The organism is Nocardia sp. CA-129566 (assembly GCF_050956075.1).
In the GTDB taxonomy this organism is placed as follows: Bacteria; Actinomycetota; Actinomycetes; order Mycobacteriales; family Mycobacteriaceae; genus Nocardia.
The window spans coordinates 5,106,837-5,222,179 of record NZ_CP192085.1 but is presented as its reverse complement, the minus strand read 5'-3'; the positions used below and the strand labels follow the sequence as shown (position 1 = coordinate 5,222,179).

At 66.5% G+C, this 115,343-nt stretch carries 96 protein-coding genes, 1 pseudogene and 1 riboswitch (2 of these 98 cut by a window edge); of the genes and pseudogenes, 48 read left to right on the top strand and 49 right to left on the bottom strand.

Going from position 1 to position 115,343, the window contains the following annotated elements; genetic code table 11:
- The 4 genes and pseudogenes from ACQP0C_RS22535 to ACQP0C_RS22520 form a co-directional block, all read left to right on the top strand.
- A protein-coding gene (locus ACQP0C_RS22535) for an SDR family NAD(P)-dependent oxidoreductase (protein ID WP_433722793.1) crosses the window boundary here: on the top strand, window positions 1-6,919 show its 3' portion. It extends 2,090 nt beyond the left edge of the window; the window shows 6,919 of its 9,009 coding nt (coding positions 2,091-9,009); its start codon lies beyond the left edge, outside the window; the stop codon is at window positions 6,917-6,919.
- Window positions 6,920-6,952: 33 nt separating this feature from the next.
- Window positions 6,953-13,150: pseudogene (locus ACQP0C_RS22530) on the top strand (type I polyketide synthase); the annotation flags it as partial.
- Window positions 13,147-14,730 (top strand): acyl-CoA carboxylase subunit beta, encoded by a 1,584-nt coding sequence (locus tag ACQP0C_RS22525; RefSeq protein WP_433722791.1) that lies wholly within the window; start codon window positions 13,147-13,149, stop codon window positions 14,728-14,730. The pseudogene ACQP0C_RS22530 and the gene ACQP0C_RS22525, both read left to right, overlap by 4 nt.
- Window positions 14,727-14,918, top strand: a complete 192-nt coding sequence (locus tag ACQP0C_RS22520; RefSeq protein WP_433722789.1) for a hypothetical protein — start codon at window positions 14,727-14,729, stop codon at window positions 14,916-14,918. The genes ACQP0C_RS22525 and ACQP0C_RS22520 overlap by 4 nt, the downstream gene beginning before the upstream one ends.
- 49 nt (window positions 14,919-14,967) lie before the next feature.
- On the opposite strand, the gene ACQP0C_RS22515 is transcribed toward ACQP0C_RS22520, so the two are convergent.
- Both ACQP0C_RS22515 and ACQP0C_RS22510 read right to left on the bottom strand, forming a co-directional pair.
- Window positions 14,968-16,461, bottom strand: a complete 1,494-nt coding sequence (locus ACQP0C_RS22515) for an FAD-binding oxidoreductase (RefSeq protein ID WP_433722787.1) — start codon at window positions 16,459-16,461, stop codon at window positions 14,968-14,970.
- 47 nt (window positions 16,462-16,508) lie between these two features.
- Complete coding sequence (locus ACQP0C_RS22510; protein WP_433722785.1) at window positions 16,509-18,500, bottom strand: BTAD domain-containing putative transcriptional regulator; 1,992 nt, start codon at window positions 18,498-18,500, stop codon at window positions 16,509-16,511.
- A 503-nt stretch (window positions 18,501-19,003) separates the two neighbouring features.
- Between ACQP0C_RS22510 and ACQP0C_RS22505 the strand changes: the two genes are divergently transcribed.
- The 7 genes from ACQP0C_RS22505 to ACQP0C_RS22475 all read left to right on the top strand — a co-directional run bounded on the left by ACQP0C_RS22505 (window position 19,004) and on the right by ACQP0C_RS22475 (window position 29,456).
- Window positions 19,004-22,351 carry a BTAD domain-containing putative transcriptional regulator gene (locus tag ACQP0C_RS22505; RefSeq protein ID WP_433722783.1) on the top strand — a complete coding sequence of 1,116 codons (3,348 nt, stop codon included), beginning with the start codon at window positions 19,004-19,006 and terminating at the stop codon, window positions 22,349-22,351.
- 43 nt (window positions 22,352-22,394) lie between these two features.
- Window positions 22,395-22,829 carry a TIGR03667 family PPOX class F420-dependent oxidoreductase gene (locus tag ACQP0C_RS22500; RefSeq protein ID WP_433722781.1) on the top strand — a complete coding sequence of 145 codons (435 nt, stop codon included), beginning with the start codon at window positions 22,395-22,397 and terminating at the stop codon, window positions 22,827-22,829.
- A 262-nt stretch (window positions 22,830-23,091) separates the two neighbouring features.
- Window positions 23,092-24,321: a PucR family transcriptional regulator gene (locus tag ACQP0C_RS22495; RefSeq protein WP_433722779.1), complete on the top strand. Its 1,230-nt coding sequence runs from the start codon at window positions 23,092-23,094 to the stop codon at window positions 24,319-24,321.
- 143 nt (window positions 24,322-24,464) lie between these two features.
- Window positions 24,465-25,922 (top strand): dihydrolipoyl dehydrogenase, encoded by a 1,458-nt coding sequence (gene lpdA, locus ACQP0C_RS22490; protein ID WP_433722777.1) that lies wholly within the window; start codon window positions 24,465-24,467, stop codon window positions 25,920-25,922.
- Window positions 25,923-25,933: 11 nt separating this feature from the next.
- Window positions 25,934-27,127: a pyruvate dehydrogenase (acetyl-transferring) E1 component subunit alpha gene (gene pdhA, locus ACQP0C_RS22485; protein ID WP_433722775.1), complete on the top strand. Its 1,194-nt coding sequence runs from the start codon at window positions 25,934-25,936 to the stop codon at window positions 27,125-27,127.
- A 19-nt stretch (window positions 27,128-27,146) separates the two neighbouring features.
- Window positions 27,147-28,130: an alpha-ketoacid dehydrogenase subunit beta gene (locus ACQP0C_RS22480; RefSeq protein ID WP_433722773.1), complete on the top strand. Its 984-nt coding sequence runs from the start codon at window positions 27,147-27,149 to the stop codon at window positions 28,128-28,130.
- A gap of 24 nt (window positions 28,131-28,154) precedes the next feature.
- A complete protein-coding gene (locus ACQP0C_RS22475) occupies window positions 28,155-29,456 on the top strand; it encodes a dihydrolipoamide acetyltransferase family protein (RefSeq protein WP_433722771.1) in 1,302 nt (433 codons plus the stop codon).
- 146 nt (window positions 29,457-29,602) lie between these two features.
- On the opposite strand, the gene ACQP0C_RS22470 is transcribed toward ACQP0C_RS22475, so the two are convergent.
- Window positions 29,603-29,971, bottom strand: a complete 369-nt coding sequence (locus ACQP0C_RS22470; RefSeq protein WP_433722769.1) for a winged helix-turn-helix transcriptional regulator — start codon at window positions 29,969-29,971, stop codon at window positions 29,603-29,605.
- Between the two features lie 112 nt (window positions 29,972-30,083).
- Here ACQP0C_RS22470 and ACQP0C_RS22465 point away from each other — a divergent pair, with 112 nt between their 5' ends.
- The 3 genes from ACQP0C_RS22465 to ACQP0C_RS22455 are packed head-to-tail and all read left to right on the top strand — an operon-like array spanning window position 30,084 to window position 31,313.
- Window positions 30,084-30,512 carry an ester cyclase gene (locus tag ACQP0C_RS22465; RefSeq protein ID WP_433722767.1) on the top strand — a complete coding sequence of 143 codons (429 nt, stop codon included), beginning with the start codon at window positions 30,084-30,086 and terminating at the stop codon, window positions 30,510-30,512.
- 6 nt (window positions 30,513-30,518) lie between these two features.
- On the top strand, window positions 30,519-30,914 hold the full coding sequence (locus ACQP0C_RS22460) for a pyridoxamine 5'-phosphate oxidase family protein (protein ID WP_433722765.1): 396 nt from the start codon (window positions 30,519-30,521) through the stop codon (window positions 30,912-30,914).
- Between the two features lie 33 nt (window positions 30,915-30,947).
- Window positions 30,948-31,313 (top strand): antibiotic biosynthesis monooxygenase family protein, encoded by a 366-nt coding sequence (locus tag ACQP0C_RS22455; RefSeq protein WP_433722763.1) that lies wholly within the window; start codon window positions 30,948-30,950, stop codon window positions 31,311-31,313.
- Window positions 31,314-31,464: 151 nt separating this feature from the next.
- Here ACQP0C_RS22455 and ACQP0C_RS22450 read toward each other — a convergent pair whose 3' ends face one another.
- On the bottom strand, window positions 31,465-33,078 hold the full coding sequence (locus ACQP0C_RS22450; RefSeq protein WP_433722761.1) for a phospholipase C: 1,614 nt from the start codon (window positions 33,076-33,078) through the stop codon (window positions 31,465-31,467).
- 326 nt (window positions 33,079-33,404) lie between these two features.
- On the opposite strand from ACQP0C_RS22450, the gene ACQP0C_RS22445 reads away from it, so the two are divergent.
- On the top strand, window positions 33,405-34,085 hold the full coding sequence (locus ACQP0C_RS22445) for a DUF4232 domain-containing protein (protein WP_433722759.1): 681 nt from the start codon (window positions 33,405-33,407) through the stop codon (window positions 34,083-34,085).
- A 222-nt stretch (window positions 34,086-34,307) separates the two neighbouring features.
- Here the strand turns inward: ACQP0C_RS22445 and ACQP0C_RS22440 are convergent, their stop codons facing one another.
- A complete protein-coding gene (locus tag ACQP0C_RS22440) occupies window positions 34,308-34,643 on the bottom strand; it encodes a hypothetical protein (protein ID WP_433722757.1) in 336 nt (111 codons plus the stop codon).
- 850 nt (window positions 34,644-35,493) lie between these two features.
- Between ACQP0C_RS22440 and ACQP0C_RS22435 the strand changes: the two genes are divergently transcribed.
- From ACQP0C_RS22435 to ACQP0C_RS22425, 3 genes are read left to right on the top strand one after another with little or no spacing between them, the layout of a single operon-like run.
- Window positions 35,494-35,991 (top strand): MarR family winged helix-turn-helix transcriptional regulator, encoded by a 498-nt coding sequence (locus ACQP0C_RS22435; RefSeq protein ID WP_433722755.1) that lies wholly within the window; start codon window positions 35,494-35,496, stop codon window positions 35,989-35,991.
- A gap of 37 nt (window positions 35,992-36,028) precedes the next feature.
- Window positions 36,029-38,578, top strand: a complete 2,550-nt coding sequence (locus ACQP0C_RS22430) for an MFS transporter (protein ID WP_433734623.1) — start codon at window positions 36,029-36,031, stop codon at window positions 38,576-38,578.
- Window positions 38,578-39,399: a YceI family protein gene (locus ACQP0C_RS22425; protein ID WP_433722753.1), complete on the top strand. Its 822-nt coding sequence runs from the start codon at window positions 38,578-38,580 to the stop codon at window positions 39,397-39,399. Before ACQP0C_RS22430 ends, ACQP0C_RS22425 begins: the two co-directional genes overlap by 1 nt.
- A 161-nt stretch (window positions 39,400-39,560) precedes the next feature.
- Here ACQP0C_RS22425 and ACQP0C_RS22420 read toward each other — a convergent pair whose 3' ends face one another.
- Together ACQP0C_RS22420 and ACQP0C_RS22415 are read right to left on the bottom strand one after the other, a co-directional pair.
- The gene (locus ACQP0C_RS22420; protein ID WP_433722751.1) at window positions 39,561-40,406 is read right to left on the bottom strand and encodes a 3-hydroxybutyryl-CoA dehydrogenase; all 846 of its coding nucleotides are present in this window, start codon (window positions 40,404-40,406) and stop codon (window positions 39,561-39,563) included.
- Between the two features lie 91 nt (window positions 40,407-40,497).
- Window positions 40,498-41,898, bottom strand: a complete 1,401-nt coding sequence (locus tag ACQP0C_RS22415) for a HupE/UreJ family protein (protein WP_433722750.1) — start codon at window positions 41,896-41,898, stop codon at window positions 40,498-40,500.
- A 659-nt stretch (window positions 41,899-42,557) separates the two neighbouring features.
- On the opposite strand from ACQP0C_RS22415, the gene ACQP0C_RS22410 reads away from it, so the two are divergent.
- From ACQP0C_RS22410 to ACQP0C_RS22395, 4 genes are all read left to right on the top strand, one after another.
- Window positions 42,558-42,686 carry a hypothetical protein gene (locus tag ACQP0C_RS22410; RefSeq protein ID WP_433722748.1) on the top strand — a complete coding sequence of 43 codons (129 nt, stop codon included), beginning with the start codon at window positions 42,558-42,560 and terminating at the stop codon, window positions 42,684-42,686.
- A gap of 123 nt (window positions 42,687-42,809) precedes the next feature.
- Entirely contained in the window at window positions 42,810-43,007 is a 198-nt protein-coding gene (locus ACQP0C_RS22405) for a hypothetical protein (protein ID WP_433722747.1), read from the top strand.
- A 334-nt stretch (window positions 43,008-43,341) separates the two neighbouring features.
- On the top strand, window positions 43,342-43,614 hold the full coding sequence (locus ACQP0C_RS22400; protein WP_433722745.1) for a hypothetical protein: 273 nt from the start codon (window positions 43,342-43,344) through the stop codon (window positions 43,612-43,614).
- Window positions 43,615-44,016: 402 nt separating this feature from the next.
- Entirely contained in the window at window positions 44,017-44,637 is a 621-nt protein-coding gene (locus ACQP0C_RS22395) for a hypothetical protein (protein ID WP_433722743.1), read from the top strand.
- A gap of 51 nt (window positions 44,638-44,688) precedes the next feature.
- Here ACQP0C_RS22395 and ACQP0C_RS22390 read toward each other — a convergent pair whose 3' ends face one another.
- Complete coding sequence (locus ACQP0C_RS22390; protein WP_433722741.1) at window positions 44,689-45,213, bottom strand: hypothetical protein; 525 nt, start codon at window positions 45,211-45,213, stop codon at window positions 44,689-44,691.
- 198 nt (window positions 45,214-45,411) lie between these two features.
- On the opposite strand from ACQP0C_RS22390, the gene ACQP0C_RS22385 reads away from it, so the two are divergent.
- Window positions 45,412-45,813, top strand: a complete 402-nt coding sequence (locus ACQP0C_RS22385; protein ID WP_433722739.1) for a cupin domain-containing protein — start codon at window positions 45,412-45,414, stop codon at window positions 45,811-45,813.
- Window positions 45,814-45,975: 162 nt separating this feature from the next.
- The gene (locus ACQP0C_RS22380; protein ID WP_433722737.1) at window positions 45,976-47,346 is read left to right on the top strand and encodes an FAD-binding oxidoreductase; all 1,371 of its coding nucleotides are present in this window, start codon (window positions 45,976-45,978) and stop codon (window positions 47,344-47,346) included.
- 482 nt (window positions 47,347-47,828) lie between these two features.
- Here the strand turns inward: ACQP0C_RS22380 and ACQP0C_RS22375 are convergent, their stop codons facing one another.
- The 12 genes from ACQP0C_RS22375 to ACQP0C_RS22320 all read right to left on the bottom strand — a co-directional run bounded on the left by ACQP0C_RS22375 (window position 47,829) and on the right by ACQP0C_RS22320 (window position 60,997).
- A complete protein-coding gene (locus tag ACQP0C_RS22375; protein ID WP_433722735.1) occupies window positions 47,829-49,271 on the bottom strand; it encodes an FAD-dependent oxidoreductase in 1,443 nt (480 codons plus the stop codon).
- Window positions 49,268-51,460 carry a molybdopterin oxidoreductase family protein gene (locus tag ACQP0C_RS22370; protein ID WP_433722733.1) on the bottom strand — a complete coding sequence of 731 codons (2,193 nt, stop codon included), beginning with the start codon at window positions 51,458-51,460 and terminating at the stop codon, window positions 49,268-49,270. The genes ACQP0C_RS22375 and ACQP0C_RS22370 overlap by 4 nt, the downstream gene beginning before the upstream one ends.
- Window positions 51,461-51,476: 16 nt before the next feature.
- Entirely contained in the window at window positions 51,477-52,847 is a 1,371-nt protein-coding gene (locus ACQP0C_RS22365; protein WP_433722731.1) for an MFS transporter, read from the bottom strand.
- 49 nt (window positions 52,848-52,896) lie between these two features.
- Window positions 52,897-54,549, bottom strand: coding sequence for a class I adenylate-forming enzyme family protein (locus tag ACQP0C_RS22360; RefSeq protein ID WP_433722729.1), 1,653 nt, complete (start codon window positions 54,547-54,549; stop codon window positions 52,897-52,899).
- Entirely contained in the window at window positions 54,542-55,240 is a 699-nt protein-coding gene (locus ACQP0C_RS22355; protein ID WP_433722727.1) for a transglutaminase-like domain-containing protein, read from the bottom strand. Before ACQP0C_RS22355 ends, ACQP0C_RS22360 begins: the two co-directional genes overlap by 8 nt.
- Before the next feature lie 12 nt (window positions 55,241-55,252).
- On the bottom strand, window positions 55,253-56,392 hold the full coding sequence (locus tag ACQP0C_RS22350) for an acyl-CoA dehydrogenase family protein (protein WP_433722725.1): 1,140 nt from the start codon (window positions 56,390-56,392) through the stop codon (window positions 55,253-55,255).
- A gap of 12 nt (window positions 56,393-56,404) precedes the next feature.
- The gene (locus ACQP0C_RS22345) at window positions 56,405-56,779 is read right to left on the bottom strand and encodes an ectoine synthase (protein ID WP_433722723.1); all 375 of its coding nucleotides are present in this window, start codon (window positions 56,777-56,779) and stop codon (window positions 56,405-56,407) included.
- Between the two features lie 30 nt (window positions 56,780-56,809).
- Entirely contained in the window at window positions 56,810-57,076 is a 267-nt protein-coding gene (locus ACQP0C_RS22340; RefSeq protein ID WP_433722721.1) for an acyl carrier protein, read from the bottom strand.
- Between the two features lie 12 nt (window positions 57,077-57,088).
- Window positions 57,089-58,585 carry an AMP-binding protein gene (locus tag ACQP0C_RS22335; RefSeq protein ID WP_433722719.1) on the bottom strand — a complete coding sequence of 499 codons (1,497 nt, stop codon included), beginning with the start codon at window positions 58,583-58,585 and terminating at the stop codon, window positions 57,089-57,091.
- 27 nt (window positions 58,586-58,612) lie between these two features.
- Window positions 58,613-59,053, bottom strand: coding sequence for a carboxymuconolactone decarboxylase family protein (locus ACQP0C_RS22330; protein WP_433722717.1), 441 nt, complete (start codon window positions 59,051-59,053; stop codon window positions 58,613-58,615).
- 637 nt (window positions 59,054-59,690) lie between these two features.
- A complete protein-coding gene (locus tag ACQP0C_RS22325; protein WP_433722715.1) occupies window positions 59,691-60,662 on the bottom strand; it encodes an ornithine cyclodeaminase family protein in 972 nt (323 codons plus the stop codon).
- Window positions 60,659-60,997 carry a hypothetical protein gene (locus tag ACQP0C_RS22320; RefSeq protein WP_433722713.1) on the bottom strand — a complete coding sequence of 113 codons (339 nt, stop codon included), beginning with the start codon at window positions 60,995-60,997 and terminating at the stop codon, window positions 60,659-60,661. Before ACQP0C_RS22320 ends, ACQP0C_RS22325 begins: the two co-directional genes overlap by 4 nt.
- Before the next feature lie 47 nt (window positions 60,998-61,044).
- Here ACQP0C_RS22320 and ACQP0C_RS22315 point away from each other — a divergent pair, with 47 nt between their 5' ends.
- Complete coding sequence (locus ACQP0C_RS22315; protein WP_433722711.1) at window positions 61,045-62,442, top strand: PLP-dependent aminotransferase family protein; 1,398 nt, start codon at window positions 61,045-61,047, stop codon at window positions 62,440-62,442.
- Window positions 62,443-62,903: 461 nt separating this feature from the next.
- Complete coding sequence (locus ACQP0C_RS22310; protein ID WP_433734622.1) at window positions 62,904-63,209, top strand: hypothetical protein; 306 nt, start codon at window positions 62,904-62,906, stop codon at window positions 63,207-63,209.
- A 246-nt stretch (window positions 63,210-63,455) separates the two neighbouring features.
- On the opposite strand, the gene ACQP0C_RS22305 is transcribed toward ACQP0C_RS22310, so the two are convergent.
- The gene (locus ACQP0C_RS22305; RefSeq protein ID WP_433722709.1) at window positions 63,456-64,157 is read right to left on the bottom strand and encodes a S1 family peptidase; all 702 of its coding nucleotides are present in this window, start codon (window positions 64,155-64,157) and stop codon (window positions 63,456-63,458) included.
- A gap of 216 nt (window positions 64,158-64,373) precedes the next feature.
- On the opposite strand from ACQP0C_RS22305, the gene ACQP0C_RS22300 reads away from it, so the two are divergent.
- Window positions 64,374-65,075: a response regulator gene (locus ACQP0C_RS22300; protein WP_433722707.1), complete on the top strand. Its 702-nt coding sequence runs from the start codon at window positions 64,374-64,376 to the stop codon at window positions 65,073-65,075.
- 170 nt (window positions 65,076-65,245) lie between these two features.
- Window positions 65,246-66,178, top strand: a complete 933-nt coding sequence (locus ACQP0C_RS22295) for a HAMP domain-containing sensor histidine kinase (protein WP_433734621.1) — start codon at window positions 65,246-65,248, stop codon at window positions 66,176-66,178.
- Window positions 66,179-66,565: 387 nt separating this feature from the next.
- On the opposite strand, the gene ACQP0C_RS22290 is transcribed toward ACQP0C_RS22295, so the two are convergent.
- On the bottom strand, window positions 66,566-67,474 hold the full coding sequence (locus tag ACQP0C_RS22290) for a hypothetical protein (protein ID WP_433722705.1): 909 nt from the start codon (window positions 67,472-67,474) through the stop codon (window positions 66,566-66,568).
- Window positions 67,475-67,703: 229 nt separating this feature from the next.
- On the opposite strand from ACQP0C_RS22290, the gene ACQP0C_RS22285 reads away from it, so the two are divergent.
- Both ACQP0C_RS22285 and ACQP0C_RS22280 read left to right on the top strand, forming a co-directional pair.
- Window positions 67,704-68,918 carry a DUF4153 domain-containing protein gene (locus tag ACQP0C_RS22285; protein WP_433722703.1) on the top strand — a complete coding sequence of 405 codons (1,215 nt, stop codon included), beginning with the start codon at window positions 67,704-67,706 and terminating at the stop codon, window positions 68,916-68,918.
- A gap of 75 nt (window positions 68,919-68,993) precedes the next feature.
- On the top strand, window positions 68,994-69,458 hold the full coding sequence (locus tag ACQP0C_RS22280) for a GNAT family N-acetyltransferase (RefSeq protein ID WP_433734620.1): 465 nt from the start codon (window positions 68,994-68,996) through the stop codon (window positions 69,456-69,458).
- Between the two features lie 7 nt (window positions 69,459-69,465).
- Here the strand turns inward: ACQP0C_RS22280 and ACQP0C_RS22275 are convergent, their stop codons facing one another.
- Both ACQP0C_RS22275 and ACQP0C_RS22270 read right to left on the bottom strand, forming a co-directional pair.
- Window positions 69,466-71,172 carry an alpha-keto acid decarboxylase family protein gene (locus tag ACQP0C_RS22275; protein WP_433722701.1) on the bottom strand — a complete coding sequence of 569 codons (1,707 nt, stop codon included), beginning with the start codon at window positions 71,170-71,172 and terminating at the stop codon, window positions 69,466-69,468.
- A 441-nt stretch (window positions 71,173-71,613) separates the two neighbouring features.
- The gene (locus tag ACQP0C_RS22270; RefSeq protein WP_433722699.1) at window positions 71,614-72,519 is read right to left on the bottom strand and encodes a class I SAM-dependent methyltransferase; all 906 of its coding nucleotides are present in this window, start codon (window positions 72,517-72,519) and stop codon (window positions 71,614-71,616) included.
- 418 nt (window positions 72,520-72,937) lie between these two features.
- On the opposite strand from ACQP0C_RS22270, the gene ACQP0C_RS22265 reads away from it, so the two are divergent.
- The 3 genes from ACQP0C_RS22265 to ACQP0C_RS22255 all read left to right on the top strand — a co-directional run bounded on the left by ACQP0C_RS22265 (window position 72,938) and on the right by ACQP0C_RS22255 (window position 74,621).
- Window positions 72,938-73,402, top strand: a complete 465-nt coding sequence (locus ACQP0C_RS22265; protein WP_433722697.1) for a hypothetical protein — start codon at window positions 72,938-72,940, stop codon at window positions 73,400-73,402.
- Between the two features lie 135 nt (window positions 73,403-73,537).
- On the top strand, window positions 73,538-73,942 hold the full coding sequence (locus ACQP0C_RS22260) for a VOC family protein (RefSeq protein WP_433722695.1): 405 nt from the start codon (window positions 73,538-73,540) through the stop codon (window positions 73,940-73,942).
- Window positions 73,943-74,075: 133 nt separating this feature from the next.
- Window positions 74,076-74,621 (top strand): hypothetical protein, encoded by a 546-nt coding sequence (locus tag ACQP0C_RS22255; RefSeq protein ID WP_433722693.1) that lies wholly within the window; start codon window positions 74,076-74,078, stop codon window positions 74,619-74,621.
- A 17-nt stretch (window positions 74,622-74,638) separates the two neighbouring features.
- Here ACQP0C_RS22255 and ACQP0C_RS22250 read toward each other — a convergent pair whose 3' ends face one another.
- The 4 genes from ACQP0C_RS22250 to ACQP0C_RS22235 all read right to left on the bottom strand — a co-directional run bounded on the left by ACQP0C_RS22250 (window position 74,639) and on the right by ACQP0C_RS22235 (window position 79,607).
- Window positions 74,639-75,253, bottom strand: a complete 615-nt coding sequence (locus ACQP0C_RS22250; protein ID WP_433722691.1) for a cutinase family protein — start codon at window positions 75,251-75,253, stop codon at window positions 74,639-74,641.
- An 866-nt stretch (window positions 75,254-76,119) separates the two neighbouring features.
- Window positions 76,120-76,599, bottom strand: coding sequence for an LOG family protein (locus tag ACQP0C_RS22245; RefSeq protein ID WP_433722689.1), 480 nt, complete (start codon window positions 76,597-76,599; stop codon window positions 76,120-76,122).
- Between the two features lie 60 nt (window positions 76,600-76,659).
- Entirely contained in the window at window positions 76,660-78,093 is a 1,434-nt protein-coding gene (locus tag ACQP0C_RS22240; RefSeq protein ID WP_433722687.1) for an alpha/beta fold hydrolase, read from the bottom strand.
- A 143-nt stretch (window positions 78,094-78,236) separates the two neighbouring features.
- Complete coding sequence (locus tag ACQP0C_RS22235) at window positions 78,237-79,607, bottom strand: purine-cytosine permease family protein (RefSeq protein WP_433722685.1); 1,371 nt, start codon at window positions 79,605-79,607, stop codon at window positions 78,237-78,239.
- Window positions 79,602-79,718: riboswitch (TPP riboswitch) on the bottom strand. (Overlaps the previous gene by 6 nt.)
- Window positions 79,719-79,899: 181 nt before the next feature.
- Between ACQP0C_RS22235 and ACQP0C_RS22230 the strand changes: the two genes are divergently transcribed.
- Window positions 79,900-80,178, top strand: a complete 279-nt coding sequence (locus ACQP0C_RS22230) for a hypothetical protein (protein ID WP_433677807.1) — start codon at window positions 79,900-79,902, stop codon at window positions 80,176-80,178.
- On the opposite strand, the gene ACQP0C_RS22225 is transcribed toward ACQP0C_RS22230, so the two are convergent.
- Window positions 80,156-80,953, bottom strand: coding sequence for a DUF72 domain-containing protein (locus ACQP0C_RS22225; RefSeq protein ID WP_433722683.1), 798 nt, complete (start codon window positions 80,951-80,953; stop codon window positions 80,156-80,158). The genes ACQP0C_RS22230 and ACQP0C_RS22225 overlap by 23 nt on opposite strands.
- A gap of 82 nt (window positions 80,954-81,035) precedes the next feature.
- Here ACQP0C_RS22225 and ACQP0C_RS22220 point away from each other — a divergent pair, with 82 nt between their 5' ends.
- Window positions 81,036-81,500: a DUF4383 domain-containing protein gene (locus tag ACQP0C_RS22220; protein ID WP_433722681.1), complete on the top strand. Its 465-nt coding sequence runs from the start codon at window positions 81,036-81,038 to the stop codon at window positions 81,498-81,500.
- Here the strand turns inward: ACQP0C_RS22220 and ACQP0C_RS22215 are convergent.
- On the bottom strand, window positions 81,494-82,588 hold the full coding sequence (locus ACQP0C_RS22215) for a glutamate--cysteine ligase 2 (protein ID WP_433722679.1): 1,095 nt from the start codon (window positions 82,586-82,588) through the stop codon (window positions 81,494-81,496). The two genes, ACQP0C_RS22220 and ACQP0C_RS22215, sit on opposite strands and share 7 nt — an antisense overlap.
- 85 nt (window positions 82,589-82,673) lie before the next feature.
- Between ACQP0C_RS22215 and ACQP0C_RS22210 the strand changes: the two genes are divergently transcribed.
- Window positions 82,674-83,204, top strand: a complete 531-nt coding sequence (locus ACQP0C_RS22210; protein WP_433722677.1) for a pyridoxamine 5'-phosphate oxidase family protein — start codon at window positions 82,674-82,676, stop codon at window positions 83,202-83,204.
- 110 nt (window positions 83,205-83,314) lie between these two features.
- Here ACQP0C_RS22210 and ACQP0C_RS22205 read toward each other — a convergent pair whose 3' ends face one another.
- The 3 genes from ACQP0C_RS22205 to ACQP0C_RS22195 are packed head-to-tail and all read right to left on the bottom strand — an operon-like array spanning window position 83,315 to window position 86,688.
- Window positions 83,315-84,490, bottom strand: a complete 1,176-nt coding sequence (locus ACQP0C_RS22205; RefSeq protein WP_433722675.1) for a hypothetical protein — start codon at window positions 84,488-84,490, stop codon at window positions 83,315-83,317.
- Window positions 84,491-86,305, bottom strand: coding sequence for a hypothetical protein (locus ACQP0C_RS22200; protein ID WP_433722673.1), 1,815 nt, complete (start codon window positions 86,303-86,305; stop codon window positions 84,491-84,493).
- The gene (locus tag ACQP0C_RS22195; protein WP_433722671.1) at window positions 86,302-86,688 is read right to left on the bottom strand and encodes a hypothetical protein; all 387 of its coding nucleotides are present in this window, start codon (window positions 86,686-86,688) and stop codon (window positions 86,302-86,304) included. The genes ACQP0C_RS22200 and ACQP0C_RS22195 overlap by 4 nt, the downstream gene beginning before the upstream one ends.
- Window positions 86,689-87,028: 340 nt before the next feature.
- Here ACQP0C_RS22195 and ACQP0C_RS22190 point away from each other — a divergent pair, with 340 nt between their 5' ends.
- Window positions 87,029-87,808, top strand: a complete 780-nt coding sequence (locus tag ACQP0C_RS22190) for a helix-turn-helix domain-containing protein (RefSeq protein ID WP_433722669.1) — start codon at window positions 87,029-87,031, stop codon at window positions 87,806-87,808.
- Between the two features lie 254 nt (window positions 87,809-88,062).
- A complete protein-coding gene (locus ACQP0C_RS22185; RefSeq protein ID WP_433722667.1) occupies window positions 88,063-88,914 on the top strand; it encodes a fructosamine kinase family protein in 852 nt (283 codons plus the stop codon).
- A 7-nt stretch (window positions 88,915-88,921) separates the two neighbouring features.
- Here the strand turns inward: ACQP0C_RS22185 and ACQP0C_RS22180 are convergent, their stop codons facing one another.
- The 3 genes from ACQP0C_RS22180 to ACQP0C_RS22170 are packed head-to-tail and all read right to left on the bottom strand — an operon-like array spanning window position 88,922 to window position 91,783.
- Window positions 88,922-89,794: a TIGR03619 family F420-dependent LLM class oxidoreductase gene (locus tag ACQP0C_RS22180; protein WP_433722665.1), complete on the bottom strand. Its 873-nt coding sequence runs from the start codon at window positions 89,792-89,794 to the stop codon at window positions 88,922-88,924.
- A 1-nt stretch (window position 89,795) separates the two neighbouring features.
- On the bottom strand, window positions 89,796-91,286 hold the full coding sequence (locus tag ACQP0C_RS22175; RefSeq protein WP_433722663.1) for an FAD-binding protein: 1,491 nt from the start codon (window positions 91,284-91,286) through the stop codon (window positions 89,796-89,798).
- Window positions 91,277-91,783, bottom strand: coding sequence for a VOC family protein (locus ACQP0C_RS22170; protein ID WP_433722661.1), 507 nt, complete (start codon window positions 91,781-91,783; stop codon window positions 91,277-91,279). Before ACQP0C_RS22170 ends, ACQP0C_RS22175 begins: the two co-directional genes overlap by 10 nt.
- 117 nt (window positions 91,784-91,900) lie before the next feature.
- On the opposite strand from ACQP0C_RS22170, the gene ACQP0C_RS22165 reads away from it, so the two are divergent.
- Entirely contained in the window at window positions 91,901-92,542 is a 642-nt protein-coding gene (locus ACQP0C_RS22165; RefSeq protein WP_433722659.1) for a TetR family transcriptional regulator, read from the top strand.
- Window positions 92,543-92,872: 330 nt separating this feature from the next.
- Here the strand turns inward: ACQP0C_RS22165 and ACQP0C_RS22160 are convergent, their stop codons facing one another.
- Both ACQP0C_RS22160 and ACQP0C_RS22155 read right to left on the bottom strand, forming a co-directional pair.
- Entirely contained in the window at window positions 92,873-93,652 is a 780-nt protein-coding gene (locus ACQP0C_RS22160) for an enoyl-CoA hydratase-related protein (protein ID WP_433722657.1), read from the bottom strand.
- Window positions 93,653-93,700: 48 nt separating this feature from the next.
- Window positions 93,701-94,519: a class I SAM-dependent methyltransferase gene (locus tag ACQP0C_RS22155; RefSeq protein ID WP_433722655.1), complete on the bottom strand. Its 819-nt coding sequence runs from the start codon at window positions 94,517-94,519 to the stop codon at window positions 93,701-93,703.
- Between the two features lie 307 nt (window positions 94,520-94,826).
- On the opposite strand from ACQP0C_RS22155, the gene ACQP0C_RS22150 reads away from it, so the two are divergent.
- Window positions 94,827-96,233 (top strand): selenium-binding protein SBP56-related protein, encoded by a 1,407-nt coding sequence (locus ACQP0C_RS22150; protein WP_433722653.1) that lies wholly within the window; start codon window positions 94,827-94,829, stop codon window positions 96,231-96,233.
- 157 nt (window positions 96,234-96,390) lie between these two features.
- On the opposite strand, the gene ACQP0C_RS22145 is transcribed toward ACQP0C_RS22150, so the two are convergent.
- The gene (locus tag ACQP0C_RS22145; RefSeq protein ID WP_433722651.1) at window positions 96,391-97,002 is read right to left on the bottom strand and encodes a hypothetical protein; all 612 of its coding nucleotides are present in this window, start codon (window positions 97,000-97,002) and stop codon (window positions 96,391-96,393) included.
- Between the two features lie 313 nt (window positions 97,003-97,315).
- On the opposite strand from ACQP0C_RS22145, the gene ACQP0C_RS22140 reads away from it, so the two are divergent.
- Entirely contained in the window at window positions 97,316-97,972 is a 657-nt protein-coding gene (locus ACQP0C_RS22140) for a TetR/AcrR family transcriptional regulator (protein ID WP_433722649.1), read from the top strand.
- 101 nt (window positions 97,973-98,073) lie between these two features.
- Here the strand turns inward: ACQP0C_RS22140 and ACQP0C_RS22135 are convergent, their stop codons facing one another.
- Window positions 98,074-98,769, bottom strand: a complete 696-nt coding sequence (locus ACQP0C_RS22135) for a TetR/AcrR family transcriptional regulator (protein ID WP_433722647.1) — start codon at window positions 98,767-98,769, stop codon at window positions 98,074-98,076.
- A 63-nt stretch (window positions 98,770-98,832) separates the two neighbouring features.
- Between ACQP0C_RS22135 and ACQP0C_RS22130 the strand changes: the two genes are divergently transcribed.
- Complete coding sequence (locus ACQP0C_RS22130; protein WP_433722645.1) at window positions 98,833-99,867, top strand: NAD-dependent epimerase/dehydratase family protein; 1,035 nt, start codon at window positions 98,833-98,835, stop codon at window positions 99,865-99,867.
- Window positions 99,868-99,881: 14 nt separating this feature from the next.
- The gene (locus ACQP0C_RS22125; protein ID WP_433722643.1) at window positions 99,882-100,577 is read left to right on the top strand and encodes a DUF4386 family protein; all 696 of its coding nucleotides are present in this window, start codon (window positions 99,882-99,884) and stop codon (window positions 100,575-100,577) included.
- Between the two features lie 51 nt (window positions 100,578-100,628).
- Here the strand turns inward: ACQP0C_RS22125 and ACQP0C_RS22120 are convergent, their stop codons facing one another.
- Window positions 100,629-101,279, bottom strand: a complete 651-nt coding sequence (locus ACQP0C_RS22120) for a three-helix bundle dimerization domain-containing protein (protein WP_433734619.1) — start codon at window positions 101,277-101,279, stop codon at window positions 100,629-100,631.
- A gap of 281 nt (window positions 101,280-101,560) precedes the next feature.
- On the opposite strand from ACQP0C_RS22120, the gene ACQP0C_RS22115 reads away from it, so the two are divergent.
- The 4 genes from ACQP0C_RS22115 (at window position 101,561) to ACQP0C_RS22100 (ending at window position 105,159) form a co-directional block, all read left to right on the top strand.
- On the top strand, window positions 101,561-101,770 hold the full coding sequence (locus tag ACQP0C_RS22115; RefSeq protein WP_433722641.1) for a hypothetical protein: 210 nt from the start codon (window positions 101,561-101,563) through the stop codon (window positions 101,768-101,770).
- Window positions 101,771-102,009: 239 nt separating this feature from the next.
- Window positions 102,010-102,540, top strand: a complete 531-nt coding sequence (locus tag ACQP0C_RS22110) for an ROK family protein (protein WP_433722639.1) — start codon at window positions 102,010-102,012, stop codon at window positions 102,538-102,540.
- A gap of 154 nt (window positions 102,541-102,694) precedes the next feature.
- Window positions 102,695-103,675 carry an AraC family transcriptional regulator gene (locus tag ACQP0C_RS22105; RefSeq protein ID WP_433722637.1) on the top strand — a complete coding sequence of 327 codons (981 nt, stop codon included), beginning with the start codon at window positions 102,695-102,697 and terminating at the stop codon, window positions 103,673-103,675.
- A gap of 278 nt (window positions 103,676-103,953) precedes the next feature.
- On the top strand, window positions 103,954-105,159 hold the full coding sequence (locus ACQP0C_RS22100) for a cytochrome P450 family protein (RefSeq protein WP_433722635.1): 1,206 nt from the start codon (window positions 103,954-103,956) through the stop codon (window positions 105,157-105,159).
- Window positions 105,160-105,404: 245 nt separating this feature from the next.
- Here the strand turns inward: ACQP0C_RS22100 and ACQP0C_RS22095 are convergent, their stop codons facing one another.
- Window positions 105,405-106,202: a HugZ family protein gene (locus ACQP0C_RS22095; protein WP_433722633.1), complete on the bottom strand. Its 798-nt coding sequence runs from the start codon at window positions 106,200-106,202 to the stop codon at window positions 105,405-105,407.
- Between the two features lie 195 nt (window positions 106,203-106,397).
- Between ACQP0C_RS22095 and ACQP0C_RS22090 the strand changes: the two genes are divergently transcribed.
- The gene (locus tag ACQP0C_RS22090) at window positions 106,398-107,492 is read left to right on the top strand and encodes a hypothetical protein (protein WP_433722631.1); all 1,095 of its coding nucleotides are present in this window, start codon (window positions 106,398-106,400) and stop codon (window positions 107,490-107,492) included.
- A 354-nt stretch (window positions 107,493-107,846) separates the two neighbouring features.
- On the opposite strand, the gene ACQP0C_RS22085 is transcribed toward ACQP0C_RS22090, so the two are convergent.
- The 7 genes from ACQP0C_RS22085 to ACQP0C_RS22055 all read right to left on the bottom strand — a co-directional run.
- Window positions 107,847-109,097 (bottom strand): lipase family alpha/beta hydrolase, encoded by a 1,251-nt coding sequence (locus ACQP0C_RS22085; RefSeq protein WP_433722629.1) that lies wholly within the window; start codon window positions 109,095-109,097, stop codon window positions 107,847-107,849.
- 242 nt (window positions 109,098-109,339) lie between these two features.
- The gene (locus ACQP0C_RS22080) at window positions 109,340-110,344 is read right to left on the bottom strand and encodes an SMP-30/gluconolactonase/LRE family protein (RefSeq protein WP_433722628.1); all 1,005 of its coding nucleotides are present in this window, start codon (window positions 110,342-110,344) and stop codon (window positions 109,340-109,342) included.
- 398 nt (window positions 110,345-110,742) lie between these two features.
- Window positions 110,743-111,627, bottom strand: coding sequence for an IS3 family transposase (locus tag ACQP0C_RS22075; RefSeq protein ID WP_433722626.1), 885 nt, complete (start codon window positions 111,625-111,627; stop codon window positions 110,743-110,745).
- Window positions 111,624-111,926: a transposase gene (locus tag ACQP0C_RS22070; RefSeq protein ID WP_433722624.1), complete on the bottom strand. Its 303-nt coding sequence runs from the start codon at window positions 111,924-111,926 to the stop codon at window positions 111,624-111,626. Before ACQP0C_RS22070 ends, ACQP0C_RS22075 begins: the two co-directional genes overlap by 4 nt.
- A gap of 356 nt (window positions 111,927-112,282) precedes the next feature.
- Window positions 112,283-112,999, bottom strand: a complete 717-nt coding sequence (locus tag ACQP0C_RS22065) for a metal-dependent hydrolase (RefSeq protein WP_433722623.1) — start codon at window positions 112,997-112,999, stop codon at window positions 112,283-112,285.
- Window positions 113,000-113,043: 44 nt separating this feature from the next.
- Window positions 113,044-113,403, bottom strand: a complete 360-nt coding sequence (locus tag ACQP0C_RS22060) for a DUF4913 domain-containing protein (protein ID WP_433722621.1) — start codon at window positions 113,401-113,403, stop codon at window positions 113,044-113,046.
- Window positions 113,404-113,485: 82 nt separating this feature from the next.
- Window positions 113,486-115,343: the 3' portion of a serine/threonine-protein kinase gene (locus ACQP0C_RS22055; protein ID WP_433722619.1), read on the bottom strand. The gene runs 401 nt beyond the window's last position; only the last 1,858 of its 2,259 coding nucleotides appear in the window; its start codon lies off the right edge, out of view; the stop codon is at window positions 113,486-113,488.

Genomic DNA, 115,343 nt, shown 5'->3' with positions numbered 1-115,343 from the left:
TGGTCCGGAGTCGGTGGTGTTGTCGGGTCCTGAGGACGAGGTGCTGGCGGTGGTCGCTGGGTTGGGGTGCCGTCATAAGCGGTTGACGGTCAGCCATGCTTTCCACTCGGCATTGATGGAACCGATGCTCGACCAGTTCCGCGCGGCCGCGGAGACCGTCACCTATTCGCCGTCCACGATCCCGTTCGTGTCCACCCTCACCGGTGAGGTCACCGAACCGACGGGCGCCGACTACTGGGTGAACCAGGTCCGGCAATCCGTCCGTTTCGCCGACGCCGTAACGACTCTCGACCGGCTCGGTGTCAGTGCCATTGCCGAGATCGGCCCCGACGCAGTGCTCACGCCGCTGCTGGAAGCCGTCACCAGCACGCCCGCGGTGGCGCTGCAGCGCCGCGACAGCTTCGAACCCGAGGCGTTGATCACCGCCCTCGCGCACCTGCACTCGCACGGCATCGACATCGACTGGGAGGCGTTCTTCGCCGGTACCGGTGCGCGGCGAGTCGCGTTGCCCACCTATGCGTTCCAGCGCGACCGGTACTGGCTGCACCCCAACACCACATCCACCACATCGGGTTTCGATCCGGTCGACCACCCGATCCTCACCGGGGTGTTGCACCTGTCCGACATCGACAGCGTGCTGCTCACCGGTGTGCTCGACCCCAATACTCAGCCCTGGCTCACCCAACACACCATCGAAGGCGCCACGATCGTCCCGGGCACGCTACTGCTCGAGCTGGCCTTCCGGGCGGCCGCCGAATTGGCGGCCGAACCGGCCCGTGTCGAGGAATTCACCATCGCGGCGGCACTGGAACTCGCCGATCAGCCGGTGACGATCCGGGTCAGCATCGCCGCCGCCGACGAGACCGGCAAGCGGCAGCTGGAAGTCCGCTCCCGGCTCGCGGGCGATCGGGAATGGCGGCTGCACGCCACCGGCCTGCTGGGCTCCGCCGACGAGAGCACCGAACCCGCCCCGCTCGGGGACTGGCCGCCGCGCGGCGCACACGAGGTCGATCTCGAGGGCGCCTACGACGGCGCGGCGGACCACGGCTACGACTACGGTCCGGCCTTCACCGGACTGCGGCGGCTGTGGCGGCGCGGCGCGGAGCTGTTCGCCGAGCTCACGCTGGCCGAGGAATACGCGGCGGGCGCCGACCGATTCACCCTGCACCCGGCCCTGCTCGATGCCGCGGCCCACCCCCTCGTCCCGGGCATCTCCGACACCGATCGGCCCGCGCTGCTGCCGTTCTCGTGGTCGGGGGTCACAATTCCCCGGGTCGCTGCGACGTCGCTGCGAGTCCGGATCACTTCGACCGGCCAGGACGCGGTCGCCATGATCGTGGCCGACGAGTCCGGTACCACGATCACCGCCGTGGACGCCCTGGCCTTGCGTCCGCAGGCCTCCGGCGCCGTCGACGACCAGACCATGTTCGAACTCGAGTGGACCGAAATTCACACGACGGCAACCGAATCCGATCGCACCGGCTGGGCGGCCATCGGCGACGTGCCGAACGTGGCGACCCGGTACGCCGATCTGGACGCGGTCGCCGGCCCGCACGCCGTCGTCGTCACCAAACTCCCCACCGCGGACCCGGACGCCGACATCCCCACGGCAGCACATGATCTCGTCCACCACACACTGGCGCTCGCGCGCACAGCCATTACCGATGACCGGTTCACCGGTTCGCGCCTGGTGGTCATCACCGAGTCCGCCGCCGGCCCGGATGCCGGGAACCTCCCGCAGGCCGGAGCCTGGGGCTTGATTCGCGCGGCGCAGACCGAACAGCCCGACCGCTTCACCCTGATCGACATCGACGCGGATCCCCGCTCCTGGGACAGCCTCGACGCCGCGGTGGCCAGCGGCGAACCGCAGGTGGCGATTCGCGGTGGGGTGCTGTACGTCCCGCGTCTGGTGCGTGCCCGCACCGCTGCCGCGCCCGCGGGCAATCCCTGGGCGCAGGGCACCGTCCTCATCACCGGCGGCACCGGGACACTCGGCGCAGCCGTCGCGAGACATCTGGTCGACACGCACGGTGCGCTGCGGCTGCTCCTGGTGAGCAGGCGCGGCCTCGAGGCGCCCGGTGCGTCCGAACTGCGGCGGGAACTGACCGAGCGCGGCGCCGAGGTCGCCGTCATCGCCTGCGACGTCACCGATCCGACCGACCTGGCCGCGGTGGTGGCCGAGCACCCGGTGCATACCGTCGTGCACACCGCGGGCGTGCTCGCCGACGGCATCGTGGAATCGCTGACCGACGAGCAGGTCACGAGCGCGCTGCGGCCGAAGGTCGACGCGGCCTGGGCGCTGCACCAGGCCACCCGCGACCTGGATCTCGGTGCGTTCGTGCTGTTCTCGTCCCTGGCGGGCCTGGTTGGCACGGCGGGCCAGGCGAACTACGCCGCCGCCAATACCTTCCTCGACGCACTGGCCGAATACCGACGGACGCTGGGGCTTCCCGCGGCGTCGATCGCCTACGGTCTGTGGGAGCAGGCCAGCGGAATCACCGATGAGATGAGCACCGTCGACCGTGAGCGCATCCGCCGCATCGGTGTGCTGCCCCTGTCGACCGCCGCCGGGCTGCGCGCGTTCGACCTGGCGACGACCCTCGAGGTCCCACTGCTCGCGGCGACCGGCCTCGACACCACCGCCCTGCGTTCCTCGGGTACCGAGGTCCCGGCGGTATTGCGCCGCCTGGTACCGGCGGCGCGGACGCGACGGGCTCCGCGGGGCGGGTTCGCGGCGCGCTTGTCGCAATTGCCCGAGGCCGAGCGCGCTGCGGCCCTGCTGGACCTGGTCCGCACCAATGCCGCAGCAGTGCTGGGGCATTCGGCATCCAGCGCGGTGGGCGCGGACCGGTCCTTCCAGGATCTCGGGTTCGATTCGCTCACCGCGGTCGAGCTGCGCAACCGGCTGGCCGAAGCCACCGGCGTGCGATTGCCCGCGACCCTGGTCTTCGACTACCCCACGCCGTCCGCGCTGGCGGCGCGGCTGTCGAGCGAACTGATCGGGGCAAAGCCTCGGGCTCGGGCGGCCGCCACCGTGGCCGCGGAACACGACGAGCCGATCGCGATCGTCGGCGTGGGCTGCCGTTATCCGGGTGGCGTGACCGATTCGGAGCAGTTGTGGGAGCTCGTGTTCGGCGGTGTGGACGCGGTGTCGGACTTCCCGACGAATCGTGGCTGGGACCTGGGGTCGCTGTTCGACGGTGACGCCGAGCGGCTGGGACGGTCCTATAGCCGCGGTGGCGGGTTTCTGCTGGATGCGGATCTGTTCGACGCGGGCTTCTTCGGCTTGTCACCGCGGGAGGCCCTGGCGGTGGATCCGCAGCAGCGGCTGTTGCTGGAAACCGGTTGGGAGGCCCTGGAATCGGCGGGCGTGGTGCCGCGTAGCCTGCGGGGGTCACGGACCGGTGTGTTCGCGGGTGTGATGTATTCCGACTACGGGATGCGTCCCGGTGTGGGTGGGGAGTTCGAAGGGTATCTGTTCGCGGGTAGTGCGGGCAGTATCGCGGTGGGTCGGCTGGCGTACTCGCTGGGCCTGGAAGGTCCGGCCATCGCGGTGGATACGGCGTGTTCGTCGTCGTTGGTGGCGTTGCATTTGGCGGCGCAGTCGTTGCGTCGTGGTGAATGTGATCTGGCGTTGGCCGGTGGTGTGACGGTGATGTCGACTCCGCAGGCGTTCGTGGAGTTTTCGCGGTTGCGTGGTTTGTCCGTCGATGGTCGGTGCCGGTCGTTCGGTGCGGGCGCGGAGGGCACCGGCTGGGCGGAGGGCGCGGGCTTGCTGGCGCTGCAACGACTCTCCGACGCGCGCCGTGACGGCCGCGAGGTGCTGGCGGTGCTGCGTGGTTCGGCCGTCAACCAGGACGGCGCGTCGAACGGGTTGACCGCGCCCAACGGTCCGTCCCAGGAACGCGTCATCCGTGACGCGCTGGCCGACGCGGCGCTCTCCGCCGCCGAGGTGGATGTGGTGGAGGGGCACGGGACCGGGACGCGGTTGGGTGATCCGATCGAGGCGCAGGCGTTGTTGGCGACCTATGGGCAGGATCGGGCGGCGCAGCGTCCGTTGTGGTTGGGGTCGTTGAAGTCCAATATCGGGCATTCGCAGGCGGCTGCGGGTGTGGGTGGGGTGATCAAGATGATCGAGGCCATGCGGCACGGTGTGTTGCCGCGCACCTTGCACGCGGAAACTCCCTCGCCTGAGGTGGATTGGTCGTTGGGGGCGGTGGAGTTGCTGGGCGAGGCGCGGGAGTGGCCTGAGACGGGGCGGCCGCGGCGGGCGGGTGTGTCGTCGTTCGGGTTCGGTGGGACGAATGCGCATGTGATCATCGAGCAGGCGCCTGAGCTGGAGTCGGTTGAGTCGCTTGCGGTGTCGGTGGAGTTGCCGGTGGTGCCGTGGTTGGTTTCGGGTAGGTCGGCTGCGGCGGTCGAGGCGCAGTCGGTGAGATTGCGTGAGTTCGTGGCGGGTTCGTCGGTGCGGGATCTGGATATCGCGTATTCGCTGGCCACCGCGCGCACCGCGTTCGAACACCGCACCGCCGCGATCGGCCGCGGCGCCGACGACCTGCTCGACGGTCTCACCGACGCGGCCCCGGTCGCGGCGCCGTCCGGCGCGACCGCCTTCGTCTTCACCGGTCAGGGTGCGCAACGCCCCGGCATGGGAATGCACCTGTACGAACGCTTCCCGACCTTCGCTGCCGCGTTCGATGAGGTCGCGACCCACCTCGACCCGCTGCTGGACCGGCCCCTGCGCGAGACCATCATCTCCGGTGCGGGTCTCGATGGCACCGATATGGCCCAGCCCGCACTGTTCGCGGTCGAGGTCGCACTGGCACGGTTGCTGGCGCACTGGGGGATTCGGTGCGACTACGTCGCCGGGCATTCGGTGGGTGAGTTCGCGGCGGCGCATGTGGCGGGGGTGTTGTCGTTGCCGGATGCGGCGCGTTTGGTGGCGGCGCGGGGTGCGTTGATGCAGGCGCTTGCTGTGGGTGGGGCGATGGTTGCGGTGTCGGTGTCCGAGGAGCGGGTGTTGCCGTTGCTGGGTGAGTTGGTTTCGGTTGCGGCGGTGAATGGTCCGGAGTCGGTGGTGTTGTCGGGTCCTGAGGACGAGGTGCTGGCGGTGGTCGCTGGGTTGGGGTGCCGTCATAAGCGGTTGGCGGTCAGCCATGCTTTCCACTCGGCATTGATGGAACCGATGCTCGACGAATTCCGCACCGTCGCGGAATCGATCACCTACACCGCACCGAGCATCCCGTTCGTCTCGACGGTGACCGGCCGGATCACCGCGCCCACCACCGCTCGGTACTGGGTCGATCAGATTCGCCAGCCGGTCCGATTCGCCGACGCCGCAACGACATTGGCCGATCTCGGCGTTACCGCGATGGCCGAGATCGGACCCGACGCCGTCCTCACCCCACTGGCGGACCAGCTGACCGACACCCCCGCCATCGCCCTGCAGCGGCGCGGCACCGATGAGGCACAGACGCTCATCGCGGGCGTGGCGCAGCTGCACTGCCTCGGTGTCGACGTCGACTGGGAGGCGTTCTTCGCGGGTACCGGTGCGCGGCGAATCGCGTTGCCCACCTATGCGTTCCAGCGCGACCGATACTGGCTGCATCCCAGCACCACGTCCACGACATCGGGTTTCGATCCGATCGAGCACCCCATCCTGACGGGTGTACTGCATCTGCCCGACGCCGACAGCGTGCTGCTCACAGGTGGCCTGAACCCGAACGCGCTGCCGTGGCTGTCCGCCCACTCCACCGCCGGGACGACCCTGGTGCCGCCCGCGGTCCTGGTCGACATGGTGCTGCGAGCCGGTGATGAAGTGGGCGCGGACCACCTCGAGCACCTGGAGTTGACCAGAGCGCTGACCGTCCCCGAAGGGCAGGAGGCCCAACTGCACGTGGTCATCGGCGCGGCCGACGAAACGGGCCGGCGCACCGCCGGGATCCGCGCCAGGTCCGCGGGCGGCACCTGGACCGCCATCGCCACCGCCACACTTGCCCGCGGCGGCGAACCGACCGCGCCGGTGCTCGCCGAATCGCCCGTCGAACACCGAGTGCCCGCCGAGTCGGCCACGCAGGCCACCGGTTTCGTGCTGCACCCGCAGCTGCTCGACGCGGCCCTGCCGAGTACCATCGGCGCGAGTTCGCTACTGGCACCGGTCATTTGGCAGGATGTGCGCCTGCACGCGACCGGCGCCGACGCCATCCTGGCCCACGTGCGGCCGCTGGCCGAGGACTCGGTCGCCGCATACCTGACCGACCTGGTCGGCAACCCGGTGCTCACCGCCGGGGCCGTGGAGTTCCGTACTCCGGCCCTCGGCGCCGACTCCGAAACAGCGGACGACACACCGCGATCCGCGCCGCCGCGCCCCGCCGCCGTCACCGCCGACGCCGCCGAGGTCCTGCGCGCCCGGCTCGCCGAGCTCGACGAGCCGCGGCAACTCGCCGCCGTGGTGGATGCCGTGCGCGTGCAGGTGGCCGCGGTCCTGGGCATCGCCGACGCGATGGGCATCGAGGCCGATCGCCCGTTCCAGGAACTCGGCCTGGATTCCCTGACCGCCGTGCAGTTGCGCAACCGGCTCGCGGTGGCGACCGGAACCACCCTGCCCGCCACCGTCGTCTTCGACCGGCCCACGCCGACCGACCTCGCCGCGTCCGTGCTCGACGCCCTGCGTCCGCCCGCACCCGCCGACGTGCTGTGGGCGGAACTGGATCGATGGGAGCGGCTCGCCGACGAGATGGGCGATGCGGATCGCGACCGGATCGCCGACCGCCTGCGTGACCTGGCCGGCCGCTGGTCGGCGACCTCGGCCCCGGCCGCCGAGAGCGTCGATACGCGTATCCGGACCGCCTCCGCCGAGGAACTGCTGAGCTTCATCGACGGCGAACTCGGCCGCATTCCCGACCACGATCTGGGCTGAAGAAGGGGACCCCCAGTAATGCCTGAAGACACCAAACTGGTCGAGTACCTGCGCTGGGCGACAGCCGAACTCACCAAGGCCAAGGGCCGCATCGCCGAACTCGAATCCACCACCTCCGAACCCATAGCGGTCGTCGCCCAGGCGTGCCGGTATCCGGGCGGCGTCACCTCGGCGGCGGCGCTGTGGGACCTGGTCGCCGCGGGCACCGACGCGATCTCCGAATGGCCCGCCGATCGCGGCTGGGATGTGGCGGCGCTGTACGACCCGGACCCCGATCAGGTCGGCACCTCGACCACCCGATACGGCGGATTCATCGACAACGCCACGGATTTCGACGCCGCACTGTTCGGCATCTCCCCGCGTGAGGCGCTGGCCATGGATCCCCAGCAGCGGGTACTGCTGGAGACCGCCTGGGAACTGTTCGAATCGGCGGGTATCGACCCGATGTCGTTGCGCGGCAGTGGCACCGGAGTATTCGTCGGAGCCGGTGAACAGAGCTACCTGGACCTGGCCGCGCCCCCGGAACTCGAGGGCTACGCCATGACCGGACGGTTGGGCAGCGTGGTGTCTGGCCGCCTGGCCTACACCTTCGGATTCGAGGGTCCCGCACTCACCGTGGATACCGCGTGCTCGTCATCGCTGGTGGCCGTGCATCTCGCGGCGCAGGCCCTGCGGCGCGGCGAATGCGATCTGGCGGTGGCCGGCGGGGTCACGGTCTACGGACATCCGGGCGGCTACATCGAATTCTCGCGTCAGCGCGGCTTGTCCGCCGATGGCCGGTGCAAATCGTATGGTGCGGGCGCGGATGGCACCGGATGGTCGGAAGGCGTGGGTCTGCTGGCGCTGCAGCGTCTTTCGGATGCGGTGACGTCCGGACGCGAGGTGCTCGCGGTGCTGCGCGGCTCGGCGGTCAACCAGGACGGGGCCTCGAACGGACTGACCGCCCCGAACGGACCGTCCCAGGAGCGGGTGATTCGCGCGGCGCTGGCCGACGCCGGACTGTCCGCCTCCGAGGTGGATGTGGTCGAAGGGCACGGAACCGGGACCCGGCTGGGTGATCCGATCGAAGCCCAGGCGCTGCTGGCAACCTATGGGCGAGAACGCACTTCGGCTCGCCCGTTGTGGCTGGGGTCGCTGAAATCCAATATCGGGCACTCGGTCGCGGCGGCGGGCGTCGGCGGGCTCATCAAGATGATCGAAGCCATTCGGCGCGGCGTCGCGCCCAAGACCTTGCACGCCGAGACGCCCAGCCCGGATGTGGATTGGTCGTCCGGGACCGTGCGCCTGCTGACCGAGGCGCGCCCGTGGCCCGACTCCGGGGCTCCACGCCGGGCCGCGGTGTCCTCGTTCGGCGTGAGCGGCACCAATGCCCATGTCGTCGTCGAGCAGGCTCCCACAGCGGAATCGGTTGAATCGCAACCGGTGTCGGTGCGGCTGCCGGTGCTGCCGTGGCCGGTGTCGGGCAAGACGGCGGCGGCGGTGCGGGCACAGACGGCCCGGCTGCGGGAATTCGCCGCGGGTTCGGCGGCACGGGATCTGGATATCGCGTACTCGCTCGCCACCACCCGCACCCCGTTGGAATTCCGGACCTCGGCGCTCGGCCGGGACCGGGAGGAATTGATCGCCGGTCTGGCCGCCGATCCGATTGCCGCCCGGGCGGGCAAGACCGCGTTCGTGTTCACCGGCCAGGGCGCGCAGCGCCTCGGCATGGGAATGCGGCTCTACGCGGCCTTCCCGGTCTTCGCCGCGGCGTTCGACGAGGTCAGCGCCCAACTGGATGCACTGCTGGAACGACCGCTGCGGACCGAGATCACCGTCGGGGACCGACTGGACGACACCGCCGTCACCCAACCCGCGTTGTTCGCCGTCGAATTCGCCCTGGCGCGGCTGGTGGCGGCCTGGGGCATCCGGGCTGATTACGTCACCGGCCACTCGGTGGGTGAACTGGTTGCCGCCCAGATGGCAGGGGTGCTGTCGCTGGCCGACGCGGCGAAGCTGGTCGCGGCGCGGGCTCGCCTCATGCAGTCGCTGCCGCGCGGCGGCATGCTCGCCGTGCGCGCCGGCGCGGACCACGTGCTCGACGAACTCTCCGACCGGGTGTGTATCGCCGGTGTCAACGGACCCGCGTCGGTGGTGCTCGCCGGATCGGTCGAGGATCTGGAGTCGGTCGCGCAAACCCTGAGGGGCCGCGGAATCCGGACCCGACCCCTGGCGGTCAGCCACGCGTTCCATTCGCATCACATGGACCCGATCCTGGGCGAGTTCGAGGCGGTGGCCCGCGGGCTGACGTTCAGCCCGGCACGCATCCCGATCGTGTCCAACGTGACCGGGGCGCTCGCGGCCCCGGGCGACCACGCTGATCCCGCGTACTGGGCGCGCCACATTCGAGCGACGGTCCGCTTCGCCGACGGCATCGAGGCACTGGCCGCGGCCGGGGTGACGAAGTTCGTGGAGATCGGTCCCGACGCGATCCTGAGCGCACTGGTCGACGAGACCCTCCAGGATCGCCCCCATGTGGCGATTCCGGTCTTGCGCCGCACCGCGCGCGATGACGAGGCCGCGCTCGCCGCTGTCGCCGCCATGCATGCCAACGGCGTGAAGCTCGACTGGGAACAGGTGTTCGCGGGGACCGGTGCCCGGCGAATCCACCTGCCCACCTATGCATTTCAGCGCTCCCGGCACTGGGCCGGTGACACCGCGACCAGGTCCGCGGGCACCGGATCGGCCCTCGGCCATCCGGTGCTCGACGTCGCGGTCGACCTGGCCGACAGCGCGGCCGACGGCGTGGTGGCCACGGGCCGGCTGTCGCGGCGACAGCGCTGGATCGAACCGGGCGCGCAGGTACCCACCGCCGTGCTGGTGGAACTGGCCACGTGCGCCGCGGACGAGCTCGGCTGCAGCGAGCTGTCCGCGTTGACCGTCCTCACCCCGCTGGCCATGCCGACCGGGGCGGACCTCCACATCCAGGCGCGGGTCGGTGGGGTGACGGAGTCCGGCGAACGAGCGGTGTCGATACACTCCAGAGTCGCGGGATCCTCCGGAGCGTGGATCCCGCACGCCCGCGGCACGGTGCGGTTGCGCATCGGCGACCCCGATTTCGCACTCGCCGACTGGCCCCCGGCACTATCGGACCAGCAGCGCCACGCCGAAGTGGCCCTGCCGGACGAACTCGGTGCCGAGGCAGCCGATTTCCGAGTTCACCCGGTTCTGCTGCACGCCGCGCTGGCGGCCGTGACGCGGGGCACCGTACGCGAATTGCGTGAGGTCCGACTGTATTCGACCGGTGCGGCGGCCCTGCGGGTGCTCGCGCGCACCGGCGCCGACGGCTCGACGACGCTGTTGCTCGCCGACCGGATGGGCGCGCCCGTCGCGAGCCTGCGTGCCCTGACCGCGACCACGATCGCACCGCCGGAATCGGCTGCGCCTCGGCCGGAGATCGACGAGCTGTCCTTCACGGTCGACTGGGTGCCCGCGGCGGTCACCGGGCGCACGATCCGCTGGGGCGCGATCTCGGGCACGGCCGCCCTGCCCGAGGTGGGGGAGATGACGCTGTTCGCGGATCTGGCGGGCGCCGCCGCCACGGACAAACCGGTCGACGCGATCCTGGCCCCGATCGGTCCCGCGCCGACCGCGGACCCGGTATCCGGCGCGCACGAACTCGGCCGCCGCGCACTGACTCTCGTGCAACAGTGGTTCGCAGTCGAAGACCGCACCGCCGCTCCGCTGGTCGTGGTGACCAAGTCGGCCATGGGATTCGGCGGTACCGATATCGCCGCCGCGAGCGTGTGGGGTCTGGTGCGCTCGGCCCAATCGGAGCTGCCGGGCCGGATCGTGCTGGTCGACATCGACGACGACCCGGCGTCGGTGGCCGTACTGTCGTCGGTGGTGACCGCCGGGGAACCGCAGCTCGTCGTCCGCGAGGGTCGGGTCTTGGTGCCGCGATTGCGTCGCGTCGCATTGCCGACGCCGGTCCAATGGTCCCAGGAGTGTGTGCTGATCACCGGCGGCACCGGTTCGCTGGGCGCCATGGTGGCCCGTCACCTGGCTACCGAGCACGGTGTCTCGCGCTTGGTGCTGATCAGCCGCCGCGGCCCGGAAACCCCCGGGGCGCAGGCACTTCGGGCCGAACTGTCGGCGGCGGGCGCACAGGTGACCATCGCCGCCTGCGACGCCAGCGACCGCGATGCGCTGGCCGCCGTGCTGGCCGCACACCCGGTGACCGCGGTGGTGCACACCGCGGGCGCCACCGATGACGGCTTGCTCGGCGACCTCGACCCGGCCCGGCTGGCCGCGGTCCTGCGGCCGAAGGCCGACGCCGCCTGGCTGCTGCACGAGCTCACCCTCGACCGGGAGCTCACCGCGTTCGTGCTGTTCTCCTCGGTGGCCGGGATCATCGGCGGCCCGGGGCAGGCGAACTACGCCGCCGCCAATGTCTTCCTCGACGCGCTCGCCACCCACCGCGCCGGACTGGGCCTGCCCGCGACCTCGATCGCCTGGGGCCTGTGGGAGCAGGAGGGCGGCATCAGCGGACATCTCGACGAGGCCGACAAGCAGCGGATCGCCCGCGGCGGTTTCCCGCCGCTGCCTGCCGATTCCGGTCTCGCACTGTTCGACGCGGCCGCCGGGTCGGGGGAGGCACTGCTCGTTGCCACCCCGCTCACCCTGTCGGCGATTCGCTCCCGGCCGACCCGATTGCTGTCGGGTCTGCTACCCACCCAGCGCTCGGTGGCGGGCAATGCGGAGGCGACCGTCTCGGCCGCCGAACTCCTGCGCGGCCGGTCCGCCGAGGAGCGACACGCGATCGTGCTGGAGATCGTGTTGCGCGAGGCCGCCGCCGTGCTCGGCCACCACAGTGCCGAAGCCCTCGACAGCACAAGGGAATTCAGCGAATCGGGCTTCGACTCGCTGGCCACGGTCGAATTCCGCAATCGGCTCCAAGCCGCGTTCGGTACCCGGCTGCCCGCCACCGTCGCCTACGACAACCCGACCCCGGAGACCTTGGCGGCGTTCATCCTCGCCGAGTCCCGCGACGACCGCGTCACCGACGCGATCGACTTCGGCGGCGAGGTCGGGCTGGCCGATGACATCCGGCCCGCGGACACCGTGGTCCGCGTGGCCACCGATCCGGGCCACGTGCTGCTCACCGGTGCCTCGGGCTTCCTGGGCGCGTTCCTGCTCCGCGATCTCATGGCGACCACGAATGCCGTGGTGCACTGCGTGATCCGGGGCGCGGACGAGGCGGCCGCCACCCTGCGGCTGGTCTCGAATCTCGAGTTCTACCGGGTGGCCGACGAGGTGGACCTGAGCCGGGTCCGGGTCATCGTGGGCGATCTCGCGGCCCCACGGCTCGGGTTGTCCGAAGCCGATTTCGACGAGCTGGCCCGCTCGGTCGACGTGGTCTTCCACGCGGGCGCGACTGTGCACTGGCTGCAGCCGTACCAGCAACTGCGCGACGCCAATGTCGGTGGCACCGAGGAGATTCTGCGGCTCGCCGCCCGGCACCGCACGGTGCCGGTGCACTACGTATCGACCGTCGGCGTATTCGCCGGCGCACCCGCCGACGGCGCTGCGCTGGGGGTGGACGACCCGACCGGCCCGCCCGAGGCCCTGCCCAGCGGGTACCTGCGCACGAAATGGGTTGCCGAGCAGAACATTACGCTGGCGCGTGAACGCGGACTGCCGGTCTCGGTGTACCGGGTCGACGTGATCTCCGGAGATCAGCGGCACGGCGCGTGCCAGACCCGGGACTTCGTCTGGCTCACGCTCAAGGGCATCATTCAGGCGCGGGCGGTCCCGCCGGTCGGCGACGGCTACTTCCACCTGGCTCCGGTGGACTACGTCAGCGCCGCCATCGTGGCCCTGGCCGGGCGGCCCGAGGCCGCCGAGCGAACCTTCCACCTGCACAATCCCCTTCGGGTGGGGCTGCCCGAACTGGTCGACCGGCTGCGGGCGATGGGGTATCCGATCGCCGACCGCGACCGGACCGACTGGCTCGCCGCGGTCGCCTCGAGTGGAGACAACGCGCTGGTCCCGCTGCTCGACGCCTTTGAGGCGATGATCGGCGACACCTCGGCGTTCTACCCGGCCATCGATGTGTCCGAGACCGAGGCCATGCTGGTGGACAGCAGTATCGCTTGCCCGCCGGTGTCCGGTGAACTCTTCCGAACCTATGTCCAATTCTTCATCGAGTCGGGCCATTTCCCGGCGCCGGAACAGAGTGAGCACAGATGACCGAACTCATCGAACGGCCCGCCACGAGCGCGCCCCTGCGATCCCGGGTCGCCGAACTGCACGGCGTGAAACACGATGCCGTGCACGGAATTCCGCACACGGCGACCGAACGGCAGCACGCGATCGGCAAGCTGACCGTGCGGGAACGGCTGGAGTTGCTGTTCGACCCGGGCACCTTCCGCGAGGTCGATCAGTTGCGGCGGCACCGGGCCACCGCGTTCGGCATGGCCGAGCGCAAGCCGCACACCGACGGTGTGGTCACCGGCTGGGGAAAGGTCCACGGTCGCACGGTCTTCGCCTACGGTCATGATTTCCGGATCTTCGGCGGCTCGCTCGGGGAGGCGCACGCGGAGAAGATCCACAAGCTCATGGACCTGGCCGAGGCCGCGGGCGCACCGCTGGTCGGCCTGAACGACGGTGCGGGCGCGCGGATTCACGAGGGCGTCACCGCGCTGGCCGGCTACGGCGGCATCTTCCGCCGCCATGTCCGTGCCTCGGGCGTGATCCCGCAGATCAGCGTGATGCTCGGACCGTGCGCGGGCGGCGCGGCGTACTCGCCCGCCCTGACCGACTTCGTCTTCATGGTGCGCGGCATTTCGCAGATGTATGTCACGGGCCCCGATGTCGTGCGTACCGTGACCGGCGAGCAGGTGTCCCACGATGAGTTGGGCGGCGCGGATGTCCACGCCTCCGATTCGGGCGTGGCGGGATTCGTGTACGACACCGAGGAGGAATGCCTCGACGATGTGCGCTACTTGATCTCCCTGCTGCCGGCGAACAATCGGGAGCGCCCACCCGCCTCGGAGCCGACCGACCCGCCCGATCGGCGCAACGACGCCCTGACCGACCTGGTGCCCGCCGATTCGAGCCAGGCCTACGACATGCGGGCCGTGATCGACGAAATCGTCGACGACGGCGAGTTCTTCGAGGTGCACGCGCACTGGGCCCGCAATATCCTCTGTGTCTTCGCCCGCCTCGGCGGTGAAGTGGTGGGCATCGTGGCGAATCAGCCCAGCGTCCTGGCGGGCGTGCTCGATATCGAAGCGTCGGAGAAGGCGGCGCGTTTCGTGCAGACCTGCGACGCGTTCAATATCTCCATCGTCACCCTGGTCGATGTGCCCGGCTTCCTGCCCGGCACGGACCAGGAGCACGCGGGCATCATCCGGCACGGCGCGAAACTGCTCTACGCCTACTGCGCCGCGACCGTCCCGCGGGTTCAGGTGATCCTGCGCAAGGCCTTCGGTGGCGCCTATATCGTCATGGATTCCCGATCCATCGGCGCCGATCTGTCGTTCGCCTGGCCGTCCAACGAGGTCGCCGTCATGGGCGCGGAAGGGGCCGCCCAGGTGATCTTCCGCCGGGAGATCGGTTCCGCAGCGGACCCGGATCTGGTTCGGGCCCAGCGGATCAAGGAATACCAGCAGGAGCTGATGCATCCGTACTACGCCGCCGAGCGCGGCCTGGTCGACGATGTGATCGACCCCGCCGACACCCGGGCTGTACTCATCGACAGCCTGGCCATGCTCAGCGCCAAGCACGCGCCCTTGCCCGACCGCAAGCACGGGAATCCGCCCGCGTGAGCGGCGAGCAGCCGGTCCTGGTGGTGGAGTCGGGCCAGCCGGACGACGACGAACTTGTCGCGCTGGTCCTGGCTTTGACCGCCCTGTCGCGGCCGACGCGGCCCGGGGTGCCGGTCCGGGCGGCGGTGTGGACACTGCCGACGCCCGCGCAGGAACCCGCCACCTCGTGGCGTCGACAGCGGCGTTGAGGTGAGATCTCGATGGGCGACAGCGTCGTCGCCCATCGAGACCGCCGTCTCAGGCCGGTCGGATCGACAGGCCGTGCGCGAACACCTCGCGCGGATCCCATTTCGCCTTCGCGGCCTGCAGCGCCGGGTAATTGTCCTTGAAATACAGGCGGTGCCAGGGGATTCCCGAGCTGTTGTGAGCCGGGTCCGCCAGATCGGCGTCGGCGTAGTTGATGAAACAGCCGTCGGTCGCCTCGCCCGGTACCGGCACTCCGCCCGTCATCGCGTAGACGTCGGCATAGCATTCGCGGATCCAGCGATCGTGCCGCTCGTCCTCGGCCGGATCGGTCCACAACGTGACGTACATCAGTTTGAGGATCGAATCGCGCTGGGCCGCGGCGGTCGCGTCCGTGGCCACCGCATTGATCCGGCCGCCATAACTGACCAGAGCGACCATGGCATACGGGTGCGGATAGTCCTCGCGGGTCAGTTGCCGGTACAGCGCGTCGAGCTGAGGTGCGGGCAGCGCGCGGCGCATATATGCGGACTTCACCTTCCAGCGCGCCACCGCGGCTTCGACGAATCCGAACCATTCGTGCACCGCGTAGAACCACGGCACCCGGCTGCGGTCGTTGACCGTGTAGGTCGCGCCCGTGCCCGCGCCGACCGCAGCCAGGAAGGCGTCGAGAGTGTGCTCGGCATCCGGTTCGGCGGCGTCGATCTGGGTGCTCATCCGGAACGATCCCGCCGAGCGATGCTGGATCTTCAACTGGCTGTACAGGCTCAGGTGGTCGGAGTCGGGGCCCGCGTGGCGTTCGTGCCATTCGCCGAAATTGGTGACCAGGCGGGTGAATCCGGCCTCGTCGAGCTCGTCCCAGGACCACGAGATGTCGGAGACGATCAGCTCGGCGGGCGGGGTGGGCAGCAGCCCGGCGGGATCGTCGCCGACGGCCTCGGGCGAGCGGAACCAGTACCGGGTCACGATTCCGAAATTGCCACCGCCCGCACCGGTGTGCGCCCACCACAGATCCCGGTGGGGATCATCGGGTTCCCGCGTCGCGACGACCGCTCGTGCCCTGCCGTCCGCGTCGACCACGACCACCTCGACGGCATACAGGTGGTCGACGATGAGCCCGTGCAGGCGCGAGAGCGCACCGTAACCGCCGCCGGCGACATGACCACCCGCGCCGACGGTGGGGCACGTACCGCCGGGCAGTGTCACCCCCCAGCCCTTGTAGAGCGTCGAATAGACCCGTCCGAGGGTGGCCCCCGCAGCGACGGCGAACGCGCCCATCGCCGAGTCGTAATGCACCGTGTCCATTCCCGATATGTCGATCACCGCCCGGACTTTGCCGTTGGCTGTGAAGTCCTCATCGCAGTGGCCGCCACTGCGCACCACGACGCGCAGATCATCGTCGACCGCCTGCTGCAAGGCGGCCACCACCTGCTCGGTGGACCACACCAGCCGGATGTAGTCGGGCGATCCCACCCATCGGGTATTGGAGCCTGATATCAGCCCGCGGTAGCGCGCATCGTCCGGGCGGATCAACAGCGGTTCGGTCATAGGGTCGCTTCCTCTTCGAATGTGGTTGCCGAGGTGGATGATTCGCATCAGCTCGCGGCGATGGCCGTCGCGTGCTGATCGGTCGTTGCGGTGAGATGGGCGGTCGTCGGCCGCCGATGGGAGGGTCGTCGCCCGGGCCGGATATCGGAGGTGATGAGGGTGGACTCCCGGGTGCCCGCGATGCGCGCGAACCGGCTGTGGGCCAGCGAACCCTCGCCGGTCAGCACCACCAGCAGCGGGGCGTGTTCGGCACTGTCGAGCAGCGTTTCGAGAAAGTCCAGATTGACCTGATCGGCCAGGTGGGCGTCCTCGAAGATCAGCGTCGTCGGCCACAGTCCGGCTTTGGCGCACAGCAATTCGGTCCAGGCGGTGAGCATCACCCGGACCTGGACCGGATCGTCGGTCCCCGTCTCGGTGGCGAGTGGATACAGCGCCTCGGCGAGCTTGCGCGCCGCGACCGGTGGGCGCAGCGGATGGCCCGCCGCGTCGGCCAGTTTCGCCGAGATCCACGCGGGCGTGTCACCGACCCGGAACCCGCACGCCGCGGCCAGCATCGTCCGATGCGTCTCGAGCTGATCGCCGCCGCCGAAGCGGGCGCACAGGATCAGTTCGGAATCCCCTTGCCCGCGTAGGGTATTGCGGAATGTGCGGGCAACCCGTCGGGCGCTCGTCGCGGCGGGCGCGACCACCGCGACCAGATGCGACGCCGCTCGCTGCCGGACCCGCTCCCGCAGGCCGAACAGCATCCGGACGTCGGGGTCGGTTTCGGCATCCGGCCCGTCCGCGGTGTCGATGCCCACCGCGAGCCAGTGCCCGGTCGGCTGCCGCCGATAGCGGATCACATGCTCGGTCTCGAGACGCGTGCGTTCGCTCACCGTCACCACTCCGTAAGGTGCTTCGAGCAGCAGGCGTTCGCATTCGTCGAACAGATCGGCGTACCTGCTCGAGTTGCGTAGATCGGCATAGGCGCGAGGGACTCGCCCCTCCGCCTCCCCGGTTACCACCGCGGCCCGGAAGCGCGGCTTGATCCGCGACGCGAATTCGGTTCGGGCCGTGGTGATCCACTCGTGCGGCTGCATCGCCGCGGCCACCACTTCCGACACCTCGCACGGTTCGGGGAACGCCGTCATCACGGTGGTGCCGATGACGCCTACGACAATGCCACCGAGTGACTCGGCCGTCGCCCGAATGGCCGGCAGATAGCGTTCACCCATGGTCGGGTTGTCGGCGATCGAATCCTCCGTCCCGCCCGCCTCGATCTGGACCGACAGCACGGTGGATCGGGTGATTTCGTCGGTCGGCGCAACCACCGTGATGGGCTCATGGTGCGGGGGCTCGGCATCCGGCAGCGTCAGCGACGGACTCTGCAGCAGAATGGCCTGCTGTAGTTGCTGCAGTTCGGAACCCGGTTCGAGGCCGTAATTCTCAATGAGGGAGTTACGCCAGGCCGTGTAGACGGCCAGAGCCTCCGACGGTCGCCGTCCGCGGTACAGCGCGAGCATGAGTTGCCCGCAGGATCGTTCACGCAGTTGGCCGGAGTCGGCCAGCGCACTCAGCGAGTCGACTACCTTGGCGTGATTTCCGCGCGCCAGTTCGATCTCGAAATAGTCCTCCGACACCGACATTCGCGCGTCCTCGGCGGCAGCCAGCTCGGGCCAATCGATACCGTGCTCGGTGAGATCGGATAGGGCCGAACCGCGCCACAGCGATAGCGATTCGGCCAGTCGCACGGCGGCCGCGTCCAGATCGCCGGCTGTCGCCGCGGTTCGACCCTGGTCGGCGAGTTGGTAGAACCGATGCAGGTCGATGCGGTTGGTATCGACCTCGAGGACATAGCCCGGCGGGCGCCTGATCAGCGCAATCGGCTCGCTGTTGCCGACCGGGAAGAGATTGCGCAGCGACCAGACCGCATTGTGCAGAATTTTCCGGGCCGAGGTCGGCATCGCTTCGTTGGGCCACAAGGCATCCAGTAACTGGCTGGCCGGGACGACGGAATTGGGATGCAGAAGTAGGTACGCGAGGGTTGCCCGCTGTTTCACGCCACTGAGTCGCAGTGGCTTGTCATTATGTCGGACCTCGAGCGGCCCGAGAACACTGAACAACACGATTTCCCCTGGTGCGGCGGTCCACGAGCTGACGATTCACGGACGGCCGGATTCCGAACGCGTTGGGCGCCAACGAACTTCGTCGGTCGCCCGAATGCGCGGCGGAACGGCAGGGGTCCACGGGACGCGCTGGCTGAACCCCATTGTCCGAGCGCCGGCGACATTGGAGGCGCTGGTGCGGTGTCGGTCCCGGATTCGGAGTCCTCCCCAGGTCCGGTCGGCGAGACCTGATCGGCCCGCGTTGGCGCAGATCGTGACACACGCGATGAACGATCAGGCCACCGTTCGGTGATCGGCTCCTTCGCCACGGTGGCCCCGGCCGGTCGTTCGACACCATTGTGTCGGAAGGACCTTCGGGTTTGCTTCGGGCCCACTTATGAAGCGACCGTGGGACTTTCGATCGCTTGATTGCAAAATGACCTGAGTAGGATCGAGGCGTGCACTTCGGCGTGTTGGGGTCAATGGATGTCGTTACGGATCTCGGCGACGCGGTGTCGATACCGGAGTCGCTGGTTCGGGCGTTGCTCGCCGACCTGATCGGCCATGTCGGTGTACCGGTGTCCACCGATCGGCTGATCGAGGACCTGTGGCCCGAATCCGCGCCGAGCAATCCGACCCGGTCGTTGCACACCAAAGTGTCTCAGCTGCGCCGCGCGCTCGAGGAGGCCGAGCCCGGAGGCCGGGAGTACATTGTGACAACGCCGGCCGGATACCTCTTTCGTGCCGAGCCGCACCGGTTGGATTCGACGCGGTTCTTCGATTTCGTTGCGCGGGTACAGGTTTCGACCGATCTCCGGGCGCGGGCGAACCTCCTGCATGAGGCCTTGGCATTGTGGCGCGGGCCGGCCTTCGCTGACTTCGTCGATCTGCCCTTCCGTGACGAGGTTGCCGCTTCCCTCGACGAGGCGCGGATCGCGGCACGCAGTGAGTTGGCCGAGGCTCGTCTCGAACTCGGCGAGCATCGAATGCTGATCGGCGAGATCAACGAACTGGTCCGCGAGCATCCGTTGCGCGAAAGGCTGCGGTCGGTTCAGATGCGCGCGTTGTACCGGTCCGGCCGGGCCGCTGATGCGCTCGATAGCTTCAACGAACTGCGGACCCTGCTCGCCGAGACGCGAGGCGCCGACCCCAGCCGAGAGCTCGTCGATCTGCATCGGGCCATTCTCGAACAGAACGTCGATCCGCAATCGGATCCGATACCGTTGGAGGGCAGGACATTCGGGCACAATCTGCCTGAGCCTCCGAACGCGCTGATCGGCCGGGACGCGGCCGTGCGCGAGGTGCGGGCCAGCCTCGTATCGGATCGGCTCATCACTCTCGTCGGCCCCGGCGGTGTCGGCAAATCCCGCCTCGCGCTGGCCGTTGCGCACAGCATGGTCGACAGCTTCGCGGACGGCATCTGGCTGGTCGAATTCGATGCCTTCGACCGCTCGCACGGGCCGGAAGTGCTGGCGGATGAGGTCCTTTCGGTGCTGAGCATCGACGTGAATGCCCCAGCGGGGGCCAACGGGAAGTCCCTGTCCCCGGGGCGGCTGAATTCGGTGGACCGGGTGGTGGCATTCCTGCGCGCGCGGCGCGCGATGCTGGTGCTGGACAACTGTGAGCATGTTGTCGACGCGGCGGCACAGCTGGTGGAGTCGATTCTCGCGGAATCGGCGGATTGCAGAATCCTGGCCACGAGCCGGGCGCCACTGGCGGTGCGGGGTGAGACTATCAGCGCGGTCGAACCGCTGGAATTACCGTCGGCCGACTCCACACGTCCCGAACTGCTCGGCGCCGTTAGTGCAGTGCAGCTGTTCACCGCGCGGTCACCGGGTTTGCGCGTCGATGAGTCCAATGTCGATGAGATCATCGCGATCTGCCGACGGCTCGATGGAATTCCACTGGCATTGGAGCTGGCAGCGACGAAGATCCGGGTGCTCGGGGTGCACGAATTGCTGGTCCAACTCGATCGACGCTTCGAGGTGCTCGACAGTGGATTCCGGGATTCCCCGGATCGGCACCGCACCCTGCGCGCCGCGATCGACTGGAGCTGGGAGCCGCTGTCCCCGATTGAACGGGATGTGTTGTGCTGGTTGGCGATCCACGCCGAGGATTGTTCTTTGTCGGCGGCACGGTCGCTGGTCGGCGACCCGGCCGACGACCACGAGATCCTTACCGCGCTGACCCGGCTTGTCGACCGGTCCCTGGTGATCATGCAGGAATCGCGGCGCGGGCCTCGCTACCGGCTGCTGGAATCGATCGTGGCATACTGCGTCGAGCATCTGGAGACCACGGGGATGCTCCTCGAAATGCGGCTGCGGCATGCGATGTACTACGCCAACCGCGGCGAGCTCGCCAGTGCCGGGCTGCATGGCCCCGATCAGCGACGATGGCTCGAACTGCTCGACGTGGAATCACCCAATATTCGCAAGGCGGCCGATTTCGCGATCGGCCGTCGCGACGTGCGCCTCGCCATGCGGCTGGTGAATTCGTTGATCTGGTTCGGGTTTCTGCGCGGCAGGCTTACCGAAGCACACCGCTATCTCTCGGCGGTGGACACGATGGCCAACGAGTTGCGCCCGGTGGAGCATGCGACGATCCTGCGGTGGCGGGCCGGCATGGCCTTGCTGATCGGGGAAGCCGACCAGATGGTCAGTCCGGCACCCGTCCTCGGCGGTGACGAGACCGCAGCGGAACTGCGCGCACTCGCGCGCAGTGAATGGTTTCTCGGCTACGCACAATGGTATTCGGGCGCGCTGCCCGAGAGTGAGGACCGCGTCGGCCGCGCCCTGGCCACCTTCCGCACGTTGGACGACAACTGGGGAATCGCTGCGTCACTGAGCTTGCGCGCCGCGCAGAATACGGCCCGCAGCGACCTGGCGACGGTCAGGGACCATGCGCAGACGAGCGCGGCCATCTTCGATGAGGTCGGGGACCGCTGGGGCCGGCTCAAAGCCATCGAGGCGCTGGCGGTGCTCGCCGAGTTCGAGGGGCGTTACGACGAGGCGAACGATCTGCATAGCGAAGGGTTACAGATTGTCGAGGATCTGGGGCTCTGGACGGAAACATCGCACAAACTGGCGTTACTCGGGCGCATCGCCCTCCTTCGAGGTGAGTTCGGGACCGCGGACGAACTGCATCACCGAGCGATGCGACTGGCCGCGAGCCACGCCAACCGACTAGGTGAGGGTTTCGCCGAAATCGGCTTGGGGCTGGGCGCGCGCCGACAAGGTCGCTTGGATGACGCCGAGAAACACCTGAATCGGTGGCGGGGCTGGCTCGCCGCCATCGAGGCACACAATGGCGTGGCCCTGGTGTTGGCCGAGCTCGGATTCATCGCCGAACTGCGTGGCGATGCCGACCGTGCGTGGGCACTACACACCGAGAGCCTGTCGGCGGCCGTGCGCACCGACGATATCCGTGCTGTTGCCCTGGCCATCGAGGGGCTCGCGGGCGCTGCGACCCTGACCGAACACTACGACCGGGCAACTCGACTGCTCGGCGCGGCGACGAGGGCGCGTGCCTCGACCGGCGCACCCCTGGCCAGCGGCGAGCGAATGGATGTCGACCGTATCACCGCGCGTGCGCGCGGTGCACTGGGAGAAGAGCGGTTCGCCAGAGAGTTCGATAGCGCCGAACCGGACCTCAGCATCGGCCACGGCGTATCGGTGGCCGATTTCGCGCACGCGATCACAGACCACGAGGTCAGGCGAATCATCGAGGCGGTGACAGACTTCGACGTCGATGTGCCCGCGAACATCGACCGCTCATCGTCGGAATGGCTACGGAGAGTTGGGTGTTGACGTTGTGCGAACCGATTCGACTGACATGCCACAAGGAGATCGAATGTCCAGTTCCGCCTCCCTCATCGACTCGAGCACCGACTTCGGTGTGAAGGTCACCAAACATCTGGTGCAGGACACCATCATTTGGCTGACCACCGTAAGCCCCAGCGGCACACCGCAACCCAATCCGGTCTGGTTCCATTGGGAGGGCGGGGCGTTCCTGGTGTTCACCCAGCCGGGTACCCCCAAGCTGCGCAATATCGTTGCCAACCCACGTGTTTCGTTGAATCTCAATACCACCGCAACCGGCGGCGATGTCATCGTGTTCACCGGCACGGCCCGGGCCGACGCAGGCGGCGCCTCCACCGCCGAGCTCGATGCCTTCGTCGAGAAGTACGCCGAGGGGCTGGTCGACATCGGGATGACCAGAGAGCAATTCTTCGCCGACTACTCGATTCCGCTGCGCGTTGTCCCCGACCGCGTGCGCGGATTCTGAAGACAAATCACGGAGCCCATCCCTCGACCCGGAGCGTCAGCCCGGGTCGAGGGCGGGTGGGGATCGAATCGTCGCCGAGATCTGCCAGCGCATGTTTTCGGGTAGGTCGCCGATGGCGGTGGCAATCGGGTTCTGGCGGTCCAGGCCGTAACCTGACCCCATGCTCGAGGGCGCCATTGACCGAACGGTTGGTGAGCCCAACGCCGCCCGGTGGCGCTATCTCCATGCGGTCGGCCGGGGTACTCGGCGTAACGTGTGCTGAATGGCGGTACCCAAGAAGGCCGGGCCCGCGTTGCGATCACCGGAACTGGCTGCGGCACTGCGGGGCGAGATTCCTGAACTGACCCGGCGGCTGATGGCAGCCATCTTCACCGACAACCCGGAGTGGACCGATTACTCGGCGGTGACACGCGCGGATCTGCGGGATGGATGCCAGCGGTTTCTCACCCGGATTCTGGATTTGCTCGGCGGGCAGGCTGCTGGGCCTGAGCGCGATGATGTGGCGGCGTCGATCGGTGAGTTGCGCGCGGAGCAGGGGGTGCCGCTCGAGGCTATGCAGCGCACGTTCCGGCTCGGCGGACGCATTGTGTGGGAGGCGCTGCTCGACAAGGCCGGGGATGTGGCGCCCGCGCAGTTCCGGGAGATGGGGACTGCCATCTGGGCGGTGATCGACGGGATGTCGTCGGCACTGGTCACTTCCTATCGCAATACCGAGCTGGATCGGGTGCGGCGGGATGAACGGCGGCGGCACGGGCTGATCGAGGACTTGCTCGCGGGGCGGGCCCGCGATGCCTTGTTCGCGGCCCGGGCGGCGCGGGAGCTGAACTTGCCGGTGCACGAGGACTATGTCGTGGTGGTGGCGCGTGGTGGGCCGCATCCGCTGCACATAGGATCGGAAACGGCGTTGGCTGCCATGGGAATTCGTTCGGTGTGGCACGATCGGACGGATTCCACGGTCGGACTGGTCGCGCTGGAGCATCGATCGGTCGAATCCGTCCTGCAACGGCTGCGACCGCAGGTGCGCGGGCGGGCGGCTGTCTCCGCTGCGGTCGCTGGGTTGGCTGAGATCGTAACCGCGCACGCGCTGGCACTCCTCGCGCTCGACACCGTGGCGGATGATGCTGTGGGAGTGCTGGTTTCGCTCGACGAGCGCTATCCCGAGGTGCTGCTGCTGCGGTCGCCCGACCTGAGCCAACTGTTGGTGAGGTCCGCCCTCGGACCGGTGCTCGACCTGCCGGTCAAGGAGCGGGATGTTCTGCTGGGCACGCTGGCGGTGTGGCTGGCCGAGAACCGCTCGGCGGCCAATGCTGCACCGCGGCTGCACTGCCATCGGAACACGGTGATCAACCGGCTGGAGCGCATAACCACACTGCTCGGCCGCCCGCTGGAGGGACAGCGTTCCTACCTGGAGCTTTCCCTTGCGTTGGCGGCCCTCGACCTCGGCGGACAGGCCCGCGACCGACCCGAGCAAACTCCTCGTCCCAACAGCTGAAGTTGGGCGCAGCGCCCAATTCGGACGCTGGATCAGTGGACTTCGAGGTCATTGTTTGTGCTTCTCATAGCCAGAACACTCGGGTGAACGACCCATAGCAACCCAAGTGGGTCGGCTTCATTCGAGGATGAGGAGCACCACGAGTGCCGGATTTCGATCTTCTGGTGGTCGGCGGCGGTCCCGGCGGGTACGTCGCGGCCATCCGTGCGGCCCAGCGCGGACTGCGCGTCGGATTGGTGGAGAAGGAGCGCCCGGGCGGCGTCTGCCTGAATTGGGGCTGCATTCCCACCAAGGCGATGTTGCGGTCGGCCGAGATCTTCCAGACCATCAAGGACGCCGCGGATTTCGGTATCCACGCCGATAATGTCCGCTTCGACTTCGCCGCCGTGCGGCAGCGCAAGGACGGCATCGTCAAGGAACTCACCGACGGCGTCGGCGGCCTGCTGAAGGCCAATGGCGTGACCCTCATCGAGGGCCATGCCCGGTTCACCGGCTCGACCACTGTCGAGGTGTTCGAGGCGGGCCAGTCGCCGGTCTTCCCCGGCGGGCCGCGCTATGCCGCCGCGCCGACGGCCACCGCCGTGCGCACCGTCAGCGCCGCCGACGTGATCATTGCGACCGGATCGGTGCCGGCGCTGCTACCCGTGCCGGGCGCCGAGCTGCCCGGTGTCATCACCTCCGACGGCGCGTTCGGGCTGACCGAGGTGCCCGCGCGGCTGGTCGTCATCGGCGGCAGCGCGGTGGGCGCGGAGTGGGCGAGCCTGTTCGCCACCTTCGGCAGCGAGGTCACTGTGGTGGAAATGCAGGATCGCCTGGTTCCGTTGGAGGACAAGGAGATCGGCGTCGCGCTGGGCCGCTCTTTCGGCAAGCGCGGCATCAGCGTGCTGACCGGCTCGACCGTCACCGGCATCGCGCGGGCGGAGGGCGCGCTGCGCGTCGGCGTGGGCGGACCGAAGGCTCGGCAGATCGACGCCGATGTGGTGCTGGTCGGTGTCGGCCGCCGCCCCAACACCGCCGAGCTCGGCCTGGACCTGGCCGGAATTGCAACGGATGCAAGGGGTTTCATCCCGGTCGACGGGCAGCTGCGCACCGGCGTGGAGCATGTCTACGCCATCGGCGATGTCACCGGCAAGGCGCTGCTCGCGCACGTCGCCTCGCACCAGGGCCTGACCGCGGCCGACGTCATCGCCGGTTACGACGCCCACATCGACTACGCCGTGATCCCGGCCGCGACCTTCACCCATCCGGAGATCGCCAGCGTCGGCCTCACCGAGGATGCCGCCCGCGCTGTCGGCCACGAGGTGATCACCGCCAAGTTCCCGTTCTCAGCGCTCGGCCGCGCCAAGACCTTCGGCGAGACCGAGGGCTTCGTGAAGATCGTCGCGGGCGCGCGGCATCAGGAAGTGCTCGGCGTGCACATCATCGGCCCGTCGGCCAGCGACCTGATCGCCGAAGGCGCCCTGGCGATTTCGCTCGAGGCCACCCTCGAGGAACTCGCAGACACCATCCACGCCCACCCCACCTTCGGCGAGATCGGCATGGAGGCCGCCCTGACCGGGCTCGGCCTGCCGGTACACATCGCACCGCCCCGGAAGCGTTGAGGAGACCCCTCGTGACCACCCGCACCGCACCCCGCAAGCCAGCCCGCAAGGCGAGCCGAGCCGCCGACGACCACCCGGCCACCACCGCGGAGACCGCCCCGCCCGAAGCCGCCGCGATCAACCCGGGCGTGGCCGCAGACGCGGCCGACTCGATCGCCGCTGCCGTAACCGGTCCGGTCCAATCCCGTATCGCCACAGAAGATCCCGGCACCCTGCGCGGCTTGTACCGCGGCATGCTGTTCGTGCGCCGCTTCGAGGAGCGCACCGCGCAGGCCTATCAGCAGGCCAAGATCGGCGGTTACTGCCACCTCAACCTGGGGGAGGAGGCCACGGTGATCGGCATGGGCGCGGCCATGCGCCCCACCGACTACCTGTTCACCAACTACCGCGAGCACGGCTACGCACTCGCCAAGGGCATCGAGCCCGGACGCGTCATGGCCGAGCTCTACGGCCGCTCCACCGGCACCTCCAAGGGCTGGGGCGGTTCCATGCACATGTACGACACCGCCACCCGCCTGCTCGGCGGTTACGCCATTGTGGGCGGGCAGCTTCCGCTGGCAGTCGGCGCCGCGCTGGCGATCGACTACCGCGGCGGCGACGACGTGGTTGTGTGCCAGATGGGTGAGGGCACCACGAACATCGGCGCGTTCCACGAGTCGCTGAATATCGCGGCCCTGTGGAACCTGCCGATCGTGTTCCTGGTGATCAACAACCAGACCGGCATGGGCACTACCGTCGAAAAGTCTTCCGCCGAACCGGATCTGTGGAAGCGCGCGTCCTCCTACCGCATCCGCGGCGAGCGTGTGGACGGCACCGATGTGCTCGCCGTGCGCGATGTCGCGAGCGAGCTCATCGAGACCGCGCGGCGCGAGGGCAAGCCCGCGCTGCTGGAGTCGGTCAGCTACCGCCTCAAGGGCCACTCCGTGGTGGACCCGGCGAAATACCGTACCAGCGAGGCGGTTTCGGTCGCCCGCGAGAACGACCCGATCGTGTTGTGGCAGGCTGCCCTGCTGCACGCCGGTGTGCTGACCGAGGCTTCGGCCGCCGCCATCGAGCAGGAGGTCGCCGCCGAGGTAGTTGCCGCCGTCGAATTCGCCGACGCCAGCCCGCATCCCGAGCCATCGAGCCTGTTCGACTACAACTACGCGACCCCGGTGGCCGCCGACTCCCGTCGCCTGCCCGCCGATCCGCTGTTCACCCACTAAGGACATCACCGTGGCTGTCATGACCTATCGCGAAGCGCTGCGCGAAACCCTCCGCGAGGAGATGCGCCGCGACGACGACGTCTTCCTCATCGGGGAAGAGATCGGCGTCTTCGAAGGCTCCTACAAGATCACCGCCGGCCTGCTCGCCGAATTCGGCGAGAAGCGGGTGCGCGACACCCCGATCGCCGAGGAGGGTTTCGTCGGCGCGGCCATCGGCGCAGCCATGCTGGGCCTGCGCCCGGTCGTGGAGATCATGACGATCAACTTCTCGCTGCTGGCGCTGGACCAGATCGTCAATCACGCCGCCAAGATCTACGGCATGTTCGGCGGGCAGACCAGCGTGCCCATGGTCATCCGCACCCCGGGCGGCGGCGGCCAGCAGCTGGGCGCGACGCATTCGCAGAATATCGAGTTGTACTACGCGTTCGTGCCCGGTTTGAAGGTGGTCGCGCCGAGTACCCCGGCTGATGCACGGGCGCTGCTCAAGGCCGCGATCGAGGACGACGATCCGGTGCTGTTCCTGGAGAATCTGTCGCTCTACAACACCAAGGGCGAAGTGCCGCAGGATCTTCCGGCCGCCGAGATCGGCAAGGCCGCGGTCACCCGCGAAGGCAGCGACATCACCCTGATCGGCTACTCGCGCATGGCGACGGTCTGCACCCAGGTGGCCGAAAAGCTGGCTGCCGAGGGCATCTCCGCCGAGGTCGTGGACCTGCGCAGCCTGCGGCCCCTTGACCGCGACACCATCGTGGCCTCGGTCAAGAAGACCGGCTGCGCTGTCATCGGCGAGGACGACTGGCTCACCTACGGCATCGGCGCGGAGGTGGCGGCATCCATCTCCGACGGCGCCTTCGACTACCTGGACGCGCCGGTGCGCCGCGTGGCCATGGCCGAGGTGCCGCTGCCCTACGCCAAGCCGCTGGAAAAGCTCGCCCTGCCATCGCCCGACTCGCTCTACTCCGCCGCGCTGGAAACCCTTGCGGCCGTGGGCAAACGGCGCTGAGACCGGAAACCAGAGGATAAGAACGTGCCCGAAATCACCATGCCCCGGCTCTCCGACACCATGGAGGACGGGGTCATCTCGGCCTGGCTCAAGCAGGTCGGCGACAAGGTCACCCGCGGTGAGATTCTCGCCGAGATCGAAACCGACAAGGCGCTCATGGAGCTCGAGGCCTACGACGATGGCGTGCTCGAGCAGATCCTCGCAGAGGCGGGCGCGCGGGTGCCGATCGGCGAGCCGATCGCCATCGTCGGCGACGGAAGCGGCGCCGCGACTGCGGCCGCCCAGCCCACCGCCCCCGAAACGGCAGCGTCGGCGGCCCAGCCCGCGACGGCGAATCGTGCTGCAGCGGATGGGAACCGCAGTGCGCCATTGACTTCCGCCCCTGCCCCTGCCCTTGCCCCTGCCCCCGCCCCGGCAACGGCCGGTTCCGACGCGCGCAAGAAGTCCTCGCCGCTGGCCCGCAAGATAGCCCGCGAGCTCGGCATCGACATCGCCACCGTGACCGGCACCGGCCCCGGCGGGCGCGTGACCCGCCACGATGTCGAATCCGCCCATGTCACAGGCGAAACCGCCGCCCCCGCGCCAGCCCCCGCGGTCCCGGTGGCCGAAGTCTCGTATGCCGCACCGGCTTCGGGCGACTACGACGAGATCCCGCTGACCAGCATCCAGCGGGTGTCCGCCACCCGGCTCACCGAGAGCAAGCAGCAGGCGCCGCACATCTACCTGACCAGCGCCATCGACGTGACCGATCTGTTCGCCTTCCGCGCCGAGATCAACTCGACGCTGGCCAAGACCGGCTCGGCCAAGGTCAGCGTGAACGATCTGCTGGTCAAGGCCGTCGCCGTCGCACTGCGGGCGAACCCGACGGTCAACGTCTCCTTCGCCGCAGACAAGCTCTACCAACACCACGGCGTGCACATCGGCGTCGCGGTCGCGACCCCGGCAGGGCTGCTGGTTCCGGTCATTCGCGACGCCGATCGCAAGACCGTGTCCGCCATCGCCGCAGAGACCCGCGACAAGGCAGAGCGTGCCCGCGACCGCAAACTGAAGGCCGACGAGATGAGCGGCGCCACCTTCACCATCTCCAACCTCGGCATGTTCGGCATCGAGCACTTCACCGCCGTGATCAACCCGCCCGAGTCCGCCATCCTCGCCGTCGGCGCGGCCACCGACGAGCTGCGGCTAGCGGACGATGAGGTGGTGAGCCGGAAGATCCTGCGCGTCACCATGTCCGCCGATCACCGTGCCATCGACGGGGCCGTCGCCGCCCAGTTCCTGGCGCAGCTGAAGGACCTGCTGGAACACCCTCTGCTTATCGTCGCGTAGGAGTAGGGGGTCTTGGAGCCCCTTACACCCGGTGTGACTTCGTTCTGGATTACGGCTCGCCCGTCCTGGGAGCTGGAGGACGGAGGATATGGACGCAAGGGGAAGGCGTTCGTCAGTGTGGCCTTCACCCGCGCCCGCAAGGTTGTTCAGGCGTTGGCCGCCCGACCTGACGTGGAGCGGGCCTGCGCAAGTTGGACTCCGAATGCGCCGAGGCTGCTGAAGGCGGGAAGCAGGCTGGAGCCGAGTTGGGTGACGGTGTAGACGTCGACCTCCGATGCCGCCTGACGCCTCGATTCGCGCACGACCAATCCGGCGTCCTCCAGTCTGCGCAGGTTCCGCGTCAACTCCTTCGAGCTGATTCCGGCAACCGTCCCGAGTAGGGAGTTGTACCGCTGGGCGCCCTGCATCAACAGCGAGCGCAGCACCAGCATGCGCCACTGTCCGCCGATGGTTCGGATGGCCAGCTCGATCGGGCAGGTTTCGGCTTCGGGAGCAAAAGCGGCGCGGTCGTCCATCGATTCATGCTAACGCCACATCCCTCCGGTATTCGCGCACCTTTTAGTGCGTTGACGACCCGGGGTGGTCCGTTGCTAGCGTCGGATAGGGAGATTCACAGGAGGTAAAAACGTGCTGGATGCACACAAGAATGTCATTCGCAGGCTTGTGCACGAGGTTTTCGAACAAGGACGCGTCGATGTGGTCGACGAGCTGCTCACCGAGGATTTCGTCGATCATTCGGCACAGCATGCGGAATTCTTTTCCGATGTTCCGGGCCGCGAGGGGTTCAAGCGAATGGCACTCATCGCGCGCAGTGGCCTGACGGATTTCGAGGCGGAATTGGATTTGATCGTCGGCGAGGGGGATCTGGTGGCCGCGCTGGTGCTCGCCGCGGGGACGCACACCGCGGAATTCATGGGTGTTCCGCCCACCGATCAACGGATCAGGCTGTCCGACTTCCACTTCTTCCGTTTCCGCGACGGCAAGGTTCACGAGCATTGGAATCAACTCAATGCGCTGGAGATCATGCAGCAGCTCGGCCGCGTTCCACAGGCATGAGGCGTCATGACCCCTTTACTCTTGGCGGAACCGTCCGAGCGTTTTCTGGCCGAAGATCATGTGGCCACGCTCACCACGCTGCGTCCGGATCGGACGGCCCACGTGGTGCCCGTGCGCTTCACCTGGGACGCGTCGGCGGGCTTGGTCCGCGTTATGACGGTCGCCGCACGCCGCAAGACTCGAAATCTCGTCGCGGATCCGGACAGCCGCGCGGTGATCTGCCAGGTCGCGGGTTTCCGCTGGATCACGCTCGAGGGCCCTGCCGCAGTATTCGATGATCCGGCGCGTATCGCCGAGGCGGTGCGCCGATACACCGCACGCTACGGATCACCGCCGCCTATGCCGAATGGGCTGGTGGTCATCGAGATCACGGTCGATCGCGTGCTGAGCCTCAACAATTGACATGAACAATTGATATATCAGAACGGAAATACCATGAGTGAGAACGTGTCGATACCGGAAGCGCCCGTGAGTGAGCCGGTGACGATGATCAATGCCTTCACAGTGCCCGCCGCGGAAGCGGACCGCTTTCTCGAGTTATGGAGACATAATGCCGCCGCCATGGCGGCGCAACCGGGTTTCATCCGCACTCGCATGTACCGATCGTTGGTCGCCGATGTCGAACTGCGGTTCATTACGCACGCCGAATGGGCGAGCGGAAAGGCTCTCGAGCAGGCCCGGACCGACCCGCAATGGCGAGCAGCGATGCGGCGAATGATGGACGACCCCGATTTACATGTCACGCCACGGCCCGGGGTCTACGAGGTCGCCCTCGACGTGCGCCCCGGCGACAGGCTGTGACGCGCGGGTGCGGTCGAGAACCGGGTTCCGCTGAACGGCCGACGGCTCGCCTTCTTGCCGCGAGGCAGCAACGGCTCCAACCGCGCCCACGAACCGCCCGGCCTGACGTCGCTTTTCGGGGACGGGACCGGGCGGCTCGGTGCTATCGGGTTCAGTTCGCGTTGCCGGACTTCGGGTCGAGTGCCAGCGTCGGCCGTACCGTCGCCTGGAAGTCGAACATCGCATCGAGCACGCCGGCGCGCTCGTCGTAGGAGTCGTCGCCGATCCGCCCGGTCTTCCAGTTGTCCTCGATGAACCGCAGGATCGAGGTCTGGTCGGTGAGGGTGTGATCGACGAAGTTCGCCTTGGCGTAGGGCGAGATCACCAGCAGCGGCAGCCGCGGACCGTAGCCGCAACGGCCCTGGTACTTGGCGGGTTTGGCGGTCGGGTCACCGCAGGCGCCGGCCCCGGTGAGGGTGTCCTCCGCGGAACCGGAGGACATAACGATCGGCGAGGACTTGTGGTCGTACCAGCCGTCGGAGTCGTCGTAGGCGATGACGACCGCGGTGTCCTTCCAGTCCGGCAGCTTCTGCAGGTGGTTGATGCTCTCCACGAGGAACTGCTGCTCGTCCAGCGGATCCGAGTAGGCGGCGTGACCGTCCTGGTAACCCGGCGCCTTCAGGTAGCTCACCGACGGCAGGTGGCCCGCGTCGGCGGCGGCCCAGAAGTCCGACAGATCGTACTGGTGGTTGGCCTGATCGGTCTGGCCGATCTTGTCCACCGAACTCGGCGGCAGGTGATGCGGATTCGCCGTCGACGGGTAGTACTGGAACGGCTCGTGGTGCGGGATGTAGTCGGCCTTGGTGTCGAACGCCTTGTCACCGGTCTTACCGGTGCCGCCGAGCGCGACGCCGACGTTGTGGGTGGCGCCGCAGACAGCCTTGCCGTCCTTGGTCTCGGTCGGTTTGAACCCGCCCTGGAAGAAGCCCCAGCTGATGTTCTTCTTGTTGAGCAGGTCGCCGATGTTCGTGCCGCTCAACTGGATCTGATCGCGGGTCGAGCAGTCGTCGCCGAACGGCTGCGGGTCATCGATGACGGTGCCCTGGTTGTTGCCGGCGTTCTCGACCACGTAGTGCTCCGGGAACGGCTTGCCGTCGGGCATGAATTCCTTTGTCACACCGTGGGTCTGGCCGGACACCAGGTTGATCGCGCCGGGCGTCGACGGGCCGAAGGTGGTGTTGTAGGAGTTGTCGCTCATCGAGAAGTGCTGGGCGTAGTTCCACAGTGCCGTCACCGAATTGCCGTCGTAGTAGTCCATCACCAGGCCGGGCGCGCCGAAGGTCGGCGGCTTGCAGGCGGCGACCTCGGTGTGCTCGACGAACTGGTCCATCTTGCCGCCGTCGAATGCGGCCTGCTCGTCCTTGTACTCATGGTCCTGGTCGCAGGTCACCTGCTGGTTCGGGCCACCGAGCCGGGTCGGCTGGAACTTGTTCGGGTTGTGCGACAACAGATCCGGGGTGAGCCCGTCTACCTTCGGGGTATCCGGCGAGGCGGTGAACTTCGAGCCGTCGGTGTTCGCCGCGTTCGGGTAGGTGCCGAAATAGTGATCGAAGGAGACGTTCTCCTGGAAGATCACCACCACATGTTTGATCGGCGTCGTGGTGTCGGGCGAGGACACCTGGTCCGACGAGCTGGAACACGAGGTGGCGGCGAGCGCCAGCAGCGCGGCGAACGCGGCGGCACCGCGACTTCGTCGGCCGGGACAGCGGCGAGCCGAGGCGGGCATGGAACCTCCTGGTCGATCCGGACCGCGGCAAGCGATCACGTGGCGGCGGTCGACCCCGACCGCACCGATCGTGACCATTTCAGCGCATACCGCACAGTGGTGTGCGCGAAAGTGAACAGAAATCGAAACTCCGGTGAATCAAGGCTCTGCTCCCGAACGATCCCCTCGAGGACACTCGAACCGTCGCGATCTACGAAGTCTTCGATCTGTTTGATCGCGGCGAGAAACACAATCGGCTATTGACCGGATATGTCCATTGTCGAAGTGATCCGCCGATCGTGTTGCGTAGCAGCCGGATAGGCGGCAATGCTGGGAGGGCCTTGATCATGAACAGGTTGGCTGTGGGTGTGGCGCTAGTGGTGGGCGCGGTCGTGGTCGGCGCAGCGGGCTGCTCGACGAGCAACCCGCCGAGTACGTCGGCAGCCTCGAAGAGTTCGGCCGTGCCGACGACCGGTCCGACCGCTGTCGCGACGTCGTCCAACGCCGCGGCGAATCCGCCGAGTTCCGGTGGTTCGCCGGGCGCGCCGGACTCCGGCGGTTCGCCGGGCTCCGGCAACGGATCGCCCGATACCCCCACGGCGACGGATACACCGATCCCGGAGTGCTCCAACGGACAGGTCGCTGTCAGTGCTGCACCGATGACCCCGAACAAAACGCACAGCGGAGTCCAACTGGAGTTCGCGAGCGTGGGCGGCGTCTCCTGCAGGATGATCGGCTACCCGGGCGTGGACCTGCTCACGATGTACGGCCAGCCGGTGCATGCCCAACGCACGCTGCGCGGATTCATGGGCGGCCAGCCCGATACCTTCCCGACTCCGCTGCCCGTGGTGGTGAAGCCCGGTCACCCGGCTCACGCCGTGCTCGAGGGCTCGTCCCTGCAAGACGACGGCCGGCCGTGCCCGATCGCAAAGACCATCCTCGTCACACCGCCGGACCTGACCGACACTCACACCCTGCAGAACGATGCCTACCTGTGCGACATGCAGATCCACCCGACCGGGCCGTAGCGGACAGACCTGCCCCGGCGTGAGCGGCTAGCTGTGGCTCTCCATTTCGCGGAGTTCTTTCAGAGCATGGATCGCAGACGCCAGGGCGGCGCACGAACGCGCCGACCAAGGGCGTATCCCAGGCAAGATCGTGCTCATGGTCGCCTAGCGACCACGGCACCGTCGCCGCACAACTCATTGCGGGAGGGCGGTTTTCGGATCTTCCGGCGTCGATGTCGCGGACTACCCGGTTGGCACGAAGCGCACAGACAGGGCCTGCGCCCCGGTCGGAGCATTCCAGATCAGATCGACACCCTCGATCTCGGATCCCGCACCGCACGCGGAATCGCCGAACAGGTAGGCCCGGTCGCTGGTGCCGTTCTCGAAACGCACTGTGGCATCCTGCAATGGGATACAGGCGCCGCTCTCCGGCCGTTCGATCGACAAGATCTTTCCCGCCACAGTGACGTAGGAGGCCCGGCCGATGGCCGCCTGCGCGGTACCGGGCACCAGCGCGAGCAGTGCGAGCGCCGCGATGCCCGCACCGACGGCCTTGCCGAATTCACTTGGCAATCCCATGATTTCCCTCTCTCGGCCGCCACCCGGCCGACTACACTGGTCGATCCCGCTTTAGCGTTTGTCAAATATGTTGGGAGACAAAGGCTGTCAACAGTATCACTGGTGCGTGGGTCGCTCGAGGTGGGCGAGGAACACATGCCAGGGCGATAACTGACCGGGCCAGGTGCGGGTGAACCCGGTGATGCGTTCAGAAGATCGCAATTGGGTTGACGGGGACTCTCGTCATGCCATGAATGTGTGGTGGTGCGGCAACGAGTAGGGAGCCGTAGCGACCAAGTTCCGCGCAGACCGACAGTCTCCCACGTGATCGCCCGAGAGATATTCGTGAATGCGCTCTCGTCCGCACAGTGGTGCTCGTTGATATGTCATGTGCCTGAGACTGTATGGGCGGCGAGGGGAGTTCGGGTCCGCGGCGTGTGCGGATTGATGAGTGTGGTGATCGAGCTGCGTCGATTCGCGCCGTGCAGACGTGCGACGTGAACGCGTGAGTGTGTTGCTTCTCCGCCTGGGCGATGTGGCCTAGATCAATCGGCGACGGCGTAAATACGCCGTCGCGTTTCACGGCGAAACCAGAAGAGTTGCGTTGTCCGAACCGGCGTGCAAGCCGTGCGGTGGCGCCCGTCTGGCGGGGTCCTGCGGCCAGTTGCGCTGCACTGCGGGTATGGGCAAGGCGGCGCGAGGTTTGCCAGTCCGCTCGGCAACCGGTTCGCGCCGGGGTGGCGACGAGTCGAGCAGCTCGTCCACGTGCACCGCCGGGGCGATGTCCGTCGTCCGCCAGCTAATTGCTTAGCGCAAGTAACCTATGTATAGTTGCGTAGCGCAAGCAACTAATCTCGTGCTGGGAGTGGGCATGGCAGTGTCACCCGATACGGCTCAGAGCCTGATAAAGGAGCTCTATTTCATGGGCCGGGCGATCCGCGCTGCCCTCTCACACCCGGAAGAAGGGCACCTGCTGCCAGGGGGTGTCGGCGTGCTGGGCTCCCTCGAGGCCAGGGGGGCGTGCCGGCAGGTGGATCTGGCGGTGGACTTGTGCATCAGCCCATCGACACTGAGCAGGCATGTCGCCGAGCTGGTGAGCTCCGGCGACATTGCCCGCCATGCCGATCCCAGCGACGGCCGGGCCACCCTCATCCACATCACCGACCAGGGACGCGATCTGCTGCAGCGCATCCGGGTGTCGCGGGCACGGGGATTGCAGGCTGCTCTCGCCGATTGGAGCGAGGACGAAGCCGAGCAGGCCGCCATGGTTGTTCAGAAGCTCAGGAATTCACTGGCCGCAATCGCGCACCACACCGCGGTGGGCGAGAGCGAGCCGGTTTCGGCAGAGAGTCAGGAAGTGGATGTCTAATTCAGTCGATGCCGGGACGCGGCGCGATCCGAACGCGATGACTCATCGTCAGGTCCTGGAAGCCATGACCGGGCTGCTGGCAGCGCTGTTCACGGCGCTGCTCAGCACCACGATTGTGTCGACCGCGCTACCCACGATCATCGGCGACCTGCAGGGGTCGCAGACCGCATACGCCTGGGTCATCACCACGGCGCTGCTGGCCAACGCCGCATCCACCCCGATCTGGGGCAAGTTCGCCGATCTGTTCAACAAGAAGCTGTTGGTCCAGTCGGCCATCGTCATCTTCGTCGTCGGTTCGGTGATCGCAGGCGTCGCGGGCAACGTGCCCATGCTGTTGGCGGCACGCGTCATCCAGGGTGTCGGCATGGGCGGGTTGACCGCGCTCGTCGTCGCGATCATCGGCTCCATCGTCGCGCCGCGCGAACGCGGACGGTATTCCGGCTACATGGGTGCCGTGATGGCGGTTTCGATGTCGGGTGGACCCATCCTCGGCGGCGTCATCGTCGACAGTCCGCTCGGCTGGCGCTGGTGCTTCTTCGTGTGTGTGCCCCTGGCCGTGATCGCGCTGGTGCTGTTGCAGGCGACCTTGCGGCTGCCCACCGAGCGTAAGGACGGCGTGTCGATCGACTGGCTCGGCGCCACACTGCTCACCGGCGGTGTGTCGGTCCTGCTCGTTTGGGTGTCGTTCGTCGGGAAAGCCGGCTACTACGCCTGGCTCTCCAGAGAATCGGCGCTCTACGTCGGCATCGGCGTGCTGCTGCTGATCGCGACCGTGTGGGTCGAGTCTCGCGCCAAGTCGCCGATCATCCCACTGGCGATCGTTACCGAACGCACCACCGGTCTGGCGATCATCGCCTCGATCGCGGTCGGAGTCGGCATGTTCGGTGCGACCACTTTTCTGGGCCAGTATTTCCAGACCGCACGCGGATATTCACCCACTGTGGCCGGTGTGCTGACCATCCCGATGGTCGCGGGCATGCTCATCGCCTCGGTCGGCTCTGGACAGCTGATCACCCGGTTCGGCAAGTGGAAGCCGTTCGTCGTCGCAGGCGGTGCGCTGCTGGTGGTCGGATTCACGCTGCTCTCGACGATCGACCACGCGACGAACCTGTGGCTGGTCGGGATGTATATCGCCATTGTCGGGCTCGGCGTCGGCATGATGATGCAGAACCTGGTGCTGGCCGTGCAGAACACCGTGAGCGTGCACAACATCGGCGCGGCGTCGAGCAGCGTCGCTTTCTTCCGTACATTCGGCGGCGCGATCGGTGTCTCGGTGCTCGGTTCGGTGCTGGCTACCCGAGTGAGCGAGCTGTCGGCAGAGGGCTTCGCCCGGCTCGGCGTCAAAACTGGGTCCTCCGGCGGCAGCAACCTGAATCTCGATGCCTTGCCGACACCGATAGCCACGATCGTGCGCGCCTCCTACGGTGACGCGACCGGCCGGATCTTCCTCATCGCCGCGGCTGCGACGGTCGTCGCCCTCCTCGCGACCGCGCTGCTTCCGAACCGTCCGCTGCGCCGCACGATCGATATCGATCCGCCCCTCGACCCGACCACGAAAAAGTCTGTGTCGCAGGACAATCCGACCGCCGCGGACGAGATGGCGGCACTGGATGCCGAACTGGCTGTATTCGCGGAGTCGAGCTGGGACGAAAACCAACTCTGGGAAGACGCCGAGCGGGTGATGTCCGAGCCCGAACCGGTGCCGGCGGCGTCGGTCGGAGGGCATGCGTCGGTGGAGCAGAACGGTCGTGTGTATCGGGTTGTTGCGTCGTCGCAGACCGGTCTGTCGACCGGCGGCTTGTCCGGGTCGGACTTCGGCGGTGGGGCGTTGGGTGGTCGTGTCCATCGTGAGGACGGTCGTCCGGTGCCGGGCGCGGTGTTGACGTTGATCGATCACGGCGGCCGTCAGGTCGCGCGGGCGAGCAGTGCTGCTGATGGTGGTTATGCGATCACTGCGCCGGAGATGGGTGGCTATGTGTTGATCGTGTCGGCGATGGGGCACCAGCCGACCGCTGTCAATGTGTCGGTCGATCATCGGCCCCAGCGCCTGGATCTGACCCTGGTGGGTTCCGGTGAGTTGTCGGGTGTGGTCCGTACCGCCGGCCACGGTGTGCCGTTGGCGGGTGCGACCGTCACGTTGACCGATTTGCGTGGGGAGGTGGTCGGTGCGGCCGTCACCGGCGGCGACGGCACCTACGTGTGCCACGGTGTGGTGTCGGGTGTCTACACCTTGGTCGCGGTCGCCGAGCATATGCGCCCCAGTGCCACCACACTGACGGTGCCGGACAGTGGTGTGTTGCGGCACGACATCGAGTTGGCTGCGATGGCGGTGCTTGCCGGGTCCGCGCGGGCCGAGGGCGGCCGGGCGGTGCCGGACGTGCTGGTCAGTGTGCTCGACGCGGCGGGTGAGGTGACCGCGACGGCACGCACCGACGAGAACGGCTGTTATGTCGTGACCGATCTGCTCGAAGGGCAGTACACCGTGGTTGCTCGCGGCTATCCGCCGGTGACCGGGCAGGTCACCGTGTCCGGTGGCGAGGTCGCCTACGATGTGCGGCTCGGTTATGACGAGCCTGGGGACCGTTGATGAGCGGGTTGACCGGTCGTGTGTGCACCGCGAAGGGGTGGCCGGTGCCGGATGCGGTGTTGACGGTGACGGATTCGCGGGGCCGCCAGATCGCCCGTGCGCTCGTCGACGAGACCGGGGCGGTGGGCACCGAACTGTTGCCTGCCGGTATTCATATCGCAGTGCTCACTGCTGTCGGGTTCGAGCCGGTGGCGCGAACCGTGCAGATCTCTTCGGTGGGGACGGGTGCGCTCGGTGAGGTGGTGTTGGTGCCGGCCGTGGGGGCGGTGGCATCGCCGCCGCCGGGGCCGTGGACGATCGATCCGGCGCATTCGACGGTGATCGCAACTGCGCGTCATCTGGGTATTGCGAGTATCAAGGCCCGATTCGCGGAGGTGAGTGGCCGACTCGATATTGCTGAGCCGTTCGAGCGGTCCACGGGGCACGCGGAGATCAAGGCGGCGGGTATCGATACCGGCGTCTCGATGCGCGACAATCACCTGCGTTCGCCGGAGTTCTTGGATGTCGACAGCTATCCGATGATCACTTTCACCGGCAGCGGGTTGCGTCGTACCGGTGGTGACACCTGGGTGATGTCGGGTGAGCTGACCCTGCACGGGCAGCGTCGCTCGGTCGATCTCGACGTGACCTATGGTGGGTTCGGACCGGACCCGTGGGGTGGTGTGCGTGCCGCGTTCCACGCCGAAACACTATTGCACCGCAACGATTTCGCGATCGATTACAACGCGGTCGTGCGCGCGGGAGTGGCCGCCATCGGCACCACCGTCAAACTCGACCTCGACATCGAAGTTGTACAAGGCGAGCAGCTACCCGCAATCTAGGTAACTGCGGCCGAAATATCCTGTACCGGAAGAGCCTTGGGCGAATCGTGCGTTCGCGACGACCGGTCGTTGTCGATCTTGTTGACCCGGTCCGGCGACGCGGCGTCGGTCGTGGTTCGGCCGCCCGCACTCGTCGCGCGGGCGGCCGATTTCATAACGGATCAGTAGGTGTAGAAACCGCGGCCGGTCTTGCGGCCCAGGTATCCGGCGTCGACCATGCGGCGCAGCAGCACTGGCGGCGCGTACTGGGGTTCGCCGAACTCGGCGTAGAGGGACTCGGCGACGGCGAGCGTGACATCCAGGCCGACGGTGTCGGTCAGGCGCAGCGGACCCATCGGGTGAGCGCAGCCGCTGACCATACCCTCGTCGATGTCCTCGGCACTGGCGAAACCGGTCTCGAACATGCGGATCGCGTTGCACAGGTAGGGGATCAGCAGGGCGTTGACGATGAAGCCGGCCTGATCCTTGGATTCGATGGTGCGCTTACCCAGCACGTCGCGGGCGTAGGCGGTCACCTTGTCGACGACCGCACGCTCGGTCTTGAGAGTCACGACAATCTCGACCAGCGGCAGCACCGGGACCGGGTTGAAGAAGTGCACACCCACCACCCGGCCCGGATCGGCGGTGGCATTGGCCAGCCGGATGACCGGGATCGACGAGGTATTGGTGGCAAGGATGGTCTCGGGGGAGACGATGGCATCCAGCTTGGTGAAGAAGTCGGCCTTGAGCGATTCGATCTCCGGCGCGGCCTCGATGACCAACTCGCGGTCGGCGAAATCGTCGATCGACGTAGTGAGCGTGATGTGGGCGCGGGCCGCGTCGGCGGCGGCCTGTTCGAGGCGGCCGGATTTCACCGCGCGAGCTAGGGACTTCTCGATACGCCCGACGGCGGCATCGGCCGCCTCGATGTCGCGTTCGAGAATCAGGACCGACCCGCCCGCGCGGGCGGCTACTTCGGCGATACCGGCACCCATGGTGCCGCCGCCGATCACGCCGATGCGTTCCACTTTCGATTTCTCCTTGCACTCGGGTTACTCGCAGATATCCTCCTAGACCGGGCGCACCCACCATCAGTTGGGCGGGCACTGTGAGATCTGATCAACTGACAGTGAGTTCGCCGGGCGGGCGAGCATACCTTCGGCGACATCGCCTCGAGGTAGTCGATGGTCGGACTGCGCGCTGGCTATGGCCCACACCGCTCGCAGGCACAGGATTTCGGTGTTGCTGGCGTCGGGTCCTCGAAGTGCCCGATGACCGCTGTCTCAGCACCTGGGCGGCCAGCACCACAACGGCGACAACGGCCGCGGCAATGATGATCGGAACAAGCATTGTGCCGCCGCGGTCCGCGGCACGGGCGATCGGGTTGGCGAAACCGAGTCGATCGAACGCCCAGCCGAAGGCGGCGACGATCACCAGGAGTGAGCCGCCGACGCGAAGGACTGGCTGAGCTGGGGTGGTGGCCAGTACCAGCAGGGGTGGCAGGGCGAGCGCGACCAGCAGCAACTGAATGGCCTCGATGCCGAGATTGAACCCGAGCACACTGAGCGCCAGTTGGCCGGTGGACAGCTTCAGCTCGGCCAGGCTGAACGAGAACGCCATGCCGTGCACAAGCCCGAATGCCGCGGCGACGACGGCTTCTCGGCCCGGGAACAGCGGCCGGACGGCGTGTGCGCCGCCCACCAGGATCGTCGCGGCGATGAGTGTCTCGATCGGGCGCGCAGGGATCTCCAGCCGACTCAGAGCGCTGACCACGAGCGCAGCGGAGTGCCCCAGGGTGAATGCGATTGTGACAGCCACGATGTGGCGCACGGCGCGACGCAAGCGGTTGTCCGGGTGCCAATGACCAGCCTTGGCTATCAGCACAGCTGGTAGTAGGAGGGTGAACAGAAACAGGAGGTGGTCAGTGCCCTCCAGAATGTGATGGCCACCGAGTATCACCATCCCGACGAATCCCCGCCAAGCGCTGGCATTGGTCAGATCCACCGATAGGGGTGGCACGGTCATGGACTCGGCGTCCATGCGTACGACGCCGACCTGCGCGGCGTCATTGCCGGCATCGACTCGCCCGGCTCGCCAGTCCTGACGGACCGAGACGATGGCGATGTGGGTGACAACCTTGTGGATGACGGCGTCGTAGCCCAACACGAATCGGCGCATGTCGAGGCCTGTCGGCGGGGTCAACACCGCATGGACGACGAGTTCTTTGTAAGAACCGGTGACCGTCTGGTCTGCGTAGTCCACACGCATGTCATTGATCTGGACGGTCCACGGCACGCCGTCCGGCGTGGTCGGCCGCAGATGGCCGCGCACATAGCTCGCCAGTCCGGCGGAGTCCTCGGCCGACAGGCGCGTGCGCAAGTCGACACCGATACCGCTCGCCTCCGCGAGATCGGCTGTGGGTATCAACAATTCGGCATTGATCGCCGTCTCGCGCACATCGAGCAGAACCTTGGTGCCCGGCATCGGATGCGCTGGCGCGGCAATCGGGTTGTACAGCAATACAATAACTGCACAACCCAGCGCGACCAGTGCTCTTAGTAGCGTTCGTGTCACGGGCCAAGGATGCTCGTTCCGTGGGTACGCCTGAATCGGTCGATCTACCTATCTTCGCGACGGCTTGCAAGGCCCGCATGCGGATAGCCTCTTGGGCCCGAGGCGCCTGGCGACAGAGTGGCGGCTGGGCCGGGATAGTTCTGGCCAAAGCCCGGTGTCGAAGTTTGGTGGCGCCGCTGATCACATTTCCGCAGTCGGAGGTTCGAAATGCCCTTTCCCGCAAGGGATTCGCCAGAGGCGTGTCGGGTCCTGTTCGACTCCGCACACCCCAAGGGCGAGAAACTGCACCTCACGCTGGAAATCGTTCGCCGCAACGACACCATGACCGGCTTCGTCGTGCTGCCACACCTGGCTCGTCGAACGCTCACCGGCCTGGATAGGCACTTGTGGTGCCTCGTTCTTGATCACCGAGGACCGAGGGAGTTTCGTGCACCTCACCGTGCATACCGGGCAACTGGTGGCCGAACGCGCGGCCACGACCATCACCCCCGGTCAGTCTCGAACTGGCCAGCAAGGATCCCTCTTTGTGGCGCCACGGGATTCGAACGTCACATGGGCACGAACTACGCGGTGTTCAGCGGCCTCGCCAACACCGGTCGGTGTGGGTGTCCACCGAGCGCATCTCGGTGGAGGCCGCGATCTACGACGAATTCGTCGACCGGATCGTATCGAATGTGGGGCGCTGCGGCTGGGCGTCGACGGCCCGGACATCGGTGCCGAACTTGGCGCGATGACCTCCACCGCGCACGTCGACACGGTCATGGGCACATAATCCGAAAGTAGAGACATGGTGCCGGTTCCACGGAGTAGCCTACGGCTCCATGAGCGCATGCGAGGTTTGCGGTAACGATTACGCTATGCCGATCGTCGTCGAGGCTCAGGGAATGCGGCATGTCTTCGACTGCTTCGAATGTGCGATCCACCGCATGGCACCTATGTGCGAGCACTGCAACTGCAAGATCATCGGCCACGGTGTGGAGGCGGATGGTCGATTCTTCTGCTGTGTGCACTGCGCCGTGTCCGAGGGCGCCAAAGGTTTGGTCGACCACGTGTGAGGGGCGGTGTCGTCCCGGGACCAAGGGTTCGGGACTGCCCCGGCTTGGTTGACCTCTGATCTGAGGACCTGGCCGCGGACGGGATTCCCGTCGCGGTGACCTACCGGGTGCTGTCGGTGTTATGGCGGCGGGGTGGGCTGTGCTGTGCTGTTATCACACAGGCGTTGATGCCCGCCGGTGCGTCTACGACCATCGGTGACCGGTTGCCGACCCGTGCGTGTCGGTGGGCGGGCGACGGCTATCAGACGGTCGAGCGTCGATCTCATCGGCAAGTGGTGCCAGGTGACCAGAGAATCTTTCGGGTCGTCATTTCCTGATAGTCGGCCTAGCCGGGATGGACTGCGAATCCATCCAGCGCCGAAGGATAGGTGCTGAGGGGAGGCGTCTTGCCAGCGTCCATCGCAGCCTGCCGGATGCCGTCGACGCCGATCTCGGTGCGGGCAAGGGAAAGGATCGGCGTCATGCCTCAGCCACTGCTGACGGCGTGGTCAACGAGTCCAGCGGCATGCGGATCAAAAAGCCCAGTGGCGAAACCGGTGTGGTCGACTTCGACTTCCTCGAACACGGTCACTCCTTGGCATCGGTGTCGAATGAAGGATCGAATTGATCAGTGCAGTAAGGGTTTCGGGCTCGCTGTCGTCGCGAACGGCATTGCCGCTCGCTGGAACAGACTCGCGGGTCATACCGTGCGCTTGTTGTCGAGGGCCAGGGATCTTCTTGTCTCCCTTCCTTGGCCGAAACAGCGACCGGTTGCGGTGTCGAGAGGGGTCTGACGTTGAAATCCACTGCCATGCTGGGCTTTCCCCGGATGAGGCGGAATTCTGTGTAGCAGGCCGCGACGGCAGCAATATCCGATGAACAGCCGTCAGCGTCGAAATCGGGTCGGCGAGGGCGGGTGCTGTCGGTTCGCACCCGGCAGCTATTGCGTGGCTGGCTGCGGAGGAGCAGTGTGAATGGCACCGGTGGCGCCACCGGGGCGCTGCCTCCGAGCAGAGAGGGGGTGGGGGTCGTGTATGCACGCTCCATGACAATTCAGGCGCGACCCTCCGCTATTGATGCCGGGATTGCGCATGTACGCGACGACGTGATGCCGGCGTTGGCCGACGTCGCGGGCTATGTCGGGCTGTCTTTGCTCGTCGATCGGCGGTCCGGCCGGTGCATCGCCACGAGCGCGTGGGAGTCGGAGGAGGCGATGCGCGACAGCGCGGACCGGGTCGACCCGATTCGCGAACGCGTCGTCGAGATATTCGGCGGCGGTGCGCAGGTCGAGGAATGGGAGATCGCGGTCCTGCATCGCGATCACCGTTCGCCGCAGGGTGCCTGGGTCCGCGCTGTCTGGGTCAAGACCGACCCGGAACGGCTCGACGCGGCCGTCGAGACCTATAGGTCCCAGTTTCTGTCGGAAATGGAGACGCTCGAGGGGTTCTGCAGTGCGAGCTTCGTGATCAACAGGGCATCAGGGCGCGCCGTGTCCTGTGTCACCTACGACGGCGCCGAGTCGATGATTCACAACCGTGACCAGGCTGCCTCGCTGCGCGCCGATGCCAGCCGCCGATCCGGTGCCGATGTGATCGATGGCGGTGAGTTCGAGTTGGCGCTGGCGCATCTGCGTGTACCCGAATCGGTATGACTGCGCCGTCGTGGTCCGTCACCACGACGGCACAACGGCCTGGGCTTCTGCTCAGCCCTGTGTGAGGTGTCGCTGATATAGCCGCGCACTCGGTGAGTTCGTCGCGGTCGACCCACCCGGCCACAACTGGCTGTTGATCTGCCGATGGCAGGGCTGACGCGCGCTGTCGTCGCATAGGACCCGCGACGACAGCGCGCCGCCGGTCCGTTGCGCGACCCGATCGCAGTTGCGCGCCGCGCGCTGACCGAGTGCCGACTGCTCGGCAGGCCACCAGCAGATTTCTTCTTCGGGCACCTCGTCCACTGCGAGCAAGGGGGCGCATGAGTGCTGCCTCGACAACGCGACCGCGGGCGAGGTCGGTTGGCTGTGTCCGGCAAAAACGAATATGGCCGCATCGACAAGCGCGACATGTGCGCCGACGCGACGATGACAGCGATCCTGGTACCCGATCTTTGCGCGGCTCTGGATACTACGAATCGGGCGCTGGCTGAATAAGTTACCAACCATGTCCAACAGGCCCACGAGCGACCCGACACCGGTTTCCGGCGCATCATCCGGCACCGTGGGCGCGGGCACTGCGGACCTGACATGTTCGGGCTCGGTCGGGATTTTCTGGGCGCACCGACCGGCCATCGAAAGCCCGCTACCGAGCCGGGATCGCGCGCGCCGAACCGAAATTCGGAATTTTACGATAATCCGCGGCGGCGGTGGCCTGGCGAGCAGCCGTCTGTACGACGAATATGAATCGCACTCACCACTAGGGATGTGAAATCTATGAATCAACCAGTCGAGCCGACTGTAGTTCGTGGGAAAACTGCCGCCAATTTCAAGGGAGCCGAAGGGGTTGTCGCCAAGGCGCTGATCGACGGCCAGTCGGCGGGCGCGAAGAATGTGGCCTTCGGCTATATCGCATTCGCCCCCGGCAGCAGCCGTCCGCCCGAGACGATGGAGGCCGAGGAGATCATTTATGTTCTCGAAGGCCGTACCACGATAATTTCGGGCGGCAAAGAATTCACGCTGCACGCCGGTGACGCGATCTATATCCCGCCGCACACCGAGCATCAGCACACGAATCCGGACGATACCGAAGTGCTGCGGCAGCTCTACATCTTTTCGCCGCCCGGCGAAGAGGGCGTCCGGGAATGGCCCGAAGTGGCCGACGGCGACGTACTCTGAATCACTCTGCATCACTTCGAGCCATTCCGCCCGGGAGTTCAGGCGTCCTCGAACAGTCCCGTGGCAGTTGATTTCCTGTGGCACCGCGTCCATCGCCTAACGGTTCGACTCCGCGCTCAGGACGATAACCGGAAAATACACCGAGATATAAGGACTTTCATCATGAGCACTTCCGAACCGCGTTTGATCGGTCCGGCCGATCCCGGCTGGGACGCCGCGCGCCAGGCATGGAATCTGGCCGCCGATCAGAAACCCGCGTATGTGGCGGAGCCGACCGATCCGGCCGAGGTCGTCGCCGTTCTCGACTACGCCCGGCGCGCGGGATTGCGGGTCGCCCCGCAGGGCACCGGACACAATGCCGGTGCTTACGCCTCGCTGGCGGGCTGCATTCTGCTCACCACCCGGCGTATGCGGGAGGTCGAGGTCCGGCCCGACGAGCGGATCGCACGGGTGGGCGCGGGAGCGATCTGGGCCGAGGTCACCGAGGCCACGACCCCGCACGGGCTCTATCCGATGGCGGGATCGTCGCCGGATATCAGCACGATCGGGTTCTGCCTCGGGGGCGGCGTGGCCTGGCTGGGCCGCAAGTACGGACTCGCCGCCAATCACGTCACCGCCGTGGAGTTGGTCCTGCCGGACGGAGAGATTCGCCGGGTCACCGCGACCTCGGATGCGGAGCTGTTCTGGGGACTGCGCGGAGGCGGCGGGAACTTCGGCGTCGTCACCGCGCTCGAGTTCCGGCTGCTGTCGATCGAGGTGTACGCGGGCATGTTCCTGTGGCCCTTCGAACGCCGTGACGACGTGCTCGACACGTGGTACAAGATGACCCGCACCGCGCCCGAGGAACTCACCACGGCGCTGCGCATCATGCACTGGCCGGTCATGGAGGACGGGCGGCCGGAGTTCCTGTCCGGTCGGTCGCTGGTGGTCATCGATGGCGCGTTCATCGGGTCCGAGGCGGACGGTGCCGAGGCCGTCGCCGCGCTGCGCGCGCTCGAGCCCGAGATGGACACCTGGGCGCCCATCACTGCCGCCGAGCTGAGCCATATGCACATGGACCCCGAGCAGCCGACGCCGTTCGCCAGCGCGGGCATGGTGCTGGGCGATCTCGACGACGCCGGACTGCGTGCCTTCACCGACGCGGTCGACCTGGGTAGCCCGCTGCTGTTCGCCGGATTGCGCCATACCGGCGGCGCCTTCGCCCGCCAGCCGGAGGACTCCGGTGCGCTGGGCGCACTGCCCGGCAGCTACCTGATGGAGGGGATCGGCCTGGTCACTGCACCCGAACTCGCGGAGCCGATCGACATCGCCCTGCGACAGCTGCGCGCGGCGATGAGCCGCTACGACACCGGGCGGGTGTACGCGAACTTCGTCGACCGGCCGACCGATGTGTCGACCGTCTATGACGAGGCCAGCTTCCGTCGACTGCGCGAGCTGCGCGCGAGCGTCGACCCCGATGGACTGATGGTGGCCAGCCATCCGATACCAGTGGGTGTGGACGCGAAAGAAACTGTCGCGCAAGGCATGATCTGATCACCTGAATACGGGTCGTTCCGGACAGCCATTCCGTCGCCGAGCGCGCCGAGCCGCGACATGGTTCGGCGCGCTTTCGCGTTTCCGGCGACATCTGTCCGACACCGATGGGTGGGTGCGAAAGACACTGTCGCGCAAGGCATGCGCTCTGATCGTAGGAAGTGCGGGCGGTTCCGACGATCACTCCGTTGCGGAGTGCGCCGGGCCGTGAAGACGGTCCGGCACGCTTCGCGGGTCCCGCGCCATCTGCGAACATCCTCGCGCATCCGCGCCTCGGATGTCGCCGTGCTGTGTACTTCTCAGCTTTGAATGTCGCTGTGCCTTGGACGTTTCCGCGCTGTGGACGTGTCGTCGCGGACACGCTGAACGGCACCAGTCGACCACGACCGCCGATCGCCACGACAGGTCGGCGCACGGCCTCGCTGGTCGGGATCACCGGGCAAGGTCGATCCGGCGCGCCTTCCCACGGCTCGTGGAACGCGCTATACCTTCGCGAACTCGACGACAATCCGTTCGACCACATTTCGGCAAGTTCCACAGCCGGTGCCAGCCCGTGTCGACGCCATGACGTCTTCCACAGTGCGGGCGCTCCCGTGCAAGGCCCGGACGATCTGCCCCTTCGGGACGTTGTTGCAGTGGCAAACTGTGGCCGAGTCATCGCCACGGGCGGGCTCGTCGTAGCTTCGGCTGGTATCGGCGACAAGCAGACCGATACGGTCGGCAGGGGTGGGGGCCGCATTGTCGTAGAGCTGTGTGATCGCCCCGATCGTCGACGCGTCACCCAGCAGAATGGCACCGGCCAAGCGGTCGTTTTCGATGACCAGCTTCTTGTAGATCCCCCGGGCGGCGTCGACCAATTGCACGATCTCGGCCGCATGGTCGTCGTTTCTCCGGGACGACTCGCCCACCGTCGCCAAATCGATGTCACTGGCCTTCAAGCGCGTGACCAGCCGAGAGCCTCGATAGCGGACCGTCGAATCCGCGTCGGTGAGAAGTTCGGCCAATACTGCCGCCTGTTCCCACACGGGCGCCACCAGTCCATAGACGGTCTGATCGTGCTCGGCGCATTCGCCGAGTGCTCGAATGGACGGATCTGTCACCGAACGCAATTCGGAATCCACCACAATGCCCCGATCGACGGCCAGACCGGCCGCCACGGCGAGGCTCGTCTGCGGTTTGACCCCGCACGCGAAGACGACCAGGTCGGCATTGAGCACCTCGCCGCCGGCGAGTTCGACACCGGTGACCCGCGCGGTCGGCGTCTCGAACTCGCGCATCTCGGTCCGCAGCCCGGTGACCTGCGCGCCCGTGCGTGCGGCGATCCCGAGACCTTCGAGTGTGTGCGCCAGAATTCTGCCCGCGACCGGGTCGAGGTGGCGCTCCATGAGGTGCCGGGCGCGATGGGCGATGGTCACCGTCAGCCCACGACCGGCCAGCGCCCTGGCGGCCTCGACGCCGAGCAGCCCGCCACCGATCACCACGCAGTGCCGCGCGCGGTCGGCCGCCATGATGTCGATGCAGTCATCGATGGTGCGTAAGGCCATCGCGCCGCGTGGCAATCTCCCATCCGCACCGATACCGGCGACGGGCGGCACAATGGCGGTCGAGCCGGTGGCCAGCACCAGCGTGTCGAAGGCCGTCACTGTGCCATTCGAGGCGACCACCTTCTTCGCGTCCCGGTCGATATGAGTGACCTGAACGCCGAGATTGACGGTGACCTCGTGCGCGTCGTACCAGTCGGGCTGGAGCAGCCCGATCTGATCCGGCCGGGTTCGCCCCGCCAACACATCCGACAGCAGCACCCGGTTGTAGGGGAGATGGGTCTCCGCGCCGAAGACCGTGATCGGCACGGTCGGGTCCCGGTCGCGAATGCCGCTGACCAGCCGGGTTCCGGCCATTCCGTGTCCTACCACGACGATGCTCATAGTCGCTGCTCCTCGCCCGCGTCCTCGGATGGGGCGGTGTCCTCTCGGATGAGTCGGACCGCGCAGACCTTGAACTCGGGCATGCGCGAGTGCGGGTCCAAGGCCGGATTGGTGAGCAGGTTCACCCGCTGATCACCGGCCCAGTGGAATGGAATGAAGACGGTGTCGCGGCGGATATCGGCATTCAGGCGCGCCCGCACGACGATGCCGCCGCGGCGCGAACTCACCCGGACCCGGCAGCCGTCCTCGATGTCGAATCGCTCGGCCAGATCCGGGTGGATCTCCAGCCGCGGCTCGCGCGCCGCGGCGACCAGGGATGCGATCCGGCGGGTCTGCGCGCCGCTCTGATAATGGGCCAGCACCCGTCCGGTGGTCAGATACACCGGATAGTCCGCGTCGATGTCCTCATCCGCGCCGTGCTGGCGCACCGCGGTGAACCGGGCCCGGCCGTCCGGGGTGGGAAAACGGTCCAGAAATGGATACGGCGTGCCATTGCGTGCCGTGCCGTTCTCGGGCGTCGCCGGGCACGGCCAGAACACGCCGCCTTCTCGTTCGATCCGTTCATAGGTGATGCCGCTGTAGTCGGCGATACCGCCCGCGCTGGCGGCGCGCAATTCGTCGAAGACGACCTCCGGTCGTCCGGACCAGGTGCCCGGTGCGCCAAGTCTGCCGGCCAATTCGGCGAGTACCTCGAGATCGCTGCGCACCCCGGGCGGTGGCGCGAGCGCGCGGCGGCGGCGCAGCACCCGCCCTTCCAGATTCGTCATTGTGCCGGACTCTTCGGCCCATTGGGTGACCGGCAGCACCACATCGGCGATGGCCGCGGTCTCCGACAGCACGAAATCGCACACCACCAAGGCATCCAGTGTGCGCAGCCGCTGTTCGACCAGCGCGGCATGCGGCGCGGAGACCACCGGGTTGCTGCCGAGCACCAGCAGCCCTTTCGGGCCGAGGGAAGTGCCGAGCGCGGACAGCATTTCGAAGGCCGAGCGTCCCGGACCGGGCAGCCACTCGGGATCGACGGCCCACACCTTCGCCACATGTGCTCGGGCGCGCGGGTCATCGATGCGCCGGTAGCCGGGCAACTGGTCGGCCTTCTGGCCGTGTTCACGTCCGCCCTGACCATTTCCCTGCCCGGTCAGACAGCCGAAGCCGGACCCGACCCGACCCGGAAGTCCCAGCGCCAGAGCCAGATTGATGAACGCGGTGACGGTATCGGTGCCGTCGGCGTGCTGTTCCGCGCCGCGCGCGGTCAGAATCAACGCGCGCCGCGCCCCGGCCACTAGCCGCACCACCGTGCGCATCCGCGCGACCGCGACGCCGGCGAGCCGCTCCACCCGCTCGGGCCAGAACTCATTGATGGCGATGCGGACGTCAGCGAATCCGCGGGTGCGCGCGGCGATGTACTCGTCATCGACGCATCCCTCGGTGACCGCGATATGCAGCAGAGCATTCGCCAAGGCGAGATCGGTCGACGGCCGTGGTTGAAGATGCACATCGGCCACGCGCGCGGTCGGTGTGTGCCGCGGATCGATGACGATGAGCGTGCCACCTCGCGCGCGCTGCTGGTTCAGGTGTCGCATGAACGGTGGCATGGTCTCGGCCGGGTTCGCGCCGACCAACACGATCACATCCGCATCGGCCAGATCGGTGATCGGCACCGGCAGCCCGCGGTCCATGCCGAAGGCCCGATTCATCGCCGCCGCCGCCGAGGACATGCAGAATCGGCCGTTGTAGTCGATCTGCGATGTCCGCAACGCGACCCTGGCGAATTTGCCCAGCTGATAAGTCTTTTCATTGGTCAGTCCGCCACCGCCGAAGACGCCGACCCCGTCGCGGCCGTGGGTGTCCTGGATACGCCGGAAATCATCGACGATCCGGCGCAAAGCCTCATCCCAGGTGCACGGTCGCAATGGCGCGCCTTTGTGCGCACGCATCAGCGGAGTCGTCAGCCGATCCGGGTGGCCCAGGAGTTCGGCCGCTGTCCACCCCTTCTGACACAGACCACCCGAATTCGCGGGCACATCCGTCCTCGGTGTCACCGTTGCCGTCGTCCGAGCGCCCGGCGCGACGGCCACACGCATACCGCATTGCAATGCGCAGTACGGGCAGTGCGTCGGTGTGCCCGGGTCCGCCGGGGCATCGATGACGGGTAGTTCGGTTGTCGAGTTCATGTCCGGTCTCGTCATCAGCGGTTGCCTCCACTCACACGCCGACTTCGGCCAGGCTGACCCCGTTGTGTCCGGTCCGATCCTTGCGCAGGTAATACGCCCAGGTGAGGGCCATGCACAGCAGATAGAAGATCGCGAGGGCCGCCAAGGCGGGCAGGATGGACCCGCTCGCATCCAGCGAGACGCGGAACACCTGCTGAATCAGGGCTCCCCCTACCGCGCCCGCCGCGGACACGATCCCGATCGCCGCAGCCGCGTTCCGGCGAGCCGTCATACTCGCCGGCCGACCGGTCTCCTGCACACGGGCGCGAAAAATCGCGGGGATCATCTTGTAGGTGGAGCCATTGCCTATCCCGGTGGCGGCGAATACGAAAAGGAACGCACACAAATACCACGGCCAGCTCTGCGCCCGGCTGGCGACCGCGACCGCGACGATCCCGACGGCCAGCAGCACGAAGTCGATCATGGTTACCCGAGCGCCCCCGAACCGGTCGGCCAGCCAACCGCCCAATGGACGCGCCGCCGCGCCGACCAGAGCGCCGATCCAGATGAACTGCGCGATCCGAATGTCCGGGAACTCGATCCGGGTCAGCACGCCGAAGGAGAACGAATAACCGATGAACGATCCGAATGTGCCCACATAGAGAATCGACATTATGAGGGTGTGCCGCTCGCGGCCGATCCGTTTCAGCTCCGCCAACGAATACGCCGAAGTGGCGCTCGCCAGGTTGTCCATGAAGACATACGCACATACTGCGGCGATTATTATCAGCGGCATCCACACCAAGCCCAGATTCACCAACCCGACCGTCAGCACCAAAGGCGGTATCGTCAATTGCGTGACGCTCGCTCCGAGATTGCCTCCGGCGGCATTCAATCCCAGCGGTAGACCTTGTTTGTCCGCCGGGTAGAAATGCGTGATATTCGACATCGACGACGCGAAGATCCCGCCGCCCACCCCGGCCGTCGCGGCAATCGGCAACAATGCCCAATACGGCAGCCCCGGATGGCTCGCGGCATACATGAACAGCGCCCATGGAACCAGCAGCAATGCCGCGGATATCACCGACCAGTTCCGGCCGCCATAGCGGGCCGGGGCGAATGTGTAGGGAATCCGCAATGCGGCTCCCACGAGATTCGGTATGGTGGTCAACCACAGGGTTTGTCCCACCGACAGCACCATGCCGTTCGAGCGCAGGTCCCATACCGTCACACTCCACAACAGCCAGGTGCAGAAGCCGAGATGGTCGATTGCAATTGAGCAGACGAGATTTCGCCGGGCGACTGCCCGACCCGTCCGCTCCCAGAATCGACCATCATCCGGATGCCATTGTGTGATTCGATCTCGGCCGAAACTCCCGGACTGTGGAACATGAGTATGCCGGGAAAATTCGGTGGTGGCCATGATGCTCCTGTCCAGACGTTCGGCCAGACTCGATCGAATTGTTTCTACGTCAGCCGGGTATCAGCGACTCGGCCAGTCGTGTCCGCAATTCTCGTTTCAGCACCTTGCCGGTCGGACCGACCGGTAGGTCCGCGTCACGGCGTGCCACCACGGCCGCGGACAGAACCGGCAGATCCGCCGACCGCAGCGCGGCGTTCAAACTGGTCAGCAGTTCGTCCGCCGTCGGCTCGACGACATCCGATGGCAAGACGATCATCGCCACCGGACATGCCTTGCCGCCGGTCCCCGGCACACCGACCACGGCGCAGTCCTGAACCAGTCCAGCGCAGTCGGCGAGCAGCACCTCCTCCAAGGGCAGGCTGTAGACGGGGCCGTCCGCGGCGTCGATCACATCGGCCGAGCGATCCAGATGATAGAAGCGTCCGTCGTCCGCCTTGCGGACGATGTCACCCGACAGCCAGAACCCGCTGAGGGTGTGCTGATCGGTGAGATCGGGCGCATTCCAATACCCGGGGGTGCGGGTCGGTGACTTGACGCCCAACAGCCCCGCCGACCCATCGCTGATCTCGACCCCGTCCGGCGTGAGCACCGTCGCCGCCTCCACCACGTCGATGGGCGCGCCGATGCAGCAGTCCGCACGCTCGGTTTCGGGTGTGGTGATGTGCTCGAACAGCGACATACCCAGTTCGGACGAGCCGAGTCCATCGATGAACCGCGAACCCGCCAGCTCGGTCGGGCCGACCAGACCGGCTGGGCGGCGTCCCAATTGCACCAGTCGTCGGACGTGCCCATAGTGCGCGCGATCACCGGTGCTGATCCAGGTGTGGATATTGGCGGTGGCCAACGTCGGCGGGCGTCCGGTGGCCAGTTCGACGTAGCTGCGGGGGAACGCGACCATCACGGTCGGCTGGAACACCCGCATCACCGGCTCGATCACGGCGCGCCGCCAACTCGACACCGCCACCGTGGGAAGACCGATCAGCGTCGAATTCAACAGATAGCTGATACCGGCGGCGTGCGTCTGCGGCATGGCGCTGAGCAGCCGGTCCGATGGCTGCGACGGAAAGCGCAGTACCCGGTCGCGGCGACCCACCCAGTACCGCTGATGACCGACGATCGTCGCCTTGGGCATCCCCGTCGTGCCGGAGGAGTGGATGAGCGCGACCATGTCATCGGCGGCGGGTGCGTGCGGATACTCCGAGGGCAGTGCCGTCGCACCGGAATCGTTGGCGCGCACCGCATCCGGCGTCGTCACGAAGCGCAGCCGGTGCCGTCCCGCCACCGCCGGATCGTCGCTCACCAGCGCGACCACGCCGACGTGGTCGAGATAGGCGCGCAGGGTGTCCGGCGGCATCGCGCTGTTGATCAGCGCCGGAATCGCGCCGAGTGCGGTCAGGGCGAGGAATTGCAGGAAGGGATTGATCCCGTCGGAAAGATGCACTCCGACGATCTCCCCCGCCCGGACATCGTGTGCGTGGTACCAGGCCGCGCACCGGTCGCGGATGGTCTCCAAGTCGCGCAGACTGTGGCCGATCAGCCGGACCTCGCCGTCGTGGTCGAGATCGTGCTCGTAGAGAAAGGGGACCTCGGCATTCGGATTGTGGGCCAGCGCGTATTGCAGGAACGCGCCCGCGCCGATGCCCGGTTCGTCGAGCATGGCCAGTCGCGCCGACCGCGAGGCTATGGGGCGGAGGTCAAGCATGATGGTCTCCCGAGAGAACGGCGGAGTTCGCCTCGGTGACGAGCGAACCTCCGAGAGTGGTCGTCGATCCCGACACGAACGCGGGATGTTTGGCGCTGAGCTGGTGGTGGACGAATTCATAAGGGAGATCGTCGAATTCGCCGTGCAGCTGAAGGAACTCCATGCGCGCCCCGCCCGCGTCGTCGAATGGATGATTCATGCTGTCGGAGTTGCCGTCGAATTCCAGCGGCGCCAGCTTGTAGATCTTGCACAGCAGTTTGTTGAACACCGGCGTCGCCTTGACCCAGCGTCCGTCGAGGTACACGGCGGTCAGGGCGTGGAAGAAGATCTCGCCACCGACGAGATCGCGCAGCCGCCCGGAGGCCAGGTGGTTGCGGACATCGCCGAAGACCAATCGGCTCGGCACGCCGACCGCGCGGGTGGCCGCGGCGTACAACACGGATTTGTGCAGACAGAATCCCTGCCCGCTGGTCGCCACGGAACTGGCACGCAGTCCGGTGCGGGAGATATCGATGCCGTACACGTCGTAGAAGATGTCGTCGCGCACCGCGTAGTAGAGCTCGACCGCCTGCTCTTTTGGCGACAGGTCGGCATTCCCCAGCACTCGATCCACGAATCTCCGGATTTCGGTGGAATCGTGATCGAGAAACTCGGTCGCAGCCAGGGTGGGGCTTGATCCGTTCGTTGTCATGATTACCTTTCGTTACAAGCCGAGCATTGCCGCCACGCGACTGTATTGAACTTCGGTCGTGCCGGAGTAGATCGTTCCGGCGACCGCATTGCGAATATCCTGTTCCAGGCCGTGCTCGGTCATGTAGCCATAGGCTCCGAAAACTTGCACGGCCGAGAGTGCGGTCGACAATGCGTTGCGGCTGGTAATTAGTTTGCTGATGGCGATATCGATGGTGACGTCATTGCTCCGGGACAGCTTGACCGCCGTCTCATAGAGCCACATGCGCGCGGTCTCGATGCCGATTTTCATATCGACTATCTGGCTCGACACCGCCTGATTGGACCCGATCTTCCGGCCGAACTGCTCGCGGATCTTGGCGTATTCGACGACCTTCTCGAAGCGGTGCTGCATTTCGCCCACATTGATGATGAACGAGTACAGGATCTCCCGTTTCATGACGTAGTCGAGGACGAAGAAGCCCGAGCCGAGCCGGCCCAGAACATTCGCCACCGGAACCCGGCAGTTGTCCAGGAACAACTCGCACATGGGTGAGGTCCTGAGCCCCATCTTGTCGATCGGACCACCGAATTGCAGACCTGGCGTGTCGCGTTCCACGACGAATGCCGTCGTCGCTCGGGCGCTGCCCGCGGATTCGGTTCGCGCGTATACGACGATCAGGTCGGCGATCGGTCCATTGCTCACGAAAGCCTTGCTTCCGTCGAGGACGTACACATCCCCGTCCAGGACCGCGGTGGTGCGCATGGCCATGGCGTCCGAACCGGCGGACGGCTCGGTGATGGCATGCGCCCCGATGAGATCGCCCTCGCAGATCCCCTGCATATAGCGCGATTTGACCTCGGCCGACCCGAACCTGCTCACCGGTGTGCCGGTGCTGGCCAGATGGGTCGAGGCGGAAAAGCTCAGGCCGCCGTCCCGACACGCGTACCCCAAACCCTCGAGTACGTACATGGTGGTGAGCAGGTCCTGGCCGAGTCCGCCCCACTCCGCGGCGAACGGCAGGGCGAACAGACCGGTCCGCGCGAGCAGTTTCCACTTCGACCGCGGAAACTCATGGTTGCGATCGTCGGTTACATGTCCTTCCGAGAGCTGGGGTCCGAGTGCCACCACAGCGTCGCGCAGTTCTTGCTGTTGTGCTGTCCATGTGATCACGGCCGGTTCCTGTCAGTATTGCGAGAAACCGCTGGCGTCGAGGGTGTGTTTCTCGTCGCCACGAATCGGGGGATTCCAGATGCTGATCAAATGCATATCTTCGGCAGCGGCCGCGGACAGAATGTGCGCGTCGTGCTGATCGAGTCCGTACAGAACTCCGGGTTCGATGATGAAGGTTTCACCCTCGGCGGTGGTGACCTCTCCCTTTCCGGAGATGCAGTAGCAGGCTTCCAGATGTCTGCGGTACTGAAGTCTGGATTGCGATCCCGCGGCGACGACCGTATGAGCCACCGCGAAACCCATGCCGTCCGCCGCGACGAGGAGTCGGTGACTCTGGCCATTTCCCCATTCGACGACAGGAGCCTCGGATTTAGACTTGATAATCATGATGATTTCCGGCTTTCGAGGAGCGAAGAATTATTCTCTGGTACGAGCTGGCTGCCTGCCGAATTCTGCGATGAGATCGCTGATGGAGGCCACGGACCGAAAATTGTCCGGAGCGATGTCGATCTCGTCGACCGGTATGGCGTAGCGGTCGCGCAGCCAAGCCACGATGCGCAGCACGCTGAGGCTGTCGATGACGCCGGTGCCGATGAGATCCAGATCCGCGGCCAATTCCGCCGGCGCCACGTCGGGCACGAAATTCTTACAAATGAAGGCTCGGACTTCGTGGATGTCGTTCATGACTTTTCCTGTTCATTGAATTGTCTGGAGCCGAACCCGGCTCCGGTCCGGTTTTCCGGTCGAGGTCTTGGGAATCGGAAGGTCGGTGATGGAAATCGAGGTCGGTATCGCGGTGCGCGGCAGCAGGCGAGCGCAATGCGAACGCAAGTGCAAGCTGTTGAGCGCGCTTCCGGCTTCGCGTTGCACCAGCGCGTGCAGCCGAGTGCCGGCCAACTCGTCCGGCAGCCCGACCACCACGGCCTCGCGCACGTCCGGGTGGGCCAGGATGACTCGTTCGACCTCCTGGGTGTTGGTGCGGACGCCGCGCACCTTGACATGGAAGTCGTTGCGCCCCTCCAGCACGATGGTTCCGTCCGGACGCCGCGTGACCAGATCGCCGGTGCGGTAGTACACCCCCGGCGTGCGGCCGTCCGGATGCGCGACGAACCGTCCCTTGTCGAGTTCACTGTCGAGATAGCCCCGCGTTTGGAACGGCGTCGAGGTCAGCAACTCGCCGGAGCCCGCCCCGTCCACGACCATCTCGTCGGGACCCACGATCACGACATCCACACCCGGCAGCGGCCGACCCAGCGGAACGCCGTCGGCCAGCGGGAGCGTCGCCCGGTCGATCTCGTGGATCAGGCTGTCATTGGTCTCCGTGCAGCCGTAGACGTTGTACAGCCGCGCTGCCGGAAACAGCTCCGCCATGGCCGCCAGCAGACTCGATGGCATCGAGTCGCCGGTGAAGAGCACATGGCGGACACCGGGCAGCACCTGCCCGCCGCGCCGCACGGCTGCCCCGAGCAACCGGTAGAAGAACGGAACCGACTGGACCAGATCGATACCGGGCGCGGCGAGCGAGTCGAGCAGATGATCGGAATTCGTCGCCTGGTCCGGATCGACCAGCACCACACAGCCGCCGAACCGAAGGGTCGCCCACACATCGAGCAACGACAGATCGAAGTTCAGCGGCGCGTAGCTCAGCACGCGGGTGCCGCGACCGATGCCGAAAGCCTTTGCGGCCCAGTCGACAAAGCGGTCCACCGCCGGACCGGTCAAGGGTACGACCTTCGGCGTGCCCGTGCTGCCGGAGGTGGTCAGCAACAGCGACACATCCGGCCGTATCGGACGACGTGACTCGTCGCCGTCGACCCCACCCGACACCGGGCGACTCTCGATGACCGGCGACCCGTCGGCCAGCACGCCGACCGACAGGACATCCGTGCAACCCGCCCGCAGACACAGGGTGTGCGATATCTCGCCCCCCAGACTTGGGGAAGCCAGCAAGACCGGTCGCTGCGCCCGGACGCACGCCAGCACCAGGGCGATAGTTTCCGGTGATTTCGTTGCCACCACACATAATGGTTCGGTCGCGTCCGGCGAATATGTAGGCAACTGTCCGTGGAATTCATATGTCATGGCGAGTAACTGACGGTATGTCGTCCGCGCACCGCGGAATATCAACGCGGGATCTTCGCCATTCATCCCCGCCGCTTCGACGAGCGCGCGCAACATTTCTTTCGACGGCATTCGGCGCCCCTTTGCAGAATCGAGTTCCTAAGGCGCTGTCGTGGGCGGCTTCATCTGCAAGGGCCGGCCCACCCGGTTGAACGCGTTCATCAGGGCCACGAGCATCACCAGGTGTCCGAGTTCGTTGTCGGAGAAGAATTTTTGCAGCAGTGACCACAGCTCGTCGGTCACCTGCTCCGGGGCTGTCGCGGTTTCCGCGTAACACAACGCCGCGCGCTCCTTGTCGCTGAACAGCGCGGAATCCCGCCAGGCGGTCAGATGGTGAATCCGATTCTCGGGTTCGCCGAGCGACCGCGCCTCCCTGATATGCTGATCGATGCAGTACAAGCAGCTGTTCAGCTGCGAGACCCTGATCTTGATCAATTCCCGGAGCCCGGGCTCTAGCGGCCCGGTCCGAATTGCTCCGTCCGCAGCGACCAGACCCGAAAACGGTTCTGCGGCAACGTTTTTCAAATTAAGCCTCGACATGAGTTTCCATCCAGGTCAGAATTATGGTATCTCCGGATGTGATCAATGGAAATCCGCAAAGATACGACTACATAACCGAGCGTAAGAGAAATCCATTGATATGAGAATCTTCCGGCAATTTCAAGACTAATGCGCTTTCTCTCTGATGTCAATGGTGTCGGCCTTCGGGGGAATATGTTCACTTGAAGGTCTCGATGGTTCACGACTAATTTACGTGTGATGACATGGAGATATTTATAGAAATAAATTGCATGTTTGCCCAGGAATTTGCCACAGGCCGCGATAATTCGTCCCGACGCATTATGGCGGCAGGTGATCGGGGTCGTGGCGGCGGACATATTGTCCGCGAACTTCAAGTTTTTCTGTCTCCGCCGCGGCCGGTCGCGGTGCATTTCATGGTGCGTGCGGCTGTGCCAGTGGTCTTTCGAGAGTGTTCGCCCTGATCGCCGCGAATGTCGCGACAGCGGCGCTCACCTGCGGGCGGCCGCCCGCAGGTGCGTGGCCGCCGGCGGCGCGGAAACGGGAATAAGCCGATGGATTTGTCCATCGGCGGCGATATCGGCGTCCGCCCAGCCCACCCGCGCCTGCGGCAGCAACGGATCGTTGTGCGCGGCGCGGGCGGGTATGCGGGATCATGTCAGCTGGCCAGATCGATTTCGGTGCCGAGGCCGCGGTCGCGCGCGGTGTCCACGAGCAGTCGGGCGGTGGCCAAGTCCTGTAGGCCGACGCCGAGGGAGTTGTAGAGGGTGATCTGATCGGCGTCGCTGCGTCCGGTCTTGGTGCCGAGCACCACCTCGCCGATCTCGTCGCGGAAGTGGTCGGCGTCGATGGCGCCCTCCCGCCAGGGGATGAGCACGTCCCCGGATTCGTGCAACGCGGTCTCCCGGCTGTCCACGATCACCCTGGCCCGGGTGATGCCCTCGGTATCGATCTCGCGGTGGTCCGGCCGCGGCGGCGCGCCGACCGCATTGACGTGCAGTCCGGGTCGGAACCATTTCCCTTTTACCACAGGATCTTTCGCGGGTGTCAGGGTGCACAGCACATCGGCGGCGGTGACCACGTCGGCCACGGTGGTGGCGACATCGGCCCCGGTGGCGTCGGCGAACCGGCGCGCGGTGCGCGTGCTGCGGCTCCACACCACGACCCGTTCGAACGGAATCACCACGCGCAGCGCCTCCAGATGCGCGTATGCGAGTCCGCCCGCGCCGACCAGCCCCAGCACCCGGCTGTCGGGGCGGGCCAGTTCGGCGGTGGCGACCGCCGAGGCCGCCGCGGTGCGGAACCGGGTGACCACCGCCCCGTCGATGAGCGCCGCACAAGCGCCGTCGTCGGTGGCGACGGTCAGGATGGTCGAGCGGTACGCGGGCAAGCCGGCATCGAGGTTGCCCGGCATGTAGGCGAGCAGTTTGACCGCCGCCAGCCCGGCGGGCCGCGAGGCCGCCGCCATGGCCAAGAAGGCCGACTCGCTGCCGGGCAGCCGCATGGCGGGCGGCGCGGGCAGGGTCGCCTCCCCGCGCGCCAGGTCGGCGTGCGCCCGGCGCACGGCCTCGATCACTTCCGGCATGGTGAGCATGGCCTGCACATCGGAACGGGTGAGAATCAGCGTCATCGCGCCGTGGCCTCTCGGTGGAAGGGATGGGTGAGTGCGGTGAGCGCACGGCTGGCATCGATCAGTCGGTAGCGGAAACTATTGCGGCACAGGGATTTCCAACCGATCGATACCGGAAACGCAGCGCCCGGAGCACAACCGCAGCCGCACACCGCCGCTGAGGTGAGGCCCAAGCCGATCAGTAAACCGTCGGCGCGGGCCGCGTTCGCGCCGAACGGAGGCCCGACCGAGTCCGGCCGCACGGCGAAGCGTTCCCGCTCCGCGGTGCGCGCGGCCGCGGTGTCGGAGGGTGCGCTGGAAACGCGTGTCGGACTACTCGAACACCGGTGGGACATAGTTCGTAACTTATGCAGCCAGCGCCCAGTTGGTAGTATCCAGAGCCGTGCACAGATCGGGTACCAGGATCTCTGCCGCGGAGGTTTTGGTACGCCTCGACCGCACGTCGAGCGTCCCGCTTCGGACACAACTGGAGCAGCAACTGCGGCATCGCGTCCAGTCCGGCGATTTGCCGGCCGGAACCGTACTACCGTCGACCCGCGTTCTCGCCGACGACCTCGGAGTATCACGCCGCTTGATCGTCGAGGCATACCAACAGCTCGTCGCCGAGGGCGTCTTGGCCGCCAGCGAACGATCCCGCACCATCGTCGCCCGGGTCGGTCCGGGGGTGGAGCCGCCCACCCCGACCGCGCCCCGAACCTTCCGCTACGACCTGCGACCGGGTGTGCCCGCCCTATCCGAATTTCCGCGGGCGGACTGGCTGCGATCGCTCACCACGGCCGTGCGGCACGCGCCGGACGCGATGCTGGACTACCCCGATGCGCAGGGCTGCGAGCTGTTGCGTCAGGTGGTGGCGCAGTATCTGCGACGCGTGCGGGCCGTCGACGCCGACCCGGACCGGATCGTCATATGCGCCGGATTCACCCAGGCGCTGGCGCTGTTGACCGCTGTGCTCGACAGTCCGGTCGTCGGCCTGGAGAATCCCGGGCTGGTCAGCCGGGAGCGGATCATCACCAGTGCCGGTGGGTCGTGCGTCCCGGTGACGGTGGATCGGCACGGTCTACGAGTCGACGAACTGGGCGAGGCCATCGACGTCGTGGTGGTCACGCCGACCCATCAGTTCCCCTTGGGCGTGGAGCTCTCGCCACAGCGGACGGCGCAGCTGCTGGAGTGGGTGGGCAGCGACCGGCTCGTCATCGAGGACGACTACGACTCGGAGTTTCGCTATAACCGCCAGCCCGTGCGGGCATTGCAGGGACAGGCGCCCGACTCCGTGGTCTACGTGGGCACGATCAGCAAGACCCTCGCGCCCGCATTGCGTCTGGGCTGGATGGTGCTGCCGCAGACCCTGATCGACCGAGTTGTTGCCGCCAAGCGCGACCACGACACCGGCAGCCCCGTCATCGAGCAGCTGGCACTGGCCGATCTCATCGGCAGCGGAGCCTATGAGCGACACCTGCGCCACATCCGCCGTCTGTATCGGCAACGTCGCGACCGGTTGTTGTCCTCCCTGCGCGACCACATACCCGACGTCGAGGTCACCGGCGCGTCCGGCGGACTGCACCTGGTCGTCGAACTACCGCGTAGCCCGGACCCGGCGCTATTGGTCGCGGCCGCACAGGAACTGGACGTAGCCGTCAACGATCTCGGCCGCTACGGCATGACCGACGATGTGGACGGCGACTGCCGACTCGTCCTGGGCTACGCCAACACCCGCCCCGAAGGACTGGACCGTGCGGTGGCCCTGCTGGCGGAAGCCGTCGCGTCCATCAGCAGCGCCTGATCCGGAGTCGGCGTCCGCCCGTGGTGCGATGTGCGACAGGGTCTTCCGAGCGTAGGTCACAGTCACCCGCCCGACCAAGCCTTCGCGCGCGGTGATGTCCAGCAGCGACTCGGGCGTCCACCGCAGACGGCGCATGAGCGCGATCTCGGCCATGCGACCACGAAGGTCGACGGTCGAGACGCCGTAGGCTCCGACCCCGGGACGAGGAGTCGCGAGCGGCGGGAGCGCTGGAGGAACGACAGTGCTTGTCCGATGGGTGAGCTGCTGACGGTCCGCGGCTGCCTCGGCGCAAGCGACGGGTTATGAGCCATGGCGACCACCGGCGGCCGGACGGGCGCGAGTGGCATGATCGAACACTCGCGCGCTAGAACGGTCTACTGTCACCGTGAATGTAGGGAGTTTGCAACGTGAGCGTGTCAGAAGTCGTCTACAACGTGGTAGTCGTCGCGCATCTGCTCGGTATGGCGGCGGTCGTCGGCGGGTATGTTGCCGGACAGCCCGCCGTTTCCGAGTTGATGGTGTGGGGCGCGCGGGCGCAGATCGTCACCGGTTTGATCCTGGTGGGGATGGCCGATTCGATCCATTCGCTCGGCAAGGATCCGAATATGGCGAAAATCGGCACCAAGTTGGTCATCTCGGTGCTGGTCGCCGCGTTCGCCGAGATCGGTCGGGCGGATGCGAAGCGCGGGAAGGCGATGCCGTGGATGACCCATGCCTCCGGTGGGTTGGCGATTCTCAACGTGTTCGTCGCAGCGCTCTGGACGTGAGCGGCTCAGCTTCCGGTGCGGACTCGGTCCACCATGAGGGCCCGAGCGTGGTCGACGCGATATGACCTGTCCGATTGGATCTTCGGGCCCGGCACAACGAGTACCGCTGGGCCCGAAGCCGATTCGACCCGGAGCCTTGGGCACGTTCGCTCATCTCGTCGTGGGTCGGCGCGCTCGCTCCCGCGAGATTGATGACAACGTGGATGTGGTGGATCTTGCCAGCACCGGATTCGCGGCGCGCCGATCTCAGAGCGGGTGGAATCCGGCGCCGACGCCACCCGAGCGATCGATCTCGGCCAGGATCATGCCGATGTGCGTGGCCACGGCCGGATCGTGCACGGGAGTGTCGCATGTGATGTCGAAGACGGGGACGCCGAGAACCGTGACCGCCATATGCCCGACGTTCATCCCGACCAGGCGGTCGCCGATGGTCACCGGGCCACCCGAATCGCCGGGCCGGGAGCAGACCTGGTTCTGGAACCACCACGCGTGCGTATCCCACACCACACCGCAGGTGTAGCCGGAGGTGCGGCCGTTCTTGCAGACGATATCGCCCGGCTGCGCGGGCGCGCCGATGCCGTCGATGGAGGTCTGCGCGACCTGCCGGAGCGGCGTGACCTTGGTGCGGTCGAATTCGATTACGGCGAAGTCGTTTTCGTGGTCGACGGCGGTGACGGTGCCCACGATGCCCGCCTGTTGCGTCTCGGCCTGTACGGACATGCCGATTTCGGCGCAGTGTCCTGCGGTGAATCCGACCAGCCGGTCGGTGCTGTCATAGCCGATGGTGGTGAGGGTGCAGGCTGATCGGCCGCCGAGCAGAATGCCCGATCCGCCGCCGATCCGCACCATCTGTTCGGCCGTCGCGTATCCGGGCAGCCCCGTGGGGCCGATGACCGCGATTGCCGCGGCCATGAGCACGCGTATCCCGATCCTTCCCAGCGCAACCATGCAGCTAACTTTCCGCCATCGTCGCGTCTCGCGGTGCTCGCTTCCGTTGCGGGTAGGACACGGTTTGATGTATCGGATGGAGGTCGCGCCGATCCTGCGCGCCCGCTGCGGTCGGTGGTGGGCTGAGCATCTGATCGACGGCGGTCCGGACGTGCACACGGAATCTCCACAATTGGTGCGGCTTCTCTCCACAGCGGGTGGCTAGGGTTTCGGTTCATGGAACAGAACGCGGCGGTCAGCGGGCCGGGGGCGCGACGGATTCTGGTGGTCGACGATGAGGTGACCATTGCGGAATCGGTGGCGGCGCGGCTGCGGGCGGAGGGGTTCACCGTCGATGTGGCCCATGACGGTCCCGGCGCAGTTGCCGCGGCGGAGGCGTTCGCACCCGATCTGGTCGTACTCGATGTCATGCTGCCCGGCTTCGACGGTCTCGAGGTGTGCCGCCGCATCCAGGCCGCGCGTCCGATACCGGTACTCATGCTCACCGCGCGCACCGACGAAACCGATCAGCTCATCGGCCTCGGTGTCGGGGCCGACGACTACCTCACCAAGCCGTTCTCCCTGCGCGTGCTGGCCGCCCGCGTGCAGGCCCTGCTGCGCCGGATGGACCGGGCCGCCGAACGCGACGGCGTGACCATCACCGTCGGAGACCTGCGCATCGATGTCGACCAGCGCCGGGTCTGGCGTGCCGATATCGAAGCCCAGCTCACCCCGCTCGAATTCGACTTGTTGACCCGCCTCGCGCGCCGCCCCCGCGTGGTGCTGGCCCGCGAACGCCTGCTCGAAGAGGTCTGGGACTGGGCCGACGCCGCGGGAACCAGGGCGGTCGACAGTCACGTCAAAGCGTTGCGCCGCAAGCTCGGCGCGGACCTGATCCGCACGGTACACGGTGTCGGCTATGCATTGGAGGCGCGATGAGTGCGGGATCGCGAAGCGATTCGATGCGCGGCGGTGGGCGCGACGAGGTTCCGGTTTCTGGCGGCGCGCTGGTTTCGCAGAGGCTGCGGGGCATCTCGAACGCGGTGGCGGAGGTGCTGCCGCGGCCGCTGGATCCGGTGACATCGATCAAGCTGAAATTCGCGATTCTGATGCTGGGGTCGGCCGGGGTGGCGTTCGGGTTCTTCCGGCTGCGGATCGGCTGGCTGCCGCCGAAGACGACGATCGCGGCGACAGTGATCGCGCTGGTCACCTCGCAGATCCTCGCGCACGGCACTACCAGGCCGCTGCGGGAGATGACGGCGGCGGCCAAACGGATGGCGCACGGCGACTACACCCGCCGGGTGCGCGCCAGTTCCCGCGACGAGGTCGGGCAGTTGGCGGTGGCCTTCAATCAGATGGCCGCCGATCTGGCCGCCGCCGACCAGCAGCGCCGCGACCTGATCGCCAACGTCTCGCATGAACTGCGGACCCCGATCACCGCGCTGAACGCGTTGCTGGAGAACATGGTCGACGGTGTCTCCACCCCCGATGACAAAACCCTGCGGACCGCACTCGCGCAAACCGAACGGCTCGGGTTGCTCGTCTCGGAACTGCTCGACCTGTCCACCATCGAATCCGGCGCCCGGGCACTGGATCGTGAACAACTCAGCGTCACACCGCTTTTGGCCGAGGTTGTCGCCGAGGCCGAGGTGATGGCGGCGGCGCTCGGGCGCGGTGTGCGCTTCCGCACCGACGTGCAACCCGGCACCGCCAGCGTTTTCGCAGACCGTGCACGTCTGCATCAGGTGTTGCTCAACCTGCTCGACAATGCCGCCCGCCACGGCCCCGCCGGTGGCGAGGTGCGCATCGATGCCCGATCCGACCGCGGCAATCTCGTTATCGATGTCCAGGACCAAGGCCCCGGCATACCGATCGCCGAGCGCGCCACCATATTCGACCGCTTCACCCGCGGCGGCCGCACCGACGGCGGCGGCACCGGCCTCGGCCTGGCCATCTCCCGCTGGATAGTCGACCTGCACGGCGGCACCATCGCCGTCGCCGACCCCGGCTCCCGCATACGCGTGGTTCTTCCCGCCCGCTGACCCGAACCCCAACTCACCCACCCGCACTCGCCGCGACCCGGACCACCATCTGGGCCGATGCCGCATACCTCTAGGAGGGGACACACCCATGTCAGATCAACCCACCCCGGGCGATTCATCGCAACCGGAATCGATACCGGCATTACCGAATGAGCCGAGCGCCCATGCCGAGTCGGCAACTGTCGCGTCTGATGTTGGAGGATCCGATCGTGTCGGCTTCGATGCTGTCGCGTCTGATGTTGGGGGATCCGATCGTGTCGGCTTCGATGCTGTCGCGTCTGATGTTGGAGGATCCGATCGTGTCGGCCCCGATGCTTCCGCGCGTGAAGCCGTCGCATCCGGGACTGTCGATGTGCAGACCAATGCGACTGAATCGACGTCATCGGCTCAGGTATCGCCGAATAAGCCCGTTGCCGAAGCGCATTTGGAAGCGGGAGATCCCGCGCCACCGTCGAAGTCCGCAGCGGACGCGGCGACAACCGAAACCGCGTCGATCAAAGATGCGGAGCCGGGGGAACCCCGTCGGGTGACGCGACGATACCGGTGGCGCAGCGCCGGGGCGGATCCGTCGACCCGGTCCGACCAGAGCACACCGTCTTCGAAGTCGACGGCAGCACCGATCGGGCACGATCCGCGGACCTCGGCGGAGCCCGAGGGCGATTCGGTGCCGGGCACGCACGCATCCGTCGAGGGGTCGGCTGCATCGTCTACCGAGCGGATATCGGATACACCCGAGGCGAAGGCGGAGGCGGTGGCACGAAAGGAATCGGAGGCGCCCGAGGTCGTGCCGCAAACTCCGGAATCGTCGTCGAGCGCGTCCGCGGGCACTTCGCCGAACGTGGTGGGTGCTTCCTCGAGTACATCGGATTTGACGGCGGCCGCGTCGGGCTCGGCCGTGAGTGCGTCGCCGAGTGTGCCGAATCCGTGGGAGGCTGCGTCGGCCTGGTCGCCGAGTGCGCCGAATCCGTGGGAGGCTGCGTCGGCCTGGTCGCCGAGTGCGCCGAATCCGTCGGTGGCTGCGTCGGCCTGGTCGGTGAGTGCCCCACCCAGTGCGTTGAATCCGTCGCCACCGCTGGCGCCGATGCCACCGATGCGGCCGGTTCCGCCCGGATCCCGATCTGATATGCCTACCCCTCCGGTGTCGCTACTGCCGAGATGGCGTCGCGTCGCCTGCCCACCAGGTGTATTACCCGCCGCTGGAATCGCCGGACTCGCGGGCGCAACACTGATTCCATTGGATCGCCCTGGAATCGGCTGGGTACTGGCCGGTTCGGTCGCCACGGCCGCGGTATTCACAGTGGATCGCCGCGCACGCCGGACGGCCGCGGCACCCGACGCTGCCGGGGCCGGTGGTGGCACTGCGGGGACACCGCATTCGTCCGAGTCGGGTGATTTGTCGTTGCCCGCTGCTGATGTGGCGGAGCGGGATGCCGGGCGGTCGGCCTCGGTGATGACCGGGAGTCGGTCCGGCGGTGTTGATGTGGGGGTGGTTGCGGCTGATTCGAAGGCTGGGGTGGGATTCGGGATGCTCCAGGGGAATTGGGGGCGGGTCTGGTGGGTGGCCTTGGCGTTGGTGTTGTTGGGGGTGGGGACTGTTCGGGGTGCGGGGTGGTTGTTCGCGTTGTGTGTGGTGGGGGCGGGGGTGGTCGGGTCGTTGGCGGTTGTCGGGCGGCGGTCGGTACATGGGGCCTGGTATGACGTGATCGCGGTGCCGTTCGAGTCGATTTCGGCCATTCCGTGGGTGTATTCGGCGTTCGGCCGGATCGGTGACGGTACGGCGCGGCGCTCGTGGCGGGCCGGGATGTCGGTGGCGATGACGCTGGCGTTGCTGGCGGTTTTCGTGCCGCTGCTGGGTAGTGCCGACGCGACTTTCGCGAAACTGCTGTCGGCGGTGACACCGCAGGTCGATGCGGCATCGGTGATGCGGTGGATTTTCACCTTCGTGGCACTGGGATTCGGCAGCGCCGGGGCGATGTATTTGCTGGCGGGTCCGCGTTCCGCGGCGACCAGGGAATCGCGGGGCGGCAGCTTGCGACGGCTGGAGTGGGCATTGCCGGTCGGGGCGCTGACGGTGCTGTTCGCGGTCTTCGTCATCGCCCAGTTCGTCGCATTGTTCGGCGGCGACGACTACGTCCAGCGCACCGCGAATCTGACCTATGCCGAATACGCGCGCAGCGGATTCTGGCAGCTGTCGATGGTCACCGTGCTCGCGCTGGCCATCATTGCTGTCGTATTGCGTTGGGCCGCAAGGGATTTTGCCGTGGATCGGGCTTGGCTGCGGATCCTGCTCTGCGCGATCAGCGTGCTGTCGCTGATCATCGTCGCCTCCGCGCTCGGCCGCATGTGGACCTACCAGCAGGCCTATGGCTTCACCGTGATGCGCCTGCTGGTCGAGGTCTGTGAACTCTGGCTCGGCCTGGTCTACCTGCTGATGATCGCGGCCGCGCTCCGACTCGACGGCAGCTGGGTTCCGCGCGCCGCCATCGGCACGGCCATGGCGACCTTGTTAAGCCTGTCCGTCCTCAATCCGGAAGGCATTGTCGCGGAACGGAATATCGATCGTTGGGAACACGGAAACAACCTCGATACGGCCTATCTGAGCAGACTCTCACCCGATATCGTCCCGGCCGTCGAGCGACTGCCCGAACCGCAGCGCAGTGAAGTGCTCGACGCGATCCGCCTTCGCCTCGAAGAGGATACGTGGCAGGAGTGGAACCTGTCCCGCACGAACGCCCGATAGGTCGTGCTCGTCGTGCGGCAGCCGCGCCCGAGATCGGAACGCCGTCCGGATTGCCCCTGCGAAACTAACCGAGTGATGGTCACAATCGCGCGCCAGCAGGACATCCCAGCCTTTCTCGCGCTGGCCGCCGAAGTCGAGCACTGGTTCGGACCGATGGTCGACGAACCGAACTTTCACGGTGCCCTGGAAAACAATGTCCAGCGTGGGACGGCACTCATCGCATCCTCAGGATCGAATGTCCTCGGCGGGTTGCTGTTCGGTATCCGCCGAGCCCCGACCTACCATGTCCGCTGGCTCGTGGTTTCGGAACAGGGACGTGGCCGCGGCGTCGGCCGTGCGCTGCTAGCAGACGCGGTGCGCAGATTCGTGCAACCTCCCGCCAGCATCGAGGTCATCACCTTCGGTCTCGGTCACCCCGCCGCTCCCGCTGCCCGCGCGTTCTACGAACGCATCGGCTTCACTCCCGCCGAAGCGGTTGCCCTGGGCCCGGAAGGTGGTCCACGCCAAGCCTTTCGGCGAATAGTTCCGCCGGGGTGGTAGCTGTGGGTCAGGCGGGCCGGAGTTGGGTGCCTCTGTGGTGGTGGGGGCCGCGAGGGCCGTAGTCGAGTTCGGCGCCTCTATTGCTGCTGGCGGTGACTGGGGCGGGGGAATCGAAGGGATCCATGATCGATTCGACGAAGATCAACTTGTCATTGGGTGCGGACAGGGCGTTGTGCAGGTCTGCTGGAGTCTTGGCGACGAACGATCGTGCCGTGGTGTCGGGGCGGAGCACTTTCGGCAGCTCCGCGTATGCCCATGTGGCGATGTCGTTGTAGGACTCGGTCTTGCCGAGGTAGCCGCGCTCGATGGTGTATCCGCCGTTGTTGATCAGGAAGATCACTGGCTTGTGGTCGTAGCGCAGGATGGTCGACAGCTCCTGGGCGGTCTGCTGGAACGAGCCGTCGCCCACGAACAGCAGGTGGCGCCGGTCCGGTGCCGCGGTCAGGGTGCCGAGCAGAGCGGCGACGGAGTAGCCGATCGAGCCCCAGTTGACCGATCCGACGAAGGTGCAGCCCGGCGGGAGTTGCAGGCCGAAAAGGGCGTATGACGTGCCGTTATCGATGAGCAGCACGTCCCCGGGCTGGATGTAGTCCTGGATGGCCTGCCAGTACGCGGCCTGTGTCAGCTCGGCGGCGCCGTCGGTGTGAACGCGTGGCGCGGATTCCCTGGGTTGGTTCGTGGCGCGATCGGTGACGTGCGGCACCGCAACGATGACGCCGCGGAGAACCTCCTCGAGCGTCACCGCTTGATAGTTGTCATTGCCGACGTCGACCGAGTGTCCCCGCAGGTGGATCGTGTCGTCGGGCAGCGAGGCCGTGAAGTCGCCCGTGGTCACTTCGATCGGTCGGTAGCCGATGCAGAGTAGGCAGTCGCTGGTCTCCATCGCGTCGAGTGTGTGCTGCGCACTCGCCTTGCCGTTGTAGACACCGACGTAATAGGGGAACGTCTCGTCGATCACCGCCTTGGCCGTGCTGCTCACCGCGACCGGAAGCTGCATCTTCGCGGCGAGTTCCATGATCTGGGCGGCGACACCGAACCGGTCCGCGTCCAGATCCACCAGAATCGCCGGTGATTTGGCCGCGGACAAATGGCCCGCGACCGCGGCGATGCACGACACCAACCGTTCGGGGTCGCTGGATGGTTGTGCGAGGACCAGCGGCTCGGTCGGAACTTCGATATCGAGGTAGGCGATGTCGGAGGGCAATTCCAGGTAGACCGGCAGCTTCTCCCACCACGCGATGCGGATCAGCCTATCGATCTCGAGAGCCGCGTTGCGCGGGGTCAGCCTGGCCTGTGCGGCGGTCACCTGCGCGAAAGCGCCCAGGAAGCGGTCCCAGGTGCCGTCGGCCATCGTGTGGTGCATCCCCAGGCCGCGCTCGATGGACCTGAGCGGAATCGACCCGCAGATACAGACCACCGGAACGTGCTCGGCGTAGCAGCCGGCGACCCCGTTGATCGCACTCATTGCGCCTACGGCGTTCGTCACGAGGAGCGCGCCCATGCCATTCAGCCGCGCATAGCCGTCCGCCGCATAGGAGGCGTTCAACTCGCCGCAATTGCCCACCCATTCCATGGTGCTGTGGTCTTCGAGCTGTTGGAGCAACTCGAGGTTGTAGTCGCCAGGGACGCCGAAGAGGTGGCCGATCCCGGCCTCCGCCAGACGGCGAAGCAGAAACTCGCCGATCGTCATCCGTTGGGGTTCGCTCCTGGACATCGTGTGCTCCTCCGAATCGTCGGGTCACGCTGACATCGTGGTCTCCCGCTGGTCGACTATCGAGCGCGAACCTCGTGGTTGGTCGCGTGGGAACACGGCCTGCCTTGTGGGGACAGCAGGTTCGGCGCATCGGCGGGAGCACGCGGCTCGACGCAGGCACCCAGTCGGGAGTCGAATCCCGGATATCGTGGGGAATCTTCCCGCGAACTTCGTAGTCGCGACGCATCTCCCGGGGGGATATGTCGATTCGATACTCGGCCTGAGAATACTGACGGTGCAGCTGACTCTCGGTGCATTCGCGGGATAGAAGTGCTGTTCGTTACCGGCAGGGAAACCGCTGTTGGCGGGGATCTGCAGAGGTGCCCGCAGTGCGGCGGACGAGCATCTGGTTAACGCTCGTAGTGCCGAGGAACATGTGTCGTAGCTGGTCGTATGTCTGGTTCACCGCGGTGTGCTGGGTTTGGTGCAGGTGAATTGCATGACGTCGATGCGGCCGCGGCGGGCGTAGTCGGCGCATCCGGTCAGGTATCGGAGGTAGGCGGAGTAGATGTCGGGCCCGGCGAGCTCGATGGCGCGGTCGTAGTGCTCGCGCAGGGCATCGGCCCAATGGTCGAGAGTGGTGGCATAGTGCGGTCCCATCTTCTGGATACCGGTGACGGTGAATCCCGCGTCTTCGGCGTAGGCGGTGACACCTTTGGGGTCGCGACCGGTCGGGGTCGGCAGCGGGCCGCCGGCGAAGATGGTCTCGGTGAGGAACCCCATGAACGCGTCATCGACGCTGGTGTGCGGTATCCCGTATGCACGCCCGTTGTCGCGGTTGTAACCGATGATGGTCTGCAGCAGCAACACGCCGTCGGCAGGCATTGTGCGGTAGGCGAATTCGAAGAAGTCGGCGTAGCGGTCTCGGTGGAAGTGTTCGAAGGCGTCGATGCACACGATGCGGTCGGCGTGGCCATCGAAGTCTTCCCAGCCTCGCAGCCACACGCGGCCACAAGGGCTGCCCCGGACCAGGCGCTCGACGAGCTGATCGCGCACATATCGATACTGACTGCGGCTGAGGGTCAATCCGATTGCGTTCACCCTGCGGGTGTCCATGGCGCGCAGGATGGCTGATCCCCAACCGCACCCGACATCGAGCAGGGTCATCCCGGGCCGCAGGCCGCATTTACCCAGGGCGAGGTCGATCTTGTTCAGTTGGGCTTGTTCGAGTGTTTCGCCCGGGTGGGTCCAGAACGCGCAACTATAGGTCCGTGTCGGATCCAGGAACAGCGAGAAGAATTCATCCCACGGATCGGGCTGGGACTCGCGGTCGGAGTCGACCTCGCGGTCGTAGATGTGACCGGTCATGAGTGCGGGTCTTTCTCACAAGCCACTAATTACTGTTCACAGATACCGTCGAGGCCAACTCATGCCCGTGCGTAGCCACCGCTGCGATCGGATATCGGCTGCCCTCGCCGCTTCGGTCGGGACGACCGGGCGCTGTCTCTTACGCTACCGCTGTCGGCGAAAGCCTGGGACCGCGATTTCATCGATGACCAAATGATCATCCCGCGTCATGGCCCGGCATCGGCGGCTACCATTCACTTGGCAACAACCTTCATGGTCAACGGTGCGGCGGGTCGGCTCGCATGAGGCGCGCCGGTCAGCGCTATCAGCGTGTCGTCGAGGACGATTTCGCCCGACCGGATGTTCTCTGCCGGACACGCACACACGAAGCAGCGGCAGCTGTGCGGGGACTTACAGTCATCGGCTATGGGAGGTAGGCATGCGGAGGGCGAACGCGTCGACTCCGCTGCGTTCGCCCGCGTCATCGGCGGCGTGGCGTGAGCCGGAAGACCCGGCCGTGAGTGGGTTCGCCGCCAGTGCGCTGGCCGCGCAACCGGAGGTTCCGGCATGGATCGCGTGGTTGTTCGAGCACGCCAGCGAACAACTGGCGCGAGCGGAGTATCAGATGCACTACCCCCTCGACCACACCCGGCACCCGGACCGGCGCAGCGCCGATGAATGGCTGATCACCCAACGCGCCTACCACGCCGAGTGCGCCGCTCGCGCGGTCGAACGTGCCCGCCGCTTCCACAGCGACCGGCCCGGTGTCGTCGCGGCTCATGCCCCCGAATTGCCCGACGACGGCGAGTTCTACGCGGCGCTGGCCGCCAGCCGGGAATGGACCGGCCACTGGTACTCCCGCGACCCGATCGAAGCCTGGGAACTGTCCAGCACACCGGCCTGACATCGCGAGATAGATCATGTCTCCACGCCGATTTCCAACGAGGTTGCCCACACAGCACCCGGCCTCATGACCGCTTCGCCGTGCCGACGAGGAAACCGCTGTTCGGAGCAGTCTCGCACGCGTAGTGTCGCGCGCATGTCTTGCAGGATCACCGAACTGGTCATCGACTGTTCCGACCCACAGCGGCTGGCGGACTTCTGGTGCGAAGTCCTCGGCTACGTCGAACTCGGCTGGGAGGGCGACGACCACCTGGAGATCGGTCCGCCCGGAATCGGCTTCGGCGGGCCGCAGCCCACACTGGTGTTCGGCCGCAGCACCGAGCCGAAGCGCGGAAAACTGCCGCTGCACCTCGATGTCAACCCCATCGACCGCGATCAGGACGCGGAACTGGTACGGCTGCTCGCCGCGGGTGCGCGCAAGGTCGACATCGGCCAGACCGGCGCCGCAACGTGGCACGTACTGGCCGACCCGGAGGGGAACGAATTCTGCTTGCTCCGGAGCCGGGTCACGGCAGTGGAGAGCCACCCGAACACACAGTAGTGGCTCCCCAAAGCAAATCTGCTGCCCTGTCGCTGATTCCGGGGTCGATGTGCATGAGCGGCGGGTCGATTTTCTGTGGAAGCCCCCTCGACAGATTCTTTGCTGATGCGCCGTTTCGTGATAGTTTTTCTCTATGGTCAACTCGACCAAAATCTCGCTATCCATCAAGGGAGATTCCGTGTCCAGGGGTGTGAAGGTTGCCGCCGCACGGGTTTGCGGGGGAATTCTCGGGATGGTTGCATGCCTGTTCGGGGTCGGCGCCGGGCACGCCGATGATGCGCCCGGCCCGGTACTGGTCGGTGACACAGAGTATTTCGCTTTGGGCGATTGGAACTGTTCGATCGGTGCGGATGGTGTGGTGGGATGCGACCTCGCGGTCCCGGCTTCGTCGATGGATGTGCTGTATGCCGGAATGCAGATGTCGTTGCCGAATGTGCCTGCCATCATTATCGATTCGGCTACGTGGCCGGCGCATCCCCAGTGGAACGCCAACGGCAGTCACACACTGCCGGGCGGAAATCCATCATTGCCGCGTCTCACACCCGTGAACTACCACGATCCGCAGTATTCGGTCACATATGCCGGAGCGAACTGCCAAATCACCTTTCAAGGTGCGGCAGTGTGTACCTCGATGGGGCACGGGTTCAGTCAATGGGGACCAGTGCCGCATGGCTACTGATCCCCAAGAATCACTGGCTACCGGTACCAGACACCGGAATCCCAGTCACCGTAGTCCCAGACGTTGAAATCGTAGCGAGAATGTGCACCCCCGAAGAGGTAGCCCCACCAACCAGCCGAGGTGTCGCAGATCTGGTCGTCGTGGTTGCACACGGTCAACACCGGGAAGTCGCCGAACCAATCGTCGACACCGGCCAGCGGATAACCGATGATCCCGCTCCCGGGTGTCGATGACAATCCGGCCCAACCGGGCCCGGCGGCTCGCTTGGGATCCGACAGGAGAATGGCATTGGCATTGCCGACATCCTGGTGTGCGGTGACCCAAGCGTGGACGATACCCGCGCCCTCGCTGTGCCCGATCAATCTGATGTGGTCGTCCGGGCATTGGCTGCGATGGACCCAGAACAGCCGGTCGAGTTCGTTCAACCCCGACATCGGGTCGGCGGAGTTGTAACCGACAGGCTGATCCACAAATGGGATGAACACCGATGAGGTGTTGTCCCCGAGACCGCCGATACCGATGGCCCAATCGCCAGTACAGTAATCGGCGTGCGCGCGCGGGATCGTCGCGTATGTGATGGAAAGGAGGATGGCCAACAGTAATGCGGCGAAGAGCGCCGTTGCTCTGCGCATGGTCGTACTTTCTTTATTTTTCGTGCCTCCGGGTCCGGCCCGGCTTGCATGACTTGTACCCAGAAATTGCTGGCGTTCTTAATTTCTGGCGAAACAGTTACATCAGCGATGGATTTGTTAGCCGTAACGCAATGTCGGAGGCCGTCATCCGAAAAGGGCACCGCTCGCCCTGCCTTGACCCGAGCGAGGTCCGCCTCAGACTTCGCGAAACCCGCTGACCCGGGGGAGGACTCGCGTAACCGGAGATTCGCACACTCTCGGCCGCGCGCCTCGCCTACGACGCCACTGGCATCGATCGAGACGGACAACCCAGCGCTCGGGGACCACTCGTCGTGCACCGCGACGATGTTCAGGGCGATGCGGGCGAGCTCCGGTGCACTGGAGACGATGTCGCCACTCGAAGTGGTCGCCCCAGGCACGGAAGGCGGTCCATGCCGAGCCTTTGGGCGAACGGTTCCGCTACCTGTGTGTCGTACAGCATCGACACCGTGGGCATCGAAGGTCGCTCTAGCGGCGTCGCCTTGGCCCGCGAAAACGCGCTCCCGCTATGCGATGTAGTGGGCACTGGCGGCGAGATTCCGGGGTGGAGGACCGACGGGGGAGGCGGTGGGCGCCAGTCGGACAGTCCCTTGGCGCCCTCGAACACTTTCGGCGTCCAGAGCTGGTCGTCGATGATGCAGTCCATGTCGGCGTAGTACTCGGAGTAGTTCCCGGCCGGATCCTTCAGGTATCAGAAGAAATTCGATCCGGCCAGATGACCACCTCGGGAACGATGGTCTGCACGACGGCCAGGGCGGTAGTGGACCAAGGTTATCGAGTGGGGAAATACGGGCTGGTGGTGAGAGACGACGGCGGGTCGCGCGTGCCTAATTGAGTGCGCGATGGACGGCGTCGGACGGATCGGCGGCGAGTTGTGCTGCGGCTATAGGGTTTCCGGTGGCGTCGTGGAGTTGCCAGCCACCGAGGGAGACGACGGGGATGGTGCCGCGATGGCGGGCGAAGGCGAGTTCGGAGAGGGTGCCCCAGGAGCCGCCGATCACGATGACGGCATCGGCGGAGCGGATGAGGATGGCATTGCGCGCCTCGCCCATATTTGTGTAGAGGACGGCGGATAGGCCGGGGCAGGCGGCGGAGCGGTCGGTGTCGGGGCGGATGCCGATGACCAGACCGCCCGCGCTTGCGGCACCCGCCGCCACCGCCGCCATGACGCCGGTGCCGCCGCCGCACAGGACGGTGGCACCGGCGGTCGCGAGCAGTCGCCCGACTTCCTCGGCCCAGCCGGCCTCGATGGCGGTGCAGTCATGTGGTCCGCATACCGCGACCTGTGTGGGTGTGTGACCAGCCATGGCGTCGACGATAGTTGCGGGTGATCGGTTGGGCGGGCACGCGCGCCGCGAATGAAGAAGTCAGTGCGCGCGCTCGGTGAGCAGCGTATCGAGTTGGATGGCGAAGTCCTCGACGGCGGAGCCGTATCCGATGTGGTCGCCCGCGAATTCGAGGATGTCGAGTCCGAGGCTTTCACCGAGCACCGCATTGGGCAGGGCGGGGAAGGTGTCCTTGGAGTCGTGACCGACGGCGAGGACCAGCTTGTCCGCCGCGGCGCGCAGTGCGTCGAGATCCGGTGTGTAGCGGATGTACTGGCGCATTTCGTGCTCCATCCAGAACATCATGTTCTGCTGGATGCGCTTGGTCATCGCCGCGACATCGGGGCTGGGTTCTTCGGTCGGGTCGTCTTGCGGCCGGTGCAGCCCGACGCCCTCGGCGAAGCGGGTCCATGCGGCGAGGAACCCCTCGGACTTGCTGGTCCGGTAGACCTCGTCGAAGAAGGTGAGCCATGTGTCGGCATCGGGGAGCACGGTCGCCAGCGGCGGTTCGTGTGCGATGAGGGTATGCACGAGTTCTGGGTGGGCGGTGAGCAATTCGAGTGCGACGATGGCGCCGGAACTGCTGCCCAGCACCGCGGCGGGCTGGTCGCCGAGGTGGGCCAGCAGGGCCGCGGCATCGGTGCCGTCGAGTTCGACGCGATGGTCGATCGCGCCGTCCTCGGGACTGCGGGAGAAGCCGCGCCGATCGTAGGAGACCACGGTGTAGCGGTCGGCGAGTCGTTCGGCGATCTGGGCGAAGGTTCCGGCGTCGCCGTTGCCGCCGGGGATGAGCAGCAGCAGGGGACCGGTGCCGCGGATCTCGTAGTGGAGCGTGGCGCCGGGGACGGTGAGGGTGTGGTCGGTGGGGAAGTTCATGGGAAAGGTTCCTGGTAGAAAGGATAGTTGCCGCAACGCTTCCCGGATGACGGGCAGTGCCGCGGTGGGCGGGTCGGCATCGACCCAGCGGTCGATCCCGACCTGCAGTGCCGTCGCGATGGCGCCGGCCATGATCCGCGGGAACATCTCGGAATGCGGATCGCGGCCAGTGCGTTCGGCAATGGCCGTCGCGATGGCCTCTTGGATGACGGCCTGTGCCTTGAGATATTCACCCTGCAGTGCGGGCTCGGTGGTGATCAGGCGAATGCCGCGGATCCAGGCCGGATCGGGCAGTTCGTCATCGCGGAATTCGGCGAGTACCGCGTGAATCACCGCGGGCCACAGCGCTTCGGCCGCCGGACGATCGTGCAGTCCGTCCGCGATCCGCCGTGCCCGGTCCACCGCCACCGAACAGACGGCCTCGTACTTACTGGCGAAGTAGTTGTTGAAAGTGCGTGGCGAGACGCCCGCCGCTGCCGCGATGTCCTCGACCAGCACATTGTCGAGCCCATGCGTGACCGCCAGCCGCAGCGCCGCGAACCCGAGCGCCTCCCGAGTCGCCAGCTTCTTGCGTTCGCGCAACCCGAGTACGAATGCCACACCATGCACGATACGCAAACTTGCGGGGCACGCAAGATTGCGTGATCGGAAAGTTTTGCGCCGCAACGAGATCAACGGCGCGGCAACCGCCGTCGCATGAGATCAGCAGCCCCGCACTGGGTGTCAGCGAATATTCGGTGTTGCTAGGCCGGCTTGCGCAATACCGCGAGTCGGCCGAGCAGCCAGGCGACCACCACGGCGGCCAGGAACGACAACAGCGACGCACTCATCCAAGCCTGCTTGGTGAAGTGCAACTGCTCCTGCACGTCCACCCAGAAGTGCGTCCACACGCCGGCGTCACCCGGGTTGATGAGCTGGTACACCGAAAGTCCCACCAGCCATGCAAAAACCATGCCCCAGCGTGAGGGGGCGTTGGCCTCGGTATTCCACTGTCCCTTCGCACGCAGGAAGAAGTCCGCGACCAGGACCCCGAGCAGCGGCACGAACACCGATCCGATCAGTCCCAGGAAACCGAAGTAGTTCGCCATATTCAGCCGCAGCGCGAGCAGCGTGATCAGGACGCCGAGACCGATCGACAGCACACGCCGGTCGACCCGCGGCGCGAGGTTCTGGATCGAGACGGCCGTGGAGTACACATTCGCGAACGACTGGTCGGCCTCATGCAAGACGAAGACGAAGAAGAACACCGCGCCGAGGCTCACATGCAGGAACGGCGAGTACACCCCGCCGTCGCCGGAGGCGAGCGCCAGCGCGAACAGTCCCAGCACATAGGCGATGATCTGGGTGCACGCGTAGGCCCCGCTGGCGGCGCCGAATGCCGCACCGGTGCTGCGCGAATGCCGGGTGTAGTCGGCGGCGACCGGAACCCAGGAGATGGAGACCGCCAGCGCCGCGTCGGTGGCGATCCAGAACAGGTTCCAGTCGACGCCGAACGGCCCGTCGCCGATGGGACCCGGGTTGGTGGTGAGGTCGGGCAGACCGGCCCGCACGAACTGGATGTAGAACCAGATCAGTGCGATCACCACACCGGCGGTCACGAATCGGCGCAGCATCCGCACCGAGCCGAGCGGCCAGATCGTCAACACCGTCGTCAGCACACCCGCGGCGACCACGTAAACCCAGTGTGGCCCACCGTCGAACAACTCCTCGGCCGCATCGCCGATGACGATCAGCTCGAAGGTGCCCCATCCGATCAGCTGGGCGATATTGAGCACCGTCGGCAGATAGCTGAGCTTTGCGCCGAACAGCCCGCGCAGCAACATCATCGCGGGTTTGCCGGTCTGCGCACCCGGCACTGCGGCCAGGCCCAGCATGAGCCCGCCGACGATCGTTCCGATGATCATCGCGAGAATACCTGCGGCGATGGAGATCTGGGCCGCGCCATCGGCATTCGGCGCGAGCACGGTGTAGGCGCCGGAGAAGGCGATCAGGCTGACGCCGAGGTTCGCCCAGAATGCGCTCTGATCCCAGAACGAAAGCACCTTCGGTGCGGGCTGGTCCAGGGTCAGCGGAGCTTCGCGCCGTTCGGATCGATCAAGGGTGGGTGCAGACATCCCGTTACCGCTCTCCCTACGCCGGAATTACCCGGACAGGTTCATGCGGTCGGCGAAGCGTGGGGTCCGCCCTCTCAGCCCGGCCGTGCCCGAGCTCCCGCGCTGAGGTTATTCGGGCGAAATGGTACACCGGTCCGCGGGCGTGTCCGGTCCGGCCTTCGGACATTCCAGACAGGTTCCGCGGTCTGCCCACGAAGATCGCGGAAAGCGCCCATACTGTGCGGTACCGATCTGGTTATCGCCCGGTTATCTGCTGCTCATCGTCCGCATCGACCCTGGAGTGAGACGCGCCATGATCCTGATCGCTGTGCACGAGACCGTACTGGCCCAAATCGACAATCCGACGCCGGAGGCCCCGCCCAACTCGGACAAGATTCTCCAGATGGTCCGCTACCTGACCTGGCTGGTGATGCTATCGGGCGTCTGCGGCATCACCTACGCGGGCGGGCGGTTCGCATGGGAGAAGTGGAACAACAGCACCTTCGACTCGCCGAAGATGCTCGCCGGAGCAATGCTCGGCGGCGTCATCGCGTCCAGTGCGGGCACCATCATGAATACCCTGATCGGCTGAAACCCGCTGCCGCGCTTGCTGGTTGCGCGAGGTCCGGCGTACGGGTGACGGTTGCTTTCGCGGCGTGCGCGAAGGCGACCGCATCGTGGACCGCGGCGCCGCCCGGGTCATTGTTGAAGTAGACGAAGACGTCCTCGCGGTCCGACCAGGTGTCGGCCAGACGTCGCGCCCAACTCGTGAGTGCTGTGCGGCCGTAGCGCGGCGTCGGTGTCGCGCGTCCGGAGTGCAGTCGCAGATAGCCCCAGTCCGTCGTGCGCCACAGTGGGGTGACCGGACGGGAGCCGGCGTCGGCCCAGCACAGCGCGGCACCGCATTCGGCAAGTACGGCACGGACTTCCGGAATCCACCAGGACTCGTGCCGGGGTTCGACGGCCACCCGCGTGCCCGTCGGGAAACAGCGCAGACAGGTGTCGAGCAGGGCCGGATCGGCGCGCAGCGTCGGTGGTAGTTGCAGCAGCACCGGGCCCAGCTTCTCGCCCAGTCCGGATGCGTGCTCGAGCAACCGCGCCACGGGCTCCTCGGGTTCGCGCAGCCGTTTGATATGGGTGAGAAAGCGACTGGCCTTGACCGCGAAGCAGAATCCTGGCGGTGTCCGGTCCCGCCACGCCGCGAAGGTCTCGGTGCTCGGCAGTCGATAGAAGACATTGTTGCTCTCGACGGTCGCGAATCCCGCGGCGTAGCACTCCAGCCACAGACGCTGTGGCAGGTCTGCCGGATACAGGACGTCGCGCCAGTCTCGGTACTGCCACCCCGAGGTGCCGACGAGCAGGGGCATGCCTCCATCGAAGCACGCGCACCCCTTTCGCGTCGCCGATACGTCAACTACGCTATGTAGTAGAAGATATCGGGAGGGCGCGATGCGGGAACAGTCGGTGGTCGAGCGTCGAATAGCGTTGGCGCAGTGGAGTTTTCTGCAGTGGGCGGTGTTCGTGCTGGGTGCGGTGCATATCGTGTGGGCGATCGCGGGGTGGATCGCCGAACCCAGTTTCGAACTCGGTGACCACGCTGCGGCGACACCGGTGCTCGGTATGGATTACAACGGCTGGCACGCGGTGGCCGGGCTATTGCTGTTCGGGCCCGCGCTGATCGCTGCGACCCGCAAGTCCTGGTCTGCCTGGTACTGCGTGCTCGCCGGGGTGGGTGGCGGATTCGCGGTCGGGGTGTGGGCGCTGTTCGCGCACCATGTGCTGGTCTTCAGCTTCCCGAATCATGTGATGGACGCGATCGAGCACCTGGTTACCGGCGCGATACTGCTGGCGCTGGTCGCCGTTCAGGCCGTCCGCGATGGTGGACTGCGCCCGGTCTTCGGCAGGTCTCAGTAGCAGCCTTCGAGAGTGGCTGCGGCGAGGGTATCGATGACATCGGTGACATCGTTGTGCGCGTGCAGTGCGGCGCGTTGGCGGCGGGCGCCATTGCCGCGTGCCTCGACCACTGCGACGGTATCGGTGACGAAGTCCAGGTCGCCGGACTGCTCGAGCGCCGGGCTGACATAGTCGATCAACCGGGCGAGCAGCGTGCGGTTCGGAAAGGGCCGCCCGGTCAGGGTGTCGAGGCCGTCGCCGTCCAGGCCGGACCGCGCGGCCTTCCAATAGGCAGCGCGCAAAACTTCCGCGGATATCCGCGGCGGGGGCCGCTTGTCCTGCTGCGCCATCACGACCGCGGCGCGAATGAGCGTGGCCAATAATGCCGTTTCCTCCACGGTCGCCGGCACATCACTGACGCGCACCTCGACGGTAGGGAATGCCGCCGAGGGCCGAACATCCCAGTACACCATCGCGGTATCGAGAATGCTGCCGCTGGCCAGCATCATCTCGACCATATCGTCGTAGTCCGCGATGGAGTCGAAAAACGGTGGCGGACCGGCGCTGGGCCAGCGTCGCCACATGATGCTGCGCCAACTGGCGTATCCGGTATCGGTGGCGCTGTAGATCGGGGAATTGGCCGTCAATGCCAGCAAAACCGGCAGCCAGGGCCGCAGATAATTCCCGACCTGCACCGCCGTTTCCCGATTCGGCACACCGACGTGCACATGGCAGCCGCATAATCCCTGCTCGTGTGCGAGCATGCCGAAATTGCGCTCGATGCGCCGGTAGCGCGGGGTGTCGGTGACCGGAAAAGCGTCCGGCACGGCGGGCGGCACCGCGACGGCGAGCAGGAGCGCACCGTGCTTTTCCGCGCAACCCGCGACAGCCGTGCGCAGTCGACGCAATTCATCGAGCAATTCCGAGGTCCGGGTGTGCACCGTGGTATTGGTTTCGACCTGACAACGCGCCAGCTCCAACTGCAGATCGATCCCGATCTCGCCCGCCGCCGCCGCGACTTCGACATTGCGCGGGCTGGGGGCGCCACTTATCGGCTCCGCCAGCAGGAACTCCTCCTCCACGCCCACAGTCGGCGAGGCCGCGTCCATTCCTGGAGTTTACTGCGCGCGCTGCAAGCGTTGATCGTGATGGCCGGTGTCGATGAATTTCCGATACCTGGATCGTCCTACCGATATGGACGCAACCAATCTCGCAGACCTCTACGAGTTGCCGCCGCTGGCCTGGGCCGATATTCGGAAACGGCTCGACGTCGGAGTCGAACAACGCCCCGGCAGTGGCGGCCCGGGCCGGCACACCTGTTGGCTGACCACGATCAACCCGGATGGCAGTCCGCATGTGACCGCTGTCGGCGCTCTGTGGGTCGAGGGCACCTTCTGGTTCGTGACCGGCGCACGAACGCGCAAGGGCCGTAATCTGGCCCGCGATCCGCGCTGCTCGATGTGCGTATCGACCGATGAGTTCGACCTGGTGATCGATGGCACCGCATCCCAGGTCATCGATTCCGCGCTGGTCGCCGATATGGCACAGCGCTATGTCGGTGAGGGCTGGCCCGCCCGCGTGGACGATACCGGCCAGGCGCTCACCGCTGCCTACAGCGCCCCTTCCGCGGGCCCGCCGCCCTGGCACGTCTACCGCGTGACCGCGCGCACCGCGACCGCCTTGTCGACGGTGGAACCGGGCGGTGCGACCCGATGGCGGTTCTGAGTCTCATCCCCCTGGGCTCTTGTCCCGGTTTCGGCCGTCGGCGCATACTCAGAGGCAACCGGGTAAAACCGGTCTCACAGGTGGTCGGGCTCCGGAGCCCGACCACCGCTTTATGCCTCGACCGTGATTTCACTCCATAGTCCGGTCGGGTGCCGGATCACCGGCCGCGCCGGATTCTGGTCGTCGCTGCGCACCAGCAATCGGTCGCCCGCGCCGAGTGCATCGGTCAGTTCGTGATGCGGCACCGCATCCCAGGGCCCCGCGCCGGTGGACAGCAGCGAGATGGCCGTCCGCGGCAGGATCTCGGTGGCGAAGCGGCGCGGTGTGCCGGTGTAGCTGCCGTGATGGGCGACCTTGTAGATCGTCGTGCGGGCCAGGAGCCGACAGATATCCGGGTTGTCGAGCACCGGCTGCCATCCGGCCCATTGGGTATCACCGGGGAAGACGAGCACCGCGTCGCCGAATTCGAGGGCGAAGAACATGCCCTGGTTGTTCATCGCGCGGTCGAGCAGGCACAGCGCCGCGAACGGATCGCGGGGTTCGACCGTCAGTTGGGCCAGCAGGTTGTCCGATGGCACCTCGACCCGATCGCCGTATCGCCGTTCGTATTGCGCGGGCGTGAGCCGGTAGCCGTCGGCGAACGGCGCCGATGGCCGTTGCTCGGCCGCAATGTCGTTGTGGGCGTGCCACTGTCGATCGACGGCACCGAGGATCGGCTCGAGATCGGTGCTTCGCGCGGGGCCGAGGATGTGGACCAGTACGCCGGGCAACGCGGTCATGGCGCCGAACGCGTCGAGGAGTTCATCGTGATACCGCCGACGCGGATCACCCGCGAAGCCGTGCCGCAGCGTCCACATCGCGCGCTCGGTGCGCAGCGCATTGCGTGCCAGCATGCCTTCGGCAGTCGTCGCGGAAAAGGCGGTGGCCAGTCCGCGGGCGGCTCGGTCCTGGCTGTGGCGCACCCGGGCGGCCTCGCTGTCGGCCGGGTGCTCGACCCACGGCAACCACACCTCGCCGACGCCGATGTCCTGCCATCGCGCCGAGGCGAAACCGGCGATGTGATCGCGATGGGGATTGCTCGCGACCACGACATCCAGATACGGCCGCCCCGAATCCGTTTCGGTCAGGTCGGCGACCACCTGTTCAGTGAGAAACCCGTTGTCGCCGAAGGCATTCGCACCGCAGTCGACCAGTATCCGCGCGATGCGTTCGTCCTCGGTGAGGGTCACCAGGAAGCAGTCGGCGAAGCCGATGTTGTACATGCGGACGGTGACTGTGCGCGACATTCAGCCCGCCGTATCGAGGTTCGCGACGTTGAGTTCGTCGACCACCCGACTCGGGTCGGCGCGCCACGGCATCGTCGCACCGGCGTACCCGTCGAATGTGTCGACGAATTCCAGGATCCCGCGCAGCCGATCCGCGCCGCGCGCGGTGACATCGTCGCTTCCGGCGGAGGCCGGCAACGGCTTGCTGATGACGAATTTGATGCGTCCCGTCGCGTCGGCGACGATCGTGGTCCCGCCGCGCAGGGGCAGGCCGCCAAGGCGGGGGCGCAGCCGCGCCTGTAGTTCCGCATCAGCGGTCTGCACGAATCGGACCACCACCTCCACCCGCGCTCGGCCGTCGGCGCCCACCCGGAACAGCGCGTGGAATCCGTCGACATCGATCGCGGTATCGGGCGCCAAGTCGAGTGCGCGCCAATGTCTTTGGGCATAGGATCGCAGCCTCCCGTACACCACCGGGCGGGCCCTGGTGGACGAACCGTCCGATGCGGGCCCGCCGTGCTGACGGAAACCCGTCGCGGTGTCCAGCACCAGCGGGTCGACGATGTCGTGGTCCAGCGGCGGCAGCGAGCGTCCACTGGCATCGGGCCACATGATCGATTCGTCGGCCAGCGACGCCACCTCCGAGGGGTAGATGCCGCGCTGGCGAAATCCCTCGATCAGCCGTGCCCGCAGACCGTCGCGGTCCTCGGGGTAGAGCTCTCGGTCCGCGGTGACCAGCGATCGCAGAAAATCGCCGAAGGTCACATCGACCGGCGGCAGGTACTGGAAGGCGCGGATGCACATGCCGAGGTAGCGCTGTGCCGTGCGCCTGGCCTCGGCGCCCACCCGCCGCACCAGGTCCGGATGCAGCGCGCCCTGTGGCAGCACACCCGTACCGGCCGTGGCGATCCGCAGCAGGTCCGCGATCCGCTGCTGATAGGTCGAGAGGTATCCGTCGAAGGTGGCGGCGACCAGAATCGCGCCGCGCCGGTGTGCTTGAAATGTCCGGCCCAGCTTCATCGGATCCGGCGGTTCGCCGAGCGCGCTGCGTAGCGCGCGCCCCATGCCACTGCCCTCGCCGAACTGCTGGGCGAGGTCGACCAGCGGCGAGTTCTCCCCGAGATCGGTGCGATTGTGCTGAATATGCCGCTCGACGACCTCCGGGAGGGTGAAATGCTGGAACAGCGCGACCAGGTCCGCGAACCCTTCGTGGAAGGCGGGCACATCGAGATTCGTGGGTTCCTTGAACCGTTGCCGCTGCCGGTGCACCAGCGCGTGTGTCGTTTCGTGCGCGATGATGTCATGCGATAAGCACGAGAACACTTGCTGGCCGGGCAGATTCCGGCCCGGATTCTTCGCATCGGCCTTGAAGTAGCCGAACTGCAGTGTCCCGCCCATATCCGGGACGAACCGCGCGTTCGGGCCGACGAAGGCGTGCGGGAAGATCTTCAACCGCTCGGTTCCGCGCCAGCTGAAACGTCGGCCCAATCCGTGCTCGAAATTCTCGAGGACGGTGCTGACGATCGCGTACACCATCTGTTGGTGAAACCGTGGGTCCCGTTCCGACGGCGGCAGGCCGTCCTGCAGCAGCAGCCGCCGGTCGTCCAGGTCCACTGGTTCGTAGTAGCAGCCCTGGGCGCCGTCGTAATCGATCACTTGGACGAGCTCGCCACTAGGACCCGGCCGCAGCGGCTCGTAGGGCACCGACAGGGTGATCGCTTCGGTACCCGGCAGCCGTGCGACCATCGGATCGAAGGCGAATACGCGCAGGTGACGCCGCGATGGTTCCGGCACTGCCGTGGCCTGTTCGGCCAGATCACGCGGTGAGTCCGTCATTGCCGCGCCGCGAGCGCCGCCTCGATCAGGGATTTCAGGCTGTCGTGATCGGGCTGGTCGAGCCGCACCGATCCGTCGCCGCTGATCAGCACCACCACGCCGCGGGGCAGGTTCGTGTCCTTGGAGACCTTGACCGGTTCGCCGCGGGCATCGATGATCACGCCCTTGCCGAGGTCATCGATGAATCCTTTGACGGCCTTGGCGAGCCCGATGAGCGCGATAGCGCCGAGCACGATCGGGATGAACGCTATTGCGGGATCTTTCGGCGGCGGAATCGATGCCTCACCACCCGCCTCGACCACCCGACAGGCGGCCTCGTCCGCGTCGGCGTCCGCGATCTCGAATCCGTCCCAGGTGAACTCGACGATCCGATCCTCGGCCACAGCCCCGCTCCTCTCGTCGCGTACGTCGGCGTCGTCGCTGCTGACCGCACTGTTACCGGGTGCGGCCGGGGCGGGTCGGTCGCCGCCTTGCTCAGGATATGGCGTGTCGGGCGCAACCGGGTGCGTTATGGAACAGGCGCGATCGAGCGACGAGAGTGCCTGTGCTGTCCCCGGATTTCGAATGGCGGCCAGTTGTGCGGATGAGTGGGGGGCCAACCAGGGACCGGTCGGTCGGTTCGACGGTGCACAACCCCGAGTCCCGGCGCGGTTGTGCTCGCGGCGGCGACGATTACCCGTGAGGTAATCGTCTTGTGGCCGTGCGGTTCGTAGGATCGGCAGGGTGAGTACGCAGACAGCCGGTGACCTGTTGCGCCACTGGCGGCTCGAGCGCAGGCTCAGCCAGCTGGAATTGGCGGGGCGCGCCGAAACCTCCGCGCGGCACCTGAGTTTCATCGAAACGGGTCGTGCGAATCCGAGCCGCACCATGGTTGTGCACCTGTGCGAGCAGTTGGAGATCCCCTTGCGCGAGCGTAACCGGCTGCTACTCGCGGCCGGTTACGCTCCTGCCTACGCCGAACCCGACCTGGATACCCCCGCGATGGACGCGGTGCGCGGCGCGATGCGCCAGATCCTCGCCGGACATGAGCCCTATCCGGCGCTGGCCATCGACCAGGGCTGGAACATGATCGACGCCAATGCCGGTGTCGCTGTGCTGTTGGCGGGTATCGATTCGAAGCTGCTCACCGCACCGGTGAACGCGCTACGCCTGAGCCTGCACCCCGACGGCATGGCCGGCCGCATCGTCAACCTCGCCGAATGGCGTGGCCACCTTTTCGAGCGCCTGTCCCGCCAAATCGAGGTCACTGGCGCGCCGGAACTGATCGAGCTCCGCGACGAACTGCGCCAATATCCGGGCGGCGAAGTAGATCTCGCGCTGCCCGAACCCGACCAAGCGGTCGTACCGCTGCGCCTGCGTCACAAAGACCACGAATTGTCCTTCATCAGCGTCACCACCGTCTTCGGCACCCCGATGAACGTCACCGTCGCCGAATTGGCGATCGAATCGTTCTTCCCCGCCGATGAGGAAACCAAGAGACGCCTCACCGCGGCATCCCGATAATGCGGCGCGCCGATCGAATCGCGGGAACGCATGGGATGCAGTCACATACGATCCCGGATGCTGGCGAAGTCGGGACCATTCCGATGTATCCGAAGAACGACTGCGCGCGGAACTGCGGTTCGCTCGAGCGGTACGACCAGGTGCGAGGGCGCAGTGGCGCGCTGAACGAGGTCCGGTCGAGCTGAGTTCCGGTGCGGAATGCGACGCATCGGAACCGGGAGCTGGGCCGGGAACGAGTGGAAAGCAGGCCAGGTGTGCAGGTGAAGCAGGCGGCGCGGCTCGCGGAGTTGCTGGGGGTCACGGTGCGCGCGGTGACCGATGTGGGATCGAGCCATTCATGGACGCTGCATCGGGCCGTACTCGCCGATCGCCGGGAAGTCTTCGTCAAGGCCGCGCGCGATCGGGCGCAGGTGTTCCGGGCGGAGGCGGCGGGTCTGCGGTGGCTCGCGGTCGGGGTGCCGGAATTGGTGCCCGAGGTGCTCGCGGTCGACGACCGGATGCTGGTGCTGCCGTGGCTGGCGCAAACCGCCCCGACGACGGCGGTCGCGGAACGTTTCGGCCGCGATCTGGCCGCGCTGCACACGAATTCGCCGGGATCGTTCGGCGCGCCCTGGGCGGGTTGGATCGCCGACCTGCCGCTGGACAACACCCGATTCGACGGCTCATGGGCCCGCTGGTACGCCGACCATCGCCTCGCCCCGTACCTTGCGCGCGCCGCCGCCGAACTCGGCCGCGACGGCACCCGCCTGCTGGAACGCGTCATCGACGATATCGAAACCCTCGCGGGCCCGAGCGAACCGCCCAGCCGCATCCACGGCGACCTATGGTCCGGCAACCTCCTGTGGACCGCCGACCGTGTACTGCTCATCGACCCCGCCGCCCACGGCGGCCACCGCGAAACCGACCTCGCCATGCTCGCCCTGTTCGGCGCACCGCATCTGGACCGAATCCGCGCCGCCTACCACGAGATCCACCCGCTGGCCGACGGCTGGCGCGCCCGCGTCCCGCTGCATCAACTACACCCGCTGCTGGTGCACGTCGTGCTCTTCGGCGGCGGCTACCGAAGCCAGACCCTGGCCGCGGCCGCCGCCGTACTCGCGGCATAGCGCCGCGTCAGCTCGTCTTTGCGATGACCTTCTCCGCGAACCGCGACAGGTGCGCGATCTTGGTGTCCAGCGATTCGGTATCGGGTTCGGTTGTATACGGATAGCGGAAGCCGACGATCACATCGGTGACCCCCTTGTCCTCCAACCGTTTCACGCCGTCCACGGTGAAGCCGTCCAGCGAGATGACGTGCACCTCGAAGTCCTTACGGGTGCCGTACTCGGCGCGCAGGGTATCGAGTTTCGCGAGCAGCCGGTCCAATTCGGCCGGGTCACCGCCCGCGTGCATCCAGCCATCGCCGCGTTGGGCCGCGCGCCGCAAGGCCGGGCCACTGTGTCCGCCGATGAGGATCGGGATCGGCTCGGTCGGCACCGGGCTGATCTTGATGGGCGGCAGATCGTAGTACTTCCCATGGAATTCGAAGTAGCCGCCCGCGGTGAGGCCGCGCACGATATCGATGCATTCGTCCATGCGTGCGCCCCGGTGTTCGAACGGCACACCCATGATCTCGAAGTCATCCGGCCACGGGCTGATACCGACGCCGAAGCCGAACCGGTTACCGCTCAACGCCGCGATCGAGGCGGCCTGTTTGGCCACCAGCACCGGCGGACGGATGGGCAACTTCACCACGAACGGGGTCAGGCGCAGTGTCGTTGTGGCCGCCGCGATGGCCGCCGACAGCACGAATGCCTCGATGAACGGCTTGTCCTCCAAGAACTCCCGACTGCCGTCGGGGGTGTACGGGTAGGTCGCGTCGGATTCCTTCGGATACGCCACGCTGTCGGCGATCGTCATCGACGTATACCCGGCCGCCTCCGCGGCCTGTGCCAGCGGCACATAGTAGGTCGGATCCGTCATTGTCTCGGCATAGGTGAATCGCATGTCAATCGCCTTCCATCCCGGTACTTTCGGCGCGCTGCGCCCTGGTCGGTGCCGCCCTCGATATGCCAGCCGCATGCGCACCGGCGCGACGCCCGAAGTAGGACCCCTCGCCGAGACACGTCCCGCTGGCATAGCCGCGACTGTCCTGGGCCAGATTCGAGGCGCAGGCCCCCGCCGCGTACAGCCCCGAGATCACCGACCCGTCGGCGCGCAGCACCGCACCGTCGAGGGAGGTGCGTAGTCCGCCGAGGGTGAATCCGACGTAGGTGGCTCGGCCCGGCGTGAGATCGAAGGCGCCCCACGGGCCCTCGGTCAACGGTGTCAGCCAGTCGGGATGTTTGCCGAATTCGGGATCGCGCCCTTCGGCCGCCGCGGTGTTGTACGCGGTCAGGGTCCTGCGCAGGGCGCCATCGGGGATACCGAGCGCCGTTTCCATCTCCGAGACCCGGTGCCAGCCATCGATGAATTTCACCATCGGCAGCTCCGGCCACACCATATGCGTGCTGTCCACGATCAGGTAGGCCGTCGAATCCGGTTGCGCGACAACAGCACCCGCTGTCCGCCCGTGATAGGAATCCTCCGCGACGAATCGCCGACCGGCCTTGTTCACGATGATCCCGTACAGCAGATCGGCCGGGGGATAGAACGACGCGGTCAGGAACGCTTCATCCATCCGTGTGACAGCGCCGCCGGCCGACTGCCCGAGCCGGATGCCGAGCCCGTCATCCGACGGCACACCCAGCGGCAGCAAGTGTTGGGCCAATTGCGGGGTGTAGGCGGCCAGCATCTCCGAGTTCATCACGAACCCGCCCGCAGCGAGTACCACCGCACCCGCGGCCGCGCCATCGTGCCAGCGCACCCCGACGATCCGCCCATTCGCGTCGGCGACGAGTTCGCGCACCGTGGTCTCGTACCTCACCGCGATACCCAACTCCCGGACCCGCTCGGCGAGCACCGCCATCACCTGCTGCCCGCCGTGCTCGGCCAGCGCGTTCACCTTGTGCCCGCGCGGTGCCGGCTGCGCCTGATCGCGGTAGGGCCACACCTTTTCGTTGCCGGTCCACATCAGCCCCTCGGTTCCGGGCTGCACCACCGACTTCCCGGGATAGAACGACCGCTCGAACTCGATCCCGTGCGCCTCCAGCCAATCGAAATGCGCGACGCTGTCGGTGCAGTACGCGCGGACCTTGGCCGCGTCGGGCTCGGGAGTGACCGCCTCGAGATAGGCGATCATCGCCTCGACACTGTCGGCGTGCCCGGTCGCCGACTGCACCGGTGTGCCGCCCCCGAGATAGAAGTGCCCGGCCGCCAGCGCCGACGCCCCGCCCGCTGCGCCGTTGCGCTCCAGCAGCAGTACCCGCGCGCCCGCTTCGGCCGCGCTGATCGCCGCGCACGCTCCGGCGATCCCGAAGCCGACCACGATCACATCCGCGCTGTCGTCCCATTCGACCGGACCGGTCATGAGCTGGGGGAGTTCGATTCCTAGGCCCATGGATTCGAATACCCCTCCGGAATCAGGTAATCGAACATCGCCTTCATATCCGCCGACAACCGCATGAGCTCAACGGTCGAACCGAGCGCACCGCCATCGAGATAGGTGAATTCCATTCCGACGCCCTCGAACACACCCCGCGCGAGGATTTCCGCCCCGTTCGTCTTCGCCTCGGCCAGCGCCGCGTCATAGTCCGCTGGCACCCACGCGATGTGATGCAGTCCCGGCCCCACCGTTTCCAGATGCTCGGAGTACAGGCTGATCCCGGATTGCGGCTCGATCAGCTCCAATTGCTGGCCGCCCGCATACCCCAGTGCCACGGTGATCGTGTAATCGGCTGGCGCACCGCGCAATTCGCACGACTGCGGCCCGAAGTGCACATCCGCGATGGTGAACCACTCGGCGACGCCATAGCGCTCGGTGCACTCCCGTCGCGCCGCATCGACATCGCGCACGACCCAGCACAGCTGGAAGATCGGACCCCGCGCGATGGTCATCGGATCACCTCAATTCCGCCCAGTGACTCGTCGGATTCGCAAAACAGCCGGTACGCACGACCCAATTAAGCACTGATGCTTAACATCGTCAATACCTGGATTTAGTACAGTTCAGACATGACCACCGAGGATCCGCGCGCCGCGCTACTCGACGCGGGCGAGCGACTGATCGCCGAACGCGGCGTGGACGTCCCGCTGCGCGATATCGCGGCGGCCGCGGGGCAGCGCAACAACTCGGCGGTGCACTACTATTTCGACTCCCGCGGCGGGCTGATCGAGGCCATTGTCGAACGCCGGATGAACTGGCTCGAGGACCGCCGGATGGGACTGCTCGCTCAGCACGAGGCCGACGGCACCGCGCACGAGATCCGGACACTGGTCGCCATGCTCACCGCGCCCATCCTCGAACTCATCGGCACACCGCCGATCACCCACTACGGCCGCTTCCTCGAAGTGGTGCGCGCCCATCCCGTGATCGCCGATGCCCGCCGCCTCGCCGGTGTCGACCGCGCCGCCGTGCGCATCATCGCCACCCGCCTCGACGCGGCTCTTGCGCAACTCCCACCCCGCCGTCGCCGCCAACGCCTGGAAACCATGGCAACGGTGATGTTCGCCCTGATCGCCGACTACGAACGCGCGCTGGAAGCGGGTGTACGCACCGCGGACCCGGACAGCGACGCGGCCGAAATCATCGACATGATCGTCGCCATGCTCACTGTGCCGGTCCACCGAGCGAGCCCCGGTGGCGATAGCGGCTGATCTGGATCGAACCGGAGATGCTCAGCGCCGTTGCACGAGGCGATCAATGACCTTCGGCACCGAAGTCGGCAACGTCGCACGACGGTATGCCGCACTGGCACAGGACATTCGAACCGACGCCGCGACGGTCCGACCTTCGATGACGGCGTCCACATGCACCGCCTACTCGACGTCATCCGCAATTCGGCAGACACCGCGACACGGGGTGTCTGCCTACTGGCCGGTGATAGCAGGGCGTCGGACCGGTTCGGCGACCGCAAGAAGGTCGCGCACCATTTCATCTGGCAATGGCGTTGCTTTGCAGTGCTGGAGGACGGTCGCCTGGCTGCGCTAATCGCCCCAGACGGGTGCGCGCTTGGCCAGGAAAGCCGCCATCCCTTCGCGGGCGCCGGGAAGTTGGGCGGCGGCGGCCATGACTTCCAGCGCGAGGGCGTAGGCGTCTGCTTCGGGGCGGTCGAGTTGGCGGTAGAGCGTGCGTTTGCCGAGTGCCTTGCTGGCCCGGCTGCCCCGGGTGGCGCGAGCGAGCAACTCGGCCACGGCGGTGTCGAGTTCGGCGTCTGGCACCGCTCGGTTGATCAGGCCCCACTGTTCGGCGGTGCGGGCATCGATCGGGTCGCCGGTGAGGGCGAGTTCCATCAGACGTTTACGGCCGACGGCGCGGGCCACCGGCACGGCGGGGGTGTGGCAGAACCAGCCGCCCTTGCCGCCGGGGAGCGCGAAACCGGCCGATTCGGCGGCGACGGCCAGATCGCATGAGGCCACCAGTTGGCAGCCCGCGGCCGTGGCCAGACCGTGCACGCGGGCGATCACCACCTGCGGCACCGACTGGATGGTGGACATCAGCTCCGTGCACAGTGTGAGCAGTTCCCGCACGCCGAGCAGGTCGCGCGCGGCGACGTCGGCGAAATCATGTCCCGCGGAGAACACCGGACCGTGCGCCCCGAGCACTATCCCGGTGGCGTCGGTCTCGCCGGCGGCCCGGAACGAGGCGAGCAGTTCGGCCAGATGCTCGCCCGAGAGCGCATTGCGCCGCTCCGGCCTGTTCATGGTGATGCGCACCGTGTCGGCGTCCCGCGCGACCAGCACATGCCGATACTCCAAGGCGGTCATACCTCCACCGTAGAGCTCCACCGGCAACCACACGACACCTCCGCAATGTCAGGCGGATCGGCGGGCGGTGACCAAGAGGTACTCCCACTCCATTCGCCCGTTGCCCAGGTTGTGTTGGGATGCGAGATCCGCGAGTTCCCGGTCCAACCGCGCGATCTGGTCGGGTTGCGCGGCAATGGCCTTGTACACGGCGACCGTCGGTCCGTAATAGGACTTGAAGAAGTCGCGGAACTCGGCGCCATCGGCGAAACGATCGATGACCGCGTTTTCGCGTCGCAGCTCCAGGTCGGCGACGCGATCGCCCAAGAGCGACCGGACATGTATCTCGTCGCCCCACATCGGGGGCGGCTGCGCACCGGGCGGGGGCGGCGCAGCGAACGGTTTCATCGTGGCGAACATCTGCCCGATGAATCCGGTGGGTGTCCAGTTGATCAGCCCGATCGTGCCGCCCGGCTTGGTGACCCGCACCAGTTCGTCCGCGGCCGCCTGATGGAACGGCGCAAACATGACGCCTACGCACGAGATCACGGCGTCGAACTCGGCATCGGCGTAGGGCAATGCCTCGGCGTCGGCTTCCTGCCACTGCAGCTCGACGCCATGGGCGGCGGCGAGACGCCGGCCCGCGTCGAACAGCTCCGGCGTGAGGTCGCTCGCGACGACGTCCGCACCGGCCGCTGCGGCCGGGATCGCTGCATTCCCGGATCCGGCCGCAATATCGAGCACGCGCTGGCCCGGGCCGATACGGCAGACCTCGACGAGACGCCGACCCAGCCCAGGGATGACTTCGGTGGCGACGGACGGGTAGTCGCCCAGTGCCCATATTGCACGATGCCGCGCCTTGAGATCAGCGGGGCCGGATTCGGTCATCTGATGCTCCCTCTGTAATCGCGCCGGCGGATGCCGCCGAAGCTGATCGATGTGCTGTGCACCGTGTTGCGGCCCGGCTTGGAGCCGACCGTCGCCAGCCCTCCGTTCCCAGATCGAAAACCACTGCGTCCTACCGCTCATTCTGCTACCGCGTCGGCGGTAGCTGGTGGATCTACCTCGAAAGGCCGAGACTGGTTATTGCCTGCCCGCGCCATTACGGCACGCGACCACACGGGTCGTGCTCACCTCGGAACCGCCAGATCGGGCGAGGTGCGTGGGCCTCCGCCTATCGACAAGGAGGCTGGAAATGAAGCACTCAGGCTTGGACCCGACCTTCTATCGGAGTGCAGCGGAGGCGGCGGCCGCGCCACCGGAGCGGCTCGCATACGTTGTTGCGTTCGACCGCGCGGCACAGCAGCCAGATGCGCTTTCAGTGATCGATGTCGATCCGGGCTCGGCCACCTACGGCCGAGTGGTCGGCTGGACCGAGGTGCCCCACCTGGGCAACGAGCTGCACCATTTCGGCTGGAACGCCTGCAGCAGCGCGCTGAAGCACGAGGGCCACCACATCGAGGGGCTGGCTCGGCGGTACCTGATCGTGCCGGGTCTGCGCTCGTCGCGCCTGTACGTGTTCGATACCCAGCCCGACCCACGCCAGCCCACCCTGTCCAAGATCGTGGACAGCTCCGAACTCGCGGCCAAGGCCGGCTACTCCCGTCCACACACGCTGCACTGCGGGCCCGACGGTGTGTTCATGACCTGCCTCGGCGGGGCCGACGGATCGGACGGGCCGGGCGGGATCGCGCTGCTCGATCACGCTACGTTCGATGTGCTGCGGCAATGGGAGACCGACCGTGGGCCGCAATTCTTCGCGTACGACGCCTGGTGGCATCTCAACCAGAACACGCTGATCAGCAGCGAGTGGGGCACCCCGTCCATGATCGAGGACGGGTTGCAGCCGGAGTTGCTGCTGGCCAACAAGTACGGCCACGCGATCCACTTCTGGGACCTCACCGCCGGTCGGCACCAGCAGCGGATCGATCTCGGCGAGCAGTATCAGATGCCACTCGAGTTGCGCCCTTCGCACGATCCGGACGCCGCTTGGGGGTTCGTCGGCGTGGTGATCTCGACCGAGGATTTGTCGGCGTCGGTGTGGCGTTGGCACCGCGATGATGGCGTGTGGGCGGTCGACAAGGTGATCACCATCCCGGCCCAGCCGGCTGATCCCGACCTGCTGCCGCCGGCACTGAAACCGTTCGGCGCGGTGCCGCCGCTGGTCACCGACATCGACCTCTCGGTCGACGACGCATACCTCTACGTCTCGTGCTGGGGTACCGGGGAGCTCTGTCAGTTCGACGTGCGCGATCCGGCCAACCCGAAACAGATCGGGTCGGTCCGGCTCGGCGGGATCGTGGGCCGCACCGCCCACCCCGCCGCGCCGAACCAGCCGCTTGCCGGCGGCCCCCAGATGGTCGAGATCAGCCGTAACGGTCGCCGGGTCTACCTCACCAACTCGCTCTATAGCGCGTGGGACGACCAGTTCTACCCGGATGGGGTCGGCGCCTGGATGGCCGTGATGCACACCGATCCCGACGGCGCAATGACCATCGACGAGTCGTTCTTCCCGCACGACAAGGACTTTCGAGGTCTGCGGGTGCACCAGGTGCGCCTGCAGGGCGGCGACGCCTCCTCCGACTCCTACTGCTACCGATAGTCGGGTCGAGCGGGGACCGCTGGATCTCGACGCCATTGGTTCCCGAGCGCCGGGCAGTTGAGCGGTGCCGGCCATGACTTCCAGGGCGATGGTGTTTCCGCGAAGCCATTGGACCGATCTGGTACGGCCCCCGCTTCGACGCCGGGGGCCGTTGTGATCATTTGCTCAGAGCCTTGCCGCCATTGGGAGCCACCGCGAACCATGTTCCGCCGACACCCTGGCCGAGCAAATCGCCCGGCTTGGTGTCTTTCGAGAAGTAGTACACCGGCCAACCCCCGATAGTGATTTGGCATGTGCCGTCGGCACGTTCGATGAATCCGACGAGTTGGGGGTCGATGCCCGAGGCGTAGAGCGCTTGATCGCGGGCGACAGTCAGCGGCGGCCAGGTCACGGCGCACTGCCCGGAGCAGTTGGATACCGAGGGGTTCGCGGTGTCCTTGTCGAACCGGTACAGCGACCGGCCGGATCCGTCCGAAACACGCTGTCCGACGCTCGGGTCGCTGGTCACCTGGAGTTGCACCGCGCTCGCGGTGCCGGCGGGGGCGGCACCGCCGTAGATCTTCAGCCAGCCTTGCGTTTTCGCTACTGCGGGAGCCTGTCCCACAGCGGGCGCCGCTGCGGTAGTCGAGGTGCTGGTGGCGGTCGAGGACGTCGGCGCCGTCGCCTCGGCACCTTTGTCGCCACTGCAGCCGCTGAGCAGACCTGCGAGAGCGACCGCAGCGGCGGCGAGCGGCACTGCGGCACGCTGGATTCGTTTGGCTGAATTCATATTTCGGATCCTCCGTCGCTGATCGATGAGGTGCACACCGCATCTCGTCCCCCGTACTACGAACCACGGCAACCGTTTGGTTCACCCGGGACGCAACGGTCGGGGTGTTCGCTATCTCACAGTCGGAGGCATCGACCAGATCATCGGTTTCGAGCATAGGCACCCTCGACAGTTGCTCGACGAATCGTCATGACCGCGTCTATCTCGCGAGGTTCCAGCGATCACCCCGCGGCGTCCTGTTCAACGTTCGCATCTTATCTGACTATTTCATCAGATATGATGCATGTATGGAGCTATGACGAAAGAAGGCCCGATGACTTCCGAACCCGTGGTTCGAAACCGGATCGATCGGCGCCGCGAGCGCACTCGCAATGCTCTGCTCGGTGCCGCGCAGAAGTTCCTGGCCGAGGGCCGATCCGCGGTCAGCGTTCAGGAGATCACCGACGCGGCCGGCGTCGGTTTCGGCTCCTTCTACAACCACTTCGATTCCAAGGAACAACTGTTCGACCAGGCCGTGCGGTCGGCGCTAGAGGTCTACAGCCAGTTGCGCGACGACATCGTCGCGGTCTACGAGGATCCGGCCGAGGTGTTCGCGGTGAGCCTCCGAATGACCGGGCGGTTGCAACGGCAGTTCCCGGAAGTGGTGCGGGTGATCTTGCACTCCGGCATGTCGATCCTGTTGTCCGACGAGGGTTTGGCCGCACGCGCGCGCCGCGACATCATCGCCGCACAAGAGGCGGGACGCTTCGAACCGATGGATCCGGACAAGGCGGTCATGGCCGTGGGCGGGGCGCTCCTCGGATTGCTGCAACTGCTGGACGCCGAGCCGGATGCCGACGCCGCAGCGCTCACCGACGAGATGACCTTCCACATGCTGCGTATGTTCGGCATGGACGAGCGCACCGCGCAGCGATTGTCCGCCAGCCTGCTGCCGCCCCAGCCGAAGCTTCAGGTAGAGCTGGGGCCGTGATGGTGCGGTCGGGCGCGAACAGCCCGGAACGGGTGAAGTTCCATCGCCCTGTCCGAAGGTGGCCGGAAGGTCTGCGTGACCGGCAGCCGTTCGCCCGAACGTCAGGCGGGCAGGCCGATCAGGTCGGCCACCAGATTCATCTGGTGTTCGAAGTAGTCGCCGACGGCATTGATGGTGCCGTCGAGGCGGCCGAAGATCTCGAAGGTGACGAGCCCGAAAAGCTGTGTCCAGCCGAGGAATACGCGGTCGAGCACCTCTTCGGGCAGCCCGGACCCCTGCTGGTCGATGAGCATGCGGAGATCGCCGCGCACGGTGTCGGGCAGCGGCGTGGCCAGTGGTGCGGGCCGTAGCAGGCCAGCGGCTTCGGCATCGGCGGCGATCCCGGCCAGCAGCAGGACGACGGTGGCGGCGGGCGCGACGGTGTCGCGAGGTGCGTCGTAGCCCGGGATGGGGCTGCCGTAGAGCAGGCCGTATTCGGTGGGATTCGCGGTGGCCCAGTCTCGTACGGCCGTGCATACTGCGAGCCAGCGGGCGCGCTGATCGCCGGCCGGTCGGGCATCGGCTGCGCGGGTGGCGGCGTTGCCCAGCGATTCGTAGCTCTCCAGGATGAGCGCGGTGAGCAGGTCGTCGCGGCTGGGGAAGTAGCGGTAGAGCGCGGAGGCGACGATGCCGATGTCGCGGGCGACTCCGCGCAGCGACAGTCCGGCGCCATCGGTGGCCAGCCGTTTCCGGGCGGTGGCCTTGATTTCCTCGATCATTTCGGTGCGGACGCGGGCGCGCACGGATGCGGCGGACATATCCGCAGTGTAGCGAACGGGAAACCCTTTGGAGAACAGTAGACGATCAGGAGAACAGTGTTCTTGACTAGGAACGCTGTGCTCGCTTACCGTCGAATCGTCACCGAGAACACCGTTCTTAACGAAGAACACCCCGACCGGATCGAGGACCTCATGTCCCTGCACGTCGTCATCGGAGCGGGCCCCGTAGGCACCGCCACCGCACTGCTGCTCGCGAGCCGCGGCGCGCACGTCCGCCTGATCACCCGCCGCGGCTGCGGCCCCGCGCACCCGGCTGTCGAACGTGTCACCGCCGACGCCACCGACACATCTGCCCTGGTCGCCCACTGCCTGGACGCGACCGCCGTCTACCAGTGCGCCCAACCGGCCTATCACCGCTGGCCGCAGGACTTCCCGCCGCTGCACCGCGCGGTACTGACCGCCGCGGAACTGTCCGGGGCGCTGCTGGTCACCGTCGGAAACCTCTACGGCTACGGCGAATTCGACGTCGCGGTCACCGAAGACCGGCCGCTGCGCCCGAATTCGGTGAAGGGTCGCGTGCGCGCCGAGATGTGGGCAGAGCAGCAGGCCGCGCACGAGGCCGGCCGCATTCGCACCGCCGAGGTGCGCGGCTCCGATTACCTCGGCCCCCGCGCCGCCTCCGCGGCGACCACCCTGCTGCTCCCGGCGGTGCTGTCCGGCCGGCGCGCCCTGGTCCCGGCCGATCTCGACGCACCGCACACCTGGACCGCCACCGCCGATGTGGCCCGCCTGCTGGTCGCGGTGGCCGCAGACGAATCCACCTGGGGCAGGCCTTGGCACGTGCCTTCGGCCGCACCGCTGTCGGTGCGCGGCCTGGCCGAGCTGCTCGCCACGGTCGCGGCGGCCCCACCCGCCCGGGTCACCCGCATGCCCGCGGCGATGCTCTGGTCAGCGGGCCTGTTCGTTCCGGCCGCCCGCGAGATCCGGGAACTGCGCTATCAGTTCGATCGCCCGTTCGTCATGGACTCCTCCGCCGCGACGGCGCATTTCGCCCTCGACCCCACCCCGCTCGAGGACTCTCTGCGCGCGACCGTCGATGCCTTCCGGGCCGCCGCCGACCTCGCCGCCCGGCAGTGAATGGCGCACGGACGATGTCCACTTCGAAGGTTGCGGACCACCTATCGGCGCGCGTCGCGTTGCCGATCATGACGGCCGTGGTCTGCATGAACGCCGGTTTCATCGGCCTGGGTGCGGTGTTCGACTACCCGCGTGTGCTGTCGCGCCCGAGCGCGGAGGTGCTGTCGCTGTTCCGAGCACACGAGGCCGCGGTGGTGTCGTGGTTCTCGGTGCTGGTGTTCGGCGCGGTGCTGTTCGTCCCGATCGCGGTGCTGGCTGGGCGACTCCATGATTCGCCGCGCATGCGGTGGGCCGTGCGGGCCGGTGCGGCGGCGGGTGTGGTGCAGGCGGTCGGTCTGCTGCGCTGGCCGCTGCTGGTACCCTCGCTCGCCGACCGTGCCCTCGGTGCAGGCGAGAGTTCTGCCGCGACAGACGAATTCGAGCTGTGGAATCGAGTGCTCGGCTCGGCACTGGGGGAGACCTGCGGCTACGCGCTGACCGCCGCCTGGACCGTGCTGGTGGCAACGGCATTGTCGCGCAACGGTTTCCCGCGCTGGTTCACCGCCCTGGGGGTGGCCGCGGCCATCCTGATCCTGACCGGTGTCGCTGCGCCGTGGCGAGTCCCGGCCGCGCAGCAGCTCAACTTCCTCGGCTATGTGCTGTGGAGCGTGTGGATGTTGGCGCTGGCCGGTTTCGCGATCCGCCGTTCGCCGCTCGCATCCCGTGGGTGAATCGTGCGCCACGGCCAATCCCAGTGCGGATGCCGCCGCGACCGCCAACGGTCAAGGAGTTACCACGAGGTCGAGGCTGGCCAGCAGGTCGATCACGCGTTGGTCGATATCGTCGCGGATCGGCCGCACCTCGGCCACCGGCAGCCCGGCCGGATCATCGACGATCCAGTCTTCGTGCCGGACGCCGGGTATCAGCGGGCACGCGTCCTCGCATCCCATGGTGATAATGATGTCGGCGGCCAGGATGATCTCGTCGGTCCAGGTCTTGGGGAACTCGTGGGAGATGTCGATACCCACTTCGGCCATGGCCGCGACGGCTGCCGCGTTGAGCGCGCCGCTCGGCTCGGACCCGCCGGACCAGGCCAGCGCGCGATCCTGTGCGTAATGCTCGAAGAAGCCCAGAGCCATCTGCGAACGCCCGGCGTTGAACGCGCACAGGAACAACACCACCGGTTTCGTGTGTTCGATGCGGCCCTCCACCTTCGCACGAGCGTGCAATTGCTGCCGAGCGAAGCGCTCGGCCAGCAATGGCAGATACAGCTTCACGGCCGCGCGCGCCCCGATCTGGGCGTAGGAGTCGTGGAGGTAACGGTGAATCGTGTTGGCATCGAACAAGATCGTGAACTCACGCTGCAGCCGCCGCTCGGCGCGGGCGAGCGCCGTGGCGTGCACGATGTCGAGGAGTCGGTAGGCGGGGGTGATCTCTGCGTATCCGGCCTGGTTCGTCCGCTCGGGCGTAACCACATCAGTTAGGGTGACACCGGTGCCCCTTCGCGGCAACCAAACTGGGGATGAACCAGATTGAACCGGCACGCGACAACGCGGCATACCGCCGAAGAAACCCCTCGGTACTATGCGTGTCGCGAAAACCGTTAGTGCAGAAGCCTTTCGCAGGGGTGATGAAGTCGTCCGTCGGATTCTCGGCTTCGAGGGTGAGCCCCCTGGATTCCGGTGCGGATCAGATGTCCTGAACGACAAGCGGTATGCCGCTGCTGCAAGAACTGACCGACCTGAACGCGATCGAACGGGTCGGCGCTGCCCGACCCGCGCCAATGTCTGTGCCGTCGTTGGCAGCGGCGACCACGCCGACCCAGAAGGCAGTGGTGTCGCGCTTCTTCGATCCATCTCGACATGTCCGGACGGCCCCGGTGCGGGTCGGCTCGCGCGTCGATTGGTTGATGCGCCTGCTGTAGGTGGCGGTGATCGCCGCTCGGTCGAGCCGGCACGAATACCCACCCGTTTTACGCTGAGGGGCAGTGAATCTGCGTTCGTCGGCACGGAATGTGTACTCGACCGAAGCGGCGAGCACCGGTGCCCGACACTGTTCCGGTAGGCGCACCGACCGACCTTGCAGGCCCCAGGAGTGAGCCGGCCCCGCCTATTACCCGCATTGCACAACCAGAGTGAAAGGCGTTGTGGTGGTGGCTGATTCATGACTGTTCTGGCACTGGATATCGGCCCTGCGGAATTCGCCGCGAGCCGAGTGGACGGCGGCGCCGACACCCGGCATATTCAGCGAATCCCGATACCGGCGGATGCGGTGTGGGACGGCTGCCGGGATCTGCTGCTCGACGTGGCCGGAGACGACGAGATCACCGCGGTCGGCATTGCCTGCCCAGGGCCGATCGACAAATCGGCCGGGATGATCGCCCCAGCGGCAATTCCCCAGTGGCGCAGTGGATTCGACATCGTCACAGCGGTGCGGAGACTATTCCCGGCCGCGGCCGTCGAGGTGGCCACCGACGGCCTGTGCGTGAGCCTGACCGAACGATACCTCGGCGGAGCGCACCACTCGGAAGCAATGCTGGCCGGCGCCGGTATTCTCGCCCTGCTCGCAGCGGAACGGGTGGCCCGCAACACACCGCCCGGCTTCGGTACCCACCATGTCACCGGGAACCTCCACGACCGCGCCGATTACCGCCCGGCCGGCCGGGCGATATGTGGCCGCCATCGGCCGCGGTGAGCAACTTCGGCGATCCTGCGATCGCATCGACGCGCCGCTACCTTTCCGGCGTGCTGCACATGGCCAGCAGCCGTCACGAACACGCCCGTCCGACTTGCTGTTCAGCGGAGCCGACATCATCATTGTCACCGGCTGAACCATTCGAGGTGTCGCAATGGAGTACTACGAGCTCGACATCGCCGATGTCGACGAATGGACCGAAACCGCAAACAGTTTCGTCCCGATGGATCATCGCTACCGCGAACCCGAATGCTGGCACGTGGGCATGACCGTGCAGCAGACGACCACGTACAGCCTGCTGCGCTGGGACCAGCCCGGCGACCGGCTGGCCTTCCGCACCCCGTCGAATATCCGTCGGGTTTCGGCCGAGGACTTCTACTGGGTGGTCGTCCCGCAGCGGGGACAGTTCGCCGCGGCCGACGAGCACGGAATCACCCGCATCACACCGGGGCAGGCCGCGGTGCTGGCACTGGATCGACAGTGCCGGTTGCATATCCCCGCGTCAGTGGCCTACGGCTTCCAGGTACCGCGCACCGAGTTCGCCCGACCCGGCCTACGACAGCCGGTACTCGACCTCGGCTCGGGTCTCGGCAGGATCGCCGCGGGCATGATCCGCGATCTGCATGCCGAACGCTCCGCGCTGACGAGCCGGGAGTTCAACGCGGTCTGCGACCGGATCGCCGAGCTGCTCTGCATGATGACCGCGGGTGATACCCGCCCGCAGCAGACTCATTTGACAGAGCTCGCCGAGACCGTACGACAGTACGTGCGCGAGCACATCGGAGCAGCCGACCTCCGGCTGCCCGAGGCGGCGCGGGCACTGGGCTGGTCGCCGCGACAGCTGCGCACCGCACTGCATCAGGCGGGCACCACGTATCGGGAAGTCCGCCAGGACGAAGCGCTGCGGGCGGCTCGGACCATGCTCGAAAACCCCCAGACGACAGCAACAATCGGAGAGGTCGCCGCGCGCAGCGGCTTCACCCTCACCTGGTTCTCCGCCGCCTTCAAGGCACGATACGGCGAGACACCGCGAGAATTCCGCAAACGCAGGTTGGCCGAGTCGGTCCGGCCGACAGGGGGTCTCGGCCCAACTACCACCGCGACAAAGAGCGCTACCCGGTCACTCGCTCCATGAGCACCCGCAATGCCCGATCCATCTCGGCTTCGGTCATCCGAGCCATACCGCAGGATGTGCTCAGGCCACCGAATGGGCGGCGGTACTACCGGGCCTGCGTCAGTGCCGTAGAGATTCGTCCCGCCGTCTAGTGAGTTATGTTCTTGCGCGTCGGAATTCGATTACCAGGCACAAGATACCGATTCGCCCGGCCACCCATCCGGCCGCGATCGACACTGACCTGGCACGCGCTCACACCATCAGTCGTGCCACCTGTCGATCACACCATTGGAGCTGACATGACCGAACCTGCCATCCAGCTGCCCACCCCCGGCGAGACGGTCTTACAGACCTATGACCGCATCCGCCAGCGCGGTCCGATCGTTCCCATCGAATTTCCCGGAGGCGTTGCGGTCTGGGCGGCGGTCAGTCATCGCGCCGCCAGCGAGCTGCTCGCCGGTGACGGAACACTCTTCAGCAAGAATGCCAAGAACTGCCCGGCACTGCACGATGGCACCATCGCGGCCGATTGGCCGATGCGCACCCTCACCGACATGGACCACATGCTCAACAAGGACGGCGAGGATCACCGACGGCTGCGCAAGACGATCAGCAAGGCATTCACCACCGCCAGAGTGGCTGCGCTCGAACCGCGGATCCAGCGAATCACCACCGAACTGATCGACGCCTTCCCCCTCGACAACAGCCCGGTCGATCTCGTCTCCGCGTTCAATACCCCGCTGCCGGTGCGGGTGATCTGCGAGCTGTTCGGAGTACCCGAGGACGAACAAGAGCTGCTCCGGGACTGGACCACCACGCTGGTATCGCACACCAGCACCGCCGAGCAGATGCAGACAGCGATGCAGGCGATGACCGCGTACCTCGCGGAGCTGATCGAGCGCAAACGGCGCACGCCCGGCGACGATCTCACCACGGCGCTGCTCGAGCCCGACAGCAGTGGCCTGACAACCGACGAGATGGTGAGCATGCTGTGGTTGGCGATCGCGGCCGGGCACGAGACAACCGTGCACCTGCTCGGCAACGCGATCATCACCCTGTGCACCCACCCCGCACAACTCGCCAAAGCCCACGCCGAGGACCGGTGGAGCGATGTCGTGGAAGAGGTGCTGCGCTACCGCTCGTCGGTGTTCACCGTCAATCTCCGCTATCCCCTGCAGGATGTCACGATCGCCGGAGTCGATATTCCCGCGGGTGCGCTCATCACGTGGTACGGCGGGGTCGGCCGGGATCCGGAGCACTATCCCGATGCCGATACCTTCGATATCGATCACGATCACCGCGATCAGCTGGCCTTCGGCTGGGGGCCGCATGTCTGTCTCGGCGCGCCCCTGGCCCGGCTGGAGATCCGTATCGCATTGTCCACACTCTTCGGCCGATTCCCCCATCTGGGCCTGGCCAGCGATCCCGAACAGCTCCCGTACCCGCCCCAGATAATGACCTCCGGACCGCTGTGCCTGCCGGTGCATTTGAAACCCATTGCGTGACGGGCGAAATCGGCTCTGGGGCGGCTCCAGCGCATCCGACCGACGGCTGCATCAGCCGATGAGGTCGGCGTCAGGGTGAGCGAGGCTCCATTCGAACCATGTCGAGAGGTATCCGTCCGGGGCCGCGACAGCTGACGGCCCCGATGCGGACCGCTGTCGCAGGCGCCGAGATGGTTCCAAGTGATGGCCTTCTTATCGACCCGACAACCTAGCGCTCGAGCCCCCCAGGTGTAATGCGTGCGCTATCACCCCTCACGGGCAAGCCGCGCCAATTCGACTGTCGCCGACCGCAACTCGCCCGCGGAATCGATCGGCGTCACATAGCCCACCCGGGTCCGCGCCACGCCCCGCGGTGTCACGACCCGCAGGTCCAGTCCATACCGATCGGCTCGTTCACAGCTCGCCTCGGTCGCGTCCGGATACCCGCCCAACACCTGTGCCATCGACAACAGCGCATCCGCGTGATCATCATTGAGATGCGCGATCGCCCGCACCGCCAACGGAATGACCGGATCCGGGGCGGCCGCGAGATACTGCTCGGCGCTCGCCGAATCCATCCGCCCGTACCCGCCGACCCAGCGAATCCGCCGCACCCGCAACACCCACAGCGAGAAATCGCTGTAATCCACGTAGTACTTCGCCGCGGGCACCGCCGTCAGATGCGCCTCGCGCGCCGCATCCGCCTCGGCACCGACCGGACGCTCCACCACACCGGCCAGCGTGATCCGCGTTCCGGCCAACGGATCGGCGGGCATCTCCGGCGACACCACCGACAGGCTGGCCCGCGGGTCGGCCGTCAGATTGCGCCCGTGCTCGGCCATCTGCGAGACGCACAGCACCGGCTGCCCCGCCAGCAGCCCATAGGTGACGAACGACGCCCACGGCCCGCCATCCTCGCTCAAACTCGCCAAGGTGGCGATATTCGTCCCCGCCGCAACGGTTCTGGCCTCCTCGGCCGCAGAGGGCCGGGCGGGATTCACCACCGGCGCGATCGGCTGTGGAATCGAAGGCGCGTCGCCCGGATCACCGTGATCGAGAGTCATACCGTCCATCCTCCCAGGTACCCACAGCTGTCCACCGTGGTATCCCGACCCCGGCAACGGGCCTGATGGCGGCAGCGCGGCCGCGCCGCACAGGGACATGGGAGCGCAGACATCGGACACCCGAAACGCCGACAACCGGATATCGAAGCGATCGATCGCGCGCGCAACGGCGGCCGATCGGGAAAACTGGCGTGCGTGACCCGATACGCATTCGACGCCGACCGCAACGCCCTGGTCGCCATCTGGGCGACCGGACGCGGCGATCTCGCGACAACGGTGGCCCAGCTGCCACCGATAAACCCCGACCAGGCAACGAGTTTGGCGTCGAATCTGACCACCCTGTCCCGCTTCCAATGGCGCACCTACACCCATCCGGCAAGCGCCGCAGGTGATCCCGACGTCCCCAATAGCGAAGCCTGGCGGCGCGCGGAGGAGCGCCGCAACTTCAAGGAGGTCGAGGCCGGGATCCGCACCCCGAACCTGCCGACCGAGCACGGTCTGATCGTCTCCTACAGCGGTGTGGTCGAATCCGCGCATCGGGTGGGCCGCACCCTGCACGGCATCGACGATTCCGCATTGCGCGACACCATCGCGGCCGAGGTCCGCACCGAACAGGCCGCCATCGAATCCGCTGAACTCGGCGACCTGTCCGGCCGCGCCCGCCAAGCGGTCGAACTGTCGCGCCCGGACGTCTCACCCGCCCAGGTGCAAGCCGCCGACGAACTGCTGCGCGCCGACCCGCTCGGCACCATCGAACTGTTCACCGAACTCGATCCCGCCTCCGCCTCCGTCGCGGCCGCGCATTGGCTCTACGCCGCCGCCGAAGTAGCCGGCGAACTCGCGGGTGTGGCGACCGCCGACGTGGTCGTCGAGGCCGACGACATCGAGGCATTGCAAGTCGAGACCCCGACCCTGGTGCTGGAACGCCTCACCGCAGGGGAGACCCCGACCGAGATCGTCGTCGACCTGATCGCCGAGGCCATGGCCGTGTCCGAGGGGCATGTGCCGGCGCCGTGGGCCGTGGTGGCCCGCGTCGCCGAAATCGAGGAGCAGGCCCGCAAATTCGACCTCGACGGCGCCACCCGCTCCGCCCTCCTCGACGAATTCCGCATCAGCCGCCTCGATCCCACCCGCCCGGCACTCGATCTCCTCGAAGACCTCCTCGACGGCATCCGGGGCTGTCTGCTGCTGTACGCGGCCCACGCCGCGGGTGCGGACGCGCAGGTCGAAGCCCAATTCGCCGCAGATGTGCGAGGTGAAGCCGACACCCACTCCGACCAGCTGTTCTGACCGGGGCGGTCACCGAACGCGGCTGTGCCGCAGCGGTTCCGGCTCGAACCGACAGCTCGCAGCGCCCACTCTCGTCCGTGGAACACCGGGGAGTGGGCGTTGTGGTCTATTCGTAGTGCCCTACTGGACTGACGCGCCGCGCTGTCGGTCCGTGGTGCGGTTGAGTTCCCACTACCCGAGTTCTCGGCGGGGCTGTGCGAGGTCGATGGCGTGCCGCGCTTCTGGAGACCTGTCGATGTTCGGATCATCGACGATATTTCTGCCTCGACGTGATCGGGCCGATACCGTGCGGTGCGAGGGCAGGTCTGTCCTGCTGAGTGGATTGGCGCGGTGGGTGACGCCACGCGATGCGGTTCAACCGCAGCGCATCGACTCTTGGCGCATACCATCGGCGAGCCAATGAACCAGCGCCTCGTATACCGCGTCGTGGTTGAGCAACGTGAAGTGGTGGGCTCCAGAGATGTGCAGGCCATTGGCATCGTCGAAACCGATGCGGCGGACCCGGTTTCGGCCGGAACCGCTGGCGGGCAGGACCAGGCCATCGCCGACAATACGCCCGAGCGGGTGACGGGGGCTGCGGGTAACCGTGGCGGTGACAAAATAGTGGTCGGCGCAGTCCAGCGGCGGCACCTCGCGAATCACCCTACGGCGCAATGCGTCCGTGTCCAGGCCCTGCCAGTCCTCGTCGACGAGCGAACCCTGGCGCAGATCGCGGATGCCCGCACTGCGACGGCGCAGCAGCCGCCCGAACGACCGGGTCTCCGGCACCCGTACCAAAGCGGCGGACGCGTAGTGGACGAGCTGTTCCAACGGTGCGCCCAAATGTGGTGATCCGAGACACACGATATGCCGGACTCGGCGCACCCACGGCAGATCGGCTCGGTCGGCGTCATAGCAGGCGCCCCGCGCGATCAGCCCGCCCATGGAATGACCGACCAGCGCGATCTGCTCGATCCGCACCGGCCAGTTGTCGACCAGACGCTGCAGCATCCCATTCAACAGCCGCGCGTTCTCGGAGATATGCAGCCCGCTGTTGTACCGGACCAGCAGCGTCGTGCAGTCGAGATCGCCTTCGAGCCGCTCGGCATAGCTGGGCCGCCCGCCGAGCCGCCACGCATGTTCGGTCTCCACCAAGCCGTGCAGAAAGACCACGATCCGCGGGCGCGGGTGCGGCACTACATCGCCCACCCACCCGGGTGCGACCGGCTCGCCATTGATCCGAAACGTCATCGGCCCGGCCAGGATCGGATGCTCGTCTTCGAGACTGTCACCGATCAAACCCTGGAGAGCCGCAAGGAATCCGGACCCGTACACCGTGCGCGACGGCACCGGCGCGCCGGGCACATCCACGACCCGCTCCGCGAGCGCCCCCGCCGCGACCGCCGTACCACCGACGAGCCGGTACACCCCGTCGGTGATCGCGTCGTGCACCACCTTGACCGGCTGCGCCGCGGGCCCGACCCCCAACCGCACCGCCGCGAACACCCGATCGGAAATGGCGCGATGCATCGCCGCGATCCCATCGACGGCCCCACCGATCTCGTCACCCGCCAACCGCGCGAGTGCCTGGATCTCCGCCTGCCGCTGTCGCCCACCCTCAGTCATATCCTCAGTGTACAACTGTTCACTGAAATCCGCGTACCGCCGAATTCAGGGCCGCCGTACGACGGTGCGCACTTCGTTCAGTGCTGAGGTGTGCCGGTCCGAAGTCACCTTTCCGCGTCGGCGTCGCCCCTTCGTCGTGTCGAGTCGGATCGCATCGACGCACGGTCGTCGAGTTTCGACAACGGCCGACCGAGTTCGCGCCGGCAGGTCCGAAAGCGCATGGCGGACAACACTCTCCGCCGCTATGACGGCACGTGGCTCACCGCGACGGCGGATTCGGTGAGACTACCGAGGTAGAGCGTCCCATTGTGTTCGACGACGCCGGTGACCAGGGCATAGTCGGTGCCCTCGGTCTGCAGGTCGTGCACGATATTCCCGTCGAAGTCGACCGCCAGCACCCAGACCGTTCGCGGCGGCTTGGGCTGCAGCCATTCCGGTAGCGCCCAGACGATGCGCCGCAGGATGCCGGGGAGGGGGAGTAGGCGGTCCAGCAATGGGTTTCGCGGCGAGGGCAGAGTGATCCACACCAAGCCGTCGCTGCCCAGTGCCATATTGTCCGGGAAGCCCGGCAGGTTCTCGATCAGCAGGTCGTGGGTGCCCGCCTTGGGGCCGCTGAGCCAGTAGCGGGTCACGCGGTAGGCCGCAGTTTCGGCGACGAGCACACAAGAACCGTCGGGGGACAGGACCACGCCGTTGGCGAATTGCAGTCCGTCGATGAGAGTTTCGAGCTTGCCGGACGGATCGAGGCGGAACAGGCGGCCGGTGCCGGAATGCTCCAGCAGATCGCCCCGCCACTGGTGCAGGGGAAAGCGTCGCGAGGACGACGAGAAGTAGATCGTGCCATCGTCGGCGCGAACCACATTGCTGGCGAAGGGGAGTGGTTCACCATCGACCTCGTCCACTAGCACATCGAGTGTGCCCGCGGTGTCCAGGCGCAACAGTCCACGATCGAAGTCACAGATCAGAATCGACCCATCTGTGTCGGCATGCATCCCGAGCGGTCGGCCGCCGGTATTCGCCAGCAGGGCTACCGCACCGTCCGCAGGGTCGATGCTGTAGATCGAACCATCATCGACCCCCGCAATAACCCGGCCCTCCATGGTACGCACCACATCCTCGGGCCCTGCGCCGGGCAGTTCCAGTCGGGTGACCGGGGGAAGTGGTGTGGCGCTGCGTGTTTCGCGAGCGCGGGGCGGGGCAGTGGGCGGTGTCCAGCGCTGCGGCTGCATTGTCGATCCAGCGACCATGGCTCACCCTATCCCGGCATCGGCAACCAGCCACATCGAACCAACCACCACAACAGACATGATCATACGTAGATATGCGCATCTACGCATGTTAGCCGCCTGCAAGACACATCTACGTCCGGCTTCGCCGGACGCTGCCTAGAGGAGAGGGGCCACAAGCCTTGGACGAACGATCACCATGCAGGCAAACGTCGAGAGTGCATGTGCACCAGCGCATTCTCGGCCGATGTTCTGGGGGGCTGGGGGCGTGTTGCAGTGTGGGGAGTGGCGGTTGGGGGAGGTGAAGTCGTGTGTTGGAAGGGCCTGGTGCGAAGCGTGGGGGAGGGGGCTTGGGGTTGCGGTGATATCGAGGGGGGTGCAGGAATGCTTGGAGTGTTCCCGGTTTCGTAGACACGGGATCATGCCGCGATCTGACTGATTTCCCTGTACCCTAACGAATATTCTTGTGGCGTCAAATAATTGAGCGTCGAGTGCCTTCGTTGCGTGTTGTAGTACGACTCGATCCAGTCGAATGTCTCCCTCCTCAACGACGCCAGGGTCGGCCACGGACGGGTATGTACCAGCTCCTTCTTGTAGGTCGCGAAGAACGATTCCGCGACTGCATTGTCAAAGCATGAACCCGTGCGGCCGAGTGAACGCCGGACACCATTCTTCCGGCAGAAATCAGCGAATTCCCTTGACGTGTACTGGCTGCCGCGGTCGCTGTGAAATATCACTCCCGCCGGCGGCCGCCGCCGCGCCATGGCCATATCGAGAGCATCGGTGACCAGGCCGGTGCGCATGTGGTCGGCGATCGCCCAGCCGATGACCGCCCGGTTGTGCAGGTCGATCACGGTGGCCAGATATGCCCACCCGGCCCAGGTTTTCACGTACGTGATGTCGCCGCACCAGCGCTGATTCGCTGCCGCCGCGGTGAAGTCACGCCCCAGCAGATCCGGTGCATCGACCGGTTTGCAACCACGAATCGTGGTGCGCCGGAACGGTTTCGGATACCTGCCCCGCAGCCCTGTCGCACGCATCAGCCGCCACACCCGCTTGCGTGAGACCCGGTGCCCGGCAACGCGCAGCGCGGCGTGCACCCGGCGCACGCCCGGGTTGCCGCGCAGCTTGACGTGGATCGCGCGGATCAGCCGGATAAGCCCGGCGTCGGTGGTGTCGCGGTCGCTGGGACCGCGCCCACACCAGGCGTAATAGCCCGACCGTGACACCGCCAGCTCTTGGCACATGAACGCCACATCGAATTCACCCGAAGCCGCCCAGTCCGCAATCGCGGCGAATTTCACCGCTGGTCTTTCGCGAACCAGGTCGCAACTTTTTTTGCGAACGCGACCTGCATCTTCAACTCCGCGTTCTCCGCACGCAACCGCTCCAACTCGGCCCGCTCCGAGTCGGTCAGCGACTTATCCCCGGAACCATCCTCGGCTCCGGACTCCTTCGCCCTCTTCACCCATTTCCTCAACGTCATCTCGTGACAGCCGATATTGCGTGCCACCTCGGCCACCGGCCGCCCCTCACCCAGAACGAACGCTACCGCCTGAGCCTTGTACTCCTCGGTGAAACTACGCCGCGTCGAACCCAACACCAAACTCCCGTACTACCGGGCGACATCGACCCCCGTGTCCACCGAACCGGGAACGGTCCAGCTTCCAGCGCTGAACGTTTTGCTGACGGCGACAATCAGGTGTGCTCGAACCGTAGTTGGCTGCAGACGGGTACGGGTGATCCGTGGGTTGGAAGAGATCATCTAACTCGCCGCAATAATCATTTGTGTATCTGGATATGCGAATTGATCTATGAAATACTCTGCCGTTACGCGTGACGAACTCACCAAAGAACCAAAGCAGCAAGGACGACCCAGTGGGGCATCGTGAGGGGAGGCTGTGGCTGTAGCGGAGGTCGTTGGAGACCGAGCTGGTCGGTCTCCAACGAACCGGACCGCTAGGGGTTAACAGTGAAGACGTGCCACAGTACGGCGAGGGTTGCGAGGGTGAACAATGGTGACAGGATCCAGGTTTCGACCTTGTTGCCGGTTCGCTCGATGATCGGGACGCTGGTGCGCAGGGAGAAGGGCCAGAAGAGTCGGCAGCCCTTGTCGGTGAGGCAATCACCGACAAGGTGAGCGAGTGCGCCGAGGCCGACGGAAAACGGTAGCCATGATGGTTTGTCGGTGATCCAGTGGTCCATTGCGAAGGTTCCGGCTGCGGCGAGGATGATGACCGTTCCCCAGGCTTCGATGCCCTCGCCGGAGGGGCACAGGTGTAGCGCCCGTACCGCGAGGGCGAGCAGGAAGAAGACCAGGCCGAGGGTGAAATAGCGGCCGATCCAATGTTCGCCCGCCCAGGTTGCGTAGGCGACGGCGATGACGAAGGCGAACGAATGTGTGGCGTGCCGGTGTCCGCCCGAGATCCAGGAGATCAAGCGGCACAGGTGATAGGAGATCGGACCGAGAACATGCGCGATGGTGCCGTTGGGGTGGTCGGCATCGGGTAGCAGTGCGGCCCCGGCCGTCAGGAAGGTGCCGAGCAATACCTCGACGGCGCCGAGATGCGCATCCCCACTGGGCAATACCGGATATACCAACGCCGAGATGGGCAACGTCGCCGCTGCCGCCGACCAGGCGAAAGCGCCACTGGTCGCATGTGAATGTCCTAGCACTGCATGAACGTTAGTTGACCACAAGCCGTTTCAAACAAACGCGACTAGGCGGTGGGTGAAAAGGTCTCGGGGGGAGGTGATTTCACCGACAGCGGCCAGACGCGGTCGGTGTGCCCGTTGTGCATGGAGCATCCGGCGAACGGTCCGTTGGGATGGAACAACACGTTCATATGGCTATCGGCATGGTCGAGGAACCACAGCGATAAACCCAATTCATCATTGAGCCGATAGCGTTCCCAAGATTGCCAGAGCGCTTCCAGGCGTGCTACGGCCTCGGGGTGCCGCCACCACTCGGGGCACCAGGCCATGCCGTTATCGGCCACCTTGCGTCGGTAGACCAGGGATAGGTAGTTCTCGACGAACTCGACCACCGATTCATGGACCTGTGTCCGCTGTTCTTTCATGGCGCCCCCGCAGCCCGTGGCGTTTCGAACAGCTTCGAGAGTAGTCACGAAATCTACTGAGGTCCTTGGTGAAACCTTTGCATTATTCGGGTCGCCGGGATCGCGGATCGACGATCCGATCGAGGGCGTGCAGATCCGCTTCGAGTGCGTAGAAGATGCGCAGCACACCGACAAAGGCGAAAAAACTGGCGGCACAGAGGATGACGATCGGACCGATCACCCTTTGCTGCTGCGCCTCATTGAGGTAGATCAGACCGGCCGCGACACCGATCAGTGGTACCGATGCGGCGATACCGAGATATATCCGGCTGCGTCGAGCGAGCCGTCGCAACCGGACCGCGTCGTCGGGGAAGGTCTGCCCGGTCCCGAGCAAACCCGGGTAGTACCAGCGCAGCACGAAGAAGGTGACGGGGAAGTAGGAGTACGCGACCGCGACCGCGGCCGCGACGATCAGGGATACGATGAGGTTGATCGTGAATCTCGTTGTGAGGTTGGCGCTTGCGTGCAATTGGGGCAGGAAGATCGCCAGCGACAACGCCCAACCGGTGAACGCGACTATCGCGATGCGGTCGCCACAGGCGAGGGTGGCGGCGCGGGCTTGTGCGAGGGTCTGCTCGTCGAAGTGTTTGCCGCGCCGCAGTCCGTAGGGCACGAGGAACACCAGTCGGCACCAATACAACAGCACCACGATGCCGATGGGGTAGCCGATCACGCCGAGCAGGACCGCGAGGCGGAAGAGCCGGGCGCTGTCCTCGGGGGTGAGTTCCTCGTTGAGGAGCCGGGCATTGTGTGCCCAAAGGTACAGCACGCCGAGGAACTGCCCGAGCACGCTGGACAGGGTTACCACCGGCATCGGCCGCATCTGTAGTTTCGCGCGGATGGTGTGGGATGGCGGATCGACGAGGTCGCGGGCGGCGCGGTCGAGGGTGAGGTCGAGCTGGTTGGCGAGTTCGGCGCCGGTGGCGAATCGGTCGGCCGGATCGGGGGAGAGGCAGGTGAGCAGGGCATGCTGGAGAACCGCTGGGCAGTCCGGTGGGATGTCGGCGGCCAACCGAGCGGCGATCGGTCGGCGGCGTAGTTCGATCATGCGCTCGAGTGAGGCATCCGATTCGCCCGCGCTGCGGCCGTCGTCGAAGGGGAGTCGGCCGGTGAGCAGTTCCCACAGCACGACGGCGAGCGCGTAGAGGTCGCTGCGGGTGTCGAGGTCCGCGGCGGTGATGGCCATGCTCGGATGGCAGGCCTCGAGTTGTTCGGGGGACATGTAGGCCAGTGAACCGCCGAAGTAGGCGGCCGGGCTCGCGCCGGGGATGTGGCGGCTGAAGCTGATATTGAAGTCGGCGAGTTTGGGTTGTCCGTCGACGGTGAGCAGCACATTGGCGGGTTTGATATCGCGATGCAGCACCCCGGCGTGGTTGGCGTAGTCCAATGCCGCTGCGAGCCGACTGCCCAGCCACGCAACGGTTTCCGGCCAGCTCAGCCGCGCGAGCTCGGCCCGGGTCTCCGATGGTTGCGGTTCGAGCACCCCACCGCTGGCCGCGGCCTGGTCGACGGCGTCGAGCAGTAGTCGGCCGGTCTTGCCTTCGACTCCGGTGCGGCGCAGCTGTCGCAGCACGCCGAGCAGGGTGCCGCCGGGCACATACTGCATGTACATCAATTTCAGGTGCTGGTCGGCGATCTGGCGTTGATCGAATACGCGCACGATGTGTTCGTGATCGAGCTGGGCCAGCGTTTGTCCCTCGCTGCCGCGGTCGTGGGAGATCTTGACCGCCACCAGCCGCTGCATCGAGCGTTGTCGTGCGAGGAACACTCGCCCGAACGCGCCTTGGCCGAGCAGGATCAACATGTCGAAATCGTCGACGGTGGCACCGGGATTGATGGTGTCGAGGGTGGCCTGCGCGGCCGGATCGGCGAGCAGCGTGGTTCGGAAGTGATCGGCATCG

What these genes read in the sequence shown, in the direction of transcription:
- ACQP0C_RS22380 (WP_433722737.1), top strand. Translation starts at nt 45,976, where the DNA reads ATGAGCACTTCCGAACCGCGTTTGATCGGTCCGGCCGATCCCGGCTGG.
- ACQP0C_RS22295 (WP_433734621.1), top strand. Translation starts at nt 65,246, where the DNA reads ATGCTGGGGTCGGCCGGGGTGGCGTTCGGGTTCTTCCGGCTGCGGATC.
- ACQP0C_RS22255 (WP_433722693.1), top strand. Translation starts at nt 74,076, where the DNA reads ATGGTCAACTCGACCAAAATCTCGCTATCCATCAAGGGAGATTCCGTG.
- ACQP0C_RS22500 (WP_433722781.1), top strand. Translation starts at nt 22,395, where the DNA reads ATGTCCAGTTCCGCCTCCCTCATCGACTCGAGCACCGACTTCGGTGTG.
- ACQP0C_RS22175 (WP_433722663.1), bottom strand. Translation starts at nt 91,286, where the DNA reads ATGGGCCTAGGAATCGAACTCCCCCAGCTCATGACCGGTCCGGTCGAA.
- ACQP0C_RS22235 (WP_433722685.1), bottom strand. Translation starts at nt 79,607, where the DNA reads ATGTCTGCACCCACCCTTGATCGATCCGAACGGCGCGAAGCTCCGCTG.
- ACQP0C_RS22225 (WP_433722683.1), bottom strand. Translation starts at nt 80,953, where the DNA reads ATGCCCCTGCTCGTCGGCACCTCGGGGTGGCAGTACCGAGACTGGCGC.
- ACQP0C_RS22220 (WP_433722681.1), top strand. Translation starts at nt 81,036, where the DNA reads ATGCGGGAACAGTCGGTGGTCGAGCGTCGAATAGCGTTGGCGCAGTGG.
- ACQP0C_RS22280 (WP_433734620.1), top strand. Translation starts at nt 68,994, where the DNA reads ATGGTCACAATCGCGCGCCAGCAGGACATCCCAGCCTTTCTCGCGCTG.
- ACQP0C_RS22325 (WP_433722715.1), bottom strand. Translation starts at nt 60,662, where the DNA reads ATGACGCTGATTCTCACCCGTTCCGATGTGCAGGCCATGCTCACCATG.
- ACQP0C_RS22115 (WP_433722641.1), top strand. Translation starts at nt 101,561, where the DNA reads ATGCCGCTGCTGCAAGAACTGACCGACCTGAACGCGATCGAACGGGTC.
- ACQP0C_RS22275 (WP_433722701.1), bottom strand. Translation starts at nt 71,172, where the DNA reads ATGTCCAGGAGCGAACCCCAACGGATGACGATCGGCGAGTTTCTGCTT.
- ACQP0C_RS22125 (WP_433722643.1), top strand. Translation starts at nt 99,882, where the DNA reads ATGTCCACTTCGAAGGTTGCGGACCACCTATCGGCGCGCGTCGCGTTG.
- ACQP0C_RS22440 (WP_433722757.1), bottom strand. Translation starts at nt 34,643, where the DNA reads ATGGGATTGCCAAGTGAATTCGGCAAGGCCGTCGGTGCGGGCATCGCG.
- ACQP0C_RS22340 (WP_433722721.1), bottom strand. Translation starts at nt 57,076, where the DNA reads ATGAACGACATCCACGAAGTCCGAGCCTTCATTTGTAAGAATTTCGTG.
- ACQP0C_RS22095 (WP_433722633.1), bottom strand. Translation starts at nt 106,202, where the DNA reads ATGACTCTCGATCACGGTGATCCGGGCGACGCGCCTTCGATTCCACAG.
- ACQP0C_RS22460 (WP_433722765.1), top strand. Translation starts at nt 30,519, where the DNA reads ATGACCCCTTTACTCTTGGCGGAACCGTCCGAGCGTTTTCTGGCCGAA.
- ACQP0C_RS22355 (WP_433722727.1), bottom strand. Translation starts at nt 55,240, where the DNA reads ATGACAACGAACGGATCAAGCCCCACCCTGGCTGCGACCGAGTTTCTC.
- ACQP0C_RS22435 (WP_433722755.1), top strand. Translation starts at nt 35,494, where the DNA reads ATGGCAGTGTCACCCGATACGGCTCAGAGCCTGATAAAGGAGCTCTAT.
- ACQP0C_RS22170 (WP_433722661.1), bottom strand. Translation starts at nt 91,783, where the DNA reads ATGACCATCGCGCGGGGTCCGATCTTCCAGCTGTGCTGGGTCGTGCGC.
- ACQP0C_RS22135 (WP_433722647.1), bottom strand. Translation starts at nt 98,769, where the DNA reads ATGTCCGCCGCATCCGTGCGCGCCCGCGTCCGCACCGAAATGATCGAG.
- ACQP0C_RS22430 (WP_433734623.1), top strand. Translation starts at nt 36,029, where the DNA reads ATGACTCATCGTCAGGTCCTGGAAGCCATGACCGGGCTGCTGGCAGCG.
- ACQP0C_RS22310 (WP_433734622.1), top strand. Translation starts at nt 62,904, where the DNA reads ATGGCGGCGGTCGTCGGCGGGTATGTTGCCGGACAGCCCGCCGTTTCC.
- ACQP0C_RS22265 (WP_433722697.1), top strand. Translation starts at nt 72,938, where the DNA reads ATGCGGAGGGCGAACGCGTCGACTCCGCTGCGTTCGCCCGCGTCATCG.
- ACQP0C_RS22155 (WP_433722655.1), bottom strand. Translation starts at nt 94,519, where the DNA reads ATGACCGAATCCGGCCCCGCTGATCTCAAGGCGCGGCATCGTGCAATA.
- ACQP0C_RS22110 (WP_433722639.1), top strand. Translation starts at nt 102,010, where the DNA reads ATGACTGTTCTGGCACTGGATATCGGCCCTGCGGAATTCGCCGCGAGC.
- ACQP0C_RS22495 (WP_433722779.1), top strand. Translation starts at nt 23,092, where the DNA reads ATGGCGGTACCCAAGAAGGCCGGGCCCGCGTTGCGATCACCGGAACTG.
- ACQP0C_RS22305 (WP_433722709.1), bottom strand. Translation starts at nt 64,157, where the DNA reads ATGGTTGCGCTGGGAAGGATCGGGATACGCGTGCTCATGGCCGCGGCA.
- ACQP0C_RS22105 (WP_433722637.1), top strand. Translation starts at nt 102,695, where the DNA reads ATGGAGTACTACGAGCTCGACATCGCCGATGTCGACGAATGGACCGAA.
- ACQP0C_RS22385 (WP_433722739.1), top strand. Translation starts at nt 45,412, where the DNA reads ATGAATCAACCAGTCGAGCCGACTGTAGTTCGTGGGAAAACTGCCGCC.
- ACQP0C_RS22260 (WP_433722695.1), top strand. Translation starts at nt 73,538, where the DNA reads ATGTCTTGCAGGATCACCGAACTGGTCATCGACTGTTCCGACCCACAG.
- ACQP0C_RS22405 (WP_433722747.1), top strand. Translation starts at nt 42,810, where the DNA reads ATGCCGATCGTCGTCGAGGCTCAGGGAATGCGGCATGTCTTCGACTGC.
- ACQP0C_RS22145 (WP_433722651.1), bottom strand. Translation starts at nt 97,002, where the DNA reads ATGAATTCAGCCAAACGAATCCAGCGTGCCGCAGTGCCGCTCGCCGCC.
- ACQP0C_RS22525 (WP_433722791.1), top strand. Translation starts at nt 13,147, where the DNA reads ATGACCGAACTCATCGAACGGCCCGCCACGAGCGCGCCCCTGCGATCC.
- ACQP0C_RS22515 (WP_433722787.1), bottom strand. Translation starts at nt 16,461, where the DNA reads ATGACCGAACCGCTGTTGATCCGCCCGGACGATGCGCGCTACCGCGGG.
- ACQP0C_RS22180 (WP_433722665.1), bottom strand. Translation starts at nt 89,794, where the DNA reads ATGCGATTCACCTATGCCGAGACAATGACGGATCCGACCTACTATGTG.
- ACQP0C_RS22210 (WP_433722677.1), top strand. Translation starts at nt 82,674, where the DNA reads ATGGACGCAACCAATCTCGCAGACCTCTACGAGTTGCCGCCGCTGGCC.
- ACQP0C_RS22425 (WP_433722753.1), top strand. Translation starts at nt 38,578, where the DNA reads ATGAGCGGGTTGACCGGTCGTGTGTGCACCGCGAAGGGGTGGCCGGTG.
- ACQP0C_RS22060 (WP_433722621.1), bottom strand. Translation starts at nt 113,403, where the DNA reads ATGAAAGAACAGCGGACACAGGTCCATGAATCGGTGGTCGAGTTCGTC.
- ACQP0C_RS22345 (WP_433722723.1), bottom strand. Translation starts at nt 56,779, where the DNA reads ATGATTATCAAGTCTAAATCCGAGGCTCCTGTCGTCGAATGGGGAAAT.
- ACQP0C_RS22375 (WP_433722735.1), bottom strand. Translation starts at nt 49,271, where the DNA reads ATGAGCATCGTCGTGGTAGGACACGGAATGGCCGGAACCCGGCTGGTC.
- ACQP0C_RS22300 (WP_433722707.1), top strand. Translation starts at nt 64,374, where the DNA reads ATGGAACAGAACGCGGCGGTCAGCGGGCCGGGGGCGCGACGGATTCTG.
- ACQP0C_RS22270 (WP_433722699.1), bottom strand. Translation starts at nt 72,519, where the DNA reads ATGACCGGTCACATCTACGACCGCGAGGTCGACTCCGACCGCGAGTCC.
- ACQP0C_RS22370 (WP_433722733.1), bottom strand. Translation starts at nt 51,460, where the DNA reads ATGACGAGACCGGACATGAACTCGACAACCGAACTACCCGTCATCGAT.
- ACQP0C_RS22455 (WP_433722763.1), top strand. Translation starts at nt 30,948, where the DNA reads ATGAGTGAGAACGTGTCGATACCGGAAGCGCCCGTGAGTGAGCCGGTG.
- ACQP0C_RS22085 (WP_433722629.1), bottom strand. Translation starts at nt 109,097, where the DNA reads ATGACTGAGGGTGGGCGACAGCGGCAGGCGGAGATCCAGGCACTCGCG.
- ACQP0C_RS22200 (WP_433722673.1), bottom strand. Translation starts at nt 86,305, where the DNA reads ATGACGGACTCACCGCGTGATCTGGCCGAACAGGCCACGGCAGTGCCG.
- ACQP0C_RS22100 (WP_433722635.1), top strand. Translation starts at nt 103,954, where the DNA reads ATGACCGAACCTGCCATCCAGCTGCCCACCCCCGGCGAGACGGTCTTA.
- ACQP0C_RS22335 (WP_433722719.1), bottom strand. Translation starts at nt 58,585, where the DNA reads ATGCCGTCGAAAGAAATGTTGCGCGCGCTCGTCGAAGCGGCGGGGATG.
- ACQP0C_RS22365 (WP_433722731.1), bottom strand. Translation starts at nt 52,847, where the DNA reads ATGGCCACCACCGAATTTTCCCGGCATACTCATGTTCCACAGTCCGGG.
- ACQP0C_RS22140 (WP_433722649.1), top strand. Translation starts at nt 97,316, where the DNA reads ATGACTTCCGAACCCGTGGTTCGAAACCGGATCGATCGGCGCCGCGAG.
- ACQP0C_RS22215 (WP_433722679.1), bottom strand. Translation starts at nt 82,588, where the DNA reads ATGGACGCGGCCTCGCCGACTGTGGGCGTGGAGGAGGAGTTCCTGCTG.
- ACQP0C_RS22230 (WP_433677807.1), top strand. Translation starts at nt 79,900, where the DNA reads ATGATCCTGATCGCTGTGCACGAGACCGTACTGGCCCAAATCGACAAT.
- ACQP0C_RS22470 (WP_433722769.1), bottom strand. Translation starts at nt 29,971, where the DNA reads ATGGACGACCGCGCCGCTTTTGCTCCCGAAGCCGAAACCTGCCCGATC.
- ACQP0C_RS22250 (WP_433722691.1), bottom strand. Translation starts at nt 75,253, where the DNA reads ATGCGCAGAGCAACGGCGCTCTTCGCCGCATTACTGTTGGCCATCCTC.
- ACQP0C_RS22150 (WP_433722653.1), top strand. Translation starts at nt 94,827, where the DNA reads ATGAAGCACTCAGGCTTGGACCCGACCTTCTATCGGAGTGCAGCGGAG.
- ACQP0C_RS22360 (WP_433722729.1), bottom strand. Translation starts at nt 54,549, where the DNA reads ATGCTTGACCTCCGCCCCATAGCCTCGCGGTCGGCGCGACTGGCCATG.
- ACQP0C_RS22480 (WP_433722773.1), top strand. Translation starts at nt 27,147, where the DNA reads ATGACCTATCGCGAAGCGCTGCGCGAAACCCTCCGCGAGGAGATGCGC.
- ACQP0C_RS22160 (WP_433722657.1), bottom strand. Translation starts at nt 93,652, where the DNA reads ATGACCGCCTTGGAGTATCGGCATGTGCTGGTCGCGCGGGACGCCGAC.
- ACQP0C_RS22285 (WP_433722703.1), top strand. Translation starts at nt 67,704, where the DNA reads ATGCTCCAGGGGAATTGGGGGCGGGTCTGGTGGGTGGCCTTGGCGTTG.
- ACQP0C_RS22245 (WP_433722689.1), bottom strand. Translation starts at nt 76,599, where the DNA reads ATGGCTGGTCACACACCCACACAGGTCGCGGTATGCGGACCACATGAC.
- ACQP0C_RS22445 (WP_433722759.1), top strand. Translation starts at nt 33,405, where the DNA reads ATGAACAGGTTGGCTGTGGGTGTGGCGCTAGTGGTGGGCGCGGTCGTG.
- ACQP0C_RS22205 (WP_433722675.1), bottom strand. Translation starts at nt 84,490, where the DNA reads ATGTCGCGCACAGTCACCGTCCGCATGTACAACATCGGCTTCGCCGAC.
- ACQP0C_RS22330 (WP_433722717.1), bottom strand. Translation starts at nt 59,053, where the DNA reads ATGTCGAGGCTTAATTTGAAAAACGTTGCCGCAGAACCGTTTTCGGGT.
- ACQP0C_RS22165 (WP_433722659.1), top strand. Translation starts at nt 91,901, where the DNA reads ATGACCACCGAGGATCCGCGCGCCGCGCTACTCGACGCGGGCGAGCGA.
- ACQP0C_RS22450 (WP_433722761.1), bottom strand. Translation starts at nt 33,078, where the DNA reads ATGCCCGCCTCGGCTCGCCGCTGTCCCGGCCGACGAAGTCGCGGTGCC.
- ACQP0C_RS22080 (WP_433722628.1), bottom strand. Translation starts at nt 110,344, where the DNA reads ATGGTCGCTGGATCGACAATGCAGCCGCAGCGCTGGACACCGCCCACT.
- ACQP0C_RS22400 (WP_433722745.1), top strand. Translation starts at nt 43,342, where the DNA reads ATGGACTGCGAATCCATCCAGCGCCGAAGGATAGGTGCTGAGGGGAGG.
- ACQP0C_RS22320 (WP_433722713.1), bottom strand. Translation starts at nt 60,997, where the DNA reads ATGTCCCACCGGTGTTCGAGTAGTCCGACACGCGTTTCCAGCGCACCC.